The sequence below is a fragment of the Pseudactinotalea sp. HY160 genome, from assembly GCF_009372055.1.
GTDB lineage: Bacteria > Actinomycetota > Actinomycetes > Actinomycetales > Beutenbergiaceae > HY158.
This window is the reverse complement of record NZ_WHMT01000008.1, coordinates 1-111,753: the sequence shown is the minus strand read 5'-3', so window position 1 is coordinate 111,753 and position 111,753 is coordinate 1. Positions and strand designations below refer to the sequence as shown.

At 72.5% G+C, this 111,753-nt stretch carries 102 protein-coding genes, 3 tRNA genes and 1 other RNA gene (1 of these 106 only partly in view); 49 read left to right on the top strand and 57 right to left on the bottom strand.

Going from position 1 to position 111,753, the window contains the following annotated elements:
* A protein-coding gene (gene orn, locus GCG21_RS09645; protein WP_152909527.1) for an oligoribonuclease crosses the window boundary here: on the top strand, positions 1 to 352 show its 3' portion. The gene continues 371 nt to the left of window position 1, outside the view; the window shows 352 of its 723 coding nt (coding positions 372–723); its start codon lies beyond the left edge, outside the window; it ends in the stop codon at positions 350 to 352.
* A gap of 91 nt (positions 353 to 443) precedes the next feature.
* Positions 444 to 519: transfer RNA gene (locus GCG21_RS09640), tRNA-His, on the top strand.
* 53 nt (positions 520 to 572) lie between these two features.
* On the opposite strand, the gene GCG21_RS09635 is transcribed toward GCG21_RS09640, so the two are convergent.
* The 5 genes from GCG21_RS09635 to GCG21_RS09615 form a co-directional block, all read right to left on the bottom strand.
* A complete protein-coding gene (locus GCG21_RS09635; protein WP_152909467.1) occupies positions 573 to 1,154 on the bottom strand; it encodes a hypothetical protein in 582 nt (193 codons plus the stop codon).
* 334 nt (positions 1,155 to 1,488) lie between these two features.
* Entirely contained in the window at positions 1,489 to 2,184 is a 696-nt protein-coding gene (locus GCG21_RS16255) for a hypothetical protein (protein ID WP_194165031.1), read from the bottom strand.
* Positions 2,177 to 2,506, bottom strand: coding sequence for an excisionase family DNA-binding protein (locus GCG21_RS09625; protein ID WP_152909465.1), 330 nt, complete (start codon positions 2,504 to 2,506; stop codon positions 2,177 to 2,179). The genes GCG21_RS16255 and GCG21_RS09625 overlap by 8 nt, the downstream gene beginning before the upstream one ends.
* Before the next feature lie 174 nt (positions 2,507 to 2,680).
* Complete coding sequence (locus GCG21_RS09620; protein WP_152909464.1) at positions 2,681 to 3,823, bottom strand: NAD(P)/FAD-dependent oxidoreductase; 1,143 nt, start codon at positions 3,821 to 3,823, stop codon at positions 2,681 to 2,683.
* Positions 3,823 to 5,655: a CocE/NonD family hydrolase gene (locus GCG21_RS09615; RefSeq protein ID WP_152909463.1), complete on the bottom strand. Its 1,833-nt coding sequence runs from the start codon at positions 5,653 to 5,655 to the stop codon at positions 3,823 to 3,825. Before GCG21_RS09615 ends, GCG21_RS09620 begins: the two co-directional genes overlap by 1 nt.
* 75 nt (positions 5,656 to 5,730) lie before the next feature.
* Between GCG21_RS09615 and GCG21_RS09610 the strand changes: the two genes are divergently transcribed.
* Entirely contained in the window at positions 5,731 to 6,525 is a 795-nt protein-coding gene (locus GCG21_RS09610) for a TetR/AcrR family transcriptional regulator (protein ID WP_152909462.1), read from the top strand.
* Positions 6,526 to 6,528: 3 nt separating this feature from the next.
* On the opposite strand, the gene GCG21_RS09605 is transcribed toward GCG21_RS09610, so the two are convergent.
* The 4 genes from GCG21_RS09605 to GCG21_RS09590 all read right to left on the bottom strand — a co-directional run bounded on the left by GCG21_RS09605 (position 6,529) and on the right by GCG21_RS09590 (position 8,826).
* Entirely contained in the window at positions 6,529 to 6,927 is a 399-nt protein-coding gene (locus GCG21_RS09605; RefSeq protein WP_152909461.1) for a nitroreductase/quinone reductase family protein, read from the bottom strand.
* An 84-nt stretch (positions 6,928 to 7,011) separates the two neighbouring features.
* On the bottom strand, positions 7,012 to 7,728 hold the full coding sequence (locus GCG21_RS09600; protein WP_152909460.1) for a methylated-DNA--[protein]-cysteine S-methyltransferase: 717 nt from the start codon (positions 7,726 to 7,728) through the stop codon (positions 7,012 to 7,014).
* Entirely contained in the window at positions 7,725 to 8,300 is a 576-nt protein-coding gene (locus tag GCG21_RS09595; RefSeq protein ID WP_370517427.1) for an RNA polymerase sigma factor, read from the bottom strand. The genes GCG21_RS09600 and GCG21_RS09595 overlap by 4 nt, the downstream gene beginning before the upstream one ends.
* 1 nt (position 8,301) lies before the next feature.
* Positions 8,302 to 8,826, bottom strand: a complete 525-nt coding sequence (locus GCG21_RS09590; RefSeq protein WP_370517426.1) for a methylated-DNA--[protein]-cysteine S-methyltransferase — start codon at positions 8,824 to 8,826, stop codon at positions 8,302 to 8,304.
* Between the two features lie 167 nt (positions 8,827 to 8,993).
* Between GCG21_RS09590 and GCG21_RS09585 the strand changes: the two genes are divergently transcribed.
* A complete protein-coding gene (locus GCG21_RS09585; protein WP_152909459.1) occupies positions 8,994 to 9,671 on the top strand; it encodes a hypothetical protein in 678 nt (225 codons plus the stop codon).
* A gap of 34 nt (positions 9,672 to 9,705) precedes the next feature.
* On the top strand, positions 9,706 to 10,422 hold the full coding sequence (locus tag GCG21_RS09580; protein ID WP_370517425.1) for a M50 family metallopeptidase: 717 nt from the start codon (positions 9,706 to 9,708) through the stop codon (positions 10,420 to 10,422).
* Here the strand turns inward: GCG21_RS09580 and GCG21_RS09575 are convergent.
* Positions 10,417 to 11,319 (bottom strand): serine hydrolase, encoded by a 903-nt coding sequence (locus GCG21_RS09575; RefSeq protein ID WP_152909458.1) that lies wholly within the window; start codon positions 11,317 to 11,319, stop codon positions 10,417 to 10,419. The two genes, GCG21_RS09580 and GCG21_RS09575, sit on opposite strands and share 6 nt — an antisense overlap.
* Positions 11,316 to 12,131 carry a LysR family transcriptional regulator gene (locus tag GCG21_RS09570; protein WP_152909457.1) on the bottom strand — a complete coding sequence of 272 codons (816 nt, stop codon included), beginning with the start codon at positions 12,129 to 12,131 and terminating at the stop codon, positions 11,316 to 11,318. Before GCG21_RS09570 ends, GCG21_RS09575 begins: the two co-directional genes overlap by 4 nt.
* An 81-nt stretch (positions 12,132 to 12,212) precedes the next feature.
* On the opposite strand from GCG21_RS09570, the gene GCG21_RS09565 reads away from it, so the two are divergent.
* The 4 genes from GCG21_RS09565 (at position 12,213) to GCG21_RS09550 (ending at position 16,702) form a co-directional block, all read left to right on the top strand.
* A complete protein-coding gene (locus tag GCG21_RS09565; RefSeq protein ID WP_152909456.1) occupies positions 12,213 to 14,138 on the top strand; it encodes a penicillin-binding transpeptidase domain-containing protein in 1,926 nt (641 codons plus the stop codon).
* A 40-nt stretch (positions 14,139 to 14,178) separates the two neighbouring features.
* Entirely contained in the window at positions 14,179 to 15,411 is a 1,233-nt protein-coding gene (locus GCG21_RS09560) for an MFS transporter (protein ID WP_370517424.1), read from the top strand.
* A gap of 77 nt (positions 15,412 to 15,488) precedes the next feature.
* Positions 15,489 to 16,118, top strand: coding sequence for a ClpP family protease (locus GCG21_RS09555; protein WP_152909455.1), 630 nt, complete (start codon positions 15,489 to 15,491; stop codon positions 16,116 to 16,118).
* Entirely contained in the window at positions 16,115 to 16,702 is a 588-nt protein-coding gene (locus tag GCG21_RS09550) for a ClpP family protease (protein WP_152909454.1), read from the top strand. The genes GCG21_RS09555 and GCG21_RS09550 overlap by 4 nt, the downstream gene beginning before the upstream one ends.
* A 6-nt stretch (positions 16,703 to 16,708) precedes the next feature.
* Here the strand turns inward: GCG21_RS09550 and GCG21_RS09545 are convergent, their stop codons facing one another.
* The 4 genes from GCG21_RS09545 to GCG21_RS09530 all read right to left on the bottom strand — a co-directional run bounded on the left by GCG21_RS09545 (position 16,709) and on the right by GCG21_RS09530 (position 22,086).
* Positions 16,709 to 17,062 (bottom strand): helix-turn-helix domain-containing protein, encoded by a 354-nt coding sequence (locus GCG21_RS09545; protein ID WP_152909453.1) that lies wholly within the window; start codon positions 17,060 to 17,062, stop codon positions 16,709 to 16,711.
* Between the two features lie 62 nt (positions 17,063 to 17,124).
* Entirely contained in the window at positions 17,125 to 19,245 is a 2,121-nt protein-coding gene (locus tag GCG21_RS09540) for a heavy metal translocating P-type ATPase (protein ID WP_152909522.1), read from the bottom strand.
* A gap of 194 nt (positions 19,246 to 19,439) precedes the next feature.
* Positions 19,440 to 21,407 carry an alkaline phosphatase gene (phoA, locus tag GCG21_RS09535; RefSeq protein WP_194165030.1) on the bottom strand — a complete coding sequence of 656 codons (1,968 nt, stop codon included), beginning with the start codon at positions 21,405 to 21,407 and terminating at the stop codon, positions 19,440 to 19,442.
* 139 nt (positions 21,408 to 21,546) lie between these two features.
* Entirely contained in the window at positions 21,547 to 22,086 is a 540-nt protein-coding gene (locus GCG21_RS09530) for an O-acetyl-ADP-ribose deacetylase (RefSeq protein ID WP_152909452.1), read from the bottom strand.
* Between the two features lie 91 nt (positions 22,087 to 22,177).
* Between GCG21_RS09530 and GCG21_RS09525 the strand changes: the two genes are divergently transcribed.
* Positions 22,178 to 23,308, top strand: a complete 1,131-nt coding sequence (locus GCG21_RS09525) for an alanine--glyoxylate aminotransferase family protein (protein ID WP_370517423.1) — start codon at positions 22,178 to 22,180, stop codon at positions 23,306 to 23,308.
* Positions 23,309 to 23,317: 9 nt separating this feature from the next.
* Here GCG21_RS09525 and GCG21_RS09520 read toward each other — a convergent pair whose 3' ends face one another.
* From GCG21_RS09520 to GCG21_RS09510, 3 genes are all read right to left on the bottom strand, one after another.
* Entirely contained in the window at positions 23,318 to 24,196 is an 879-nt protein-coding gene (locus tag GCG21_RS09520; protein WP_152909451.1) for a DMT family transporter, read from the bottom strand.
* A 36-nt stretch (positions 24,197 to 24,232) separates the two neighbouring features.
* Entirely contained in the window at positions 24,233 to 24,847 is a 615-nt protein-coding gene (locus tag GCG21_RS09515; RefSeq protein ID WP_370517422.1) for a phosphoribosylanthranilate isomerase, read from the bottom strand.
* A 56-nt stretch (positions 24,848 to 24,903) separates the two neighbouring features.
* Positions 24,904 to 24,978: transfer RNA gene (locus GCG21_RS09510), tRNA-Lys, on the bottom strand.
* A gap of 145 nt (positions 24,979 to 25,123) precedes the next feature.
* Between GCG21_RS09510 and GCG21_RS09505 the strand changes: the two genes are divergently transcribed.
* The 4 genes from GCG21_RS09505 (at position 25,124) to GCG21_RS09490 (ending at position 27,506) form a co-directional block, all read left to right on the top strand.
* A complete protein-coding gene (locus GCG21_RS09505) occupies positions 25,124 to 25,825 on the top strand; it encodes a GTP pyrophosphokinase family protein (protein WP_152909450.1) in 702 nt (233 codons plus the stop codon).
* Between the two features lie 109 nt (positions 25,826 to 25,934).
* Positions 25,935 to 26,858, top strand: coding sequence for a RimK family alpha-L-glutamate ligase (locus GCG21_RS09500; protein ID WP_152909449.1), 924 nt, complete (start codon positions 25,935 to 25,937; stop codon positions 26,856 to 26,858).
* Positions 26,859 to 26,891: 33 nt separating this feature from the next.
* Positions 26,892 to 27,374, top strand: coding sequence for a thioredoxin-dependent thiol peroxidase (gene bcp / locus GCG21_RS09495; protein WP_370517421.1), 483 nt, complete (start codon positions 26,892 to 26,894; stop codon positions 27,372 to 27,374).
* A 49-nt stretch (positions 27,375 to 27,423) separates the two neighbouring features.
* A tRNA-Leu gene (locus tag GCG21_RS09490) sits at positions 27,424 to 27,506 on the top strand.
* Positions 27,507 to 27,655: 149 nt separating this feature from the next.
* Here the strand turns inward: GCG21_RS09490 and GCG21_RS09485 are convergent.
* Positions 27,656 to 29,257 (bottom strand): MFS transporter, encoded by a 1,602-nt coding sequence (locus GCG21_RS09485; protein WP_152909448.1) that lies wholly within the window; start codon positions 29,255 to 29,257, stop codon positions 27,656 to 27,658.
* A 70-nt stretch (positions 29,258 to 29,327) separates the two neighbouring features.
* Between GCG21_RS09485 and GCG21_RS09480 the strand changes: the two genes are divergently transcribed.
* The gene (locus GCG21_RS09480) at positions 29,328 to 29,921 is read left to right on the top strand and encodes a TetR/AcrR family transcriptional regulator (RefSeq protein ID WP_152909447.1); all 594 of its coding nucleotides are present in this window, start codon (positions 29,328 to 29,330) and stop codon (positions 29,919 to 29,921) included.
* A 77-nt stretch (positions 29,922 to 29,998) separates the two neighbouring features.
* Here the strand turns inward: GCG21_RS09480 and GCG21_RS09475 are convergent, their stop codons facing one another.
* Both GCG21_RS09475 and GCG21_RS17260 read right to left on the bottom strand, forming a co-directional pair.
* Positions 29,999 to 30,601 carry a response regulator transcription factor gene (locus tag GCG21_RS09475; protein ID WP_152909446.1) on the bottom strand — a complete coding sequence of 201 codons (603 nt, stop codon included), beginning with the start codon at positions 30,599 to 30,601 and terminating at the stop codon, positions 29,999 to 30,001.
* The gene (locus GCG21_RS17260) at positions 30,598 to 31,857 is read right to left on the bottom strand and encodes a sensor histidine kinase (protein WP_370517420.1); all 1,260 of its coding nucleotides are present in this window, start codon (positions 31,855 to 31,857) and stop codon (positions 30,598 to 30,600) included. The genes GCG21_RS09475 and GCG21_RS17260 overlap by 4 nt, the downstream gene beginning before the upstream one ends.
* A 146-nt stretch (positions 31,858 to 32,003) precedes the next feature.
* Here GCG21_RS17260 and GCG21_RS09465 point away from each other — a divergent pair, with 146 nt between their 5' ends.
* On the top strand, positions 32,004 to 32,594 hold the full coding sequence (locus GCG21_RS09465) for a small multidrug efflux protein (RefSeq protein WP_152909445.1): 591 nt from the start codon (positions 32,004 to 32,006) through the stop codon (positions 32,592 to 32,594).
* 15 nt (positions 32,595 to 32,609) lie between these two features.
* Here the strand turns inward: GCG21_RS09465 and GCG21_RS09460 are convergent, their stop codons facing one another.
* From GCG21_RS09460 to GCG21_RS09445, 4 genes are all read right to left on the bottom strand, one after another.
* Complete coding sequence (locus GCG21_RS09460) at positions 32,610 to 33,701, bottom strand: acyl-CoA desaturase (protein ID WP_152909444.1); 1,092 nt, start codon at positions 33,699 to 33,701, stop codon at positions 32,610 to 32,612.
* 181 nt (positions 33,702 to 33,882) lie between these two features.
* Positions 33,883 to 35,364, bottom strand: coding sequence for a carboxylesterase/lipase family protein (locus tag GCG21_RS09455; protein ID WP_152909443.1), 1,482 nt, complete (start codon positions 35,362 to 35,364; stop codon positions 33,883 to 33,885).
* An 89-nt stretch (positions 35,365 to 35,453) separates the two neighbouring features.
* Positions 35,454 to 41,399 (bottom strand): GH92 family glycosyl hydrolase, encoded by a 5,946-nt coding sequence (locus tag GCG21_RS09450; RefSeq protein ID WP_152909442.1) that lies wholly within the window; start codon positions 41,397 to 41,399, stop codon positions 35,454 to 35,456.
* Between the two features lie 151 nt (positions 41,400 to 41,550).
* Positions 41,551 to 42,663 carry a sorbosone dehydrogenase family protein gene (locus GCG21_RS09445; RefSeq protein WP_227993590.1) on the bottom strand — a complete coding sequence of 371 codons (1,113 nt, stop codon included), beginning with the start codon at positions 42,661 to 42,663 and terminating at the stop codon, positions 41,551 to 41,553.
* 283 nt (positions 42,664 to 42,946) lie between these two features.
* Here GCG21_RS09445 and GCG21_RS09440 point away from each other — a divergent pair, with 283 nt between their 5' ends.
* Together GCG21_RS09440 and GCG21_RS09435 are read left to right on the top strand one after the other, a co-directional pair.
* Positions 42,947 to 43,486 (top strand): NUDIX hydrolase family protein, encoded by a 540-nt coding sequence (locus GCG21_RS09440; RefSeq protein ID WP_153878590.1) that lies wholly within the window; start codon positions 42,947 to 42,949, stop codon positions 43,484 to 43,486.
* The gene (locus GCG21_RS09435; protein ID WP_152909440.1) at positions 43,483 to 43,911 is read left to right on the top strand and encodes a DUF3054 domain-containing protein; all 429 of its coding nucleotides are present in this window, start codon (positions 43,483 to 43,485) and stop codon (positions 43,909 to 43,911) included. Before GCG21_RS09440 ends, GCG21_RS09435 begins: the two co-directional genes overlap by 4 nt.
* A 9-nt stretch (positions 43,912 to 43,920) precedes the next feature.
* On the opposite strand, the gene GCG21_RS09430 is transcribed toward GCG21_RS09435, so the two are convergent.
* Positions 43,921 to 44,631: an MgtC/SapB family protein gene (locus GCG21_RS09430; protein WP_227993589.1), complete on the bottom strand. Its 711-nt coding sequence runs from the start codon at positions 44,629 to 44,631 to the stop codon at positions 43,921 to 43,923.
* A 171-nt stretch (positions 44,632 to 44,802) separates the two neighbouring features.
* On the opposite strand from GCG21_RS09430, the gene GCG21_RS09425 reads away from it, so the two are divergent.
* Positions 44,803 to 46,962 carry a GDSL-type esterase/lipase family protein gene (locus tag GCG21_RS09425; RefSeq protein WP_152909439.1) on the top strand — a complete coding sequence of 720 codons (2,160 nt, stop codon included), beginning with the start codon at positions 44,803 to 44,805 and terminating at the stop codon, positions 46,960 to 46,962.
* Here the strand turns inward: GCG21_RS09425 and GCG21_RS09420 are convergent.
* The 5 genes from GCG21_RS09420 to GCG21_RS09400 form a co-directional block, all read right to left on the bottom strand.
* Positions 46,955 to 47,608 carry a CueP family metal-binding protein gene (locus tag GCG21_RS09420; protein WP_152909438.1) on the bottom strand — a complete coding sequence of 218 codons (654 nt, stop codon included), beginning with the start codon at positions 47,606 to 47,608 and terminating at the stop codon, positions 46,955 to 46,957. The two genes, GCG21_RS09425 and GCG21_RS09420, sit on opposite strands and share 8 nt — an antisense overlap.
* A 4-nt stretch (positions 47,609 to 47,612) precedes the next feature.
* A complete protein-coding gene (gene rdgB, locus GCG21_RS09415; RefSeq protein WP_152909437.1) occupies positions 47,613 to 48,263 on the bottom strand; it encodes an RdgB/HAM1 family non-canonical purine NTP pyrophosphatase in 651 nt (216 codons plus the stop codon).
* Positions 48,260 to 49,054, bottom strand: coding sequence for a ribonuclease PH (gene rph, locus GCG21_RS09410; RefSeq protein ID WP_152909436.1), 795 nt, complete (start codon positions 49,052 to 49,054; stop codon positions 48,260 to 48,262). Before rph ends, rdgB begins: the two co-directional genes overlap by 4 nt.
* A 23-nt stretch (positions 49,055 to 49,077) precedes the next feature.
* On the bottom strand, positions 49,078 to 49,962 hold the full coding sequence (locus GCG21_RS09405) for a hypothetical protein (RefSeq protein ID WP_152909435.1): 885 nt from the start codon (positions 49,960 to 49,962) through the stop codon (positions 49,078 to 49,080).
* Positions 49,963 to 50,143: 181 nt separating this feature from the next.
* Positions 50,144 to 52,831, bottom strand: coding sequence for a phosphoenolpyruvate carboxylase (locus tag GCG21_RS09400; RefSeq protein ID WP_370517419.1), 2,688 nt, complete (start codon positions 52,829 to 52,831; stop codon positions 50,144 to 50,146).
* A 161-nt stretch (positions 52,832 to 52,992) separates the two neighbouring features.
* Here GCG21_RS09400 and GCG21_RS09395 point away from each other — a divergent pair, with 161 nt between their 5' ends.
* The 5 genes from GCG21_RS09395 (at position 52,993) to GCG21_RS09375 (ending at position 59,629) form a co-directional block, all read left to right on the top strand.
* The gene (locus GCG21_RS09395; protein WP_152909434.1) at positions 52,993 to 54,126 is read left to right on the top strand and encodes a metallophosphoesterase; all 1,134 of its coding nucleotides are present in this window, start codon (positions 52,993 to 52,995) and stop codon (positions 54,124 to 54,126) included.
* On the top strand, positions 54,123 to 56,756 hold the full coding sequence (locus GCG21_RS09390) for an AAA family ATPase (protein WP_152909433.1): 2,634 nt from the start codon (positions 54,123 to 54,125) through the stop codon (positions 56,754 to 56,756). Before GCG21_RS09395 ends, GCG21_RS09390 begins: the two co-directional genes overlap by 4 nt.
* Before the next feature lie 121 nt (positions 56,757 to 56,877).
* Positions 56,878 to 58,173: a hypothetical protein gene (locus tag GCG21_RS09385; protein WP_152909432.1), complete on the top strand. Its 1,296-nt coding sequence runs from the start codon at positions 56,878 to 56,880 to the stop codon at positions 58,171 to 58,173.
* 116 nt (positions 58,174 to 58,289) lie between these two features.
* A complete protein-coding gene (sigK, locus tag GCG21_RS09380) occupies positions 58,290 to 58,859 on the top strand; it encodes an ECF RNA polymerase sigma factor SigK (protein WP_228759938.1) in 570 nt (189 codons plus the stop codon).
* Positions 58,856 to 59,629, top strand: a complete 774-nt coding sequence (locus tag GCG21_RS09375) for an anti-sigma factor domain-containing protein (protein ID WP_194165029.1) — start codon at positions 58,856 to 58,858, stop codon at positions 59,627 to 59,629. Before sigK ends, GCG21_RS09375 begins: the two co-directional genes overlap by 4 nt.
* 9 nt (positions 59,630 to 59,638) lie before the next feature.
* On the opposite strand, the gene GCG21_RS09370 is transcribed toward GCG21_RS09375, so the two are convergent.
* From GCG21_RS09370 to clpS, 4 genes are all read right to left on the bottom strand, one after another.
* The gene (locus GCG21_RS09370) at positions 59,639 to 60,409 is read right to left on the bottom strand and encodes an MBL fold metallo-hydrolase (RefSeq protein WP_152909431.1); all 771 of its coding nucleotides are present in this window, start codon (positions 60,407 to 60,409) and stop codon (positions 59,639 to 59,641) included.
* Positions 60,406 to 61,224, bottom strand: a complete 819-nt coding sequence (gene murI, locus GCG21_RS09365; protein WP_152909513.1) for a glutamate racemase — start codon at positions 61,222 to 61,224, stop codon at positions 60,406 to 60,408. The genes GCG21_RS09370 and murI overlap by 4 nt, the downstream gene beginning before the upstream one ends.
* A gap of 155 nt (positions 61,225 to 61,379) precedes the next feature.
* Positions 61,380 to 62,003, bottom strand: a complete 624-nt coding sequence (locus tag GCG21_RS09360; RefSeq protein ID WP_152909430.1) for a DUF2017 family protein — start codon at positions 62,001 to 62,003, stop codon at positions 61,380 to 61,382.
* Complete coding sequence (clpS, locus tag GCG21_RS09355; RefSeq protein ID WP_228759940.1) at positions 62,000 to 62,317, bottom strand: ATP-dependent Clp protease adapter ClpS; 318 nt, start codon at positions 62,315 to 62,317, stop codon at positions 62,000 to 62,002. The genes GCG21_RS09360 and clpS overlap by 4 nt, the downstream gene beginning before the upstream one ends.
* Positions 62,318 to 62,401: 84 nt before the next feature.
* On the opposite strand from clpS, the gene GCG21_RS09350 reads away from it, so the two are divergent.
* Positions 62,402 to 63,754, top strand: a complete 1,353-nt coding sequence (locus GCG21_RS09350; protein WP_152909429.1) for a nicotinate phosphoribosyltransferase — start codon at positions 62,402 to 62,404, stop codon at positions 63,752 to 63,754.
* Between the two features lies 1 nt (position 63,755).
* On the opposite strand, the gene GCG21_RS09345 is transcribed toward GCG21_RS09350, so the two are convergent.
* The 3 genes from GCG21_RS09345 to GCG21_RS09335 all read right to left on the bottom strand — a co-directional run bounded on the left by GCG21_RS09345 (position 63,756) and on the right by GCG21_RS09335 (position 66,348).
* Positions 63,756 to 65,588 carry a DEAD/DEAH box helicase gene (locus GCG21_RS09345; RefSeq protein ID WP_152909511.1) on the bottom strand — a complete coding sequence of 611 codons (1,833 nt, stop codon included), beginning with the start codon at positions 65,586 to 65,588 and terminating at the stop codon, positions 63,756 to 63,758.
* A 20-nt stretch (positions 65,589 to 65,608) separates the two neighbouring features.
* A complete protein-coding gene (locus GCG21_RS09340; RefSeq protein WP_152909428.1) occupies positions 65,609 to 65,941 on the bottom strand; it encodes a DUF3039 domain-containing protein in 333 nt (110 codons plus the stop codon).
* Positions 65,942 to 66,066: 125 nt separating this feature from the next.
* Positions 66,067 to 66,348, bottom strand: coding sequence for an HU family DNA-binding protein (locus tag GCG21_RS09335; RefSeq protein WP_153878617.1), 282 nt, complete (start codon positions 66,346 to 66,348; stop codon positions 66,067 to 66,069).
* Positions 66,349 to 66,777: 429 nt separating this feature from the next.
* On the opposite strand from GCG21_RS09335, the gene GCG21_RS09330 reads away from it, so the two are divergent.
* The 6 genes from GCG21_RS09330 (at position 66,778) to GCG21_RS09305 (ending at position 73,415) form a co-directional block, all read left to right on the top strand.
* A complete protein-coding gene (locus GCG21_RS09330) occupies positions 66,778 to 67,932 on the top strand; it encodes an acyl-CoA dehydrogenase family protein (protein ID WP_152909426.1) in 1,155 nt (384 codons plus the stop codon).
* 289 nt (positions 67,933 to 68,221) lie between these two features.
* Entirely contained in the window at positions 68,222 to 68,740 is a 519-nt protein-coding gene (locus GCG21_RS09325) for a Dps family protein (protein WP_152909425.1), read from the top strand.
* A 154-nt stretch (positions 68,741 to 68,894) separates the two neighbouring features.
* Positions 68,895 to 69,668, top strand: a complete 774-nt coding sequence (locus GCG21_RS09320; RefSeq protein ID WP_152909424.1) for an ABC transporter ATP-binding protein — start codon at positions 68,895 to 68,897, stop codon at positions 69,666 to 69,668.
* Positions 69,669 to 69,710: 42 nt separating this feature from the next.
* Positions 69,711 to 70,697, top strand: coding sequence for an LLM class flavin-dependent oxidoreductase (locus tag GCG21_RS09315; protein ID WP_370517418.1), 987 nt, complete (start codon positions 69,711 to 69,713; stop codon positions 70,695 to 70,697).
* Between the two features lie 86 nt (positions 70,698 to 70,783).
* A complete protein-coding gene (locus tag GCG21_RS09310; RefSeq protein WP_152909423.1) occupies positions 70,784 to 72,214 on the top strand; it encodes a lipase maturation factor family protein in 1,431 nt (476 codons plus the stop codon).
* A gap of 271 nt (positions 72,215 to 72,485) precedes the next feature.
* A complete protein-coding gene (locus tag GCG21_RS09305) occupies positions 72,486 to 73,415 on the top strand; it encodes a DUF559 domain-containing protein (RefSeq protein ID WP_152909422.1) in 930 nt (309 codons plus the stop codon).
* A 9-nt stretch (positions 73,416 to 73,424) separates the two neighbouring features.
* Here the strand turns inward: GCG21_RS09305 and GCG21_RS09300 are convergent, their stop codons facing one another.
* The 3 genes from GCG21_RS09300 to GCG21_RS09290 all read right to left on the bottom strand — a co-directional run bounded on the left by GCG21_RS09300 (position 73,425) and on the right by GCG21_RS09290 (position 76,050).
* Positions 73,425 to 73,949: a DoxX family protein gene (locus tag GCG21_RS09300; RefSeq protein WP_152909421.1), complete on the bottom strand. Its 525-nt coding sequence runs from the start codon at positions 73,947 to 73,949 to the stop codon at positions 73,425 to 73,427.
* Between the two features lie 149 nt (positions 73,950 to 74,098).
* Positions 74,099 to 75,076, bottom strand: coding sequence for an ABC transporter permease subunit (locus GCG21_RS09295; protein ID WP_152909420.1), 978 nt, complete (start codon positions 75,074 to 75,076; stop codon positions 74,099 to 74,101).
* Positions 75,073 to 76,050, bottom strand: a complete 978-nt coding sequence (locus GCG21_RS09290) for an ABC transporter ATP-binding protein (protein WP_370517417.1) — start codon at positions 76,048 to 76,050, stop codon at positions 75,073 to 75,075. Before GCG21_RS09290 ends, GCG21_RS09295 begins: the two co-directional genes overlap by 4 nt.
* Positions 76,051 to 76,269: 219 nt before the next feature.
* Between GCG21_RS09290 and GCG21_RS09285 the strand changes: the two genes are divergently transcribed.
* Complete coding sequence (locus GCG21_RS09285) at positions 76,270 to 76,929, top strand: excisionase family DNA-binding protein (RefSeq protein ID WP_152909419.1); 660 nt, start codon at positions 76,270 to 76,272, stop codon at positions 76,927 to 76,929.
* Positions 76,926 to 77,699 (top strand): hypothetical protein, encoded by a 774-nt coding sequence (locus GCG21_RS16250; protein ID WP_194165028.1) that lies wholly within the window; start codon positions 76,926 to 76,928, stop codon positions 77,697 to 77,699. The genes GCG21_RS09285 and GCG21_RS16250 overlap by 4 nt, the downstream gene beginning before the upstream one ends.
* Before the next feature lie 118 nt (positions 77,700 to 77,817).
* Here the strand turns inward: GCG21_RS16250 and ssrA are convergent.
* Positions 77,818 to 78,184, bottom strand: a transfer-messenger RNA (tmRNA) gene (gene ssrA / locus GCG21_RS09270).
* Positions 78,185 to 78,385: 201 nt separating this feature from the next.
* Between ssrA and nth the strand changes: the two genes are divergently transcribed.
* Positions 78,386 to 79,099: an endonuclease III gene (gene nth / locus GCG21_RS09265; RefSeq protein WP_370517416.1), complete on the top strand. Its 714-nt coding sequence runs from the start codon at positions 78,386 to 78,388 to the stop codon at positions 79,097 to 79,099.
* A 170-nt stretch (positions 79,100 to 79,269) separates the two neighbouring features.
* On the opposite strand, the gene smpB is transcribed toward nth, so the two are convergent.
* The 7 genes from smpB to GCG21_RS09230 form a co-directional block, all read right to left on the bottom strand.
* Complete coding sequence (gene smpB / locus GCG21_RS09260; protein ID WP_152909416.1) at positions 79,270 to 79,779, bottom strand: SsrA-binding protein SmpB; 510 nt, start codon at positions 79,777 to 79,779, stop codon at positions 79,270 to 79,272.
* Between the two features lie 111 nt (positions 79,780 to 79,890).
* Positions 79,891 to 81,282 (bottom strand): murein hydrolase activator EnvC, encoded by a 1,392-nt coding sequence (locus GCG21_RS09255; RefSeq protein WP_152909415.1) that lies wholly within the window; start codon positions 81,280 to 81,282, stop codon positions 79,891 to 79,893.
* 2 nt (positions 81,283 to 81,284) lie between these two features.
* On the bottom strand, positions 81,285 to 82,196 hold the full coding sequence (ftsX, locus tag GCG21_RS09250) for a permease-like cell division protein FtsX (RefSeq protein WP_152909414.1): 912 nt from the start codon (positions 82,194 to 82,196) through the stop codon (positions 81,285 to 81,287).
* The gene (gene ftsE / locus GCG21_RS09245; protein ID WP_153878633.1) at positions 82,193 to 82,882 is read right to left on the bottom strand and encodes a cell division ATP-binding protein FtsE; all 690 of its coding nucleotides are present in this window, start codon (positions 82,880 to 82,882) and stop codon (positions 82,193 to 82,195) included. The genes ftsX and ftsE overlap by 4 nt, the downstream gene beginning before the upstream one ends.
* A 228-nt stretch (positions 82,883 to 83,110) precedes the next feature.
* Complete coding sequence (prfB, locus tag GCG21_RS09240) at positions 83,111 to 84,214, bottom strand: peptide chain release factor 2 (RefSeq protein WP_370517415.1); 1,104 nt, start codon at positions 84,212 to 84,214, stop codon at positions 83,111 to 83,113.
* Positions 84,215 to 84,274: 60 nt separating this feature from the next.
* On the bottom strand, positions 84,275 to 85,771 hold the full coding sequence (locus tag GCG21_RS09235) for an aldehyde dehydrogenase family protein (RefSeq protein WP_152909413.1): 1,497 nt from the start codon (positions 85,769 to 85,771) through the stop codon (positions 84,275 to 84,277).
* Positions 85,772 to 85,841: 70 nt separating this feature from the next.
* On the bottom strand, positions 85,842 to 87,128 hold the full coding sequence (locus GCG21_RS09230) for a multidrug effflux MFS transporter (RefSeq protein WP_227993588.1): 1,287 nt from the start codon (positions 87,126 to 87,128) through the stop codon (positions 85,842 to 85,844).
* 362 nt (positions 87,129 to 87,490) lie between these two features.
* On the opposite strand from GCG21_RS09230, the gene GCG21_RS09225 reads away from it, so the two are divergent.
* Together GCG21_RS09225 and GCG21_RS09220 are read left to right on the top strand one after the other, a co-directional pair.
* Positions 87,491 to 87,784, top strand: coding sequence for a nucleotidyltransferase family protein (locus GCG21_RS09225; RefSeq protein WP_228759945.1), 294 nt, complete (start codon positions 87,491 to 87,493; stop codon positions 87,782 to 87,784).
* Positions 87,774 to 88,130 carry a DUF86 domain-containing protein gene (locus tag GCG21_RS09220; protein ID WP_152909412.1) on the top strand — a complete coding sequence of 119 codons (357 nt, stop codon included), beginning with the start codon at positions 87,774 to 87,776 and terminating at the stop codon, positions 88,128 to 88,130. The genes GCG21_RS09225 and GCG21_RS09220 overlap by 11 nt, the downstream gene beginning before the upstream one ends.
* Positions 88,131 to 88,179: 49 nt before the next feature.
* Here the strand turns inward: GCG21_RS09220 and GCG21_RS09215 are convergent, their stop codons facing one another.
* On the bottom strand, positions 88,180 to 88,758 hold the full coding sequence (locus GCG21_RS09215; protein ID WP_152909411.1) for an HhH-GPD-type base excision DNA repair protein: 579 nt from the start codon (positions 88,756 to 88,758) through the stop codon (positions 88,180 to 88,182).
* 199 nt (positions 88,759 to 88,957) lie between these two features.
* Between GCG21_RS09215 and GCG21_RS09205 the strand changes: the two genes are divergently transcribed.
* The 6 genes from GCG21_RS09205 to GCG21_RS09180 all read left to right on the top strand — a co-directional run bounded on the left by GCG21_RS09205 (position 88,958) and on the right by GCG21_RS09180 (position 98,727).
* A complete protein-coding gene (locus tag GCG21_RS09205; RefSeq protein WP_152909410.1) occupies positions 88,958 to 89,815 on the top strand; it encodes an SOS response-associated peptidase in 858 nt (285 codons plus the stop codon).
* Positions 89,816 to 89,824: 9 nt separating this feature from the next.
* On the top strand, positions 89,825 to 91,057 hold the full coding sequence (locus tag GCG21_RS09200) for a sensor histidine kinase (RefSeq protein ID WP_152909409.1): 1,233 nt from the start codon (positions 89,825 to 89,827) through the stop codon (positions 91,055 to 91,057).
* A 101-nt stretch (positions 91,058 to 91,158) separates the two neighbouring features.
* Positions 91,159 to 91,860 (top strand): response regulator transcription factor, encoded by a 702-nt coding sequence (locus GCG21_RS09195; protein ID WP_152909408.1) that lies wholly within the window; start codon positions 91,159 to 91,161, stop codon positions 91,858 to 91,860.
* A 91-nt stretch (positions 91,861 to 91,951) separates the two neighbouring features.
* Complete coding sequence (locus GCG21_RS09190) at positions 91,952 to 92,716, top strand: ABC transporter ATP-binding protein (protein ID WP_152909407.1); 765 nt, start codon at positions 91,952 to 91,954, stop codon at positions 92,714 to 92,716.
* Positions 92,716 to 95,235, top strand: coding sequence for an ABC transporter permease (locus GCG21_RS09185; RefSeq protein ID WP_152909406.1), 2,520 nt, complete (start codon positions 92,716 to 92,718; stop codon positions 95,233 to 95,235). The genes GCG21_RS09190 and GCG21_RS09185 overlap by 1 nt, the downstream gene beginning before the upstream one ends.
* A 132-nt stretch (positions 95,236 to 95,367) precedes the next feature.
* Positions 95,368 to 98,727: an FHA domain-containing protein gene (locus GCG21_RS09180; protein WP_152909405.1), complete on the top strand. Its 3,360-nt coding sequence runs from the start codon at positions 95,368 to 95,370 to the stop codon at positions 98,725 to 98,727.
* Here GCG21_RS09180 and GCG21_RS09175 read toward each other — a convergent pair.
* Positions 98,716 to 99,150: a hypothetical protein gene (locus tag GCG21_RS09175; RefSeq protein ID WP_152909404.1), complete on the bottom strand. Its 435-nt coding sequence runs from the start codon at positions 99,148 to 99,150 to the stop codon at positions 98,716 to 98,718. The genes GCG21_RS09180 and GCG21_RS09175 overlap by 12 nt on opposite strands.
* A 299-nt stretch (positions 99,151 to 99,449) precedes the next feature.
* Between GCG21_RS09175 and GCG21_RS09170 the strand changes: the two genes are divergently transcribed.
* On the top strand, positions 99,450 to 99,698 hold the full coding sequence (locus GCG21_RS09170) for a WhiB family transcriptional regulator (RefSeq protein WP_152909403.1): 249 nt from the start codon (positions 99,450 to 99,452) through the stop codon (positions 99,696 to 99,698).
* 30 nt (positions 99,699 to 99,728) lie between these two features.
* Here GCG21_RS09170 and GCG21_RS09165 read toward each other — a convergent pair whose 3' ends face one another.
* Positions 99,729 to 101,180 (bottom strand): sensor histidine kinase, encoded by a 1,452-nt coding sequence (locus tag GCG21_RS09165; protein WP_152909402.1) that lies wholly within the window; start codon positions 101,178 to 101,180, stop codon positions 99,729 to 99,731.
* A gap of 96 nt (positions 101,181 to 101,276) precedes the next feature.
* On the opposite strand from GCG21_RS09165, the gene GCG21_RS09160 reads away from it, so the two are divergent.
* Complete coding sequence (locus GCG21_RS09160) at positions 101,277 to 101,774, top strand: DUF2505 domain-containing protein (RefSeq protein ID WP_152909401.1); 498 nt, start codon at positions 101,277 to 101,279, stop codon at positions 101,772 to 101,774.
* Positions 101,775 to 101,845: 71 nt separating this feature from the next.
* Here GCG21_RS09160 and GCG21_RS09155 read toward each other — a convergent pair whose 3' ends face one another.
* From GCG21_RS09155 to GCG21_RS09145, 3 genes are read right to left on the bottom strand one after another with little or no spacing between them, the layout of a single operon-like run.
* Positions 101,846 to 103,015 (bottom strand): ABC transporter permease, encoded by a 1,170-nt coding sequence (locus GCG21_RS09155; RefSeq protein WP_152909400.1) that lies wholly within the window; start codon positions 103,013 to 103,015, stop codon positions 101,846 to 101,848.
* A complete protein-coding gene (locus tag GCG21_RS09150) occupies positions 103,012 to 104,145 on the bottom strand; it encodes an ABC transporter permease (RefSeq protein WP_152909399.1) in 1,134 nt (377 codons plus the stop codon). The genes GCG21_RS09155 and GCG21_RS09150 overlap by 4 nt, the downstream gene beginning before the upstream one ends.
* Positions 104,142 to 105,083: an ABC transporter ATP-binding protein gene (locus tag GCG21_RS09145; protein ID WP_152909398.1), complete on the bottom strand. Its 942-nt coding sequence runs from the start codon at positions 105,081 to 105,083 to the stop codon at positions 104,142 to 104,144. Before GCG21_RS09145 ends, GCG21_RS09150 begins: the two co-directional genes overlap by 4 nt.
* A gap of 139 nt (positions 105,084 to 105,222) precedes the next feature.
* On the opposite strand from GCG21_RS09145, the gene GCG21_RS09140 reads away from it, so the two are divergent.
* From GCG21_RS09140 to GCG21_RS09125, 4 genes are read left to right on the top strand one after another with little or no spacing between them, the layout of a single operon-like run.
* Entirely contained in the window at positions 105,223 to 106,458 is a 1,236-nt protein-coding gene (locus tag GCG21_RS09140; RefSeq protein ID WP_194165027.1) for a histidine kinase, read from the top strand.
* Positions 106,446 to 107,105, top strand: coding sequence for a response regulator transcription factor (locus GCG21_RS09135; RefSeq protein WP_152909396.1), 660 nt, complete (start codon positions 106,446 to 106,448; stop codon positions 107,103 to 107,105). The genes GCG21_RS09140 and GCG21_RS09135 overlap by 13 nt, the downstream gene beginning before the upstream one ends.
* Positions 107,102 to 107,914, top strand: coding sequence for a hypothetical protein (locus GCG21_RS09130; RefSeq protein WP_152909395.1), 813 nt, complete (start codon positions 107,102 to 107,104; stop codon positions 107,912 to 107,914). The genes GCG21_RS09135 and GCG21_RS09130 overlap by 4 nt, the downstream gene beginning before the upstream one ends.
* Positions 107,915 to 107,950: 36 nt before the next feature.
* Positions 107,951 to 108,439, top strand: a complete 489-nt coding sequence (locus GCG21_RS09125) for an isoprenylcysteine carboxylmethyltransferase family protein (RefSeq protein WP_152909394.1) — start codon at positions 107,951 to 107,953, stop codon at positions 108,437 to 108,439.
* A gap of 29 nt (positions 108,440 to 108,468) precedes the next feature.
* On the opposite strand, the gene GCG21_RS09120 is transcribed toward GCG21_RS09125, so the two are convergent.
* Positions 108,469 to 110,526 (bottom strand): thioredoxin domain-containing protein, encoded by a 2,058-nt coding sequence (locus GCG21_RS09120; RefSeq protein WP_152909393.1) that lies wholly within the window; start codon positions 110,524 to 110,526, stop codon positions 108,469 to 108,471.
* Between the two features lie 669 nt (positions 110,527 to 111,195).
* Here GCG21_RS09120 and GCG21_RS09110 point away from each other — a divergent pair.
* Complete coding sequence (locus tag GCG21_RS09110) at positions 111,196 to 111,633, top strand: ATP-binding protein (protein ID WP_194165026.1); 438 nt, start codon at positions 111,196 to 111,198, stop codon at positions 111,631 to 111,633.
* Here GCG21_RS09110 and GCG21_RS17255 read toward each other — a convergent pair.
* Positions 111,630 to 111,753: IS3 family transposase (locus tag GCG21_RS17255; RefSeq protein WP_370517430.1), on the bottom strand; the 124-nt coding region annotated here is incomplete at its 5' end. The genes GCG21_RS09110 and GCG21_RS17255 overlap by 4 nt on opposite strands.

Genomic DNA, 111,753 nt, shown 5'->3' with positions numbered 1-111,753 from the left:
CACCGCGTTCCTGCACTATCGGATCATCGACGTCTCCTCGATCAAGGAGCTCGCGCGGCGCTGGTACCAGCGGGCGTACTTCCAGTCGCCCAAGAAGGCCGGTGGGCACCGGGCGCTCGCCGACATCGCCGAGAGCATCGACGAGCTGCGCTACTACCGCAGCGTGCTCTTCCCCGCCGACCCCGGGCCGGACTCGGCGACCGCGAAGGCTGCCGCCGCAGCGATCCTCGGCTCCCCCACCCCGGCAGTCCAGGTGGACGAATCCGGCGCGCTGGACGGCGACGCCACTGTGATTCCCGACACTCCCGTAGCCGCGGAATCCAGCGGAACCGGCGAGGCCTTCGGCCTCTGAGCAACCACCCCGGCGGGGTGAGGCGCCCCCGATTCGTGAGGGTGACGAATCCTCGCTACACTGGGCGCGCAGCGGGAGACCGCTGCACATGGTGGGCGTAGCTCAGCAGGTAGAGCGCCGCGTTGTGGTCGCGGATGTCGCGGGTTCAAGTCCCGTCGTCCACCCCAATCCGAGCCCCAGCGTATCGACGCTGGGGCTCGATGCTGTGTGAGTCGGCACGTCACGCGGGCGTGGGGTGGTCATGACGGTGATCATCGAAATAGCGCTCCGGGCTCGCCGAGGCACGGGCCCCCGAGGCCAGCCACGCCTCGAGCGCGATGGCGTCGCGGGCCTCCAGTTCCTCGAGGATCTGCTGCCGCCGCATGATGACGCTCAGCTTCTCAACGACCGAATCCGCCTGCCACAGCTCCCAATAGCTGTGGCGCCACGCGAAACACAGCATGACATCGGACATATACCGCGGCTCCGCCACGGGCACGAGCGATGGCGGCAGCTCCGGGCTCGGCTCGACCGCCGCTGATGGAGTCTGTACCAGGGGGTCCGGCGCCTCGACGACACGGTCGCGCAAGGCGCGCACCGGCGGACTCGTCGCCGCCGCGACGGCCAGCACCACGAGCGCGAGTCCCGGAAGCAGCGAGAGCACCGCCACCGTCGACAGCACGAATGCCACCACGCACGCCACGACCCGGCCGATGCGGCGTGCGGGCACGACCCACGGCTGCGTGGAATCGAGGTGACGATCGTGCTCCGCCGTCGCCAGAATCACGACGAGCGGGATCGCCACAGCGAGAGCGATCCCCATGACCGCATCGGGGCCCCAGAGCAGGACCGCCAGGCCACAGCCGGGGATGCAGAGAAGCGTCCATCTCCTGACCCACCACGACCAGCTGCCGAGTGTCAACGAATCCGACCTCACTGCCCCGCCTCCGCGTCTTGTCCAGGGTCGCTGGGGCCCGCACCAACAGCATCTATATCTCGACGCTAAATTCGGTGACCGCGGCGCACAAGGATGCGCGTGGACATTTCTGTGGACCCCGTGAACCCGCCCACCTACGCTGCCCGCGATCAGGGCCGTGCAGTCACCGGCGCAGCCACCGGCCCGGGCTCACCGAGCCGGGTCTCAAGGGGCTGTGGCGTCAGTTCGACTGGGGCAAGACTTCGCGGGCTCTCGGGCCCGACGGATGCTGCGGACACAGTCCGCGTTGCAGGCCTACTGCGTCATCAAGACGCGCATCGCAGCGGATACAGGCAATGCCTCGGACGATCGTGCTCGGCTGGTCAAGATCGGCTTGTACCGGTCTCGTGTCATAGGCGCCGGCGAACCGTGCAACCAGGTGAGGATGTCTACGGCCGAGCATCCGGTGAATCTCGGCTGCGGTGCGCGGCGGCTTCTTCTGCACGGCTGCGAGCAGATCGACACCCTCCGAATATGCCCACTCGGTGAACCGCGACGCCATGAAGTAGTCAGGGTTCACCGCGCTCATCCCATGCGCCGCGAGGTCATCGAACGCAAAGTCGTCCACGTCAGCCGTGATCAGATACCGAGCTCCCGCACGGATTGCGTCGGCCACCACCTGCCGATCCTGGGTCGTGCCAGTCACCAGACCCTCGGTGCTCGTTGCCGTTGGCGACAATTCGGTGCCCAGAATCTTCTTGCGCACGATCGAAGTCCGCGACGCCTCGCCGCGCGCGTGCCGATCCGCCTCGACTTCGACGTGCCGCGACCACGTCCACCGCAGACCGTCCGCACGCGCACCGGCGATCAGCAAGGTGCGGGTGACCGGCGAAGCGAGCACATTGGCGTCCAGGAAGAGCAGCGGTGCTTCACTCACCGAACAGCTCGGCCTCGATGTCGGCAGCGGACGCTTCGGTCATGCGCCGCATCAGCTCACGACTGTATCGCTCGTACTCGTTCAGCGGGATGCGATGGTGGGTGCCGACCTTCGTGGCGGTGATCTCGCCTTCGGCGATCCGGCGCAGCACGGTGGATCGCGACATCCCCAGCCGTCCCGCGACCTCGGCGGGGGTCAGCAACTCCACGCGGGTGGAGAAGTCGACGACCTCGCCGCGATTCTTTGCCGAGTCCAGGAACGCGCGCACGCGCGCCCAGTCGTCGTTCGACAGGTGCGCCGGGTTCACCGTCATGCTGTTCATGTTCCCCAGCGTACTCTGCTATGACCACTTACGTCTTACCAAGTGTTCATCGAGGCAGACAGGCGACGGAGCCCCAATCAGCCATCCTCCTCGCGCGATGCCCAGTTGTGGCTCATTCGGGCTCCCCGATCGCACCGGATCCGACCTGCGCGCCGTGATCGGGACATTCCCGACTCAGTACGTGACCCAGTCGGTGCCGAACCAGCGGCGCGCGCGGGACCGGCCGAACTCGGCCTTGTCACGCGACAGCGATCCCGACGGGGCCTCGAACGTGCCGAACGGCCGCTCGCCGCTGCGGAACGTCACCTCGACCCGGCCGACGGTCTCGTTGCCGTATTCGACGTAGCAGACGCCGGTACCGTCGTAGGTGGAGACGGCCTCCGTTCCGCGGTGCCGGGCGATGAGTCGATCGGCCACGACGCGGGCCTGCCGTTCGGAGAAGACGCCCGCCTTCGGCGTCCCGACGCTCGTGACGTCACCGACGGCGTACACGTTCGGGAAGCCGGTCTCGAGGGTGAGCGGGTCCACCGGCACCCAGCCGTCCACGCACAGGCCCGAATCGGCCACGACCCGCGGCACCCGATGGGCCGGTACCCCGAGGAACAGGTCGAAGGGGAGTTCCTCCCCGTCCGCGCAGACGGCGAGGCGGCGGTCCGGGTCGAGCGAGCGCACGAGCCGGTTCGGATACCAGCGGATGCCGCGCTCGGCGAAGGCGGCCAGGAGCGACTCGGAGGCCCCCGGCGAGGGCGGAATCGGGCTGGGTAGCGGCATGACCAGGGAGATCTCGCTCGCCTCGCGCAGCCCGCGGGCGGTGAGGAAGTCGTGCATCATCAGCGCCGTCTCGCTCGGCGCCGGCGGGCACTTGAAGGGCGTGGACGTGACACCCACGACGACGCGGCCACCGCCGAACGACTCGAGCACCGCGCGCGCCGCGAACGCCCCGGCGGGCGTGTAGTAGTCGACACCCGCCTCGACCAGTCCGGGCGTCGCCGCGGGATCGAGGTCGGCACCGAGGGCGACGACCACGACGTCGCCCTCGAACCGGCCGGCGCCGGTGTCGACGGCGCGATGTACCGGGTCGATCGCCCGCACCTCGGCCCGGACGAACCTCACCCCGGGCCGGGCGATGTCGGCGTAGGAGTGGCGCACGGCCGCCTCGCTCGTGCGCCCGAACATGACGTCGAGCTTCGAGAACCCCAGGACGAACCCGTCGGCACGGTCGATGAGCACGACGTCGGCGTCGTCCCCGAGTTCCTCCGACACGCGGGCCGACAGTTCGAGTCCGCCGAAACCCGCGCCGAGAACCAGCACTCGCATTATTGCTCCTTCGGGTCATTCCGTTCGGACCGAGCCGTCTCGACCGTCGCCGCCGATGGCGCGGTGGGGATGCGGGGAGCGAGCAGGTGGGCGGGCCGCTCCGGGCCCCAGCGGAGGGTGCAGCGGCCGGCGCCGACGCAGCGGTATCGGGCCGGGAAGTTCCCGGTGAGCGGGTTGGCCGGCCAGAGCCATCGCCCGCCGATCACGAGACGCAGCGACTCCCCGGGCCGGAACAGGGTCGCGGAGTGGCCGAGGGCGACGTCGACGGGCACGACCTCACCCGGCCGCAACGGTTCCCGGGTCCGGTACGTGTGCACGGGCTCGCCGATCCTCGAGGCGTCCTCGTCGAGCTCCCGCAGCGAGGCCCGCTGCCAGCCGGTCGCGACCCGGTCGCGTCCGAATCCGTAGGAGCCCTCGAAGCCGACGTAGCGGGAGCCGCGCCACTTCTCGACCCCGGCGACGAGGTCGACGTCGTCGCCATCCTCGACGGCGAGCCAGATCCGCAGCGCCATCGGCCCGGTGAGTTCGAGGTCGGCGGGGGCCGTGAACGTGAACACCGCGGCGCGCCGGCGCGGCCGGAAGGTCACCGAGCCGGGTACCTCGGCGGGCTCGAGGCGCAGGAGTCCGCCGGGCGCCAGGTACAGCGGGGTCCAGTCCGTGCGGGCGAGCGGCCACTCGTGCTCCTCCCGCACCTCGACGATCCGATCACCGGCCTCGCGCACCTCGAGCCGCACCTCGACCGACCCGGCCGGTTCCGCCGCCTCGGCCGGTTCCGCCGAATCGACCGGTTCTGCCGCCTCCGTAGGACCCGGTATCTCCGCCGGACCGGGGACCCCACGCAGGTGGCGGTCGAAGAAGGCGAGCTGGGCCCGCCGGGCCGGCTCACCGTAGAACGTCGTCCATTTGCCACCGCGGTGGGTGTAGGCGTGGCGCTCGTTCGAGCCCGCGCGCTCGAACGCGCGGAACGAGCCGCGCGAGTGGAGGTTGTTGTCGGAGAAGCTCGCGCACACGAGCATCGGCACCCGGATCGAGGCGAGGTCCGGCGTGAGCGAACGCCACCAGTCGTCACGGAAAGGGTGGCGGCGCTGCTGCGCGCGCACGTCCACCTCGAGCCGGCTCGTCCGGCGGGTCCCAGCAGCCCAGACGGCGGTGAAACCGGTCTCGAGCAGCCCACCGGGCCGCATGAGGTCGCGGTAGGGATCGGTCATGCCCTCCCACGGGCAGATGGCCCGCAGCGAGGGCGGCGCGAGCGCGGCCACCTTGTACTGCGACATCGCCAGATAGGACACCCCGAGCATGCCCACCCGGCCGTTCGACCACGGCTGCGATCCCGCCCATTCGACGATCCCGGCGATATCGCGGGCCTCGGCGTCGGACATGAGGGACCCCGTGCCCGCCGAGGTGCCCGAGCCTCGCAGATCGGCATTGACGACGGCGTAGCCCTGCGCGGTCCACCACGCGGGATCGGGGGCCTCCCAGCTGGTCAGGGTCGAGAGTCGCACCGGTGCCGGCTGGCGCATCATGCGGTACTGGATCGAGAACCTCGAACGGTTCCCGCGCCGGGTCGGCAGATGGTCCTTGCCGTACGGGTGGGCCGAGACCAGCACGGGCAGGCGCTCCTCGCCGGGCGGCCGGTAGACGTTGACGCGCAGCACCGTGCCGTCGGCCATCGGCACGGCCACGTCGCGATCGCTCAGCACGGAGCCGGGTGCCGGTTCGTACACGGACACGGGCGGGCGCGCGATCCCGCCGAGCCGAGCGAGCGCGTACCGGAATGCGCCGGGCCGGTGCCACGCTCGATCGAGGACCGGGGCGGGTGCGGAACGGGCCATGTCACATCTCCGAGATTTGAGTGACACTCAAGTAGACTTGAATCACACTCTAATCCTCGCTCCCGGGATCCGTCCATGCCCTCCCCCGCCCCCCGTCGCCCGAACAATCGACCGAACCGTCGTCCGGCCAGTCGAGCGACCGACCGACCGACCGATCGAGCGACCGATCGACCGACCGATCGACCGACCCGGCGGCAGGAGGCCGCCGCGGCCTCCCGGGCCGAGACGCGCCGGCGGCTGCTCCGGGCCGCGGGCGCGGAGTTCGCCGACCGCGGTTATCACGCGGCCACCGTCGCCCGGATCGCGGACCGGGCCGGCGTCACCGTCCAGACCCTCTACCTCGCCTGGGGAAGCAAGCGCGCCCTCCTGCGCGCGCACCTGGACGCCGCACTCTCGGGCGATGCGGGCACGGACTATTCCGAGCAACTCCCCCGTCTCATCAGCCAGTCGTTCGCCGGCACCGAGTCCGATGCCCGGGCCGTGGTCGAGCGCATCGCGCGGTTCTATGTCGGACTCGCCGGCCGCGCCGCCCTCGGCTGGCGCCTCTACCGGGACGCGGCGGCGACCGACGCCGAGGTCGCGGCCGACTGGCGGGCCCTGCAGGATCTGCGCCGCCGCACCGTCGCCGACCTCGTCGGGCGGATACCGGCCGCCGAGCTGCGGGCGGACCTGACGCCCGAGGCCGCGGCCGACACGGCGTGGGCCATCGCGAGCCCGGAGACCTATGAGCTCCTGGTCACCACGGCCGGCTACGACCTGGCGGCGTACGAGCACTGGGTCGGCCGCACCCTCGCCGCGGCACTCCTGACCCGACCGGCCCCACCCGGCCCCGACCGGCCCCGACCAGCCCGTGACGGCCACGACACCTGACCGTCAGCGGCGGCCGGGCGCGCGTCCGTCCGCGCGGAGCAGCCGGAACTCCTGCCGGCGCAGCAGCCGCAGGATGAGCCGGGCCGGAAAGCCGAACGCGCGCCGCCCGTCGTCGGCCGGATAGGGCTCGATCGCGACGATCCGGTACACAGTGCCGCCGACGAGGATCCGGCAGCTACCCGCCGCGACGACGTTGCGGTACCAGTCCACGCCCGCGCCGTAGGTGAGCTCGGCGACGAACCCCTGCGGCACGCGCGCCACGATGATCGGCGTCTCGTAGACCTTCCCGGACCTGCGCCCGACGTGTCGCACGAGCGAGATCGGCCCGACGCCGGACTTCGCGAGCCGGATCGTGAACCGGTTGAGCGTGTTCTTGACCAGCCAGAGGAATGTCCGCCGCATCCGCCCAATCTCGCATCGCCCTCGAGGCGGGTCAATGGGCACCCCGGTGCGCGGGCCGTCGAAGTGCACGTGGACGCCGGCCGCTCACGCGGCCCGTTCGAGCGCGAGCAGCGCGGCCTTCGCCTCGAGCCCGCCGACGTAGCCGCCGAGGGTGCCGTCCGAGCGCAGCACGCGGTGGCACGGCACCACGACCGGGAGCGGATTGGTGGCGCAGGCGGTGCCCACGGCGCGCACGGCCCCCGGACTGCCCACGGACGCGGCGACCTCACGGTAGGAGCGGGTGTGGCCGTAGGCGATCTGCGGCAGCGACCGCTGCACCCGCTCCCTGAACCCGGCGGAGAGCGCGTGGTCGAGGGTCAGGTCGAAGGCCCGGCGGTCCCCGGCGAAGTACTCCGCCAGTTCCCGGGCGGCGGCCGCGAGCCCGGTCGGGGTCTCGAGGATCCGCGCGCCGATCCGGCCCGCGAGCGCGGACAGCACCGCCTCGAACCCCTCCCGCTCGAACGCGACCCGCACGAGCCCGCGGGCCGTCGCCGCGAGCAGCAGCGGCCCGATCGGGCTGTCGATCACCCGATAACGGACGTCGAGGATCGCCTCGGCCTGCGCGCTCGCCTCGAGCCGGGCATGCAGTCTCGCCAGGTCCGCGTGCGTCACCGGGAACAGCTCGCCGTCCGTCGGGTCGGGGGCGGCTCTGTCAGCCCGGCCGGGGCCGTCGAGGGCGGGGCCGCCGGGGCCGTCGGGGTCGTCGGGGCCGGCTCTGTCCGCCCGGCCGGGAGATCCGGGCAGATCGGGTCGCGCGTTCATCGGGATCCTCCCTCGTCGTGATAGATCGTGCGCAGCCGTCGAATGCCGTCCGCGGCGGCGCGGCGAACCGATTCGGGCGTGCCGCCGATGAGCTGCGCGGTCTCGGTGTGGGCGAGCCCGCCGAGGTAGTGGTAGCCGAGCGCGAGGCGCTGCCGCTCGGGCAGGGCCGCGACCCGGCCCCAGAGGGTGGCCGAGTCGATCGCCGCATCGCCTCCCGGGTCCCCGCCGCTCGATCCACCCGACCCCGATCCACCGGCCCCCGATCCACCGGGCCCGCTCGATCCACCGGTCCCCGCGCGTGCGGGCGGTTCCGGGAGCGTCTCGGTGGGGATGGCCCGCCGGTCGCGGGCGCGGATGACGTCGATCGCCTTGCGTCGGGCGATGCGCACGAGCCACGCCTCGACGTTGGCGCCCTCCTCCAGGTCCGGCCAGGCACGCAGCGCCGCGAGGAACGTCTCGGACCACGCGTCCTCGGCGTCGGCCCCCGGCCCGAGCACGGCCCGGCACACCCGCAGCACGGTGACCCCGTGGCCGGTGACGGCGTGCTCGAACGGTTGCTGCGTCGTCCTCACCCTAGAACAGTCGGGAGGCGGCCGCGGCGGCCGGCTCCTCGAGCTCGAGCAGGCGCCGCTTGCGTTCGAGGCCGCCGGCGTAGCCGGTGAGCGAGCCGTCGGCGCCGACCACGCGATGACACGGGATGAGGATGCTCACCGGATTCCTGCCCACGCACCCGCCCACGCGCTGGGCGAGGTGGCGGTTGCCGAGGCGCCGGGCGAGGTCGCCGTAGGTGGTCGTGTGCCCGTACGGGATCTCGGCGAGCAGGCCCCAGACGCGCTCGGAGAAGGCATCGCCGCGGGTCGACACCGGAACATCGAAGCGGCTCCGCTCGCCGGCGAGGTAGGAGCGCAGCTGGGACGCGGCGAGCCGGAGCACGGGCAGGGCGCGCTCGGCCACGAGCTCGCCGAACGCCGGTTCGGCGGGCAGGTGCGGGTGCCCGGGGAAGTACAGGCCCGTGATCGCCTCGCCGTCCGTGACGAGGGTCAACTCCCCCAGGTCGGTCTCGATCCGGGCATGGTTCGTCATGGTCGTGGTGGTCACCGCGCCTCACCGCCTCTCACCGGGTAGACGCCCGGGAGCGCGCGAACGTGAGGCGGCGGGATGCGCCGATCGCGGATCCGCGCCGGGGAACCTCGCCCGGCCCCCTGGCCCTTCTGCGTGAACCGGCGGAGAATGAGACACGGTTCCCTTTCTCGGAGGTGTCGATCATGACGACTACACCAATGATGATGCCCATGCTGGCGCGTGGGAAGCACCGCAAACCCCGACGCGGGGCGTGCTTCATGGAATTGGCCTCGTATCTGGCGGGCCAGCCGTGGAGTGACCATCCCGCCTGCACGGACCCGGCGCTGGCGCAGCTGGCGCGGCTGGTCAACGATCTCACCACGGATGCGGGGCGCCCGCAGCTCGCGCCGATGATCCCGTCGGTGATCGGCATCGTCGATCTCGGCGACGAGTACATCGAGGAGGTCGCGGTCATCGCCGCCCTCCGGGCGCTGCCGATCGCGGCGCTCGAGCACCAGCACGGCCTCGGCGTGGGCCTGCTGCGGATCCTCGGCGACTCCGGCCCCTACCCCGTGGCCGTGCGGGAGCCGTGGCGCAGTCGTGCCGAGGCGGAGCTGGCCGACCACACCGCCCTGCGCTCCTGGTCGGTCGCGTTCATGCGCCGGATGAAGATCGCCCTGCCGCCGCTGTCGGTGGCCATCCCGCTCACGGTGATCGCCGCCCGGGCGATCTCCGAGGCGTGCGTGGGCGATCCCGACGCGGAGCTGCGCGCCGTGCTCGGCGAGGCGATCGACTGGGCGCGCGCATGCGCCGGGTCCGACGCGCCCGAGGCGTCTCCGCTCGAGCCGCACCAGTGGGCGGGCATGGTCCGCTCCGCCTGATCCGGCCACCGCGCTGCTCACGTAGGCTGCGCCGGTGGAGAGTCTGAGCGAGATCTGGGTCCGGGTGCTGCCGGTCGACGCCCCCGAGGTCGAGGCCCGCTCGCTGCTGCTCGCCGCCGCGGTGGCGCTGGCGATCGTCGTGATCGGGCCGCTGTGGCGGCTCGCGCGGCTCGGGGTGACGCTCGTGCACGAACTCGGGCACGCCCTCGTCGGGCTCGCGTGCGGGCGCTCGTTCACGGGCCTCGTGCTACGCGCCGACGCCTCCGGCCATGCCGTCACCCGCGGCCCCGAGCGCGGTGCCGGGCGGGCGCTGACGACCTGGGCGGGCTATCCGGCGCCGGCGATCGCCGGGGCCGCGGCGATCGCGGCGGCCACGTGGGGATGGGCCGCCCCGGTGCTCACGCTCGCGCTCGTCGCGGCGGCCGCCGCGCTCGTGCGCGCACGATCCTGGCTCACCGGGGCGGTCACGCTCGCCGTGACGGCCGGGCTCGGCCTGCTGTGGTGGCGTGGGGACGACGCCTGGCAGGCCTGGGTGCTCATCGTCGCCGGGGGCGTGGGGATCGTGGGCGCGTGGCGGCACCTCGGTGCCGTGGCCGGCTCCCGGTCCCCCACGAGCGATCCGGCCGTGCTCGCGTGGCTGACGAGGGTGCCCGCGGCGGTCTGGAACGTGAGCTTCGCGCTCGCCTGCGGGGCGGCGACCTGGTTCGCCGGGAGCAGGCTGTGGGCCCTGTGGCCGGGGTCGTTGCTATGAGGCCGACGCCTCCGGTGCGTCGTCCCGGCTCATGCGCAGCGGGCCCGCCGCGGCGCGGGCGATCGCTCCGATCGCCGCATCGACGCGCGGCAGGTGCCGCTCGGCCCGGGCCGAGCGGGTGAGCACGGCCACGGCGATCGGGAACTCGCCCGGGAAGGTGACGACGGCGGCCTCGTGCCGCAACCGAGCCAGCGTTCCGGTCTTCCCCTGCACGAGCACGTCGTCGTGCGGGAACGCCGAGGCGATCCGGTGCCGCCAGGCCTGATGGGCCATCGCGCCGCGGACCGCCTCGTGCGCCCGGCCGGTCCGGCCCCACAGCAGCGCGAGCACCCGGCACAGCTCGCGGGCGGTGGAGGAGCTGGCCAGCGCCGGTTCGAACTGGCTCGTGAGGCGTTCCTCGTCGACCGTGGCCAGGGCCCGCTCGGCCGCCGCCGGATCGGGTGCCCCGGTCTCGGCCTGGACGATCCGCAGGGTCTCGGCCGACCCGTGTCGAATGTGGGTCTGTTCGAGCCCGTCGGCGGCGAGGGCCGCATTGGCCGCCCGGAGGCCGACGATCCGGAGGATCTCGTCCGCGCAGGTGTTGTCCGAGACCGCGAGCATGAGCCGGACCGCGTCCCGCTGACTGAGCGCGACGTCGTCCCACAGCATGGCGACCCCCGTCGGGCCGGCGGCGCGCTGCTCCGCCCGCAGGAGCAGCCGCGAGTGGGGGTCGAGCGCGCCGGCCTCCACGAGATCCGCCCAGACGAGCGCGAGGGGGAGCTTGTACAGCGAGGCGACGGCGACGGGGACGTCCGCGCCGGCGGAGGTCGATGCGGGGGGCCCGCCGAGCCGGGTCGCGTGCACCCAGGCCGTGATGCCGGCCTCGCTCGCCAGCCGGGTGAGCCTGCCCTCACTCATGTCAGCGCGGTCTCGAGCAACTCGGCGGCTCGCAGGTGCGGCAGGTCGCGGCGGCGATCGGAGGCGACCGGCAGGATCACCCGCAGCCGCAGCGGGAAGTTCGCACCCGTCGCGTCCGGCGCGCCGCCCAGCCCGAGCGCGCGGCCGGCGGCGACGAGCGCGCGGCGGGCCATGAGGTCGGCCTCCTCGATCACCTCACCCGAATGGCGGTGGCGCCGCAGGGCGTCGACGAGCTGGTCGTGGGCGGCCGGCTGCCAGCGGCGCGGCGGCACCACGACGGGCAGATCGGTGCCGGGCGGGGCCACCCGCCCGCCGGCCGAGCAGATCGTCCGCGGGATCGTCAGCACGCCGCGGGCGTCGGTGCCGTCGACGATCCCCGGGTGGCGCACCACGGCCAGGTCGAGGCCGCCGTCCCGCACCGCATCGACGAGCCTCACGCTGCCGGCGATCAGCGGCGAGACCGCCACCCCGAGGCCGCCGAGCGCCTCGACCGCCCGGCACGCCCGGTCCTCCACATCGGCGGCGATGCCGACGCGCAGATCCGGTTCGCTCGACCATTCCGTGGCCTCCTCGAGGAAGCCCTCCGCGGCCTCGAGCACGTCGCGCATGCGCGGCAGGAGCGCATCGCCGGCGGGCGTCGGACGCACCGCGCGGGCATCGCGCTCGAAGAGCCGGACACCCAGGCGGCGCTCCAGTCGCTGCAGGCCTTGCGACAGCGGCGGCTGACTCATGTCGAGGCGCGCCGCCGCACGGCCGAAGTGGCGTTCCTCCGCGATCGTGATCGCGAACCGCAGGTGGCGCAGCAGATCCATCCTCGGATGATACTCAAATGCTATTAATACATTCATTTGATACTCTTTGACACTTCTTCGGCGCCTCCGGATACTTGGGCGATGCCCCGTCGCCGCTCCCTGCCCCCGCTGCTCGCCTGCGTCCTCGTCTCGCTCTCGGCGTGCTCGATCGAATCGACTCGCGCCGACGAGACGGCCGCGGCACTGACCGCCGCCCTCTCCGAGCACAGCCTCGAGGGTGTGCCGCTCGCCGACCCCGCCGCCGCGGCCGCCTTCACCGATCAGGTCGAGCCGCTCGCCGGCTACGACGTGCGGGTCGACGCGGGCACGATCCGCTACGAGGACGACGAGGCCACGGTGCCGCTCCACTGGACCTGGTCGATCGAGGATCGTGACTGGGAGTACGAGACGTCCGCCCGGCTCGCGCTCACCGACGGGCAGTGGCGCGTGCGGTGGGAGCCGAGTGCGCTGCTGGCCGAGCTCGGTGAGGGCGACCGGTTCGACGTCGTGCGCACGTTTCCCGATCGGGCCGAGATCCTCGGGGCGCGCAACACCGTGCTCGTGACCGACCGGGCCGTCGGACGCTACGGGCTCGACAAGACCCTGATCGAGCCGGGCGAGGTCGCGGCCGCGGCCGAGCGGATCGCGGCGGCGACCGGCGTCGACGCCGAGCGGTTCGTGGCCGCGGCCGAGGCCGCCGGCCCGAAGGCCTTCGTCGAGGCGATCGTCGTGCGCCCCGAGGACGCCGAGGGCCTCATCGACGCCGACTTCCCCGACATCCCGGGCGCGCGCAAGGTCGACGACTCGCTACCCCTGGCCCCGACCCGCGACTTCGCCCGCGAGCTGCTGGGCACCGTGGGGCCGGCGACCGCGGAGATCATCGACTCATCCGGCGGCGCCGTCCGGGCCGGAGACCTCGTCGGCCGCTCGGGCCTGCAGGCGCGCTACGACGAGGAGCTCCGCGGCCGGCCCGACGTCGAGATCGTCGTGCTGCGCGCCGGCGGCTGCGAGGACGGGGCGGAGTGCGACGACGTCGAACGCACGTCCGTGGCGCACTGGGACACGAAGCCGGCCCCGCCGCTGCGCCTCACCCTGGACCCGACCCTGCAGACGACCGCGGAGACTCTCCTCAGGGACGCCGCGGACGCCACCGGCGACGCGGACGAGGAGCCCGCGAGTTCGATCGTGGCGATCCGCCCCTCGACCGGTGCGGTGCTCGCCGCGGCGAGCGGCCCGGGAAGCGCGGGCCTGAACACCGCCACCGAGGGCCGGTACCCGCCGGGGTCGACGTTCAAGGTGGTGAGTGCGCTGGCGCTGCTGCGGGCCGGCGTCGCCGCGGACGACGTGCTGCCGTGCCCGGCGACGATCGACGTGGACGGCCGGAGCTTCAAGAACTACGACGGCTACCCCGACTCGGCGCTCGGCGAGATCTCGTTCCGGAACGGATTCGCCCATTCCTGCAACACCAACCTGATCGGCGCGCGCGATCGCCTCGAACCCGACGACCTGACCAGTGCCGCCCGGGCGCTCGGCCTCGGCGGCGACTCCGAGGGCCTCGGCTTCCCGGCCTTCCTCGGGGAGGTGCCGGCCACCGACGGGCAGACCGACGCGGCCGCAGCGATCATCGGGCAGGGCCGGGTGCTCGCGAGCCCGCTCGCGATGGCGACCGTGGCCGCATCGGTCCAGGCGGGCACCGCCGTCGTGCCGCACCTGATCGAGGACGTCACCGTCGCCGCCGACGTGGGTGAGCCCCTGACCGCCGAGGAGGCCACCGTGCTGCGGGAGCTCATGCGCGGCGTCGTGACCGACGGCACCGCGTCCTTCCTGGCCGGCGTTCCGGGCGAGGAGGTCCGCGCCAAGACCGGCACCGCCGAGCACGGGGCCGCCGACGAGTCCACGGACCCGCACGCCTGGATGATCGCTGCCCAGGGCGACCTCGCGGTCGCGGTGTTCGTCGACGCCGGCATCGCCGGGGCGCAGACCGCCGGCCCGATCCTCCAGGCGTTCCTCGAGGCCGCCGGCGAATGAGCCGGAGGCGATGCGGCGGTCCAGGTCCTAGATTGGAACGGTGGGTGACGATCACGACGAGGGCGAGCGGGCGCCGTCCCTGAGCATGAACCGCGGCGGGGTCGCGCTCATGTCGACCTCGCACCTGGTCAACGACTTCTATCAGGGCGTCGTGCCGGCGCTGCTGCCGTTCCTCGCGGCGGAGCGTCACTACAGCTACGCGGCGATCGCGGGGCTCACCCTCGCCGCGACGCTCATCTCCTCGGTCGCGCAGCCGGTCTTCGGGGTGCTCGGGGACCGCCGGCCGCGGCGGTGGCTCATCGGGGCCGGGATGCTCACCGCGGGCGTCGGCCTGGCGCTCGTGGGCCTGGCCCGCTCGTATCCGCTCACGTGGATCCTCATCGCGATCTCCGGCTTCGGGATCGCGGCGTTCCATCCCGAGGCCGCGCGGGCGGCACGGCTGGCGGGCGGCCCCAGCAACCGGGCGATGAGCATCTTCGCGCTCGGGGGCAACGGCGGGTACGCGCTCGGCTCCCTCGTGGCCACGCCCGTGTTCCTGCTGCTCGGCGTGCGCGGGACCCCGCTGTTGCTCATCCCGGCGGCGGTCATGGCGACGATCCTCGCGCTGCGGCTGCGACGCGTGCTCGACGGCCGGTCCGGCCGGCGCCGCACCGCCGCGATGCCGACGGGCCGCGACGACTGGCCCGAGTTCGTCAAGCTCATCGTGGTGGTGGTGATCCGCTCGATCCTCTTCCTGGGGATCACCTCGTTCATCGGGCTCTATTTCATCCGCGAGCTGCACACGAGCGAGTCGGTCGGCGGGGCGGCGCTCACGGTCTTCCTCGTGACCGGCGCCGCGGGCACCCTGCTCGGCGGCTGGGTCGCGGACCGGTCGAATCGGCTCATGAGCATCCGGGCGGGGTTCGTGCTCACCGTGCCCGCGCTGGCCGGGCTCGTGTTCACCCGATCCTGGCCGGTGACGCTCGCCTTCGTGGCGCTCACCGGGATCGCGCTGTACCTGCCGTTCGCCGTATTCATCATGCTCGGCCAGGACTACCTGCCGAACCGGATCGGCACCGCGAGCGGGGTCACGGTCGGGCTGGGCGTGAGCGTCGGCGGGCTGTTCAGCCCGCTGCTCGGCACCTTCGCCGATCACACGAGCCTGCGGGTCATGTTCACCGCTCTCATCGTGCTGCCCGTGCTCGGGCTGGCCCTCACCTGGTTCATGCGCGACCCGAGCGGGCCCGGGACTCGCACGCGCCCCCGATCCGGCCGGCCGGTTCCGCGAGCCTGAGCCGCGCCGCTCACGGCGGAGCCGCCCGCAGCAGAACCGGTGGCGCCCGGGCCGGCCGGCGCAGCAGGCTGACGGGCATGGACGACGACACGAGGACCCCCCGCTTCGACGAGCGAACCCGCCGCGCTCTCTACGACCGGCGCGTGCTCGTGCTCGACGGCCCACTCGACGACGACAACGGCACCCTGCTCGCCACCCAATTCATGACCCTCGCACTCGACCGGCCCGCCGACGACATCTCCCTGTGGATCCACTCCCCCGGCGGGTCGGTGCCGGCGATGTTGGCCATCCGGGACGTCATGCGGCTCGTCCCCAGCGACGTCTCGACCCTCGCGCTGGGCATCGCCTACAGCGCGGGCCAGTTCCTCCTGTCCGCGGGCACGCCGGGCAAGCGCCGGGCGCTGCCGCACGCTCGGATCCTCATGCACCAGGGCTCGGCGGGCATCGGCGGCACGGCGGTCGACATCGAGCTGCAGGCCGACGACCTCCGCCACACCCGGGACACGGTACTCGGGATCATCGCCCACGACACGGGCCGGCCGATCGAGCGGGTGTTCGAGGACTCGCTGCACGATCACTGGTACACGGCCCGGCAGGCCCTCGAGTACGGCTTCATCGACGCGATCGTCCAGGACTTCGACGAAGTCGGCCCCGCACGGCGAGACTCCGCCGGATTCGGCCCCACGCGAGGCGGGAGCGGGCGATGAGCGGCTACACGATTCCGCACGTCGTTCAGCACCACCCTCGCGGCGAGCGGGTCCTGGATGTGTATTCACACCTGCTGACCGAGCGGATCATCTACCTGGGAACGGCGATCGACGCGGGTGTCGCCAACGCGCTCATCTCGCAGTTGCTCTACCTCGAGTCCGATCAGCCCGACCGGCAGATCCAGCTCTACATCAACTGCGAGGGCGGCGATCCGAGCGCGATGCTCGCCGTCTACGACACCATGCGCTATATCCGCTCCGAGGTGGCGACCAGTTGCGTCGGACAGGCGGTCGGGGTCGGTGCCGTGCTCCTGGCGGCCGGCGCCGCCGGGGCGCGCGCTGCGCTCCCGCACGCCCGGATCGTGCTGCATCAACCGGCCGCCCAGGGCAGGGGCAGCATCCCGGACCTCATCCTTCAGGCCGACGAAGTGGTCCGGATCCGCACGGACATCGAGGGCGTGCTCGCCCAGCGCACGGGACGCAGTGTCGAGACGCTGCGCGCCGACACCGACCACGACCGCGTCTTCACGGCGACCGCCGCCCGCGACTACGGGCTGCTCGATCACGTGATCGAGCAGCGGTGAGGCGCCTCAGGCCGCGAGGCTGAGCGCGGCCCGGCCGGAGGCCCCGCGCGGAGCGCCCGCGGCGGGCGCATGCAGCTCCCGCGCGACGGCGGACGTCAGGTCGATGAGCGAGACCCCGAGCGCGCCCGCAACGGCCGCGATCATCTCGCTGGAGGGGTCCTTGACCCCGCGTTCCATCTCGGACAGGTACTGCGCGGAGACCCCGGCGCGCGTCGAGGTCTCGCCGAGGGTCTCCCCGCGTCCGTGGCGGAGCCTGCGCAGTTCCCGCCCGAGCACGGTCCGCCAGAGCGGCTCACGTTCACCGTCCTCGCCGAGGGGGAGGCGGGGAACCGGGCGGAGGGGCGGTGCGATGTCGGCCATGATCCATGCTAAGACGATCCCGCGGTCGCGCCCTGCGAGTTCTGCCGACAGCAGCGCCGGGCTCAGGCCGCGGGCAGGAACTCCTTGACGCTCGCCTGCGGGTGCAGGTCGAGGCGGCGCAGCAGCTGGGCATTGAGCGCGACGACGACCGTCGAGGCGGACATAAGGAGCGCGCCCACGCTCATCGGCATCGTGAACCCGACCGGGGCGAGCGCGCCGGCGGCGAGCGGCACGGCCACGAGGTTGTAGCCGGCCGCCCACCACAGGTTCTGCTTCATCTTGCGGTAGCTCGCGCGCGAGAGCTGGATCACCGAGAGCACCGAGCGTGGGTCGGAGGAGGCGAGGATGACCCCGGCCGAACCGATCGCCACGTCCGTGCCGGCACCGATCGCGATGCCCACGTCGGCGCGGGCGAGGGCCGGGGCGTCGTTCACACCGTCGCCGACCATCGCGACCCGGTGGCCCCGATCCTGCAGCTCGGCCACCGTGGTCGCCTTGCGCTCGGGCCGCACGCCCGCGAACACCCGGTCGATGCCGAGCTCGGTTGCGACTGCGTCCGCGACGGCCGGGGCGTCCCCCGTGATCATCACGACCTGGATCCCGGCGGCGTGGAGCGCGTCGACCGTCTCGCGTGACTCGGGCCGGATCGTATCGGCGAGGCGCAGCGCCCCGGCGATCTCGTGGTCGACGAGCACGTGCAGGACGATGGCCCCGGCCGCCCGCCAGGGCTCGAGGCCGGGCAGTTCGCTCAGGCCGTGACGTTCGAGCAGGTTCGGCCCGCCGACGGCGACCGCGTGGTCGCCGACCGTGGCCCGCACGCCGATCGCGGGTTCGGAGGCGAAGCCGCTCGCCGCGGGCGGCTCGAGTCCGCGGTCCGCGGCGGCCGCGACGATGGCCCGCGCGAGCGGGTGCTCGCTGTCGGCCTCGGCCGCGGCCGCGAGCGCGAGCACCTCGTCCGGGTCGTGGCCCGGGGCGGGCTCGACCCCGGTCACGGCGGGCTCGCCGGCGGTCAGGGTGCCGGTCTTGTCGAAGAGCACCGCGTCGACCCGGCGCATCCCCTCGAGGGCGAGCCGATCCTTGATGAGCACGCCGCCGCGGGCCGCGCGCTCGGTCGACAGCGCGACCACGAGCGGGATCGCCAGGCCGAGCGCATGCGGGCAGGCGATGACCAGCACGGTGATGACGCGCAGCACGGCCTGGTCCGGGGTGCCCACGAGCAGCCAGGCGACGAGCGCGACGAGGGCCGAGCCGAGCGCGAACCAGAACAGCAGGGCGGCGGCCCTGTCGGCGAGGCGCTGGGCGCGGGAGGAGGAGTTCTGCGCGTCGGCCACGAGCCGGCGGATCCCGGCGAGGGCCGTGTCCTCGCCGATGGCACTCACCTCGACCCGCAGCCCCGAGTCGGTGGCGATCGTGCCGGCCACGACCTGGTCGCCCGCGGTGCGGCGCACGGCCCGCGCCTCCCCGGTGATCATCGATTCGTCCAGGTGGGCCTCGCCGTCGATGATGCGGCCGTCCGCCGGGACGGCCGAGCCCGGGCGCACGAGCACGACGTCGCCCACCTCGAGGTCGGCCGGCGTCACCGTCTCGGTGCCGGCCGCGGTGACCCGCTCGGCGTCGTCGGGCAGGAGCGCGGCGAGGGAGTCGAGCGCCGAACCGGTACGGGCCAGGGATCGCATCTCGATCCAGTGGCCGAGGAGCATGATGACCACGAGGAGGGCCAGCTCCCACCACAGGCTCATGCCGGCGTCGATCCAGCCGAGGGTCGCGGCCCACGAGGCCACGAACGCGACCGTGATCGCCAGGCCGATGAGCAGCATCATCCCGGGCGTGCGGGCGCGGAGCTCGCCCACCGCGCCGGTGAGGAACGGCCGCCCGCCCCAGAGGTAGATCAGCGTGCCGCCCACGGGCGAGACCCACGCGATCCAGGCGGCCGTCGGCAGGTGATAGCCGAGCAGGTGGGCGAACGCGCCGTCGAGGGCGATGACCGGGATCGAGATCACGAGCATGACCCAGAACAGTCGGCGGAACCGGCCGGCGTGGTCGCCATGGTGCCCAGCGTGATCGGCATGATCGGCGTGATCGGCGTGATCGGAATGATCGGAATGATCGGAATGGTCGGCGTGACCGGCCTGCGGGCCGCGGTCGCCGCTCGCCTCGGTCCCGTGGGCGGAGTGATCGATCATGTGGGGCATGCCGCCACCCTAATACCCCCAGGGGGTATCAGGCCAGGGGTGGTGGCCGGTCTCTCGCGCCGGGCTCGTCGCGCCGGCTTCCGCGGCGCCGTCGCAGCGGTCGGCGGCGGTCCCGCACGACGCGCGTGGGATGGCCCGGACCGGCCATCCCACGCGTGCTCATTGGGGCAACGGGCCCCGTTCGATCAGGCGGCGCTGCGGCGGTGGCGCGAGCGCAGCATCAGCCCGGCGGCCACGAGGCCCGCGGCCATGAGCGCCGCGCCGGTCAGCTGCATCCCGGTCACCGGGAGCCGGTCTCCCCCGGCGGAGACCCCGCCCCCGCCGGTGTCTCCGACCTCCTCGGAGCCGGCGGTCCCCTGCGAGTCGTCGGAGCCGTCGGCCCCGTCCGCACCGTCGGTCCCGTCGGCACCGTCGGTCCCATCGGCACCGGCACCCGCGTCTCCGCCGGTACCGGCGTCACCCTCGTCGCCGTCCGTGCCGATCTCGACGGTGCCCGTCACGGTCACGTCGCTCTGGACCCCGACGAGTTCCACCTCCGCCACGCCGGTTGCGGCGGGGGCCGTGGCGGGGAGCGAGACCCGCCCGCCGATCACGTCGACCGTTCCCAGTTCCTCGCCGGCGAGGCCGACGCGCACCTGCCGGTCACCGGCGAACCCGGTTCCCGCGATCGTGAACTCGGCGGCCGGTGCCACCGGGGCCTCGGGCAGGTCGAGGGCCGCATCCGCGCTCAACGCGGGCAGGTCGGTGGCCAGGCCGAGGGTGTCGACCACGGTGAAGAAGGTGTCGGTCTGGTCGGTCAGGCCCACGACGTTCGCGGCACCGGGGCCGTAGCCGGCGATCGGAACCTGGGCACCGGTGTGCTGCTGCGATCCGGTGGTGGCGGTGCCGTAGGCGACGTTCATCGGGGAGCCGTCGGCCGTGAGCAGGGTGTTGCCGAGGGTGTGGTCGGGAACGGAGCCGACGATCTGGCTCGTGTGGGCGTGGTCCGCCGTCACGATCACGAGGGTCTCGCCGTCCTGCTGCGCGAACTCGAGCGCCGCCTGCACGGCCTCGTCGAGGTCGACGGTCTCGCCGATCTGGCCGCAGACGTCGGCGGCGTGGTTGCGCTTGTCGATCGAGGCGCCCTCGACCTGGAGGAAGAACCCCTCGGTCGAGTCCGGATCGTCGAGCAGGTCGATCGCCTTCTGGGTCATCGAGCCGAGGGAGAGTTCCTCCGGCAGCCGGTCCGGGTTCGCCTGGCACTCGATCGGCGCCTCCGGGTTGCCTCCCGGCACGGCGACCGACTCGGACATGCGGGTGGGCATGTTGCCGGGGGTGAACAGGCCCAGGAGCGGCTCGGCCTGGTCGGCGTGGGTCACCTCGCCGAGTTCGGCGGCGGTGGTCACCACCTGGTAGCCGCGCTCGCGCGCCTGCTCGAAGAGAGTCTGTCCCTCCCACTGGCCGGCGCGGGCGGTCTGGCTGAAGGAGGCGCTGCCTCCGCCGAGGACGACGTCGGCGCGCGCCCCGAGGATCTGCTCGCTGATCGATCCGGCGCCGCCCGCATCGAGCGCGTCGGCTCCGCAGCGATCCACGGAGTCGGGGCCGTAGCACTTGCGGTCGTCCACGTGGGCCAGTTGCACGGCCGGGGTCGCGTCCTGGATCTCGGCGGTCGACACGTTGCCGGTGCGCAGCCCGTTCGCCTTGGCGAGTTCGAGCACGGTGTCGTGCGCGACCGAGTCGAGGTCGACCGAGATGGCCCCGTTGTAGGACTTCGTGCCGGTGGCCCAGGCGGTGCCGGTGGCGGCCGAGTCGGGAACGTAGTTCGGCTTGCCCGCGTAGTCGCCGCCGCGGTGCAGACTGTAGGTGGAGTAGGACCCGGACAGCGGCAGGGCGTCGATCCCCGGGAGCTCACCGCCCGCGCCGTAGGCGTAGTTGCGGGCGATGGTGATCTCGCTGTCGCCCATGCCGTCGCCGATGAGCAGGATGACGTTCTTGGCGGACGCGTCCTCGAGCGCCTCGCGCACGAACGCGGTGTTGTCGCCGTCGTGTCGGGCGGCGCCGCCGTGATCGCTCACGGCGGCCGAGGCCGCTGCCGGGGCGAGGATCCCGAGCGCCGTCACGGCGCCGGCGGCCAGGACCGAGTGTCGGACTCGGCGGGAATGACGTGATGTCATCGAAGACTTCTCCAATTCGAGCGGTGTGGTTCGAACGGCTCTATTGGAGTGGGCGCAGGCGTCGGGAACGTGGCGTGAGGGCGAACCCCGGACGAACTGTCGATGACGCCTGCGCCGCCCCGCCCGGGGCCGGGGGCGCTCAGGCCAGGGCGGCGGCGAAGAGCGCCCGCATCGGTTCGTCGATGAGCACGAAGACCACCCGGTCGAGCCGGCCGAGCTGGTCCGAGGCGCGCACGGCGCGCGCCGCGACCTTCGCCACCCGGACCGGGTCCCAGCCGTACACGCCGGCGCTGATCGCCGGGAATGCGACCGATCGGGCCCCCACCCGCACCGCCTCGGTCAGCGAGTTCGAGAAGCAGGCGGCGAGCAGCCGGTCCTGGCGCTCACCCCGGTGCCAGTTCGGCCCGACCGTCTGGATCACCCAGGTCGCGGGCAGGCGCGCGCCGGGGATCGCGGCGGCCTCCCCGACCGGGAAGCCGCCCGGATAGCGGGCCCGCAGCTCCCGGCAGTGCTCGAGCAACTCGGGCCCGGCGGCGCGGTGGACGGCGCCGTCGACCCCGCCCCCGCCCAGGAGGGAGGAGTTGGCCGCGTTGACGATCGCATCGACCCGCGCGCGCGTGAGGTCGCCGCAGACCGCCTCGATCGCGGCGGCACCGCCCGGTGATCCCGTCCGCGTCATGATCTCCTCCTCGTCGCCGTCCTCTCGAGCCTGACACAGCGCCGCTCCCGTCGCGATAGGCCCCCGCCCGCCCGTATGGAAGGCTGACCCCGTGCCCCTCCCTCACGATGACATCGACCCCGGCGGCCTGCTCGAGTACTCCGTGGTGTTCACGGACCACTCGCTCAACCACATGTCGCGGCGCTTCACCGGCGTCATGGCCGAGCTGCTGGGCATCCTGCGCGATGCGTACGGGGCCGCCGAGGCAGCGATCGTGCCCGGCGGCGGCACGTATGCGATGGAGGCGGTGGCCCGCCAGCTCGCGACCGGGCGCCGCGTGCTCGTGCTGCGCAACGGCCTGTTCTCCTACCGCTGGTCGCAGATCCTCGAGGCCGGTTCGATCACGGACGACGTCACGGTCTGCCGGGCGCGTCCCGTCGCCGAGGGCAGGCAGGCGCCCTGGGCGCCGGCACCGATCGAGGACGTCGTCGCCACCGTTCGCGAGCAGCGTCCCGGCGTCGTGTTCGCGCCTCACGTCGAGACCGCCTCGGGCATCGTGCTGGGGGCGGAGTACCTGCGAGCGCTCGCGGCGGCCACCCACGAGGTGGGCGGGGTGTTCGTGCTCGACTGCGTCGCCTCCGGGGCGCTGTGGGTCGACATGGGCGACCTGGGCATCGACGTGCTGCTCACCGCCCCGCAGAAGGGGTGGAGCGGCTCCCCCGGCGCCGGCTACGTGCTCCTGGGCGAGGCGGGCGCTGCGGCGGTGCGGGAGTCGACGTCGACGAGCTTCGCCGCCGACCTCGGCCGGTGGCTGGCCATCGCCGAGGCATACCGGCGCGGGGAGGCGCCGTATCACGCGACGATGCCGACCGACACCCTCACCCACAACCTCGAGCTCGCGCGCCGCACCGTCGCGGCCGGACTGCCCGCGCTGCGGCGGGCACAGCTCGACCTCGGCGCCCGCGTGCGAGCGCTCCTCGCCGATCGCGGCCTCCCCTCGGTCGCCGCGCCGGATTTCGCGGCGGCCAGCGTCGTCGTGGCCCACACCGACGACCCGCGGATTCACAGCGGGGCGCGGCTGAAGGAGGCGGGCGTGCAGGTCGCCGCGGGCGTGCCGCTGCACTGCGGGGAGGGCACGGACTTCTCCACGGTGCGGCTCGGCCTGTTCGGCCTGGACAAGCTCACCGACGTCGACGGCGCCGCCGGTCGCCTCGAGGCGGCGTTCGACCGGCTCGGGCTCTGAGCCCGACCCTCACGCGGTGGCGATGACGCCGATGCCGGCGAGCACGACCGCGGCCCCGGCGATGCGCCGCACCGGATGCGGCTCCCTGAACAGCCACCAGGCGAGCAGGGAGCCGATGATGATCGAGGACTCCCTCAGCGGTGCGACGATCGAGACCGGCATCGTCTGCATCGCCACGAGCACGAGGATGTAGGCGAGCGGGGAGAGCACCCCGATGAGGACCACCTCCCGCCGGTTGCGGCGCAGCACCGGCCGGATCCGCTCGACCCGACGGAGGGCGCCGGGCGCGAGCAGGAGGGTCTGACCGAGCACCGTCGCCGCGAAGTAGGTGAGCGGCGACAGCCCCCAGGCCACCACGGAGTGGTTGTCCCAGAGGGTGTAGGAGGCGATGATCACCCCGGTCAGGGCGCCGTAGCCGAGACCCGTGCGGGTCGAGCCCGGCCCGCCGGCCCGCCGGGGGCCGGGCCGCCAGGCCGTGACGACGATGCCCGCGAGCACCACGCAGCCGCCGGCGACGGCGCGCCAGCCGGGCCGCTCCCCCACGACGAGTAGCGCGAACGCCATCGTGAGTACGGGTCCGACGCCGCGAGCGACCGGATAGACGAGGCCCAGCTCCGCCCGTGCGTATCCGCGCTGGAGCGTGAGGGAGTAGGCGATGTGCAGGACCGCGGCCACGAGCGGGCCGGCGAGCAGGTGCCAGCTCATCGGCCACCCGCCGGCGCCGAGCTCGACCAGGGCGAGTGGCACGCACAGCACCGCGGAGACCGCCAGGTAGCACCACACGAAGACGAGCGAGTCGGCGTCGTCGCCCTCGTGCCGCTTGGCGGCGATGTTCCAGACGGCGTGGAAGACGGCCGCCGCGATCACCAGTCCCAGGGCGCCGAGCATCACCGGCACCGTCTCCGCACGGCGCAGCGGCGCGTGTCAGGCACCGGCGCGGGCGGCCGTGACGAACTCGGTGATGAGGCGGGCGCTCTTGACGCCCCGGGAGGACTCGACCCCGCTGGAGACGTCGACCCCACTCGGTCGCAGCCGCGCCACGAGGCCCGCCACGTTCGCCGGGGTGAGCCCGCCGGCGAGGAGCCAGAAGCCCGCCGGGCGCGCCTCCTCGAGGAGGGCGGCGTCGAAGGTCTCCCCGGCGCCGGGCCGCACGGCATCGAGCAGGATCCGCCGGGTGGCCCAGCGGGCGATCCGCTCCGGGCTCAGCCGCAGGTAGTCCTCGGCGGAGAACGCCCGCAGCCCGGCGAACCCGGCCTCGATCACGCGAAGGTGAGCTGCGTCGTCCTCACGCCCGTGCAGCTGCACGGTGCTCACGCCCGCGGCGCGGGCGAGGGCGAGCACCTCCTCGATCGGCTGATCGCGGAAGACGCCGACGGTCTCGACCGACGGCCCCGCGGCGGCGACGAGCGGGGCCGCGATCTCCGGGGTGATCGTGCGCGGGCTCCCCGGGGCGAACACGAACCCGACGGCGTCGGCACCGGCGGCCACGGCGGCGGCGAGGGTGGCGGGGGTGCTCAGCCCACAGATCTTGACGTACACCGCTCACCTCGGATCGAGACGAGAAATCCCCAGCCGGTCGAGCCGGCCGAGGATCCTGGTACGCCCCCTGGGATTCGAACCCAGAACCCAGTGATTAAGAGTCACTTGCTCTACCGTTGAGCTAGAGGCGCTTGCGAGGATCAACAGTACCCGAGCCACACGGGTTCGTGCGACACGGCGACCCCCGGACGCGCACTCCCCTCCCCCAGGAAACGCCAAGGATCGCGCCATATCCTTGAACACGTCCCCGTCGTCCATGATCGAGATCACAGCCTCATGCCCTACGAATCAACCGGATCCGACCTCGTGCCGTTCGGCGACCTCCCCCTCGACACCGACGAGATGCAGCGCCGCCACCACGAGCTCACCGGCGTGCTGCTCGGCTACCAGTACGCGATCGACCAGATGGTCACGCGGCTCGGGGTGCTGCGGGAGGACTTCAACCACAGCCACGGGGACAACCCGATCGAGTCGATCTCCTCCCGGCTCAAGTCGCCCGCGTCGATCATCGCGAAGCTGCACCGCAAGAACTTCCCGATGACGATCGAGGGCATCCGCGAGAACATCCTCGACATCGCCGGGATCCGGGTCACGTGCTCGTTCATCGCCGACATCTACACGGTGCGCGACCTGCTGCTCGGCCTGCCGGACGTCACCCTGATCGAGGAGCGCGACTACATCGCCGTGCCCAAGCCGAACGGGTACAAGAGCCTGCATCTCATCGTGGCGGTGCCGGTCGTGCGGGCCGCGGGCACCGAGCTCGTGACCGTCGAGGTGCAGATCCGCACGATCGCGATGGACTTCTGGGCCAGCCTCGAGCACAAGATCTACTACAAGTACGACGGCGCCGTGCCCGAGCACCTCGTGGACAACCTGCGCCAGGCCGCGGTCGCCGCCAATCACCTGGACGAGCAGATGCAGGAGCTCCACCAGGAGGTGCAGGCGCTGCGGGATCACCCGCCGCGCGTGGTCGCCTGAGGATCCGCCCGTGCGGCGACTGTGGCGGGTTCCACGGGCCGAACCGCACCGGCCGCCGGAAAAAGGAGGTAACTTCGTCACTGTGACGACGACGCCTCGAATCGCCCTGGTGATCAGCTCGAGCCTGCCCCTTCTCGAGGACGAGAGCGGCCCGCTCGCGGCGGCACTGACCGAACGCGGCGGCCTCCCGGAGGTGCACGCCTGGAACGCCACCGGGGTGCCCTGGAGCGACTACGACCTCGTGGTGCTCACCTCCACCTGGGGTCACAACGACCACCGCGAGGAGTTCCTCCAGTGGTGCACGACCGTGCCCCGGCTCACCAACCCCGCGAACGTCATCCGCTGGAACAGCGACAAGCACTACCTGCAGCCGCTGAGCGAGCACGGCCTGCCCACGATCGAGACGACGTGGCTCGAACCCGACCGCAACTACAACAAGCGCGACCTGCACAACCGCTTCCCCGCCCAGGAGGAGTTCGTGATCAAGCCGGCCGTCGCGATCAGCGCGCACGGCAGCGGCCGGTACACGGCCACCGACGCGGACTCGCGCCGGTACGCGATCAACCACGCCCACCGGCTCCTCGGCGAGGGGCACTCGGTCATGGTCCAGCGCTACATCCCCGAGATCGACTCCCACGGGGAGATCTCGCTGACGTTCTTCCACGGCACGTACTCCCATGCCGTGCGCAAGGAGCCGATGCTCAGCCCCGGATCCGAGGTGGTGAACACGAGCTCCATGGCCGCCGAGGTGAGCGCCCACCGGGCCTCGAACGTCGAGATCGAGGCCGCACAGACCGCGCTCGCCTTCGCCCGCGCCCGCATCCCGGGCCGCAGCGTCACCTCCCGACCGCTGCTCTACGCGCAGGTCGATCTCGTGCGCCCGAGCGACGGCCCGCCGCTCATCATGGAGCTCGAACTCACCGCCTCGTTCGTGCACGAGTCGTGCAGCCCCGGCGCGCTCGCCCGGTTCGCCGATGCGATCATGGCCGAGGCGCGCATGGGGCCGGATTCGCAGAACATCGACCTCGCCTGAGCCGCACCACCCGCCACCGATCCGAGGAGCCGCGTGTCCCGTCTTGCCGTGGGCGATCCCGCCCCCGAATTCACCCTACCGAGCGCCGACGGCCGCGAGGTGAGCCTCGCCGAGTTGCGCTCCGGGGCCGAGGCCGGCGTCGTCGTCTACTTCTACCCGGCGGCGGGCACGCCCGGGTGCACGAAGCAGGCGTGCGACTTCCGCGACAGCCTCGCCTCGCTGCGCACCGCCGGCTACGGGGTGATCGGCGTCTCCCCCGACCCGGTGGCCAAGCTCGCGAAATTCGTCGAGTCCGAGTCCCTCACGTTCCCGGTCGTCTCCGACCCCGAGCACGCGGTGCTCGAGGCCTACGGCGCCTGGGGTGAGAAGAAGAACTACGGGCGCATCTACGTCGGCGTCATCCGCTCGACGATCGTCGTCGCCCCGGACGGCACCGTGGCGCTCGCGCAGTACAACGTGCGGGCGAGCGGACACGTGGCCAAGCTGCGCCGCGACCTGGGCATCGACCCGGTGTAGGCGCGCCGGCCGGACTCGGACCGGCGGCTAGACTGGCCGCTGGTTTCACGCGCGAGTGGCGTAATTGGCAGCCGCGCAGGATTTAGGTTCCTGTGTCCGTAGGACGTGTGGGTTCGAGTCCCACCTCGCGCACCTGATGAGCGATGGCGTAACGCCTGCCTGACTGAACGGCTGGGCGACGCAGCCGGCCAGATGGTCCTGGCACCGGCACGTCCGGACCGGGCTCGAGGCCCTGGCCAACATCCGCCGAGCCGAGTTCGTCCAGTGCAACAGACGCGCATTCAGCTGCGATCGTGGTCGTCGCTCCGGGTTTCCAACATCTTCCAGGCCGTCCAGATGAGATCGATGATGTACACGACGACCCACGTGCGCATGGCGGCGCCCGCGAGCGCAGCAATGTCGGGGTCGCCGCCGAAGAGTTCACGGACGGCGCGCACGACGCCGGGAGCTTCGCTGCCGAAACCCAGGATCGAGGAGAACGAGGACTCGGGGACGGCGAAGCGGGCGATCAAGAGCCCAACTGCAAGCAGTCCGCTGTGGGCCGCAAGATCGGTGAGGAGTGTTCGGCGTGATTTCTGCGCCATGGATTCGTTCGCGTCGGAGCGGGCACTCAGGTCCACATCCTGCGTGGTGGAAGGGCGCCCGTCCGAGTGAATCGTCGGCCTCGCGGGGCCGGAGAGGGCCGCGACCGCTGCAGCTTCTGGGTCGTCGGTCACACCGAGTCGTCTCACCGCCGCGGGGATAAGGGCCGCACCGGATGAGATCACGAGGGCGCAGATGAGGCAGGCGAGGAGCCAGCTTCCCGACTCGTAGAGAAGACCCGCGACGAGAGATCCGATGAACGCTCCTGCCAGGCAGGCCGCCTCGTACAGACTGAGGCCGCAACCAAGGTGCGCGCGGCCCGCAACCTCTGCGATCACCGACTGCTGTACGGGGATCACTGCCGCCCATGCGACCGCGGACAGTACCCATAGTGCTGCGATCCAGGGTGGGCTCGGTGCGAATGCAAGACCGAGTGCGAACAGGGCGCTGCTCACCGAGCCGAGCATGAGCATCCGGCGGCGACCGAACCGCACGACCAGGCGATGCAGAGGGGCCGGGAGGACGCTCATTACGATCGCTCCGGGAAGGAACACGTAGGCGATCTCGACGACTCCGAGACCGAAGCCGCGTTGCAGGTGGAGGATCAGTAGCAGACTGATCGCCGCTTCAGCGGTCATCGTAACCACTACGGCAAGCAGCATTGGTCGTAGCGATGTGCCGAGTCGTCTCAGCGAAACACTCGATAGCTCTGTTGCCGCGGTCCTCGCGTCGTCCGTCGATGAATCTCGATGACGTGTTCGGAACAGCCCCCACGCCGCGAGGAGGCAGCACAGGGCGATACCGGCGAATACCCACTGATACCCGGCGATGGAGAGCAGGATGATGGCGGGCACGAGGATCAGCCATCCGCCCGTTTCCTCCGCGGCGACAAGCTTCGCGAACACGCTCGAATCCTCGTGGAGGCGTTCCCCGATGATCGAACGGATTGCGACCCACAGAAACGCACCTGCCCCGCCGGTCACGACCGCCGCGATCACGGCCGATGAGAACCCCGTCGAGAGGGCGAAGAGTCCGCATCCGACCGCGAATGCACCTGCCCCGAGCGCGCCGACGACCGAGCGATCTGCGCGGTCGACCACCACACCGGCTACGGGGCGAATCAGGAATGCCGTCAACTGACTCGCTGCGATCAGCAGGCCGGTCTCCCACGCAGAGAGCCCGAGTATTGCGCCCGCGAAGAGTGGCAGCACGAAGTCGACGACCTGCTCAGCACCGCTGGCGAGCGTTGCACTGTCCAGCGTGCGCCGCTCGCGCCGTAACGCGAGGGTCGCAGCAGCCATCTGACCTCCATCTTGGCGACACGAATGAACTAGCAAATGGATGTTAGCACGACCGTGTTAGCATCATGAGATGCCGAAGCTCATCGATCACGATCAGCGACGTGAACAGATCGCTGAAGCAACCTGGCGTGTTGTTCTGGCCGAGGGCATCAGCAGCGTGTCCATTCGTACGGTCGCAGCAGAAGCAGGCATCTCCACCGGGTCGCTACGCCACGTTTTTCCCACCAAGACCGAGCTGCTGGTTCACGCCATGCAACTGGTGGATCAGCGCGCGTGGGAGCGCATCCAACACCACCTCGAGGAGCCGGACCCGCGCTCCCTTGTGATCGCCGTCATCAGGGAGCTTCTCCCGCTCGACGCCGAGCGCCGCGCAGAGATGCAGGTCAACATCGCGCTGATCGCCGAAGCACCCGGCAATGACCAGATCAGGCAGGTCCGTGACGAAACCTATGCGGTGCTCCGAGATGCGTGCAGGCGCATGGTCACCCACATCCACCAAGCTGACCTGGCCGCGCCGGAACTCGACATCGAAGCAGCGACGACCGCGCTGCACGGACTTGTCGACGGATTGGCCGTTCACATGCTCGTCAACCCTGAACCGACCTTCGCGCAACAGGCGCTCCAGGCAATCGAAGACAACATCGATGGGCTGAAACGCTTGTGAGATGGGGCGTCTATCGGGGTCACAACACTGCAGACCAACGGTGAACGAGGATGCGGCTACGCCCAGGTCGGACCACCTCAGATCCAGCCGCGTTCCTCCGCGAGCAGCACCGCCTGCTGGCGCGTGGCGACCTGGAGCTTGCCGAGCACGGTCGAGATGTGGTTGCGCACCGTTCCGGGCGCCAGCGAGAGGGTGCGGGCGATCTGCCCCGTGGTCTGGCCGCGGCGGCCCGCCCGCAGCACGTCGAGTTCCCGGTCGGTCAGGGGGCTGCGTTCGTCGCTCAGGGCGTCGGCGGCCACCTCCGGGTCGACGTACCGGGCACCGGCCGCGACGCGGCGGATGACCTGGGCGACCTCCTCGGCCCCGCGCGACTTGGGCAGGAATCCCGCGACGCCCGAGGCGAGCGCGCGGCGCAGCACTCCGGGCCGCGCATGCCTCGTCACCACCACGCATCGGGACGCGACGGTGCGTCGCAGCCGTTCGGCGACCTCGACCCCGTCGAGGCCCGGCATCTCCAGGTCGAGCAGGCAGACGTCCGGCTCGAGCCTGAGCGCGAGGTCGACGGCCGCCTCGCCGTCGGCGCACTCGGCGACCACGTCGATGTCGTCCTCGAGGCGGAGCAGCGCGGCCAGAGCCGACCGGATCATCGCCTCGTCGTCGGCGATCAGGATGCGGATCATCGTCGCTCGCTCCCCTCCGCGGGCACGGTCACCGGTCCGGCCGGCCGGCCGGTAGCCGGCACCCGCACCGTGACCGTGAACTCGCTCCGCCCGCGCTCCACGCGGACCTCGCCGCCGGCCTCGGCCACCCGCCGGGCGATGCCCGTGAGCCCGGATCCGTCCTCGCTCGCCGCGGCGGGCGAGGACGCGTCGTTGGTGATCTCGTAGCGCCAGCCGGCGCCGTCGCCGGTGAGCAGCAACCGGGCCCACCGCCCGCCCCCGTGCCGGAGCACGTTCGTGGTCGTCTCGCGGATCACCGGCCCGAGGACGTCGGCGGGCGCTCGGCGTGAGTCGGGGTCGATCGTCGCCTCCGCGGTCGTGCCCGCGGCCCGGAGCAGGTCGACCGCGTTCGCGATCTCGTGCTCGAGGGGGACGCCGCGGAACCGCGTCGCGAGATCCCGCGTGCCCTGCTGCGCGGCGGCGACGCTCGTTCTCGCCGCCCGCACCTGCTCGAGCGCGGCGCCGGCTCGACCCTTGTCGATGAGTCGCTCGGCGAGTTCGAGCTGCAGCGCGATGACCTGAAGGTGATGCCCCTGCAGGTCGTGCACGTCGGTCGCGACGCGCAGCCGCTCCTGGGTCGCCCCCAGGCGCGATTCGGCCGCCCGGGCCCGGTCGAGCCGCGCGAGCACGTCCCACCACCACAGCGAGAGCACGGTCACGCCGGGGAGCAGGACCGAGTACACGACCATGACCGGCCAGTTCGACTCGGCGGAATCGCCCCCCGTGAAGACCGAGCGGGCGTCGATCGATGCGAGCACGGTGAGCAGCGCGGTCGCGGCCACCACCACCCGCAGCCGGATCCCCGCCGCCCAGTCGAGCATGACCGCCACCTGCACGACGGGCGTGACCGCGACGATCCAGATACCGGTGGACGCCCAACCGAGAGCGCCGAGGACCACGGCCGCCGACAGCGGCAGGAGCGCCGAACGCCACGGCAGGAGCGGAGCGGAATCGGTGCGGTGCCGGTAGGCGACGAGGGCCACGCCCGTCGCGACCAGCCACAGCAGCCCGCCGGCGGCGACGGCGCGCACCACCGCGGGGCGGAAGCCCTCCAGGTGGAGCACCGACACCGTCATCAGAACGAGCATCAGTTCGAAGAAGACGATCGCCGAGACCGTGTACCACCAGGTCACGGTGATGCTCCGGGTGAGCCGACGATCGCTGCGGAGACCGGGCGCCGCGGGAGCTGCGGCGGCACGGTCGTCAGGGCTGGTCACAGCCACAGCCTACGGGCATGACAGTTGTCACCCCTCGTGCGGGTCATGTTCCCCCGCGCGGGTGACACGGCGGCACTTCCCACTCCTCGCCCGAACCGATGGACTGGTGGCACACCGACACCCGGTGCCCCACGACAGGAGAACCCATGGACCTCATCGCCTTCTTCCAGGACCTCGTTGCCCAGGTTCCGGAGCTGCTGCAGCCGGTCATCGTCTCGGCCGCCGCCGCCATCCCCTTCATCGAAGGCGAGGGGGCCGCCACGATCGGGATCGTCGGTGGAATCCCCCCGGTCCTCGCCGCCCTCGCCGCCATCGCCGGCAATCTCCTGTGCGTCACGGTGCTCGTGCTCACCACGACCCGCGTGCGCCGGGCGGTCATCACCCGCCATCACACCCGCGTGCTCGCCGGCGCCGGCGGCATGGACACGACCGACGCGACCGACCCGACCGGCACTGCCGGCACCGGCCTCGGCGGCGTCGTCGATCCGGCCGCGCCCGTCGAGACCGGCCGCAAAGCGGCCCGGCGAGCCAAGTTCCAGCGGGCGTTGGAGCGGTACGGGGTGCCCGGGGTCAGCCTGCTCGGCCCGCTCCTCATTCCCACCCAGTTCACCGCGACGATGCTCGCCGCCGCCGGTGTGCGCAGGCAGCGCATCCTGTTGTGGCAGGGGATCGCCATCACGGGATGGACGACCCTCGTCACGGTCCTCGTCGTCGGCGCCCTCTCGGCCCTCGCCTGAGCGGGTGGGCCGGTGCTAGGCGCTCAGGCGCAGCTGACTGGCCAGGGGGCAGTCGAACGGGTCGCGCTCGCCGAGGCCGACCTTGTTCAGGTACTCCACGAGGATCCGGTAGGACTCCCCCATCGACGTCTCGGTGTACTTGACGCCCTTCTCCAGGCAGTACGCCTTGACGATCGGGGCGACCTCGCGCATGGCGATCCGGGGCATGCTCGGGAAGAGGTGGTGCTCGATCTGGTAGTTGAGCCCGCCGTAGAGCGCGGCCATGAACCAGCCGCCGCGGATGTTGCGCGACATGAGCACCTGCCGGCGCAGGAAGTCGATCGACATGTCCTTGGGAACGATCGGCATCCCCTTGTGGTTCGGGGCGAACGAGCAGCCCATGTAGAACCCGAAGACGGCCAGCTGCACGCCGAGGAACGCGAAGGCGAGTCCCGGGGAGAGCACCAGGAACACCGCGGCGACGAGGCCGCCGATCCGCAGCACCAGCAGCGCGAACTCGAGCCAGCGACGCTCCGCCCGGCCCGCCTGATCCTTGCGGAAGAGGCCGCGGATGCTCTGGTAGTGCAGGTTGATTCCCTCGAGGCACACGAGCGGGAAGAACAGGTAGCCCTGCCGCTTGTACCAGAACCGCTGCAGGGGCGACGCGCCGTCGGTCTGCCCGGGCACGAACGCGATGACGTCCATGTCGATGTCCGGGTCGGCCCCGACCTTATTCGGCTGGGCGTGGTGCTTGGAGTGCTTGACCTGCCACCAGCCGTAGCTCAGCCCGACGAGCACGTTCGCCAGCAGCAGACTCGCCCATTCGTTCTTGCGGCCCGAGCGGAAGATCTGCATGTGGGCGGCATCGTGGCCGAGGAAGGCCGTCTGCGTGAGCGTGACGGCCAGCGCGCCCGCGACGAGGAGCTGCCACCAGCTGTCACCGAGCAGCACGAACGCCGTCGCGATCGCTCCATAGGCCAGGAGCAGGCCCCCGAATGCGGACCAGTAGAACGTGTAGCGCCGCCGCATGAGACCCTGCGCGGTCACCTTCTTGCGCAGTTCGGTGAAGTCCCGCACGAAATTACGCTGGCGCTCGCCCGGTCGGACGGCGGCCGTGGAAATAGACATGAACTCCTGCTCGCGTCGGTTGTGGCCGAGAATCAGCCCTGGAGGGACGCGATACCCGCAGGCAAGACGTCTGGGCACTTGGACCAGCGCCCGTTCTTCGATCGTAGCCCGCAAAGAGCCCGCGGGAAACACGACCGACGTATAGGCACGGGACGTTCATCCTTCGACCACATCTCGCGTCTCAGGGGCGCACGAGCGGCGCCACCGACGCGTAGGCGCCCGCCAGGTCCCGGGTGGTCTCGTCGAACACCCGGGAGATCATGGACGGCGCCCGGTAGCGTTCCCATCCCGGCTCACCCGTCCGCATCAAGCGGACCGCGGCGCCGTGCACCGCATCGGCGAGTGCCTGCGGCGGCTCGGGCCCGGTGACGGGGGGCACGTCGTCGCGGTCGAGGCAGTCGAAGAAGAAGGGCACGTCGAGGCAGTGCTGGGCGTGGCCGGCCGCGCGGGAGGGCCACGCGAACCGGTACAGCCAGGTCGCCGCCTCCGGCGCCTCGGCCCGGGCGGCGGCGAACCGCAGCGCCGGGGCCCGGAACACGGCGTCGGTGAGGAATCGACCGGCGATGCGGGCCGTGCCCGCGCGGGCGAGCGCTCGGTTGGCCGCGAGATAGTCCCCGGCGCGGGCGCGCTCGAGGCCCATGACCCGCAGCACGAGCCGGGTCGGTGCCCACCTGAGCCGGCGGGCCAGCGGGGCGACGGCGCCGAGGAACTCGTCGTCGGTGGTGCCGAGCACGAGCGGCTTGTCGGCGCCGACGCCGGCGCGGATCGAGTCGAGGGTCGGGGCGGGCAGGAGGTCGCCGTCGACCATCGGCCCGATCGGCAACCCGTGCGTGGTGACCTCGGCGACCTGCCACGGCCGGGAGAGGGTGGTCAGCTCCCGTTGAATCGGCAGGAGACGCTCCTCGGGCACGGACCGCAGGGCGGCCGCGGTCGGCTCGACCCCGGCCCGGGCGGCGATGGCCCGCCCGAGGCGCTCTGCCCGGTCGGCCGGGACGTCCGCCAGCGCCCCGGAGAGCGCGTAGACGCCGTGGAAGAGGTGGGCGGCCGCGGGCATGCCGAGCAGCGTGAGCACGGCCCCGCCGCCGGCGGACTGGCCGGCGATGGTCACCCGCGCGGGGTCGCCGCCGAAGGCCGCGATGTTCTCCTGCACCCATTCGAGTGCGAGCAGCCAGTCCCGCACGCCCCGGTTCGCCGGCGCACCGTCGATCCAGCCGAATCCGTCGTGCCCGAGCCGATAGGAGACGGTCACGGTCACGACGCCGTCGCGGTTGAACGCGGCCCCGTCGTACCAGGGTCCGGCCGGCGATCCCGCGGTGAACGAGCCGCCGTGGAACCAGACGAGCACCGGCAGTCCGCCGGCGCTGCCCGGGCGCTCGGGTGAGGGCGTGAACACGTTGACGTTGAGGGTCGAGTCCCCGGCGATGCTCGGCTCGGGGATCGTCGTGGGGCCCGTCGCCCCCCGTTGGGGCGTGGCCCCGTACTCGAGGGCGTCGAGCACGCCCCGCCAGGGCTCCTTGGGCCGGGGCGCGGCGAACCGCAGCTCGGCCACCGGCGGCTCCGCGAACGGAATACCCAGGAAGGCCGCGGACCCCTCCTCGGCCCCGCGCCACCGGCCCCGCACGCGGCCGGCGGGCGCGGTCACCTCGACGAATTCCGTGGACATGCCTGCACCCTAGCGAGGCGGCCCGACAGACGCCTCGCCCGCCGCCTCCGGTGTGGAGACGGCGGGCGAGGTGCCGGCCGTTCGCGCTGCTATTCGGCGGTGGAACCGAACCGGCGTCGCAGCGCGATCACCAGGCCACCGGCCGCCAGCAGCGCGCCGAGGGCGATGACCCAGCCGGTCACGCTCGCCCCGGTCGAGGGCATCGACCCGTCACCCGAGCCGTCGGCCGCGGTGTCCGCGCCCGATGCGTCACTCGATCCCGAGTCGTCGCCCTGATCCGAGCCTGCATCCGATCCGTCCGAGCCGCCGTCCGACCCGCCGTCGTCCCCGCCGATGGGCGCATCGCCCACGGTGAGCACGAGCGCCGCGGAGGTCGACGGAACGAAGGCATCCTCGTCGTCCGGGGTGAACCGGGCGGTGTAGGAGTGTTCGCCCGAGGTCGCCGGGGTGACGTCGACCGAGGCCGTGCCACCCGAGACCGGGGCGGTTCCCACGACCTCGTCGCCGTCGAGGATCTCGATCATTCCGCTCGCCTCGGCGGGCGCGACGGTCGCGGTGAGCGTGACCGAGGATCCCGCCACGGGGGCGTCCGAACCGGCGGTGAGCGTCACGCTCGTGTCCACCGGGCCGGGCACCTCGAGGGCGACGACGATCTCGGCGCGGGCCGGCACCTGCGACTCGGCGCCCGTGGCCACCACGGGATACGTGCCCGCGACGGCATCGGCCGGGATCGCCAGCTCGTAGGCGAACCCGCCGTCGGCATCGGCGGTCACCGTGCCCTCGCCGCCCTCAGCACCGGCGAGGGTCATCGCCTCGCCGAGGTCCACGGCCACGGTCTCGCCCGGGGCGAAGCCGGACCCGGTCACGCCCACGGTCCCACCCGGGGCAACCGTCTCGGCGTCGAGGGTGATCGCCGGCTCGTAGAGCACCGGCGGGTCCGTCACGACGATCTCGAGCCGGGCGACCTGCGAGGTCACGCCGTCGTCCACCGTGACCGCCACCTGATAGGTGCCGGGCGCGGCGTACGTGTGCGTGCCGGTCACCGAATCGGTCACGGCATCGATCAGGTCGACGGCGCTGCCGTCGCCCCAGTTGACGACCGCCGTGGCGCCGTCGGCGTCATCGGTGCCCACCCCGCCCGAGACGGTGGCGAGGGCCTCGGTGAAGGCGACCTGCGTCGTCTGTTCGCCGACCTCGGCCGGGGAGACCGCGAGCGCCGCGCTCTCCTGCCGGTCGCCGTCGGAGGCGATCGCGAAGAGGTGCGCGCGGCCGTCGTTGCGGAGCGTGCCCTCCTCGACGGGCAGGGTCAGGCTGACGACGCGCTTGGCCGCGCCGCCGGAGTCCGTGGCGAGGTCGACCGGGGCGGTCGCGAAGATCCCGGAGTTCTTCACGGTGCCCTCGGCCTGGGTACCGACGAGGCGCCCCTTCGAGAGCCCGACCAGGATGTTGCCGTAGGCCGGGCTGCCCGAGGCGCCGACCCAGTCGCCGAACTGGATCGGGAGGTCCTGGGTCGTGCCGTCGGCGTAGGTGAGCACGCCCGTGAGGTCCTTGCCGGACTCGGTGGCCGTGCCGATGAGGGAGATCTGCGTGGCCCCGTCACCGAGGTCGATCGCGACACTCTGGCCCTCGCCGGTGATGTTGTCCGGCTCGCCCGCGGGGATGTCGGGCAGGTCGAACGTCACGTCCGTGCCGGGAACCTCGACCGTCGTGCCCTGCACGAAGCCCGAGTCCGCGAGTTTGTCGCGGAAGTAGCTCGAGCTTTGCCCGTCGCAGTTGCCGGCGGTCTCGTTCAGGTCGCCGATGCACACGTTGTTGAACTGACCGGTGAACGTGTCGTCGCGGTAGACCTCGATCGACGTGGTACCACCGGCCCTCGCGCCGCCGTCGGCGGTCGCGGTGACCGTCACCGTGTAGACGCCCGGCCGGTCGTAGGTGTGCGACGCGGCCGCTCGCCAGCCGCCGAAGCCGTTGTCGGTGAGGGTGGCCGGCTGCGCGTCGCCGCCGTCGCCGAAGTCGACGGTCACGTCGGAGTCGGCATTCACGCCCTCGCCCCGGATCGTGGCGACCTGGCCGTCGAACTCCTCGCCCATGCGCACGCGCTGGGCGTCCGCCCCGGTGACCTCGAGGTCGCCGGTCGCGGCACCCGTGGCGAACAGCTCGAGCTCGGCGAGGGCGAGGTCGCCCTCGGCGGCCGAGACGGTGAGCCGGTACTGGGTGTAGCCGGCCGCATTATCGCTGCCGGGCACCGAGAACGGACGGGTCTGGGTTCCGAACGGGAAGGTCTCGCCGCTGCGGGAGTCCAGCTCGGTCCAGTTCTCGCCGTCGCTGGAGGCCTCGAGGGTCCACGCCGCGGGTGCGGCGCCGGCCGTCGTGGCGGTGAGCGTGTACGAATGGACGGCGACCGGTCCCGATTCGGAGGTCCAGATCAGTTCCGCGTCGGTTCCCTCGAACGTGACCGAGGAGCGCATGAGGTCGTCGGTCAGCGGCGCCGAATCGACCGTCTCGCCGGCGCCGTCACGCGCGGTCAGGGTGCCGACGCCGGGCTTCGTGGCGTCGCGCATCGTCTCGGGCACGGACAGGTCCTCGTCGAGGTCCTTGGCGCCCCAGTCGCTCGGGCTCTCACTCATGGTGAAGGTGAGGGTGCCGCCGGAGCGGATGAGGTCGCCGTCGATGGTCGTCTCGGTCAGCGGCGTGCCGTTGTGGGCGACACCGTCGACGTAGACCTTGCCCTCGCTCGCGCCGGGCGCCTCGATCCGCAGGGTCGTATCGCCGAGGTTGAGGGTGGCGGCGTCGAAGATCGGCGAGCCGATCGTGTAGTCGCCGGAGCCGACCTGGAGCGGGTAGAAGCCGAGCGCGGAGAAGATGTACCAGGCGGAGAACTCGCCGTTGTCCTCATCGCCGGGGTAGCCCTGGCCGATGTCGGAGCCGGCGAAGAGCCGCTGCATGATCTCCCGGATGAGCTCCTGGGCGCCGGAGGGGTCCCCGGCCTCGGCGAGCACGTAGGGGATGTGGTGGGCGACCTGGTTCGACAGCCCGAGCATGCCCAGGCGCACGTCGCGCGCCTCGCGGGCCTCGTGGATGCCGGAGTAGTCGGCCTTCTCGGGCGTGGTGAGGAACTCGTGCAGTTCGTCCACGAGGCCTTGGCGGCCGCCGTAGAGGGCGGCGAGGCCGTCGACGTCCTGCGGGGCGTGGAAGGCGAAGGTCCATCCCGAGGCCTCGGTGAACGCCCCGCCCCACTCCTTCTTGTCGAAGTCGGCGCCGTCGGAGAACGAGCCGTCGGCGTTGCGGGAGGTGAAGACCCCGGCCTCCGGGTTGTACATGAGGGCGAAGTGCTCGGAGCGGGCGTCGAAGTAGGCGGCCTCCTCGCGCAGCTGCGCCACGCGGTCGGCCGGGGTGTTCGGGTCGTCGGCGAGCTTGTGCGCCATCTGCGCGATGCCGTAGTCGTTGATGAAGCCCTCGAGGCCCCACGAGGCGCTCTGGTGGGTGCTCGCGTCGGTGTAGCCGAGGAAGATCGACCGGTCGAGGCCCTTGCGGCCCACCGCGTTCGAGTCGGGCAGCACCGTCGCGTTCTTCACGGCGGCGTCATAGGCGTCGAGCGCGAGGTCGGTGTCGATCGCGCCGGCGAGGTAGGCCTCGGCGAAGGCGACGTCGGAGCTCGTGCCGGTCATGAGGTCGGCGTAGCCGGGCGAGGACCACCGGGCGACCCAGCCGCCGTCGCGGTACTGCTGCACGAAGCCGTCGACCAGTTCCTGGGTGATCCCGTCCGGGTAGAGCAGGGCGTATGCCGGCCAGGCCGTGCGGTAGGTGTCCCAGAAGCCGTTGTTGACGTAGATCTTCCCGTCGACGATCGGCGCGTTCGTCTCGGTGTCGGTCGCATCGCCCACGGTCGGCGAGACCGGGCTCGCGTACTGGTACACCGGCGCCTCGGCCGTGCCCGTGTTCTCGAACTGGGAGTTCGGGTAGAGGTTGAGGCGGTACAGCCCCGAGTAGAGGTTGACCAGCTGCTCGTCGGTCGCACCCTCGACGTCGGTGATGACCGAGAGCCGCTCGTTCCAGGCGTCGGTCGCGGCCGCGTGGAGCTCGTCGAAGCTGCGGCCGGTCACCTCGAGACCGAGGTTCTTCTCGGCCTGGGCCTGGGAGATGAAGGAGCTTGCCACGCGCAGCTCGACCGTCGAGTCCTCGCTCGTGTCGAAGGCGGCGTACCGGGCGCTGTCCCGGTCCCCGCGCGGTGCGGCGCCCGCCGCCGTGGGCGCGGCGTCGAATTGGCCGGCGACGAACATCCGGGTCTTGCCCGGGTAGCTGGAGCCGTCCTCGACCCAGCCGCTCACGTGGCCGTCGGCGGAGACAGTGAGGCCGGACTTTCCGTCCTTGTCACTGATGCCCTGGTCGACGAGCACGCTACCGGTGTCCCCGGTGAAGGTGAAGGCGAAGACCGCGCCGTGGTCGGTCGGGGTGACCGCCGTGGCGAGCCCGTTGTCGAATTCGACCTCGTAGATGTCGGGCCGGGCGGTCTCGTTCTCGTGGCCGAAGGCGAGCTTGCGCTCGCTCAGCTTCGAGGTCGGATCGCTGCCGTCGGCGGGGAGCACGACGAACTGGTTCCGGTCGCCCATCCAGATGCTCGGCTCGTGCGAGAAGCCGATGCCCTCGAGGGTGGGCCGGTTGTCGGAGTTGTTCCGGGCCTGGTACTCGTACAGCGTCCCGGTGGTGCTCGCGTTGGTGAACGGGGTGATGAAGTTGAACCCGTTCGGCCAGGCGGTCGCCGGGATGTTGTTGCCGCGGGAGAAGCCGCCGGAGGAGTTCGTGCCGCGGCGGGTGTCCACGTAGCTGACGAGCCCGTCGGAGGTGTCGCGCTCGACCGCGTGATCGAGCGTCACGTCGTCGAGGTAGCCGCCCACCGTCGTGCCGGCCGGGGCGTCCGGCTGGTCGTAGGCGAGGAGCACGTCGGTGACCGTGCGCCCGGCGAAGGCGGACAGGTCCACGGTGACCGAGTTCCACTGGTCGGGCCAGAGGATGTTGCCGGTGCCCTGCGCGCGGGCGTTCGCGCCGAAGCCGTACGCGTCGGTGGCGCCGGTCTCGGACAGGCGGGTGCCGTCGTCGAACACGAGGTCGACCGCGGCGTGGGTCGAGGCGTAGGTGAGCCCGCGGTCGAGCTCGGGGAAGATCTTGTAGGTGAGCTGGGAGTCCGCGGTCAGTTCCACGTCGGTCTCGAACAGCGTGTTGACGGCGCTCGCGCCCCCGTCGCCCGTGACCTGGCCGCCGTAGTGCAGCGAGCGGGTGCCGGTGAACCCGACGCCGGTCTTGGCCGTGGAGGACGAGCTGGGGCCGCCGGCGACCTCGGTGAGCATCGGCGTGATGGGCGTGCCCAGGTCGGAGTCGAGGAGCTCGAAATCGGCGAGCTGGATGAGGCTGGTGCCCTGGTTCGCGGCGATGTTCAGGCGGACGTAGGTGTACTCCGCGCTGCGCTCGTCGAGCTCGTAGTCCTTGGTCACGAATCGGTTCTCGCCGTCGTCGTCCTGCCAGACCTCGCCGGTGCGGGCGTCGAGCTCGACCCAGTCCTCGCCGTCGGTGGACCCCTCGACGGTGAAGTCGCGCGGGTCCCGGTCGGGGGCGTCGTTGGCAGAGGTGAGCGCGTAGCCGGTGATCGAGGCGGCCTCGGAGAGCTCGTAGGTGAGCCAGGCGCTCGTCGCGTGGGCGAGCCACTTCGTTTTCGGGTTGCCGTCGGCGGCCTTGACGGCGGTCTCGCTCGGCGGGTTCTCGTCGCTCGCGGTGACGCCGGCGACGAGCCCGAGGAGGCTGCCGGCCCGGTAGGAGGCGCCGGTGAAGTTCACCGGGGCATCGTATGACGCGCTCAGGGCCGGCTGGGAGTCCCCGGCCTCGAAGGACGAGGCGAATTCGCTCTCGGCGGCTGCGGCGGGAACGGTGGCACCGATGAGCAGGGTGCCGACCAGCGCGCCGGTGGACGCGACCGCGGCGGCGGCTCCGGCCCTTCGGCGGGGACCGCCCGCTCGGGTCGTTCGTGACCTCGGTAGTGACATGCAGGGGGCTCCTTCGGCTCCAACGGATCTTCCGATCCTGACATCGATGTCAGGTTTGGTCGAAGCTATCACGCCCACCCGCGCACCCGTCAACCCCCACCCTGTCGGCGTCAGGCGTCCCTGGCCATCGGGCGAGAACGCGCTACTGGGCTCACCCGAGCGCGAACGCGACGATCCGGTCGTCCCCGGGGCGCGGGTCGCCGCGGCCGTCGGTGTTGTTCGTGAGGAACCAGAGGCCGCCGTCCGGGGCGGGCACGACCGTGCGGATGCGCCCGTACTCACCCGCGAACAGCTCGGTCGAGGTCGCCGGGTCGGCGATCGGCACGACCCGCAGCCGCTCGCCGCGCAGGTTCGCGATCACGAGGCTGTCCCCGGAGCGGGCGATGCCGCTCGGGCTCGCCTCCTCGGTCGCCCACACCTGCACCGGATCGGTCATCCCGTCCCCGCCGCCCATGCCCTCGACGTCGGGCCAGCCGTAGTTGCCGCCCGCGGTGATGATGTTGAGCTCGTCCCACGTGTTCTCGCCGAACTCCGTGGCGAAGAGGGTGCCGTCGCCCGACCAGGCGAGGCCCTCGACGTTGCGGTGACCGTAGCTGTACACGAGCGATCCCGGGAACGGGTTGTCCGCGGGCACCTCGCCGGCCGGGGTCATCCGCAGGATCTTGCCGCTCAGGGAATCGAGGTCCTGGGCATTCTCCCGCTCGGTGGCATCCCCCGTGGTCACATACAGCATGCCGTCCGGGCCGAACGCGATCCGCCCGCCGTTGTGCACGCGCGCGGCCGGGATGCCCGCCAGGATCGTCTCCGGGGCCCCGAGGGCGATGTCGCCCGGGTGCCCGGAGAGCGCGAACCGCTGCACCCGGTTCCCGCCCTCACCCGTGGAATAGACGTAGAGGCGGTCGTCGTCGGTGGCCATGCCCAGGAGGCCGCCCTCGCCCCCGTGCACGATGCCCGCCACGGTCGCCACCTCCCGGACGTCGCCGGCGGCGGTGAGCTCGAGGATCCGGCCGCTGTCGCGTTCGCTGATGAGGGCGGACGTGCCCACGAACACGATCGACCACGGCGCCTCGAGGCCGGTGGCGATGTCGACCGGTTCGGCGGGCGTGGGCGGCGGCACGGCCGTCGGCATCGTGGTCGGCGCCTCCGACATGCGGGGCGTCGGCGCGCTCGCGCTCACCTGGGCCGACCGCTCCGGCTGCCGCTCTGGCCCCGGGCCGGAACACCCGGCGACGACCAGGAGCATGACGATCGGCACGGCGGCCATCGCACGCGCTCCGCGAACCGTCCACCGTGGCCGCATCCTCGCCTCCTCGCTCGCGTCCTGCCGCCTGCCCCGCCGACCACCATGCCGGCTGCCGTGCGCCTGCCCGGGCAGTCGCCGGCCGCTCACCGGTCGGTCCGCTCTCTCCATTCTGCCCGCGTCGGCGCCCCACGACGTGGGGCACGCCCGCGCGGAGGGCGAGCCGCGCCGTCCACACGGGCACCTGAGCGAGGGGCGGGCAGCGGGCGAGTGGCGTTCGGCGGGCGCGCACGCTAGAAATTGAGGGGTGAGCGACATCGGATCCGACGACATCGGCAGCTGGTTCTCCGAGGAGGAGCTGACGGTGCTGCGGCACCGGCTGCCCTTCCTCTACCTCGACATCCTGCCCGTGCGGGTCGACGCCGACGGGCAGATCACCGAGATCGCCACCCTGCTGCGCACGCCGCGCGAGGGCGGGATCCGGCGGGCCCTGTGCTCGGGCCGGGTGATGTACCACGAGCGGCTGCGCGACGCGATCGCCCGGCACCTCGACAAGGACCTCGGGCCGATGGCGCTGCCGCGGCTGCCGGTCTCGATCGTGCCGTTCACCATCGCCGAGTACTTCCCCACCCCGGGCATCACGCCGTATCACGACCCGCGCCAGCACGCGGTCTCGCTCGCCTACATCGTGCCGGTGGACGGCGACTGCGTGCCCTCCCAGGACGCGCTCGAGATCGCCTGGAACGCCCCGGAGGAGATCATCGACCCGACCGTGCTCGGCGAGATGGTCGACGGGCACGCGGCGCTCATCCGCACCGCGCTGGCCACGACCGGGCGGCTCGTATGAGCGCCGCGGACCGGACCGGCTCCCCCGCCGAGGTCCGCGCCGGGCTCGCCGGCTGGGGCGCGCCCCTCGCGTTCCTCTTCGACGCGCTGCTCGTGCTCGCCTTCGTGCTGGCCGGGCGGGGCACCCATTCCGAGGACGGCGGGCTCGCCGGCGCCGCCGGCACGGCGTGGCCGTTCTGGGTGGCGCTCGTCTTCGGCTGGGTACTGGCGCGGGCGTGGCGCCGGCCGGTGGCGCTGTGGCCGGCGGGCGTGATCGTGTGGGCGACCACGGTCGCCGGCGGACTCGCGCTCAGGTACCTCACCGGCGGCGGGCTGGCGGGCGGCTTCCCCTACGTCGCGGCCGGGGTGCTCGCCGTATCCCTTCTCGGCTGGCGGCTCGTGGCACTCCTGGCCGCCCGGCTGCGGCTGCGGCGCGAGCTGCGCTGACCCTGCGCCTCACGCGCCGGCGTCCTCCTCGTCGTCATTGTCGTCGCGGCGCACCTGCACCGAGCGGACCCCCTCGATGTCGTCGAGGTTCGGGATGAGGTTGCGCAGCGGCGCGCGCCCCTTGAAGCGGACGTCGAGCTCCACGAGGTCGGAGTCGTCCTTGCGGCGGGTGCCGAGGATGAAGGCGCTGAAGCCCACGGTCGTGGCCTCGGTCAGGAGCCGGCGCAGCACGCCCTCGCCGTCGACGTAGGTGATGCGCAGCACCCGGTTCGAGTCGCGCGTGGGCACGTGCGCCACGAGCGGGGCCACCACGATGAGCGCGAACAGGTGCGCCACCGTGAGGCCGATCGCGAGCGAGACCATGCCCGCCCCGGCCGCCATCCCCACCGCCGCGGCCACCCAGATGGTCGCCGCCGTGGTGAGCCCGCGCACGACGTCGCGCCGGGTGAAGATGACCCCGGCGCCGAGGAAGCCGATCCCCGAGACGATCTGGGCCGCGATCCGGGAGGGGTCGAGCACCACCTCCTCCCCGAGCACCGGGGCGAATCCGAAGGCGGACACGAGCGTGAACGTGCACGCACCCGTGCCCACGAGCACGTGCGTGCGGAATCCGGCGGCCTTCTGCCGGAACTGCCGCTCGAGGCCGATGAAACCGCACAGCACGAACGACAGGCCGAGCAGGCCGAGCTGCAGGCCCGAGGTCGACATCCACCAGCTCATCCGACCAGCCTAGCCGCGGCGCACCGGGCGGACCCCGGTCGCGGCGGGCCCGGTCGCGGCGGGCTCTGGTCGGCTCGGCCGGATCACGGGGACATCGCCGCGAGGCCTTGACATCGTTGTCAATACGGTGTCATCGTGGCGGGCGACACGATCGAAGACGATTGGAATGCAATGTCGCCCCTTCTCGCTCGACCCCTTCGCATGGCGGGCGCCGCGCTGCTGCTCGCCGGCATCGTGCTGGCTCCCGCCGCACCGGCCACCTCGGCACCGCCCGACGACGGCTGGTTCACGTCCTGGGCCCAATCCCAGCAGCGCCGGTCGGACAACACGTTCACCGAACAGACGTTCCGCATGATCACGCACCTGAGCCAGGGAGGAGACTCCCTCCGGGTACGCCTCCAGAACGAGTTCGGCGCCGGCCCGATCACGATCGACGCGGCGGGCGTGGCCCTGTCCACGGGCGAGGCCGGGACGGTCGAGGGCACGAGCCGTCCGCTCAGCTTCGACGGCTCCCCCGCGGTGACCATCCCGGCCGGCGGCGAGGCGTGGAGCGATCCCGTCGAGCTGCAGACCGACGCCCAGGACGACGTCGCGGTGAGCATGTATCTGCAGGAGCCCACCGTGCCGAGCCTGCACGACGCCCCCTACCGGAAGAACTACGTCTCGCCCCGCGGATCGGGGAATCAGGTGGCGGACACGACGGGCGATCCGTTCACCGAGGTGATGTCGTGGACCTACCTCGTCAGCGCGGTCGACGTGCACAATCCCGATCTGCTCGGCACGACCGTGGCCTACGGCAGCTCGGTCGTCGACGGCGAGGGGAGCCAGAACTGCGGCCCGGGCTGCACCGCGCTCGGCACGGATCGCCGCTGGACCGACGAACTCGGCCGGCGCATCAACAGCGAATTGCCCGCCGACGCGCAGCTGGCGGTCGCGAACGCGGGGATCGGCGGCACCACGAGCTCTCCGGACTGCGCCGGGGGCGGGAACGACGGCGTCACCCGGCTCGACCGTGACGTGCTCGAGCTCCACGGGGTCACCGCGGTCCTCTTCTACTACGGAACGAACGACCTGGCCTACGGCGCGTGCACCGACCGCGAGATCGTCGAGAGCTATGTCGACATCTTCGACCGCCTCCACGACGCGGGCATCGCCGTCTATGTCACCCCGATCACGCCCCGTCCGTCCTACTCCGCCGACCAGAACGCCTGGCGCGGCGAGGTGAACGAATTCGTGCGCGCCGGCGGGAACTGCAGCGGCACCTGTGACGGCGTGATCGACTTCGACGCCGTCCTCAAGGACCCGGTGCGCCCGAACTCGATCCTGCCGAGATACGACACGGGTGACGGCGTCCACGTGAACGTCGCCGGACAGCAGGCGCTCGCGAACTCGATTCCCCTGTCGCTGCTGGCCACCACGGGCGGCGGGGAGAGCCCGGCGCCCGTCGACTACTCGGTCTACGACTTCGAGAACGGCTACCAGGGGTGGCGCGCCGGGCAGGGCGTCGGGGCGCTGCTGTGGGCCCGCACCGACGGCGACACGGGTGCGCACGCCCTCCAGGCGCGGTCGCGGCCCCTTCCCGCTCATCAGAAGCGCGCGCTCACCGTGACCCCACCGGTCCCCCTGGACCTGTCCCGCTCGAGTGAATTCATCGCGCACATGACGATGCGCGAAGGTCTCGGCGACGACGTGGGCTACGAGGCCTCGATCAAGCTCTGGTCGGCCGATGGCGACAGCCGCCTGCACGTCGTCCCCGTCGCCGCCGACGCCGCCGACGACCGGAACGAGCTGCGGTTCACCCTGCCCGATTGGCAGGGCCTGGGCGCCGTGACCCGGATCGAGATCGGCCTGCGCGCGCCGACCTCGTCCGCGCCGTGGACCTCCGTCTTCCAGATCGACGACGTCTCCTGGCCCGTGGATCAGGAGCCGGGGGAACCCACCGACCCGGGCACCGACGAACCCACCGACCCGGGCACCGACGAGCCGACCGACCCCGGCACCGACGAGCCGACCGACCCGGGAACCAGCGAGCCGACCGACCCCGGCACCACCGAACCCACCGACCCCGGCACCGGCGAGCCCACCGACCCGGGCACCACCGAACCCACCGACCCCGGCACCGGCGAGCCCACCGACCCGGGCACCACCGAACCGACCGACCCCGGAACAGGCGAGCCCACGGACCCCGGCCGCACGGACGACTCCGCGGCGGCGCTGCCCCGCACGGGATCGTCCGGGGCGCTGCCGTGGGCCGTGTGCGCCGGATCGGTCACCCTGATCGGGTTGATCCTCGCCGTGCGCCGGGGTCGGTACGCCCGATCGCTCAGGTGAGGTGGACGGTGGTGAGGCAGGTCGGGTCGTCGGCGCCGGTGGCGAGCGGAACCGTGGCGGTGCGCTCCCCCTGCGTCACGGTCAGGGTTCCGGCGAGGTCGCGCGGGAGCCACAGCCCGAGGAAGCCGTTGTCGTTCGTGCTCGCGGTCTCGGCGAGCACGACGCTGCCGTCGTCCGCGAGCACCTGCACGTCGAACTCCTCCCCGGACAGTTCCCCGAGGCAGGTGGTCAGGCTGTGGAAGTAGCACTCGTGGGTCTGGTCCACGAACGGCGCGATCGACACGTAGAACTCGTCGGCGGGCAGCGGCACGGCGGCCTCGCGGCCGTCGGCCCCGGTGACGAGCACGGCGTCGGATCGCACCGAGGCGATGAGCCCGGTGGGGCGTTCGGTGATCGGGGTCGCCTCGAGCCGGTCCACGAGCTCGCGTCCGTCGAGGCCGGCGAGGTCGTAGTCGGCGAGGATCCCCTCGGCTGTCGCCGAGCCTGTGGACGACGCCTGCTCGCCTCCCCGCGCGGGTTCCGGCCGGTCATCGGTCGGGGTACACGCGGACAGCACCGTGAGCACGGCGACGGTGAGAACGGTGGCGAGTGCGGCGGCGAGCGGGGAGCGGCGCCCGGGCGCGCCGGGGTGGGGTCGTGTCGTCATGAGGTCATACTCTGGCAGGCCCGCCCGCAGACCCGCTGGGACGATGGTCATGCCCCAGGGCGCGGCCGATGTGCGGCGTGAGGGCGCGGAAGGCCTGGCCGCGGTGGGAGATGGCGTTCTTCTCCTCGGCGGGGATCTCGGCGGTGGTCACGTCGCGGCCGGTCGGCATGAGGATCGGGTCGTAGCCGAAGCCGCCGTCGCCCCGGGGTTCGGTGGTGAGCGTGCCCGCGAGGTAGCCGTGCTCGACGTGTTCGTGGCCGTCCGGGGTCACGAGGGCGGCGGCGCAGACGAACGACGCCTGGCGGTGGCCGGGGGCGATGTCGGCGAGTTGGGCGAGCAGCAGCTCGAGGTTCGCGCGGTCGTCGCCGTGGCGTCCGGCCCAGCGGGCGGAGAAGATGCCGGGTGCGCCGCCGAGCACGTCGACGGCGAGGCCGGAGTCGTCCGCCACGGCCACGAGCCCGGTGGCGCGGGCGAGGGCGCGGGCCTTGATCAGGGCGTTCTCGGCGAACGTCACCCCGGTCTCCTTGACGTCGGGCGTTCCGAGCTCCGCCGCGGAGGTGATCTCGTCGGGCGCGAGCACGTCCGCGAGGATCGCCCGCAGCTCGGTCAGCTTGCCCGGATTGTGGGTTGCGAGCACGAGCCGGGCAGCGCTCATGCGCCGGTCCCGGTCGGCGCGGCGGCGATCGGGGCGGGGGTGGTGCGGCCGGGCAGGTCGGCGGCGAGGGCCCGGTGCTGCAGCTCGGTCAGGCTCGCCGTGCCGGCGAGGGCGAGGTCGAGGAGGGAGTCGAGTTCGGCGCGGTGGAAGGGCACGCCCTCGGCGGTGCCCTGCACCTCGACGAAGGAGCCCGAGCCCGTGACCACGACGTTCATGTCGGTGTCGGCGCGCACGTCCTCGACGTAGGGCAGGTCGAGCATGGGGGTGCCGTCGATGATCCCGACCGACACGGCGGCCACGGAGTCGGTGAGCACGGTCGCGGAGGCGGCGATGTCGCCGGTGCGCTGGCCGTGGGCCACGGCGTCGGCCAGCGCCACGTAGGCACCGGTGATCGCGGCGGTGCGGGTGCCGCCGTCGGCCTGGAGCACGTCGCAGTCGAGCACGATCGTGTTCTCCCCGAGGGCGGCCAGGTCGATGATCGCGCGCAGGGAGCGGCCGATGAGCCGGGAGATCTCGTGGGTGCGGCCGCCGATCTTGCCCTTGACCGATTCCCGGGACGAGCGGGTGGTCGTGGCCCGGGGCAGCATGGCGTACTCGGCGGTGACCCAGCCGAGGCCGGACCCCTTGCGCCAGCGCGGCACCTCGGCCGTGAACGAGGCGGTGCACAGCACCCGGGTGCCGCCGAACTGCACGAGCACCGAGCCCTCGGCGTGGTCGGACCACCCCCGCTGGAACGTCACGGGTCGCAGTTCATCGGGGCGGCGCCCATCGGCGCGGGTCATCGAACTCATGGATTCGAGCCTACTGGGTTCCGCTATCCGCGCGGTTCCCGCCACCGGGCGGCCGGGACGCCCCGCGTCAGCGCGGTGCCCTTCTTCAGCCGCACCCGCACCCCGTTGTTCGCCAGCCACTCGAGGGCCAAGGCCGCAGCCGCCTCCAACGAATCGGGCCTCGCGTCGAGTTGGCGCTGCGCCTCCCGCTCCCACCAGGCATCGAGTGCGACATAGATCTCCTCGGCATCGGTCCGGCGCGTGAGTCCCGCCAACGGGTCGTGATGCTCCACGAGCAGGCCCGCGGCGTCGGAGGCCCGGCCCCGCCGCCACAGCAGGATCGCCCAGACGCCCGCGCCGCACATCATGAGCGAGCCGGCGATCACCCGCGTCCACCCCTCCGGATCGCGAATATCGTCCAATGCGAAGACGGCCTGGTAGATCGGGAACCCGACCAGGATGGATCCGGGCACGAGGTAGCCGGCCGCCTCCCAGCCGCCGTGATAGATCCTTCCGCGGGCACGCAACGGCTCGAGCCATGCCAGCAGCGCGATCGAGATCAGCGCCAACATGCCGGCCGGAATCATCCACTCCTCGGCCGAGAACAACGGAGCGCTTCGCCGCGTGATCGTGCCCTGGTTGAGAAGCGGCACGATTCCGGCGGCCCCGAGCAGGAATCCCACGAACGTCAGCGTCAATGCTCCGCGCGGCACGGGTCGGATCGGTTCGATCGAGGGATTGCGACGCCGGTTCGCCTCATCGACCGCCGCGACCCGTGCGCGTTCTCGATCCCGGTACGCGGTGCTCGAGAGCGCCACGAGTGCGAGCCGCCGCGCGTCCCCGACCTCGGCGTCGCGGGAATGACCCTGCACCCACTCCTGGATGAGAATCATGAGGCGGAAGCGTGTCCGCGCGGGAATCCGCCGCATGGGCTCCTCCTATCCAACGTGATCGACGCTGCCGACGCATCCGCTCCGATACCGCCCAGCGGGGAGGATCGACCACCTCACGGGTGGCCGACCGGCCCCACACCGGGCCGCACAGCCGAGCGGGGAGGATCGACCACGCACCGGGCGGTCGATCCTCCCCGCTGGGCAGGGGCGATGCGCACTACCCGGTGTTCTGCACCCCGGCGGCCACGCCGTTGACGGAGATGAGCATGAGTCGGCGGTTCTGCTTATCGGCGCTCTCGTCGGAGCCGTCGGTCGAGCGCAGCCCGCGCAGTGCGCGCAGCTGGATGAGGCTCAGGGCGTCGACGTAGGGGCTGCGCAGTTGCACCGCCCGGCCGAGCACCTGGTGCCCGGCCAGCAGCCGCTCCTGGCCGGTGATCTGCACGATCCAGTCCCGGGTGAGGGCCATCTCCTCGAGCACCATCGTGGCCAGGTCCTCCCGGTCACCGAGGGCGAGATAGCGCTTGGCGATCCGGGTGTCGGTCTTGGCCAGCGACATCTCGACGTTGTCGATCATCGTGGCGAACAGCGGCCACTCGGCATAGGCCCGCTGGAGCTCCGCCAGGTCGCCGACGCCCGCGAGCGCGGCGCCCAGCCCGAACCAGCCCGTCAGGTTGATGCGCGCCTGGGTCCAGGCGAACACCCACGGGATCGCCCGCAGGTCCTCGAGGGATTCCACGCTCAGCCCGCGCCGGGCCGGGCGGGAGCCGATCGGCAGCCACCCCACCTCCTCCTGCGGGGTCACGGTGGCGAACCACGGCGCGAAGCCCTCGGAGTGCACGAGATCGTAGAACCGCGCCCGGGAGATCTCGTCGAGGCGACCGGCCAGGCCCGCGAAGGTGTGGGCGGCGTCGTCGTTGCGCTGGGAGATCGCCTCGGTGCCCTGCATGAGGGTGGCCGCGGCGACCTGCTCGATGTGCCGGGTGGCGATGACCGGGTCGCCGTAGCGGGCGGAGATGACCTCCCCCTGCTCCGTCAGCTTGAACCGGCCGTCGACCGAGCCCGGCGGCTGCGCGAGCACGGCCCGGTTCGCGGGGCCGCCCCCACGCCCCAGCGCCCCGCCGCGGCCGTGGAACAGGGTGAGCTCGATGTCGTTGCGCCGCGCCCAGGCGGCGATCTTCTCCTGCGCCTCGTACAGGGCGAGGGTCGCCGAGACCGGCCCCACGTCCTTGGAGGAGTCGGAGTAGCCGAGCATCACCTCGACCCGCCGGCCCGTCGCCCCGAGCCGGGCGCGGTAGGGCTCGAGGACGAGCATGTCGTCGAGCACGCCCGGGGCCGCGTGTAGGTCGTCGAAGGTCTCGAAGAGGGGGATGACATCGAGTGCGGGCACGTCCTCGGGCGAGCCGAACGCGGCCTCCGCGAGCGCGAAGACGTTCGCGACGTCGTCCGCACACGTGGCGAACGAGATGATGTAGCGGTGCGCGGCCCGCTCGCCGTGGCGGCGCTGGACCGAGCCGATCGCGCGGAAGGTGTCGAGCACCTCCTTGGACATGTCCGAGAGCTCGCCGCCGTTCTCGGCCACCGCCGCGAGGTCGGCGAGCGTGCGCCGGTGCACCTCGGAATGCTGACGCACCTCGAACTCGGCGAGGTGGAAGCCGAAGGTCTCCACCTGCCAGATGAGATCCTGCAGCTCGCCGTAGCCGCGGCGGACCTCGCCGGCGGTCACGAGCGAATCCTGCACCGTGCGCAGGTCCGCGAGCAGCGCCTCCGGGGAGGGGTAGGCGAGGTCGGCGTCGCGGGCGCGGGTGGCCGCGAGCCGCTCGGCCACCATCCCCATGACCTGGCGATGGGGCTCCTCGGGGGCGCCCGCGGCGATCTCGTCGGCCACCTCGACCGCGAGGGAGCGCTGGGTGTTCCACAGCTTCGTCAGCTCCGGCGAGGGCGCAGTGGTGGTCGCGTCGAGGGTGAGCAGGACGGCGACCTCGCGGGTCGCGGCCGTGAGCGCGGACAGGATGTGCTCGCTCGCGATGCCCGCCGCGGCCCGGGTGATCGGGGCCGTGACGTTCGGGTTGCCGTCGCGGTCCGCGCCGATCCAGGAGCCGAGCCGCACGAACGCGGGGGCGAGCGGCGCGTGCGGGTCGGTGCCGCCGAGCAGGTCGTCGAAGCGCCGATACACCTGCGGGAGCGTGCGGAACAGGGTCGCCTCGAAGACGCCCATCGCCGTGCGCACCTCGTCGAGCGGGGTCGGCTTGTCGAGCCGCAGCGGCGAGGTGCGCCACAGGGTGTCGATCTCGGTCAGCAGCGAGCGCTCGTTCGCCGCGAGCGCGGAGGCGCCCAGGCGGGTGTCGCCGCGGCCGGCGAGCAGGTCGGTGATGCGCCGGATCGAGGCGTTGATCGCGCGGCGGCGGGCCTCGGTCGGGTGGGCCGTGAGCACGGGCCGGAACTCGAGCTCGGCGATCCGCGCGCGGGCGGCCTCCTCACCGTAGGTCTCGCGCAGGTACGCGATCGTGCCGGCGAGGGAGTCCTCGGGACTGGCCGCGACGGCGTCCTCACGGCTGCGCAGCACGCGCACGCGGTGGGCCTCCTCGGCGAGGTTGACGAGGTGGAAGTAGCACAGGAACGCGCGGGCGACCTCCTCGGCCCGGTCGAGCGTGAACGCCTCGACGAGCGCTTCGGCCTGCTCGAACGCCTCGGATCCCGGCGCGGCGTAGGCCCGGATGGTCAGCTCCCGCAGGCGCTCGACGTCGGCGAGGAGATCGGCGCCGCCGGCCTCGGTGAGCACCCGGCCGAGCAGGTCGCCCAGCAGCCGAACGTCGTGACGCAGTTCATCGGGCATCTCCTCGACCGCGCCGGATCGTGATCCGGATGCGATGCCGTGAGCCGGGGTATCGGATGAGTCGATCGTCATGACTCGAGCGTAACGGTCTCAAGGACTGGTCAAGAACGCAGGTGCCGGGAGGTCCCGGCAGCGTGGTCCAGGTCACGGTTCGACCGCGCGATCGCGGATGGTCGCGGCGATGTCGGCGGGTTCTGTCACGATGGCGGAACGACTCTCGATGGGAGGATTCGATGCGTTTCGTAGCGACCGCGGACTGGCAGCTGGGCATGGCCGCGAACTTCCTCGAGGACGACGCCCGCCCGCGTTTTCATCAGGCTCGCCTCGACGCCGTGCGTGCGATCGCGGCGATCGCCCGGGAGCACGAGGCCGCGTTCGTCGTGGTCGGCGGGGACGTGTTCGAGTCGAATCAGCTCGACCGGGCGATCGTGGCGCGGGCGTGCGAGGCGCTGGCGGAGTTCACGGTGCCGGTCGTGCTCGTGCCGGGCAACCACGATCCGCTCGATGCCGCGAGCCTGTACGACTCGGCGGCGTTCGCGAGCCGGGTGCCGCCGCACGTGCGCGTGCTGCGGGATTCGGAGCCGGTCGAGGTGGTCCCGGGCGTCGAGGTCGTGGGCGCGCCGTGGTTCTCCAAGCGGCCACTGACCGATCTGGTGGCCGGCGCCTACGGGCCGCTCGGGCCCGCGCCGGCGGGCACGACCCGGGTGCTCGTGGGGCACGGCGCGGTGAGCACCCTCGAGCCGGATCAGGAGTCGGCGGCCGTGATCGACGTGCCCGGGCTCGAGGCCGCGATCGCGGAGGGGCGCGTGCACGCGGCGATCCTCGGCGACCGGCACTCCGCGACCGAGGTCGCCACCGGAATCTGGTATCCGGGCACCCCGGAGGTCACGGCCCGCCGGGAGGTCGACCCGGGCCACGTGCTCGTGGTCGAGGTGGACGAATCGGATCGGTCGGTCGCCGTGACCCGGGTGCGCACGGGCCGGTGGGCCTTCGCCACGATCGTGGCCGACCTCCTCGACGAGGCCGATGTGGAGGAGCTCGCCGCGACGCTGGCCGCGCTGCCCGACAAGGAGCGCACGGCCGCCTGGATCAAGGCGAGCGGATCGCTCTCGACCCGGGCGAAGGCCCGGCTGGATCAGGTGCTCGACGAGGCCCGGGACCTGTTCGCCCGGCTCGATCACTGGTGGCGGCACTACGACCTGGCGGTCGTGCCCGAGGAGGCCGAGTTCACCGGGCTGGGGCTCACGGGCTTCGCCGAGGCCGCGGTGGGCGAGTTGGTCGCCTCCGCCCGCGGTGACCACGAGGAGGCCGCCGTCGCCCAGGACGCCCTGGCCCGCCTCTACCAGTACACGCAGGCACTCCGATGAGGCTCGAGCGGGTGCGGCTGCGCAACTTCCGCGGCGTGTCGGAGTCCGTCGTCGACCTCTCCCCCGGGATCACGATCGTCTCCGGACCGAACGAGGTGGGCAAGTCCTCGGTGCGGGAGGCGATCCGGCTGTTGCGGGAGGTCAAGCACTCCTCGAAGAGTCAGGCCGTCAAGTCGGTGCAGCCGGTGGGCCGGGACGTCGGCCCCGAGGTGGAGGTGCACCTGAGCAGCGGCGGGTACCGGATGAGGTACGCGAAGCGGTGGATCCGGGATGCCTTCACCGAGCTCGAGGTGAGCGCACCCCGGCACGAGCAGTTGAGCGGGGATCAGGCCCACGACCGGTTCGGGCAGATCCTGGCCGAGACCGTGGATCTGGACCTGCTCTCGGCGCTCGACGTGGCCCAGGGGATGTCCCTCGAGCGCCCGCAGCTGGCCGAGATCGGCGCCCTCCACGCCGCGCTCGATCGCACGGCGGCGGGCGCCGGGCACGAGACCGGCGAGCCCGGGCCGGACGGCGCGGGCCACGACGCGCTGCTCGAGCGGATCGAGGCGGAGTACAGGCGGTTCTTCACCTCGACGGGCAGGCCCACCGGCGAGTACCGGGAGATCGGCGCGAGCCTGCCGGACCTCGAGTCGGCGGCGGCCGACCTGCGCGAGCAGAGTCGCGTCATGGACCGGCGCACGAACGATCACGAGCGTGAATCGGCCCTGCTCATCGACGACCAGGAACGGATCGGCCGGGCCGGCGCCCGGCTGGAGACGTGGCGGGCCCGGGATCGGGCGCTCGAGCAGCTGCGGGAACGCGCGGAGGAACGCGACCGGGACCTGGCCGGGGCCGAGCTTGCGCGCACCGAGGCGGCCGCTGCCCGGGAGGCGCGCGAGGAGCTGATCTCGGCGCTGGCCCGTCGCACCGACCACCTGGCCGCGATCCGGCTGGAGGCGACCGACCTGGCCGAGACGGCCCGGCCGGCAGGTGAGCGACTCGGCGAGGCCCGGGAGCGCGCCCGGGTGGCGGGCACGAACCTCGAGGAGGGCCGCGGTCGCGCGGCCCGGGCGACCAAGGCACTCGAACGAGCGCAGGACTCCACGGCGCTGATCGAGCTCCGGCGGCGACTCGACCGGGCCCGCGAGGCGGACGGGCATCGACTCACCGCGGTGGCCACGCTCGAGGGTGGGCCGCGGGTCGACGCCTCGACCCTTGCGGGATTGACCGATCTGGCCACCCGGGTGACCCTGGCTCGGCGGGCCCGGGAGGCCGCGGCGGCCCGGGTGCTCGTGCAGCCTCTCGGTGAGGTGTCCGTGCTCGTGAACGGCGCCGCGATCGATGCCCCCGAGACCCGGCATGCCACCGACGCCGTGACGGTCGAGGCCACCGGCGTGCTGCGGGTGGAGATCCACCCCGGAGCGGGGCCGGCCGATCTCGAAGGGGACCTCACCCGGGCCGAGGAGTCACTGCGTGAGGCGCTCGCCGGCGCCGGCGTCGCCTCCCTGGCGCAGGCGCGCCGAGTGGCCGAGGAGCAGACCGAGGTGCTCACCGCCCGGGACCGGGCGGTGAGCACCCTGACGGCCCTGCTCGACGGGCAGAGCATCCCCGAGCTCGCCGAACGGGCGGCGACTCTCGAGGCGCGAGTCGGGGTGCTGTCCGAGGATCCGGACGCCTCCGTCGACGAACTACGCGCCGCGGCGGCCGAGGCCGAGGAGGCGGCCGCCCGCGCCGAGCGCGCGAACGCCGAGGCGCAGCGGGCACTCGAGGCGGCCCAGGCCGCGAGCCGGGAGGCCGAGACCGCCCTCATGCGCGCGCAGGTCGCCGTGGAGCAGCAGGGCGAGGAGCACCGCGTGGAGCAGGAGCGGCTCGACCGCGCCCGGTCCACGCTGACGGACGAGGCCGTGGCCCTCGGGGTGGAGTCCGCGGCCGCGGCGCTGGACCGGGCCGGCCGAGCGGCTGCGGCCGCCCGGGCGGAGCTCGTCGGCGCCGATGCCGACCGCGTCGAACTCGAGCTGACGAACGCCGACGCGGCACTGGTCTCGGCGCGTGAGCGGCTGGCGGGCACGCGGGAGCGACTCGTCGGAGTGCGTGCCCTGCTCGAGGAGAGCGCCAAGGCCGGGATCTACGACAGGCTCGCGGCCGCCGAGGCCGAGCTCGGGGCGGCACGCGCCGCCCACGAGCGACTGGACCGGTCCGCCCGGGCGATCCGGCTCCTCCGCGAGACGATCCATCGCCACCGCGACGAGGCCCACCGCAAGTACGTGGCCCCGTTCCGGGACGCGATCGACCGGCTCGGCCGGCTCGTGTTCGGGCCGGAGTTCGGCGTGCAGATCGACGAGAACCTGCAGATCGTCTCCCGCACCCTCGGCGGCGACACCGTGCCCTTCGACTCGCTCTCGGCCGGTGCCCGCGAACAGCTCGCCCTCCTGGGCCGGCTCGCGTGCGCCCAGCTGATCGACGCCGACGAGGGCGCCCCGGTCATCCTCGACGACACCCTCGGCTTCGCCGACGCCCAGCGGCTCGAGGCCCTCAACCTCGTGCTCGCCACGGTCGGACGCCAGGCCCAGGTCGTGCTCTTCACCTGCCAGGAGGACCGCTTCACCGGCGTCGGCGGCGCGACCACGGTGCGCCTGCCCACGCTCTGACCCCGCCCCGTGCCCCACTCGAACAGGCCGTGGGAGACGAATTCCGGACCGGACCCATCCGCCCCCGCGACCGCTCCGAACCCCGGGTGACAGAACACGACACCCGAATGAGGAGCACATCATGCGATCGATCCACAAGGCCGCGACGGTCCCCGCCGCGCTCGCCCTGATGCTGGGCATGGCGGCATGCGGAACGGGCGACGACGAGCCGAGCGCCTCCCCACCCGACACGATGAGCCAGACGCCCGAGGAATCCGCGGAGCCGCCCAGTTCCGAGGCCCCGAGCGCCGTCCAGCCGACGGGCACGGGCGACCCGTTCGAGGACGCCCGCACCGCCGCCGCGCACATGCCGGGCACCGCCGCCACCCTGGCCGCGGGCTTCGTCACGGCCTTCGACCTGCCCGGTGACGCGGACTCCGACGCCGCCACCCTGCGCGCGAACCTCACCGCCCTGCTGCAGGAGCACGTCTACCTCGCCGGCATCGCGGTCGCCACCGCCTATGCGGCGGGCCCGGACTCGCCGGAGTTCGACGCCGCCGCGGCCACCCTCGACGAGAACTCGGTCGATCTGTCCGAGGCGGTCGGCTCCCTCGCCGGGGACGAGAACGCGGCGGCGTTCCTCGACCTGTGGCGCACCCACATCGGCTACTTCGTGGACTACGCGGTCGCGGTCGCCGGCCAGGACGAGGCCGGAGCTGACAAGGCCACCGCCGAGCTCACCCAGTACACGAAGGATGCGGGCGCCTTCTTCGACAAGATCAGCGACGGTCACCTTCCCGCCGCGACGATGACCGACGCGCTCTCCATGCACGTGGAGACCCTGAGCGCGGCGATCGACGACCTCGCCGCGGGCAGCCCCGACGCCTACGACACCTTGCAGAAGGCCGCCGCGCACGTGAGCACGGCGGCAGGCGTCATCGCCGACGGGCTCGTCGCCGCCACCGGCATGAGCGGCGACCCCGACGACGAGGCCTCGACCCTGCGCACCAACCTGACCCAGTTGCTGCAGGAACACGTGTACCTCGCCTCGATCGCCGTCTTCACCGCCTACACCGCCGACGGCGGCCCCGACTCGGAGGCGTTCAAGGCCGCGGCGGCGACCCTCGACGGGAACTCGGTCAGGCTGAGCGAGGCGGTTGGCTCCCTCGCCGGGGACGACAACGGGGCGGCCTTCCTCGACCTGTGGCGCACCCACATCGGCTACTTCGTGGACTACGCGGTCGCCATCGCCGGCGGGGACGACGCGGCCGCCCAGCAGGCACTCGTCGACCTCGACGACTACCGGGGCGACGCCGGTGACTTCTTCGCCACGATCTCGGACGGGGCGCTCCCCGCAGACGCCATCGCCGAGGGGCTCGCGATGCACGTGCAGACCCTCGCCGGAGCGATCGACTCCCTCGACGAGGCTCTCAACTGACGCACCCGGCACATCCCGCGGCGGCGGGCCGGAACCACCGGCTCGCCGCCGTCGCCGGTGGCACGGCCCACCGGCCCCCGTCGCGGGAAGCGGGCACGGCTCGTCATACTGGGTCCGTGTCCTCCCTGACCGACGTCCACGCATCGCACCTGGCGGTGCTCATGCGACGCGTCGGCCGCGGCGACCAGCAGGCCTTCGCCGAGGTCTACGACGCGCTCTCACCGATGGTGCACGGCACCGCGCTGCGGGTCGTGCGCGACCCCGATCTCTCGGCAGAGATCACCCAGGAAGTGATGATCGACGTGTGGCGCCACGCCCCCGACTTCGACGAGGACCGCGGCAGCGTGCCCGCCTGGGTCGCCACGATCGCCCACCGGCGCGCGATCGACCGGGTCCGCGCCGTCTCCTCCCAACGCGCCCGGGACGAGTTCGTCGGCGTCCGCGACCAGCAGGTCCCGTTCGACGCCGTGTCCCAGCACGTCGAGGACGACGACGAGCGCCGGCGCGTGCGCCGCTGTCTCGACACGCTCACCGACCTGCAGCGCCAGGCGATCGACCGGGCCTACTACGGCGGGCGCACATACCGGCAGGTCGCCGCGGAGACGGGCGTCGCCCTGCCGACGATCAAGTCCCGGATGAGGGACGGGCTCATGGCCCTGAAACGCTGCCTGGAGGTGGGCTCGTGAACGATCCCAGGGTGACCGCCGACCTGCTCGCCGCCTGGGCGCTGGACGCCGTCGAACCGGCCGAACGCGCGCTCGTCGAGCACGCCATCTCCGCCGACCCCGGTCTTGCGCGCGAGGCCCGGGCCCTGCGTGAGACCGTCGCCGCGCTCGCCGCCCAGGACGCCGTGCCAGCGCCGGAACACGTGCGCGCCGCGGTGCTCCGCGCCGTCGCCACCGAGCCGCAGCAGGACTCCGGCCCTGTGGACGAGCGCCCACCGATCGACCTCGCCGCGGCCTCGCGCCGGCACGGGCGGGGTCGGCAGGGTGAGCAGGGCGGGCGGGGATGGCGGATCGCCCGCTGGGCCGCGGCCGCGGCCGTGGTCGCGGCCATCGCCGTGCCGACGGGCATCGCCGTGCAGGAGTCGCGTCAGGCCGAGGCCGCGCGCGACCGGGCGAGCTCCGTGATCGAGGCGCTGGCCCGCCCCGGCGCGACCCTCTACGCGCAGGACGTCGCCGGCGGTGGCCGCGCGGTCGTCGTCGCCGCGGGCGGTCGGGGGCTGTTCGTCATGCGCGGAGTGCCCCCCGCCGGAAGCGGACGCACCTACCAGCTCTGGGCGGTCGGTGCCGGCGGCGCGGTCTCCGAGGGGATCATCGAGCTCCGCGCGGGTACGGCGCGCACGGACGTCGACCGGCTTGCGGCCGGGACGACACTCGCCGTGACCATCGAACCGGCGGGCGGTTCCCCGCAGCCGACGACCGAGCCGGTCGTGGCGATCGACCTCGCGGGCTGAGGCCCGGTCTCACAGCGACCAGCACGCCCCCGGTGCGGCCAGGTCGACCGGCCCGGAGAACGTGGTGCAGGCCTCGGCCCGGACCGTCGCCGGATTCGTCCACGGCGGGATGTGGGTGAGCACGAGTCGCCTCGCGCCGGACCCGCTCGCCAGTTCCCCGGCGCGCCGGCCGGTCAGGTGGATGCCGCGCACGTGATCGCGACCCTCCTCGAACGCGGCCTCGGCCAGCAGCAGGTCGGCCCCGTCTGAGGCCCGGCTCACGCCCTCGCACAGGTCCGTGTCGCCGGTGAAGGTGAGCACGCGCGTGGTGCCGGCCCGCTCCCCCGGGCCGGTGATGCGCAGCGCGAACGCCGGCACCGGGTGCAGCACGGGGAACGGTTCGATCGTGAGCGAGCCGAGCCGCACCCGCTCCCCCGGCCGCCACGCCTCGACCTGGAAGGGGGACTCGGCGCCGTCGTCGCCCGCGATCTGCGCGAGCCGCTCGGACGTGCCCTGCGGGCCGAACACCCGCATCGGCGCGTAGGGGCCGGTCGGGGCGTACTTCAGGTGCACCTCGAGCGCGGCGGTGTCGACCACGTGGTCGGCGTGCAGGTGGGAGAGCAGCACGCCGTCGAGCGTGCCGGGGTCGACGAAGCGCAGGAGCTGGCCGAACGCGCCCGAGCCGAGGTCGAGCACGACCGAGGTGATCGTTCCCCGGTCCTCGGCCTGGAGGAGGTAGCAGGAGGAGGCGGACTCCGGCCCGGAGACCGATCCGGAGCAGCCGACGACGGTGAGCTTCATGGGGCCTCTCGAATGATCGGGATCTCACCGGTGACGGCCAGCGCGCTCTCCGCCCCCACATCGGGGCCGAGGAAGCGCCGGGCGAGCCGGTCGAAGGCCGCCGGGTCACCGGTCGACAGGAAGGTGTACTCCGGCGGGGACGGCTCGCGCCGCTCCAAACCGTGGGCTACGAGCGTGCGGTAGACGTCCTTGGCCGTCTCCTCGGCCGACGATACGAGCGTGACGGCCTCACCGGTCACGTACGAGATCGCGCCGGTCAGGAGCGGGTAGTGGGTGCAGCCGAGCACGAGGGTGTCGACGTCGGCCGCCATGACCGGGGCGAGGTACTCGCGCGCCGCGGCCAGGACCTCCGGGCCGGAGGTGAGCCCGCGCTCCACGAACTCGACGAACCGCGGGGCGGCGTTCGTGGTGAGGTGCAGGTGGGGCGCGGCGGCGAAGGCGTCCTCGTACGCCCGCGAGTCCACGGTGGCGCGGGTGCCGATCACCCCGACCCGGCCGCTGCGGGTGGCGGCCACGGCCCGGCGCACGGCCGGCTGGATCACCTCGACCACCGGCACGCCCCGGCCGATCGTGTACCGTTCGCGGGCGTCGCGCAGGACGGCGGCGGAGGCGGAGTTGCAGGCGATGACGAGCATCTTCACGCCGGCGGCCACGAGCCGGTCCATGATCGCGAGGGCGTGGGCGCGCACGGTCGCGATCGGCAGCGGGCCGTACGGGGCGTTCGCGGTGTCGCCGATGTAGTAGATCGACTCGTTCGGCAATTGGTCGATCACGGCGCGGGCCACGGTCAGTCCGCCCACCCCGGAATCGAACATGCCGATCGGTGCTCCACTCACAAGAGCCGAGGGTAGCCCGCGGGGCCGGATCGCAGCCGCATGATCACGGCGACTGTGGGATGGTTCACCTCGCCCGAGCCACCGGTCCGGGACCGTTCCGGCGCCCGCCGAGTGGCTCGCGCGCCGCGAGCAGGTCAGCCCTCGGCGTGGTCGAGGAGCGCCTCGAGCACGCTCTCCTGCAGCGCGCCGAGGATCGTGTAGACGTGCGCGAACAGGTGTCGGAAGTACGCGTTCTGGTCCCCGAGGCGATCCGGTGCGCTCTGCCGGGCGAGGTGGGCCACCTCGTCGGCGCGCTCGGGCGAGTCGATCCGCATCCACGTGGCCAGGATGAGGCGCATCGTGTTGACCCCGGCGGTCCAGTCGAGCGCCTCGGCCATGCTCAGGCGCACCTCGTCGCCCTCGTCGAGGGAGTCGTGCACGAGCTGCAGCTGCCCGAGCTTCGCCTCCCGCAGGTCGTGCTCGGTCAGCCGGCGGAACTCCGCGGCCACCTCGTCGTCGGTGACCCGGGCCGGCGGGAGCAGCCGGGCGGCGGCCTCGTTCGTGGGCGCCTCGAGGTCCTCGGCGGACCAGCCGACCACCTGCACGCGCGGGTCGGGATGCGCGATCGAGGGTTCGACCGGCTCCGCGAGGGAGTCGGCCGTCGCGATCCGCCCACCGAGGGTCACCGCCATGTCGATGCAGCGCAGGCGCAGGAACTCGCGGGTGGTGGCATCGATCGACGCCACGCACGCCCCGTTTCGATACGAGAACAGGCTCATCGCTCCCCCTCCTGGGCCATCGTGGCCCACAGCCCGTAGCGGTGCATCGCCTGCACGTCCGCCTCGATCCGTTCCCGGCCGCCGGTGCTCACGATCGCGGAGCCGGCCTCGTGCACCCGCAGCATGAGGGTCTGCGCCCGCTCGCGACGGTAGCCGAAGTGACTCATGAACACGTAGGTCACATAGCTCATGAGGTTGACCGGATCGTCCCAGACCACGCACCGCCAGGGTGCCTCGTGCGCCGGGCGGGCGACCACCTGCGGATCCTCCCCGGGGAGCACGATCGGCAGCGGCATCTCGATGCTTGAACTCACGGGAACCAGCCTACGGCGCGCCGCCGACACGGGCCGCGCGGGGTGCCGGGGCGACCCGTCCCCCCGCGCGATAGGTTGGGCCCCATGGCGCACGCATCGACCCCGGGCCCCGGCCTGACCAGCACCGCCCTGTTGACCGACCGCTACGAGTTGACGATGCTGCAGGCCGCGCTCGCCGACGGCAGCGCGCACCGCCGGTCGATCTTCGAGGTGTTCACCCGCAGGCTCCCGCCCGGGCGCCGCTACGGCGTCGTGGCCGGCACGGGCCGGCTGCTCGAGGCCGTACGGGACTTCCGCTTCGACGAGGCCGAGCTGGACTACCTGCGGCGGGAGAGCGTCGTCGATACGCCCACCCTGGACTACCTCGCGGACTACCGCTTCACGGGCGACATCTACGGCTACGCGGAGGGCGAGGTGTTCTTCCCGGGCTCGCCGCTGCTCGTGGTCGAGTCCGAGTTCGGCGAGGGGGTGCTGCTGGAGACCGTCGTGCTCTCGATCCTCAACTACGACTCGGCGGTCGCCTCGGCGGCCTCGCGGATGACGTCCGCGGCCGGGAGCCGCCCGTGCCTGGAGATGGGGTCGCGGCGGGCGCACGAGCAGGCGGCGGTCGCGGCGGCGCGGGCGGCGACCGTGGCGGGCTTCGTGGGCACGTCGAACCTCGAGGCGGGGCGCCGGTACGCGATCCCGACGATCGGCACCGCGGCCCACGCCTTCACCCTCCTGTACGACACGGAGGAGGAGGCGTTCGCGGCGCAGGTCGCCGCCTACGGAACCGGCACGACCCTGCTCGTGGACACCTACGACATCCCCACCGGCGTGCGCCGTGCGATCGCGGCCGCGGGCACGAGCCTCGACGCGGTGCGGCTCGACTCGGGAGACCTGGGCGCCGTGGCCCGGGAGGTGCGCGAGCAGCTCGACTCCCTCGGCGCGGCGGGCACGAAGATCGTCGTCTCCTCCGACCTGGACGAGTACTCGATCGCGGCGCTCGCGGTGGCCCCGGTCGACTCCTACGGCGTGGGCACCTCCGTGGTGACCGGCTCCGGCGCCCCGACCTGCTCGATGGTGTACAAGCTCGTGCTGCGGGAGAACTCCGCGGGCGAGATGGAGCCGGTGCAGAAGGTGTCGAGTTCGAAGGCGAGCGTCGGCGGCCGCAAGAACGCCGCCCGCCGGATCGACCCCGCCGGCCGCGCGAGCGAGGAGGTCATCGTCTCGGGCGCCGAGGGCGACTGGTCACCGGCGGGCGAGGACCTGCGGGCGCTGCACGTGCCGCTCGCCCGGGCCGGGGTCGTCGACGAGGACCACATCGGCGCGGCGGGACTGCTGCGGGCGGGGCGTCGTCATCAGGCCTCGCGGGCGGAGCTGCGCCCCGCGGCCCGGCGGCTCTCCGCGGGCGACCCGGCGCTCGCGACCGTGCACGTCGACGTGGCCGAGGTCTAGCTCACTTCTTGCCGAGGAACCAGCGGCGCACCTGGGCGATGCGCTTCTCCAGGTGCTCCTGGGAGGCCGTCGCGACCTCCGCCCCGCCGCTGTGCTCACGCAGGCGCGTATGGACGACGCCGTGTGGGCTTCCCGAGCGCCTCGCCCAGGCCGACACGAGCGAGTTGAGCTCCTTACGGAGCTCCGCGAGCTTGCGGTGATCGACGGCCGGGCTCGCGGACTGTGTTTGACCGGCTTGGCCGGCTTGGCCGGCTTGGGCAGGCGAGCCGGCCGGACGGCGCTTCGCGTGCTCGGCCTGGTGGCTGCGCAGCAGCGTGGCCACCTGGTCGGGGTCGAGCAGGCCGGGGATGCCGAGGAAGTCCTGCTCCTCCTCGGAGCCGACCTCCCCGCCGAGGCCGAACTCGCCGCCGTCGAAGAGCACCCGGTCGAAGGAGGCGTTCGCCTCGAGGGCCGCGAACCCCGGCAGCAGGTCGCTCGAGGCGGACTCGGCGCGGTTCGCCTCCGCGAGCGCCTCGTCGTCGAAGAGCCCGTCGCCCTCCTTCTCGGGGCGGTCGAGGGCATGGTCGCGTTCGGCCTCGAGCTCGCCGGCCAGGCCGAGGAGCACGGGCACCGACGGTAGGAAGATCGAGGCGGTCTCGCCGCGGCGCCGGGCACGCACGAATCGGCCGACCGCCTGGGCGAAGAAGAGCGGGGTGGCGGTCGCGGTCGCGTAGACGCCGACGGCGAGGCGGGGCACGTCGACGCCCTCGGAGACCATCCGCACCGCAACCATCCAGCGCTGGTCGCCGCCGTTGAACACCTCGATGTTCTTCGAGGCGGACGGGTCGTCGGAGAGCACGACCACGGGCGCCTCGCCGGTGATGCGGCGCAGGTGGGCGGCGTAGGCTCGGGCGGCGTCCTGGTCGGTGGCGATCACGAGGCCCCCGGCGTCGGGCATGCCGCGGCGGACCTCGGTCAGGCGCCGGTCGGCCGCGGCGAGCACGCTCTGGATCCACTCGCCCTGGGGGTCGAGCGCGGTGCGCCAGGCCTGGGCGGCCAGATCCTTGGTCATGGGCGTGCCGAGGCTCGCGCTCATCTCGTCGCCCACCCGGGTGCGCCAGCGCATCGCGCCGGAATACGACATGAACAGCACGGGTCGGACCACGCCGTCGCGCAGGGCGTCGGAGTAGCCGTAGGTGTGGTCGGCCTGGGAACGGCGAATGCCCGCGGAGTCCGGGGTGTAGGTGATGAACGGGATCGGGGCGGTGTCCGAGCGGAAGGGGGTGCCGGTGAGCGAGAGCCGGCGGGTGGCCGGGTCGAACGCCTCGCGGATGCCGTCGCCCCAGGTGAGAGCGTCGCCGCCGTGGTGCACCTCGTCGAGGATGACGAGCGTGCGTTCGGCCTCCGTGCGGGCCCGGTGCAGCGCCGGGTTCGCGGCGACCTGGGCGTACGTCAGGGCGACGCCGGTGAACTGGGCCCCGTGGCGGCCCTGGGCGTTGCGGAAGTTCGGGTCGATCATGATGCCCACGCGGGCGGCCGCGTCGGCCCACTGGGTCTTGAGGTGCTCGGTCGGGGCGACCACGGCGATGCGGCGGATGACGCCCGCGGCGACGAGCTCGGCGGCCACCCGCAGCGCGAAGGTCGTCTTCCCGGCCCCGGGGGTGGCGACCGCGAGGAAGTCGCGCGGCTGCCGCTCCAGGTATGCGGCCAGTGCCGCGGCCTGCCAGGCGCGCAGGCTGCCGGCGGTTCCCCACGCGGCCCGGGCCGGATAGGCCGGGGAGAGGTTCGAGGCGGCGCTGGCCGAGGGCGATCCCGGATCGCGGGCGGCGCCGTGCGCTCCGTCCCGCTGGACCAGGCCGCTCGTGAGCGGCGAATTCACTTGGCGGTGCCGTCGAAGCCGAAGAACCCGCCGGCGCCGTCACCGTGCTGGCCGTGCTTGCCGAGGGATTCGAAGATCTCCTTGCACGCCGGGCACACGGGATACTTCTTCGGGTCGCGCGAGGGAGACCACACCTTCCCGCACAGCGCCACGACCGGGCCGCCCGTGACCGAGGCGGACGTGATCTTCTCCTTCTTCACGTAGTGGGCATAGCGCTCGGCGTCCCCCGGGGCCGCCTGCTCGCGCAGTTCCTCCCGCTCGAGCACGCCCGTGCCTGCCTGGGTACGGCCGGATTCGAGCGGATCGACGGGGGGCTGGTGCTCACTCATGCCCTCCAGTCTACGTCGCCCGGCCGCCACCCGCAGCGGGGACATCCGCCCACCCCGCGATGGGCCCCCGAACACAACGAACCGGCCCGGGAAGGGAACTCCCGGGCCGGTGTCGTGGCGGTGACTCAGGCGGTGACGGCCTTCTTCAGGGCCGAGCCGGCGGAGATCTTGACGCCGAAGCCGGCGGGGATCTGGATCTCCTCACCCGTGCGGGGGTTGCGGCCGGTGCGGGCCTTGCGCTCGACGCGCTCCACGCTGAGCAGGCCGGTGATCTTGACGGCCTCGCCATCGGACAGCGAGGACGTGAGGACCTCTTGCAGGGCGGCCACGGCGGCGTCTGCCTGGGTCTTGGTCAGGCCGGCCTTATCGGCGATGGCGGCAACGAGCTCGGTGCGGTTGACGGACACTGGGAGTCTCCCTCTCATGGTTCGGACGGCGTCCCGAACGGGAGGCGCCGATGCCGACATTACGGCCCGGACCCGCCATCTTGTCCAGTTTCCACGGCGTTTTGGCAGATTCAGCGTCAATTCGCGTCCCCATCAGCCCCGTTCGTCACTTTCGTCACACGCCTCCCGGGGCGCCGCGGGACAGCTCCCGGGCATCTCCAGAGCGTCTCCAGAGCGTCTCCAGAGCGTCTCAGGGTCGCGTCGGGGCGCCTGCGGACGCATCCGAACGGCACCCCCGCGATCCCCCTACGAGCGGATGGGATGCGCGGACGGGCGAGCACCGTCGTCCTCACGCCGTCCTCGCGCCGTCCTGACACCGTCCTGACACCGGGCAGACGCCGGCACTGGGCAGATGCTGACGCCGTCGGTGCCGCGCGGTACGTTCGATCCATGAGCCTCACCGACGACCTGCTCGACCGGATCCACGCCCGGGCGGCGGAATACGACCGCACCAACACCTTCTTCGCCGAGGACCTCGCCGACCTCGCCGGCGCCGGCTACCTGCGCCTGTTCGTGCCCACCGAGTTCGGCGGCGGCGGGCTCACGCTGCCGGAGATGACCCAGGTGCAGATGCGGCTGGCCGGCGCCGCCCCCGCCACCGCGCTCTCGGTCAACATGCACCAGGTCTGGGTCGGCGTGGCCCGCACCGTCCGCGCCCGCGGAGACGCCGGCCTCGACTGGCTGTTCACGGACGCCGCGGCCGGGGAGGTCTTCGGATTCGGGATCTCGGAGCCCGGGAACGACCTCGTGCTGCTCGGGTCCTCGAGCGAGGCGCGCCCCGTGGCGGGCGGCGGCTACACCTTCCACGGCACGAAGATCTTCACGTCGAACTCCCCCGGCTGGACCAAGCTCGGCACGTTCGGCCTCGACTCCACCGATCCGGGCGATCCGCGCAACGTGTACGCGTTCGTCGACCGGGCGGGCGGCGGCTTCGAGGTCAAGAGCGACTGGGACACCCTCGGCATGCGGGCCTCGCAGTCGTGCACCACGATCCTCGACGGCGCCTACGCCCCGCCGGAACGGGTGCTGCGCCGACTCGTTCCCGGCCCGAACCCGGATCCGCTCGTCTTCGGGATCTTCGCGAACTTCGAGATCCTCGTCGCCTCGGTCTATGCGGGGATCGCCCAGCGGGCCCTCGACCTCGCGATCGAGGCGGTGGCCCGGCGCACCTCGAAGGCGGCCGGCGGCACCCCCTACGCGCACAACCCGACGATCCGCAAGGCCGTCGCCGCGGCCGCGATGGACCTGGACGAGGCGCTCGTGCACCTGACCACGATCGCGCGGGACGTCGAGGGCCTCCCCGGGGCCGCCGACCACGGCGACCTGTGGTTTCCGCGGCTGTCCGCGGTCAAGATCCACGCCACGGAGACGGCCCGGCGGGTGGTCGACGCGGCGATGCGCCTGAGCGGCGGCGGCTCCTACTTCACGCGGAACGAGCTCTCGCGGCTCTACCGCGACGTGGCGGCCGGGATCTTCCATCCGAGCAGCGAGGAGTCGACCCACGCGTCCTGGGCGACCGCACTCCTCGGCCCGATCCCGGACTGATCCCCTCGAGCGTCAGCGCGGGCAGACGCAGCGATCCGCCGGGGCGACGCCCTCGAGGGCCTCCTCGATGTGCTCGCCGCAGCCCTGCCAGGTCGGCTTGGCGCAGGCCTCGCACGTGATGCGCTGACACATGGTTCTCCTCTGATCGACCGCATCGATCCTAGACGAGGATCCCGAGCCGTCCGCCCCGTTGTCAGCGGGATCACGGTGTGCAAGCGTGAATGAGGAGGGCGTGGCTCCGTGAGTCGCCGGCGTCCCCGCCCGCACCGTCACGAGACTTGGAGGAAGAATGGCCAACGCATCGAAGACCCCCGCGGCCACGACGACCGAGGAGAACGCCGAGCACGGGTTCGTCGCGCCCGCCTCCCTCCGGGACGACTTGCAGCACGTTCTCGTCGACCTGGTGAACCTGCACCTCGTGGGCAAGCAGATCCACTGGAACCTCGTGGGCCCGAACTTCCGCGACCTGCACCTGAACATGGACGAGGTGGTCGCGATCGCCCGGGAGGGATCCGACGACATCGCCGAGCGGATGCGGGCGCTGCACGCGACCCCGGACGCCCGGAGCACGACCGTCGCCGGCGACTCGACGCTGCCCGAGGTGCCCCGGGGCGAGATCCTCACGTCCGATGCCGTCGACCTCGCCGTGCGCGCGATCGAGGGAACAGTCGCGACGATGCGCGCGGTCCACGATTCCGTGGACAAGGCCGATCCGAGCACCTCGGACATCCTCCACGAGTACATCGCCCGGCTCGAGCAGCAGGCCTGGTTCATCAGTTCCGAGACCCGCCGCCCCGCGACGACGTAGGCGGCCCCACCATCCCACGCATCGACGGTCCGGTCGCACGAACCCGGCGACCGGACCGCCGGTGCGCGTTCACACCCCGTCACAGGGATGCGCACCGGATTCGTGGTCGTGCGCGGTTAGAGTGAGGACGCCCGTTCCCGCGACAAGGAGCCCCATGGCCGCCCCCTCCAGCCTCACCGCCGCCGACGTCCACTTCTCCTATCCCGGCCTGCCGGTGCTCGCGGGCGTCGACCTGAGCATCGAGGCGGGACAGGCGCCGCTCGGGCTCGTCGGCGCCTCCGGGGCCGGCAAGACCACGCTGCTCGACCTGCTCGCCGGGGTGATGCGGCCCGGCGGCGGCCGGGCCACCTTCAACGGCCGCGGCGTCTACAAGCTGCGCGGCAAGGAGGGTAAGCACTTCAAGGCCGCGGTTCGGTTCATGTCGCAGTATTCGCTCACGATCACCGACCCGCGGGACACCCCGAAGGCCCGGCTGAAGAACGCGGCGGCACGGGCGCGCCGGGGCGGACGCACCCACTCGGTGGAACCGGCGGAGATGCTCGACGCGGTCGGGCTCGAGCCCCGGTATCTGACCCGGTCGATGGTCTCGCTCTCGGGCGGGGAACGGCAGCGGGTCTCGCTCGCGGTGGCGCTGGCGACCCGCCCGGAGATCCTCGTGCTCGACGAGCCGCTCACCGCCGTCGACCCGACCGCCCGCGGGCAGATCGCCCGTTCGCTCAGCGGCACGGTCGAGCGCCTGGGCACCTCGCTGCTAGTGGCCAGCCACGACCTGGAACTCGTGAACCGGCTGTGCCCGGAGGTCGTGTTCCTCGCCGAGGGCCGCCTCGTCGACCGCGGCCCGCTGCCCGAGCTGCTCGCCCAGCCCTCCCACGAGGCCATCGCGGAGCTCGCCCGGTACGCCGACCGGGCGGTCCAGCGCTTCCGTTGAGACTCGCGCCGGCCGCGCCGATCCCCGTGTCAGACTGACGAGGTGAGTGAATTCCGGGGTCCCCTGTCGATCCTCGATCTGGCCTCCGTCGGCCGCGGTGAACGCGTGGCGGACGCCCTCGCGGCCAGCGTCGACCTCGCCCGGACCGCGGAACGCTGCGGCTACCACAGGGTCTGGTACGCCGAGCACCACAACAACGCCCTCATCGCCTCGGCGGCCCCGGCGGTGCTCATCGCCCACGTCGCCGCCCACACCGCCACGATCCGCCTCGGCTCGGGCGGGGTGATGCTGCCCAACCACGCCCCGCTCGTGATCGCCGAGCAGTTCGGCACGCTCGCCGAGCTGCACCCGGGCCGGATCGACCTGGGCCTGGGCCGGGCACCCGGGACCGACCGGAACGCGATGCTCGCGATGCGCCGCGGGCCCGCCGCCGCCCAGACCTTCCCCCGCGACGTGCAGGAGCTGCAGGGCTACCTGAGCGGGGAGAGCCTCGTCGAGGGCATCCGGGCCACCCCGGGTGCCGGCACGAACGTGCCCGTGTACATCCTGGGCTCCTCCCTGTTCGGGGCCCGGCTGGCCGCGGCCCTCGGCCTGCCGTACGCGTTCGCCTCCCACTTCGCGCCCGCGGCCCTGACCGACGCGGTCGCCGCCTATCGCGCCGAGTTCCGGCCCTCGCCGCAGTGCGAGCGCCCCTACGTCATCGCGGCCGCGAACGTGCTCGCCGCGGACTCCGAGGAGGCGGCCGCGCAGCAGCTGCTCACGCTGCGGCGGCGCTGGGTCACGATCGTGCTCGGCCGCACCGACCCCGTACCGGATGCGGAGGCCGACCTCGTGCTCGACTCTCCGCACGGGCGCCTCGTGCACGAGAACCTGCGCTACACGGCCGCGGGCACCCCCGGCCGGGTCGCCGACTTCCTGCACGGCTTCGCGGCCGACACCGGTGCCGACGAGCTCATCCTCGCGCACCAGGGCCCGAGTGCGACCGAGCGGCTGCACTCCGTGGAACTCACCGCCGCGGCGATGGGCTGAGGGCCGCGGGCGGCTACCCGGCCGCCCGCGCGCGCAGTACGGTCGAGGCGGGCACGATCCGGACGGCCGAAGGGTGGGTGCGGAGGATGGACGCGCAGTGGCTCGCCGGCGGCCTGCTGACCGCCGACGCCGATCTCGCCCGCGCCGTGCTGCAGCGGGGAATCGCCGCGATCTACGCCGTCGCGTTCCTCGCCGCGGACCGGCAGTTCCCGGCGCTCCTCGGTGAGCACGGGCTGCTGCCCGCGCGCGACTTCCTCCGGGCGGCGGGGCGGCGGCGCGCACCGAGCCTGTTCCATTGGCGCTACTCCGACCGGCTGCTGCGCGTGGTCGCCCGGTCCGGCCTCGTGCTCGCGCTCGCCGTCGTCGTCGGAGTGCCGCAACTGGGCCCGTGGTGGGCACCGGCGCTCGTCTTCGGCGCGCTCTACGGCCTCTATCTCTCGATCGTCAACGCCGGGCAGGTCTTCTACGGGTTCGGCTGGGAGTCGCTGCTGCTCGAGGCGGGCTTCCTCGCGGTATTCCTCGGGTCCGGCGACGTGGGCACGCCGGTGATCACGCTCGTCGCGTTCCGCTGGCTGCTGTTCCGGGTGGAGTTCGGGGCGGGGATGATCAAGCTCCGCGGCGACCGGGTCTGGCGGGATCTCACCGCCCTCGACTATCACCACGAGACCCAGCCGATGCCCGGGCCGCTCAGCTGGTTCTTCCATCATCTGCCCAGGCCGCTCCATCGGGTCGAGGTCGCGGCGAACCACGTCGTGCAGCTCGGGGTGCCGTGGCTCCTGTTCGCCCCGCAGCCGATCGCCACGTGGGCCGCGGCGGCCGTGATCGCCACGCAGCTGTGGCTCGTGGCCTCGGGGAACTTCGCCTGGCTCAACTGGCTCACCATGCTGCTGGCGTTCGCGGCGGTCGGCGACTCGGCCCTCGGTGGCGCGGCCGCTCCACTTCCACCTCCGGGCGCAGCCGCGGTCACGCTCGCACTCGTGTCCGTGGCCCTCGGGGTTCTCGTGCTCGTGCTCAGCCCGCGCCCGGTGGCGAACCTGCTGAGCCGCCGGCAGCGCATGAACGCCGCCTTCAACCGCTGGCATCTCGTGGGTGCCTACGGCGCGTTCGGGTCGATCACGCGCCGGCGCCGCGAGGTGGTCATCGAGGCCACCGCCGACCCCGATCCGGCCGCGGCGACGTGGCACGAGTACGGGTTCCGCGGCAAGCCGGGCGATCCGCGCCGCCTTCCCCGGCAATTCGCGCCGTACCACCTGCGGCTCGACTGGGGCATGTGGTTCCTCGCCCTCGGCTCGCGCTCCCAGCTGCGCTGGTTCGAGCGGCTCCTCCGCCGGCTCCTGCAGGCCGATCCCGCCACCTTGCGCCTCCTCGCCCACGATCCTATGGACGGCGCCCGCCCGGCCTGGGTGCGCGCGCGGGTGTTCGACTACCGCTACAGCACGTGGGCCGAGCTGCGGTCCCGGCGGCAATGGTGGGTGCGGCGGGAGGCGTACGTGCTCGTCGACCCGATCCGGCTCTGACGCACCGGGTGGCCCCGACCACCCGGGAAGTGGTCCCAGCCACCCACATCACCGGCCGCGACACACCGGGTGGCCCCGACCACCCGGGAAGTAGTCCTGGCCACCCACATCACCGGCCGCGACGCACCGGGTGGCCCCGACCACCCGGGAAGTGGTCCCAGCCACCCACATCACCGGCCCGGCCGCCCACATACGGGTCGTGATGCACCGGCATCCACAGCTCGCCCCGCCGGAGAGGCGGACGACGGCGATCTCCGACTGAATCGGGATCATGGTCGAATCAGCACCGCCGTCCCCGCTCGACGCGCTCGCCGCGATCACGTGTGTGCAGGCCGGCCTCGTCACCCGCGGTCAAGCACGCGAGTGCGGCCTGAGCACCCGCCAGATCGATGGCCGGGTGGCCCGCCGAGAGTGGGTCGCGATGCACCCGGGCGTCTATCGAGTCTCGGCCGCGCCGCTCACGCGGATGACGATCGCCGTCGCCGCGCTGCTCCACGCCCCGCCCGGCTCGGTGTTCAGTCACGTCACGGCCGCGCGGCTGCTGCGGCTGGGCGTCCGGCTGCCCTCCGGGGACGTGTGGATCACGATCCCGCACGAGTCCACGCGTCGGTCCGGGCCGGGAGTGCGCTATGTCCGATCCCGCAGGATCGAGGGCTTCACGCAGTCGGCCGCCGGTCACCCTGCAACCTCCGTGGCCCGGACGATCGTCGACCTCGCGGGCGCTCTCGGCGCGGATCGGCTGCGAGCCGTCCTCTACGACTGCCTCCGCTCCGAGAAGGTGAGCACCGAACAGCTTCGGATCGCTGCCTCGGCGGTGAGCCGGCGCCACGGCGCGGGCGTCCTGCGGCAGGTGCTCACCGCCCTGGACGACCGGCTGGACTCGGGCCTCGAGGCTCAGGCCGTCGCGGCGTTCCGGGCGGCGGGACTCGCGCTCGAGCCGCAGCACGTCGTGCTCGACGGCGGGCGCGAAGAGTTCCGGATCGACTTCGTCGACCTCGCCACCATGGTCGGGGTCGAGATCGACGGCGCCGCCTATCACTCCTCGGCAGATCAGCAGGAGCGTGACCGTCGGCGCGATCGGCGTCTCGCCGCGCTCGGATGGCACATGGTGCATTTCACGACGGAGGACGTCCGGCGCCGCCCCGCGGCGATGGCCCGCTCGGTCGCGCAGATCGTGGCCAGGCGCACCGCTTCGCCATGACGCCGACTCCTAGGCGCCCTCGGCGGTCTCCTCGTGCTCGGCGGCCGCGCGGGCCATCCTGCGGCCCACCGCGATGGTGGCGGTCGAGGCGAGCATGCCGCCCACGAGCGCGGCGACGGCCCACGTCGATCCCCACCGTGCCCGGCCGAAGGCGGCGTCGAGTGAGCCGCGGCCCGGCTCCTCCGCGAGCGTGAGGGCCGCCGCGATCATCACCGCGTTGAACTCCCAGCCGCCCTTGGCGTTCCACAGGCCGTTCGGGGCATGAACCGTGCGGATGGCGGTCGTCATGACGCCGACCAGTCCCGCGGAGGCGATCGGGGTGAGCAGGCCCGCGGTGAGCATCGCCCCGGCGGCCGTCTCCGTCGCGCCGGCGGCGAGCGCCTGCAGGTGCGGCGGGTACAGCTCGAGTGAGGTCATCATCTGCTCGGTCCCCGCGAGGCCGGGCCCGCCGAAGGAGCCCGTGAGCTTCTGGAGCCCATGGCCCACGAAGAGGCCACCGATCGTGACCCTCAGTGCGAATCGTCCGATGCTCATCCCACGCCTCGCCTCTCACTCGTCACTTCCCGGGCCGCAACCCGGCCCGTCTCCACGGTACGCGGCATCGGCCGAAGCGACCACGGGCGCGAGGCGAACGGCCGAGGCGAGCTGCGTCGTCCATTCGCCCGGGCATGCCCGGTATGGGGTCAGTTCACGTCGCGGCGGGCGAAGTTCCAGCCCCCGAGCGTCACGAGCACGGCGAGCAGGACGGCGAGGAATCCGGCGCTCCACCCGAAGGAGATCGACTGCTCGACCGCCTCGCACATGAGGCCCGCGGAGGAGCGCGTGCATTCCTGGAGGTAGTAGGTCGTGCCGCCGCTCACCCAGCCGGCGAGGTTGACCCCGGGGATCCAGGGCGCCAGGGCGGGCACGTTGAAGCGAACGATCGCCTCGACGGCGATGACGTAGCCCACGGCGGTGCCGAGCACGGCGGCGGTCGAGCGCAGCAGGAACCCGACCACCGCGCCGACGGCGGCGGCCGCGGGCAGCACGGCGACGAGCCGGACCCACGACCAGATGACCGAGCTCGGCACGTCGGCCTCGAGGCCGCGCAGGGCGAAGACCGCGCACACCCCGCCGAAGGTCAGCGCGACCATGACGAGGCCGAGCGGGATCGTGCCGAGGACGGCAGCGCCCGTCTTCGCGAGATAGACGCGCCGGCGCCGGGGTTCGAACGTGAGGAGCGTCGACATCGAGCCGGCCCCGAACTCCGCGGCGATCGCCGTGGCGCCGATGAGCAGGCCGACCAGGAGCGTGAGCAGGATCGTGAACGGCCGGATCGCGGAGGCCAGGTAGTCGGTCAGGACCGGGTCGGGCGGCAGGTACCACTCGAGCCGCGGCTCCATGTCGTCGCAGCCGAAGTCGAGTTGTTCACCCGCGATCTCGGATTCGGAGGCCTCGGCCAGCTCGCACTGCTCGATCTGCTCCTGCCCGTGCTCCTCCCAGTTCGCCCGCTCCTCCTGGTACATCTGCTCGGCCCAGGCGATGTCCTCCGCGGTCGCCGGTCGGGCGTCGAGGACCGCGATCCCCACGAGGAGGATCGCCCCGAGCAGCCCGAGGACGCTCGCGATCCGGACGAGTCCGCGCAGTCGCAGCCGGCGTAGTTCCACCCGCAGGAGTCTCATGCGCCGGCCTCCTTCGACGGGGCCACGCCGCCGCGGCGATCTCGGCGGCGCGGGAGACCGAGCTCAGCCTCCCGGGTGAGGTCGAGGAACACCGATTCGAGGCCGGGCCGTTCGGCGAGGAGTTCGCTCGCGAACAGGCCGTGGGCGGCCAGCAGTTCGTTGAGGACGGCGGGGTCGTCGCCGGAGTCGACGTGGATCGTGCCGTGGTCGAGCCGGGTCGCGTGCCCGGCGCCGGCGAGCACGGCCACGGCGCGCTCGGGTTCGGCCACGCGGATCCGGATCGTGGCCGTGCGTGCGCCGATGATCTCCGCCACGGTGCCGCCGGCGATGAGCCGGCCGCGGCCGATGATCGAGACCGTGTCGGCGATCTGTTCGACCTCGGCGAGGATGTGACTGCTCACGAGCACGGTGCGGCCCTCGTCGGCGAGTGCGCGCATGGTGGCGCGCACGTCGTGGATGCCGGCGGGGTCGAGGCCGTTCGTGGGTTCGTCGAAGATGAGCACCTCGGGCCGCTTGAGCAGCGTGGCGGCGATCGCGAGCCGCTGCTTCATTCCGAGGGAGTAGGTGCCGAAGTGGTCGCCGGCGCGGTCGGACAGCCCGGTCTGGGCGAGCACCTCGGCGACGTGCGGGCGCGGGGCGCCGATCGCGTCGGCGAGGAGTTCGAGGTTCGCCCGCCCGGAGAAGTTGGGGAAGAACTTGGGCGATTCGACGATCGCGCCGACCTTGGCGATCACCTCGGGCAGCGCGGCCGGCACCGGCTTCCCGAGCACCGTGATCTCCCCCGAGTCGGGGCGCACGAGGCCGAGCACCATCCGGATCGTGGTGGTCTTGCCCGAGCCGTTCGGCCCGAGGAAGCCGTGCACGCCGCCCGCGGGCACGTTCAGGTCGAGCCCGTCGACGGCGACCCGTCTGCGCACGCCCGGATAGGACTTGCGTAGGGCGCGGGTCGAGATCGCCCATTCCTGCGTGGTCACGCCTGCCTCCTCGCGGGCGCTCCGCTGTGGAGAACCCCCCAGGGCCGGGAACGCCCCCGGCCTCGGGATCAACCTATCGGCCCGCGCGGCGCCCGCGGGCATTCGCTGCGGCGTGGCGGGGACGTTCGGCGGGATCCGGGGTAGCACGCCCATCGAGAAGTGCCGCGCACTTCGATTCGAGCATTGACACATACTGTCGCTCCTGCGACTATTACTGACATGGAGATGACGACGACGGAAGTCGCAGCACGCCTGGGCGTCTCCGTGCGGCAGGTGCAACGGCTCGCGCAAGCGGGCCGCCTGCAGGTGGTGCGTCGAGTCGGTTCCAGCAATCTCCTGGATGACTCCGCACTCACTACAGCCGCCGCTGCACGCCGTGGTCGAACCTGGGCTGCCCACACGGCGTGGGCAGCGGTCGATCTACTCGAGACCGGTAGGACCGAGAGACTCACCGGCTCCTCGTTGTCTCGGCTTCGAGGCCGGCTACGCAGTTGCAACGCGGCTGAACTGGTTCGCCTCACCAGTCGCCGGGCGCAGCTGTGGCGGGGCAGCCAGACACGACGCACGACAGACCAGCTGCGCGACGAGATCTCACTCTCCGGTGAGTCGATGCTCGCTCGGCGCGACATCGCCGCGCAGTTCGGTCTGGTCGCCGTCGACGGCGGTCGCATCGAGGGATACGTCGCGCACGACCAATGGCAACGGCTGCAGCACCGCTTCGGCCTCGAGGCCGACGCGGAGGGAGGAGTCCTCATCCACTGCACCGACCAGGAGCCGACCACCGGGATCGTCACTGCCGCTCTCGATCTCGCCGAGCGGTGGGGGGTCCGCGAACGCGGCGCGGCGCTGGAGCTCCTTGCCGAACGGCTCGCTCGATGAAGCGACCTGTCTGGCGGTTGGAGCATCGCGTCGACGCACTGCCAGAGCCGTGGCCGCAGCTGCCCGACCTCGCCCACCATCTGCCTCATGGATCGTGGACCCTCGTCGGCGGCCTGATGGTGCAGGCCCACGTGCTCCATGCGGGCCTGACTGTGGCCCGCCCTACCGAGGACATCGACGTCGTCCTCCACGTCGAGACTGGCGCGATCAGCTGGAGTACCGCCCGCGCCGGCCTACGCAGACTCGGGTACCGGCTAGTCGAGCCCAACGATCGTCGGGACCCTGCACATCGCTTCATCCGCTCCGAGGATGGTCGCATCATCGACGTCCTCATTGCCGACCACACGGGGCCGCGCGCCATCGCCGATCGCGTCGGACATCAGGCCGTCGTCGAGGCGCCAGGAGGGACATCGGCGCTGCGCAAGACGGTGAACCTGCACCTATCCGCAGAGACATCTGATGAGGTGACGATCAGCATCCCCGACGCCCTCGGCGCTCTCACGCTCAAGGGAGGCGCCTACCGCGTCGACTCACGAGACCGAGATCGTCACCTGCTCGACGGCGCCATGCTTGCAGCCACAGTCGAGGACGCCGATGCGCTCCTCGAGTCGCCCGAGTTGTGGACAGGCTCCGATGCCCGCAGGATACGGAATCTCGCACGAGCACTACCCGACGACCATCCAGCGTGGTCCTACGTTCCTGCCGATCGCAGGCGCCGAGCGCAGGTCTCGCTGGCGCTGCTCGCGGCGGGTCCACCACTCTCGCGCTGACCGACATCCCGTAACGGAGCGGTCAACGTCGCCCACCACCGGGACGCCGGCCGACGATCGAATAGATCGCGTTGCACAACGAGAAGCGCCGCGCACCCTGGGGCACGCGGCGCTTCGTCAGTGGAGGTGGCGGGAATCGAACCCGCGTCCGACAGTGAAAATCCAGGGCTTCTCCGGGCGCAGACTGCTCTGCTTTTCTCGGCCCCAGCACTCACGCAGACAAGGTGCTGACGGGCTCAGTTACCTAGAAGTCCCCACCGTCCCGGCAACGAGGACGATGAGCAGTGGCTCTCTAGCTGACGCCAGGAACCGGGTCGAGAGCTAGCCCGGGCTGACGGACTTCAGGACTCGCTCAGGCGGCGAGTGCGAAGTCGGTGCGGTTGTTATCGGCACCTATTGGTTTGCAAAGAGCGTTAACGAGATGACTCTGCATCCTCGGCCCGCTTCTCCTGGATCGACGACTGCCGTCGAAACCGATCACCCCCTGTTGAGTTGTACCGCCGCGGCGAACCGCGACATCCCCATGATACGGGGCCGATCGAGCCGCTGTCGAACCATTACTCCCAGGGGTGAACCGGCTCGTCCGGGCGCCGACCGGACGAGGCCTACGGACGGCGAGCTGCGCCGTCCGTAGGCGGGTGGACCCGGCCGCGGGCGATCGCATGCGCGGCCGGTAGGCTGGCCGCGTGAAGCGGGCGGAGAAGGCGGAGCGGATCGGACGGATCCTCGACGACCTGTACCCGGACCCGCCGATCGCCCTCGACCACACCGATGCCTATACGCTGCTCGTGGCCGTGGCGCTGTCCGCGCAGACCACCGACAAGAAGGTCAACGAGGTCACCCCGGCGCTGTTCGCCGAGGCGAGCACGCCCGAGGAGATGTACGCGCTCGGCGCGGATCGGATCCTCGAGCTGATCCGCCAGATCGGTCTCGCGCCGACGAAGGCGCGGAACGTGTGGACCGCCGCCGGGCAGATCCTCGACGCCGGCGGTCAGGTGCTCCCGGACTGGGACTTCCTCGAGAGCCTGGCGGGCGTGGGGCACAAGACGGCCAGCGTGGTCATGGCTCAAGCGTTCGACATCCCGGCGTTCCCCGTCGACACGCACATCTTCCGGCTGGCGCGGCGGTGGGGCCTGTCGACCGGCACGACCGTGGAGAAGGTGGAGACGGATCTCAAGCGGGTCTTCCCCCGGGACACCTGGAATCGGCGCCACCTGCAGATCATCTACTTCGGGCGGGAGTTCTGCCCGGCGCAGCGCCACGACCTCGCCGGCTGCCCCATCTGCTCCTTCGCGGCCACGAAGAAGCAGACCGAGGCCGAGGCCCGGGCACAGCGGGGCAGGCCGCGCGCCACACCGGGGCCCACGGACGTCGTCCCCGCCGAGGCCCACCGAGAGTAGGCGGGCAACCGGCCGATGCGATCACGCGTCCCGGCCCAATCGACGTCCGTCGCTGGGGAGGTGGCGGGAATCGCACCCGCGTCCGACAGTGAACATCCTGGGCTTCTCCGGGCGCAGACTACTCTGCCCTCCCCGGCCCCAGCGCTCACGCAGACGAGGCGCTGACAGGCTCAGCCGCGGCGCCGGCGCACGCTCATCGCCCGGGCGGCCTCACGCTCGTCCTGCTTCTGACGCAGCGTCTCGCGCTTGTCCCACTCCTGCTTGCCGCGGGCGATCGCGATCTCGACCTTCGCCCGGCCGCCGATGAAGTAGAGCTCGAGCGGCACGATCGTGTGCCCCTTCTCGCGGGTCTTCTGGTCGAGCTTGGCGATCTCCTCGCGGTGGAGCAGGAGCTTGCGCTTGCGGCGCGGGGCGTGGTTGGTCCACGTGCCCTCGGTGTACTCCGGGATGTGCACGCTCTCGAGCCAGGCCTCGCCGTAGTCGATGTGCACCCAGCCGTCGATCAGGCTCGCGCGACCGGCCCGCAGGCTCTTCACCTCGGTGCCGGTCAGGGCGATCCCGGCCTCGAACGTGCGGTCGATGTGGAAGTCGTGATAGGCGCGGCGGTTGCGCGCGACCACGGTCTTGACCGTCTTCGGGTCGACCTTGGCACTCGCCTGCTTCTTGCCCGCCTTGCTCATCCTGCTCCTTCTCGCCGCGACCACACGCCCGCCTGCACCCGACGGGGCCGCCGGCCGTCGCGGCCCACTGTAGAGGAGCGGCGCGCGGGCGAGCCACTCGATTTCGGCCGCTCAGAACCCGGGCAGGCCCATCGGGTCGATCGTGCTGCCGTTCTTCCACACCTCGAAGTGGACGTGGCAGCCGGTCACCTTCCCGGTCGCGCCGGTGTAGCCGATCGTCTCGCCCTGGGAGACCCGCTCGCCCGTGGAGACGGCGAATCGCGACAGGTGGTTGTAGACCGTGACGTAGATGCTGCCGCCGATCCGGCCGTGGTTGATCATCACCTGGTTGCCGTGGGTGCCGTTGCCGGCGGCGGGCCGCACGGCCGAGACCGTACCCGCGGCCGAGGCGATCTGGTTCTCCCCGCAGCGCGAGCGCAGGTCGACGCCGTTGTGCATCCACCGCCCGCCGAACGGATACCAGCGCATGCCCCACGGGGAGGTCACGTGCAGGTTCGACCGGCCGACCGGGGGGATGAGCGTGCCGCTGCCACCCGAGCCGCCGGAGCCACCGCCGGAGCCGCCCGAGCCCCCGCCGGAGGAGGAGCCCCCGCCCGAGCCCGGCTTCGAGGAGTTCTGGTTCTTGGCCGCCTCCTCGCGGCGGCGGGCCTCCGCGGCCTCCTCCTTCGCCACGATGTCGGCGATCTGGGAGGCGAGCTCGGCGTCGGCGGCCTTGAGGTCGGCGAGCTCCTGCTCGCTCGCCGCCTTGGCGTCCTCGAGGTCGGCGGCCTGATGTTCCTGGTCGATCTTGAGCTGGGAGATCTCGGCCACGAGATCCGCGGCGGCCGCGCGCGCGTCGTCGGCGGCGGCGACCGCGGCGGCGGCCTCGTCCTCCAGATCGCCGATGCGATCCTCGACGGCGCCCAGGCGTGCCTCGCGATTGCGGTTGACGGCCTGGATGTCCCGCAGCTCGGCGAGGGTCTCGTTCTGGGTGCGCATGGCCGAGCTCATGACCGAGTAGGAGCTCGCGAACTCCTGCGGGGAGGTGGCCTCGAACACGACCGCCAGGGTCGAGATGCCGTCGCCGCCGCGGTAGGCGGAACGGGCCACCTCACCGAGGGCGGCGTGGGCGGTGTCCATCTCGGTGTCGCTCGCCGCGATCTCGGATTCGAGCGAGTCCCGCTGGGAGCGGGCCGCCGCGAGCCGATCCTGCACGGCGTCGAGCTCGCGTTCGGCGGCGTCGAGCTCCTGGTTCTTCACCTCGAGCTCGGCCTCGGCCTCGGGCAGGCGGCGCTTGGTCTCGTCGAGCGCGAGGTACAGCTCCGCCAGGTCCTGGTCGGTGCCCTCGAGCGAGGCCTCGAGCTCCTCCCGCTCCTGGGCGTTGCGCGCGCGCTGATCCTCCAGATCGTCCTTCGGGCCGGCGGCGGCGGGCAGCGTCAGCCCGCCCAGGAGCAGGGCCGCGGTGGCCGCGAAGGCGGTGAGCGCGGCGAGCATCCGCGGGAGGGGGCGTGTGCGGCGTGCCATGATCATACCTTCGTGTATCGGCTCAGGCTCACAGCTGAGGAGACCCCGGCGAGCAGGATTCCGACGAGCACCAGGATGGGTGCGATCGTCCAGACGTCGGCGGTGTTGACGAGGTTGACCCAGGTGATCTGGTCCGCCAACCAGCCCTGCAGGTAGTCCACCGCGCCCCAGAGCCCGCCCACCGCGAGGGCCGCGCCGACGAGGGCCGCGATCGCGCCCTCGAGCATGAATGGCAATTGGATGAACAGGTTCGAGGCCCCGACCAGGCGCATGATCGAGGTCTCGCGGGAGCGGCTCATCGCGGAGAGCCGGATCGTCGTCGTGATGAGCAGCACGGCCGCGACGATCATGACCACGGCGAGCCCGACCGAGAGCACCGTGGCGCGGTTGAGCACGAGGAAGAGCGGTTCGAAGATCTTGCGCTGATCCTGCACCTGCTGCACGCCGGTGCGGCCCGTGAGCTCGTCGGCGATGACCTCGTACTGCTCGGGATCGACGAGCTTGATCCGGAACGAGACCTGCATCTGGTCGGCGGTGATCGCCTGGGCCCAGTCCTCGTCGCCGAACTGCTCGACGAAGTTGTCGTAGGCCTCCTCCTTGGTCTCGAGGTAGACCTTGGAGACGTACGGCGCCAGCGCCTCCGACTCGAGGATCCCGCGCACGTCGTCGAGCTGGTCGTCGGTGGCCTCCCCGCCCGCGCAGCTGGGCTGCAGCGAGTCCGCCGGGCACATGAACACGCTCACCTCGACCTTGTCGTACCAGTCGTCCTTGAGCTTGCCGATCTGCACCTGCATGAGCGCCGCCGACCCCACGAACGCGAGCGACACGAACGTCACGAGCACCACCGAGATCGCCATGGCGATATTCGACTTCAGCCCCGAGCCGATCTGGGAAAGAATGAACCGGACTCTCATCGCTGCGCTCCGTACACTCCGCGGGCCTGGTCACGGACCATCTGCCCGTCCACGAGTTCCACCACGCGCTTGCGCATCTGGTCCACGATGTCGTCGTCGTGGGTGGCCATGACGATCGTGGTTCCCCGGCGGTTGATCCGGTCGAGCAGGCGCATGATCCCCACGGACGTCGCCGGGTCGAGGTTGCCGGTGGGCTCGTCGGCGAGCAGGATCGCGGGACGGCCCGCCATCGCCCGGGCGATCGCGACCCGCTGCTGTTCCCCGCCCGAGAGCTCGTGCGGCAGCCGCTTCTCCTTGCCCGCGAGGCCCACGAGCTCGAGGGTCTCGGGCACGACCTGGAGCACGTGGTGGCGCGGCTTGCCGATGACCTGCAGCGCGATGGCCACGTTGTCGAACACGTTCTTCTTGGGCAGCAGCCGGAAGTCCTGGAACACCGTGCCGATCTGGCGGCGCAGATACGGCACCTTCCATTGCGAGACCTTCGACAGGTCCCGCCCGGCCACGAAGATCGCCCCGGAGGTGGGCCGCTCCTCGCGCAGCACGAGCCGCAGGAATGTGGACTTCCCGGAACCGGAGGCGCCGACGAGGAACACGAATTCCCCCCGGTCCACCTCCATGTCGATCTGGTCCAGGGCTGGGCGTGCTCCACGGGCGTACACCTTGGAGACCTTGTCTAAGCGAATCACGTATCTTCAACCGGCCGGTCTCGAGAATGGGATGGCGCCATGAGGAGCTGGTCGTGCTGAACTCCGGCCATGGGCAGCGTATGGAACCAACCTGCGAAGCGTGACTGCGACACGCCGAACCGCCGCGAGCGGCCTATGGACGACGCCCGGCCGGCCCTCGTAGGCGCGCCCGGGCGTCGCCCATCGGGCGCCCGTATCGGCGCGGTCGCCCCGATGGGTGGGGTCGGGTCAGTCCTGCTGCCGCCGGCGCCAGCGGATCCCGGTCTCGATGAAGTCGTCGATCTCGCCGTCGAAGACGGCCGCGGGGTTGCCGGACTCGTGCTCGGTGCGCAGGTCCTTGACCATCTGGTAGGGCTGGAGCACGTACGAGCGCATCTGGTCGCCCCAGGAGGCCTTGACGTCGCCGGCGAGGGCCTTCTTCGTGGCGTTCTCCTCCTCCTGGCGCTGGAGCAGCAGGCGGGACTGGAGCACGCGCAGCGCGGCGGCCCGGTTCTGGATCTGGGACTTCTCGTTCTGCATCGACACGACGATGCCGGTGGGCACGTGGGTCATCCGCACGGCCGAGTCGGTCGTGTTCACGCTCTGCCCGCCCGGGCCGGAGGAGCGGAACACGTCCACCTTGATGTCGGCCTCGGGGATCTCGACGTGGTCGGTCTGCTCGATGAGCGGGATCACCTCGACGGCGGCGAAGGACGTCTGCCGGCGACCCTGGTTGTCGAACGGGGAGATGCGCACGAGCCGGTGCGTGCCGGCCTCCACCGAGAGGGTGCCGTAGGCGTAGGGCGCCTTGACCTCGAAGGTGGCGGACTTGAGCCCGGCCTCCTCGGCGTAGGAGGTGTCGAGGACCGAGGTGGGATAGCCCTGCCGCTCGGCCCAGCGCAGGTACATGCGCATGAGCATCTCGGCGAAGTCCGCGGCGTCGACGCCGCCGGCTCCGGCCCGGATGGAGACCACGGCCTCCCGCTGATCGAACTCCCCCGACAGCAGGGTGCGCACCTCGAGGTCGCTCAGGGCCTCGCGGATGGATACCAGTTCCCCGGCGGCCTCGGCCATCACCTCGTCGTCGCCGGCCTCCTCACCGAGTTCGACGAGGGCCTCGAGGTCGTCGATCCGCTGCGAGATCTTGGTCAGCCGCCCCAGCTCCGACTGCGTGTGCGACAGGTCGCTCGTGACCGCCTGGGCATGCTCGAGGTCGTCCCACAGGTCGGGGGCGGCGGCCTGCTGCGAGAGTTCCTCGATCCGGGCGGCGAGCTGCGCCGGGTCGGTCACCGCCGCGATGGTGTCGTAGGTGTGCCGGAGCGCTTCGATCTCATGGGGAAAGTCGGTGACCACAGTCGACCACCCTACGCCAGCTCACCGGCCCCCGGAGTCCGGCCCCGGAGTCCGGGCCCGTCAGCGGCGCAGGCGCCGGTCGAGCAGGCCGGCGTAGGAGCCGAGCGCCGAACGCACCTTCTCGGTCCAGCCGTCGGGCCCGGGTGGGGCGGCCAGGTCGGTCACCGAGATCGGCAGGTCGGAGCCGGCCACCGCGCGCAGGTGGGAGAACTGTTCGAAGCCGAACCTGCCGTGGTAGCGGCCCATCCCCGACTGCCCGACGCCGCCGAACGGGGCCATCGGGATCGCGTTCGTCAGGCCCCAATCGTTCCGGGCCACGCCCCCGGACCGGGTGTTCGCGACGAACGAGCGGAACGCCGCGTCGTCCTTGCCATACCAGGTGGCCACGAGCGGGGCGGGCCGATCCGCGAGCCGGGCGACCACCTCGTCGACGTCGTCGTAGGGGTGCACGGCCAGCACGGGTCCGAAGACCTCCTCGCGGCTCAGGCGCATGCCCTCGGTCACGTCGAGCACGATCGTGGGCGGCACGATGCGCCGGCCGCGCAGCGCCGCCTCCCCCGCCTCGTCGGTGCCGAAGGCGCGCAGCACCTGGGCGCCCTGGGCGGCGGCGTCGTCGATGAGCGCCGTGACCCGGTCATAGGCCTGGGCGTCGATCAGGCTGGTGACCTCCCCGGTCGCGAGCCGGTCGGGCACGGTCTCACTCCAGGCGTTGAAGACCTCCTGCACGAACAGTCGAAGCTGCGAGGCGGGCACGTACACGTCGTCCGGGCTCAGGCAGACCTGGCCGGCGTTGAGCAGCCGGGAGGCGGCGACCCGGGCGGCGGAGCGGCGCAGCCGGCCGCGATGGGAGGCCACCTCCGGGCTGACCACCACGGGGTTCTTGCCGCCGAGCTCGAGGGTCACGGGCGTGAGGTTCGTGGCGGCGGCCGCCATGATCTTCGATCCGGTCGCGGCGGAGCCGGTGAAGAAGAGGTGATCGAGGTCGAGGGAGGCGAACTCGGCCGACACGGCCACATCGCCGGTGACCACGGCGAGCTCCTCGACGTCGAAGACGTCGTGCCAGGCGTTCGCGAGCACCTCGGAGGTCCGCGGCAGCTTCTCGCTCATCTTGATCATGACCCGGTTGCCGGCGGCCAGGGCGGTGAGGGCGGGGACCGCGGTGAGGTTGAGCGGGAAGTTCCACATGCCCATGACGCCGACGACCCCGAGGGGGCTGGGCACGACCTGGCTCGTGAGCCCGGCCAGGCGCAGGACCCGGCCGGTCACGGCGCCGGCGGAATAGCGGGGCCGCATCCAGCGGCCGAGACCGGCGCGCAGGACCTCGGTCTCGGCGGCGAGGGTGAGCACGTCGGTCACGAGCGTGGTCACCTCGGGGCGGTGGCCGAAGTCGTCCGAGATCGCCGTCACGAGCCGGTCCGTGTTCGCCACGACCGCGTGGGTGAAGCGGTCCACCCGGTCGCGCCGGAGGGCGGCATCGGGCGGGCCGTCGCGGTGGAAGGCGGCGCGCTGCAGCCGCAGCACGTCCGACATGGGGGTGGACGTCGTCGTGGCGCTCATCCGTTCACTGTGCCCCTTCGTCCGGTGGTTTCGCCAATCCCGACCCGCACGCCCGCCCGGTCTCCCCGGCTCAGGCCCGTCGGTCCTGCACTGTGTCCGGTTCCACGGTAGCCTCCCAGCCGCCGCGGCGATAGGCGCGCGCCCCGAAGGCAATGACCCCGAGGCTCACCGCGACGGCCGCGAGCATGACGATCGCCATGGCCGTCGCGTTCCCGCCGAGCACGCCGACGATCGGTGCGATGACGCCGGCGATCCCCGCCTGCAGCGCGCCGATGAAGGCCGCGGCCGCCCCGGCCCGCTCACCGTGGCGGCCGAGGGCGATCGCCGAGGCGTTCGGCGGGATGAACGAGCCGAAGAACAGCACGAAGAACAGCGGCAGGAGCAGCCCGAGGAGTCCGCCGGCGCCGGTGAGCGCGGTCGCGGTGAGCACGAGCGCGCAGATCACCGCGAACGGCATGGCGATGCGGATGATGCGGATGGGGGCGAAGCGGCGCACGAGCGCGGCGTTGAGCTGGGCCCCGAGCACGAGTCCGGCGCCGTTGATCGCGAAGAGCATCGCGAACTCCCCGGAGGAGAGGCCGTATCCGTCGCGCAGCACGAACGGGGATCCGGCGACGTAGGCGAACAGGGCGGCCATCGTCAGCCCGGGCAGGAGCGCGTACGCCATGAAGCGCCCGTCGGCGGCGAGCACCCGGTAGGACCGCATCACCCCGCGGGTGCTGCGCAGGCGCCGCTCGGCGGGCAGCGTCTCGGGCAGGAACCTCCACACGATCACGAACAGCCCGGCCCCCAGCACGGCGAGCGCCACGAACACCGAGCGCCAGCCCCACAGGTGGGCCAGGGCGCTGCCGATCGTGGGGGCGAGCAGGGGGGCCACGCCGATCACGAGCATGAGCCGGGAGAGCAGGGCGGAGGCGTCGGAGCCGGTCATCCGGTCGCGGATCACGGCGATGGCGACGACCCCGGCCGCGGCGTTGCCCACGCCCTGGAGCATCCGCAGCGCGATGAGCGGCACCACGGAGTAGGCCAGGAGGCACAGCAGCGAGGCCACGATGTGCAGCACGAGCCCGGCGAACACGGGTGCCCGGCGGCCGTAGCGGTCCGAGAGCGGGCCGATCACGAGCTGGCCGACCGCGCCGCCGATGAGCGTGCCGGTGATGGTGAACTGCACCGCCGACATCCCGGTGCCCAGCTCGGTGGCGACCTCCGGGAGCGAGGGCAGGTACATGTCGGTGGTGAGCGCACCGAGTGCGGCCATGGAACCGAGCAGCAGGACCCACTTCGCCATCGAGGCCCGCCCGGTCCGGGCGGCCCGCGTGGGGATGGGTGCGGTCTGCGGTCGTGCGAGCGCGGTCATCCGACTCCTGATATCGAAACGTTTCGTTCGTGCCAGAGCATCCTGTCAGGATTCTCGCCGGATCGAAACGATTCGCGTTGCACGTGTGGGAGACGTCTCAGGCCGCGCGGGCACGCGGCCGGGAACGGTTCAAGCACGCCCGCGAATTCCCCCTCGGGCGGGTCAAGATTCGCTGCGGATCCGGCGGACCGGCACGGGCACGCGCCCCTCGGTGTCGCGCGCTCAGCAGCAGGGTCGAGCGCGATGCGGCGCAGCAGCACGACCGCCTCGTTGTCAGCGCGAACACCGTGCAAACTATCGTCATCGGGTCGATATCGGTGGGACGACAGCCGGATGCGGCCACTCTCCGATAGTCTTGGGCTGTGCTGGCCGTGGACGTCGACCCGGAGCGCTTGCGCGAAGTATGCGAGCGCTACGGCGTCGCGTCGTTGGAGGTGTTCGGGTCGGTCGCCCGGGGTGAGCACCGGCCCGATAGCGACGTCGACCTGCTCTACGTCTTGAAACCGGATGCACGTCTTGGATTCAAACTCTTCGACCTCGAAGACGAGCTCGCCGCGCTCTTCGGGCGTCGGGTCGACCTGGTCGCGCGCAAGGCGATCAACAAGTACATCCGCGTGCAGGTCCTTGCCGACACGCAGCCCCTCTATGCGGCGTGAACTCCTGCTGCTGCGCGAGATGCGCGACGCAGCGGTGACGATCCGGGAGCTCGTCGGCGATCGAAGCGCCGAGCAGGTGGACGCCGACGACCTCCGGCGTTCAGCTCTCTTGTGGCACTTCACCGTTCTCGGAGAAGCCGCCAGCCAGGTTCCGTCCGATGTGAAGAACACCCACCCGGAGATCGCGTGGCGTGCTGCTACCCGGCTGCGCAACCGCATTGTCCACGGCTACTGGGACATCGACATCGAAACCCTGGTCACCACGGCAGCCGACGACCTGGCTCCCATGATCACCGAGTTGGAGATCATGGTCGCGGCGCTGCAGAAGCCCGATGCCTCCGGCTGACACCCTCCGCGGGCTGTCGAACGCCGACGCGCGATGATTCGGCTCGCGCCTACCTGCGCGCCTTCGCCGCGGCCTTGACGGCCTTCTTGTTCTCCCGCACACGGGCCAGAGTGTGCTCGTCGCGCACGTCGGCGATCGACAGGTACGCCTCGTCCGGACCGTAGTCGCCGGCGGCCTCGCGCCAGCCGGGGGCCGTGAGGCCGCGGCGCTTGCCGAGCAGCGCGAGGAACACCCGGGCCTTCTGATCCCCGAAGCCGGGCAGGGCACGCAGCCGGCGATAGACCTCCGCGCCGTCGGGCTCCCCGTCGGTCCAGAGCCGACCGGCCTCGCCGCCCCAGTCCGCGACGATCGCCGCGCAGACCCCCTGCAGCCGCGCCGCCATCGACCCGGGGAAGCGGTGCACCGCCGGCGGGGTGGCACACACCGCCTTGAACTCCTCCGGATCCAGATGGGCGATCTGCGCGGGGTCGAGACCCCCGAGCCGATCGGCCAGCTTCGCCGGGCCCGCGAACGCGGTCTCCATCATCACCTGCTGGTCGAGCACCATCCCGAGCAGCAGGGCGAGGTTGTCCGCGGCGAGCAGTCGGTCGGCATCCGGGTCACCCGTGTAGAAGTCGGCGGCGCTCATTCCCTCATGATCCCACCGCCGCGGCCCTCCTCACCACGAACCACGAAGAGCCGAATTGCATGCAGTGCGGCCGGGGTGACCTCGGCACGATCCCGAATTCGACGGCGCGGCGACTCGGCGGCTCGGTGACTCGGTGACTCGGTGCCTCGGCGGCTCGGCGGCTCGGCGGCTCGGGGGCGGCAGGGGGCAGGATGGAGGCATGTGCGGACGATATGCCTCCTTCCGGGCGGCCCAGGCGATGGCGGACGCCTTCGACGTCGACGACATGACCGACGCGGCCCGGGCGATCGCGGCGAGCTGGAACGTCGCCCCGACCGATCCGGTGCGGATCGTGGTCGCCCACCCCGGCTCCCGCCGCTCACTCCAGGCCGCGCGCTGGGGCCTCGTGCCGCCCTGGGCGACCTCCCCGGCGATCGGGTCCCGGATGATCAACGCCCGCTCCGAGACCCTCGCGGACAAGCCGGCCTTCCGCATCCCGGCGGCGAAGCAGCGCTGCCTCGTGCTCGCCGACGGCTACTACGAATGGCACCGCTACACCCCGGCCCCCGACTCACCCGACTCGACCGGCTCGACCGGCTCGACCAGCGCAGCCGGCTCGACGGACCGCCGGAGCGGGGAGCTCCGCCAGCCCTATTACATCCATCCCGCGGGCGAGGCGCCGCTCGCGTTCGCCGGCCTGTACTCGTGGTGGCCGGATCCGGAGCTGCCCGCGGGCGACCCGCAGCGCTGGCTGCTCTCGACCACGATCGTCACCGGCGAGGCCCGCGGGGCGCTCGCCACCCTCCACGCCCGCGAGCCGGTCGTGCTCGGTGCGGCCGCCGCCCGCGCGTGGCTCGACCCGGAGCTCACCGATGCGCGCGCGGCGCTCGAGCTCACCTGCGAGCCCGGCCCCCGCCTCACCTGGCACCCCGTGACCAGGGCGGTGGGCGCCGTCCGTAATAATCACCCCGGCCTCCTCGAGGCCGTGACGTCCCCTCCCGAACTGGCCGGCCTCCCCCTGCGGGAGGACGACGTCGCCCGCCCTGGGCGGGACGCGCCGCCCCGGGCGGGTGCCTAGGCTGGGCGCATGTCCGCCCCCGTGACCGCCGGGCCGAGCAGCAGCCGGCGCCATCCCACCCGGCCGCGGCTGCTGCAGGACGTCCTCCTCGCGGTCGTGTGCTTCGTGGTGTTCGGGCTCTCGAGCCTCGTGACGTTCGGCTTCTCCGGCTTCGGGACGCGCGACGGCGCCCCGGCCATCGTGCTCCTGGCGGGCGTTCTCATGTGCGGCGCGATGGTCTGGCGGGCGAGCAACCCGGTGCCGGCGACGATCCTCGTGTACTTCACCGCGCTCGCCCACTTCGCGGCCGGCTTCATGCTCCTGCCGATCGACGCCCTCATCTTCCTCGCGCTCTACTCGGTCACGGTCCACGGGCCGCGCTGGGCCGAACGGCTCGGCCTCGCGGGCGCCCTCGTCGGCGGGCTGCTCGTGTCGACCGTGTTCGCCGCGAACGCCACCACCCGGCTCGAGGCGGTGTTCCTCGTGGCCTTCGGCTTCGCGTTCGCAGCCACGGCGGTGCTGCTGTTCTGGTCGGTCGGGCTCCTGCGCCGCAGCCGGAGCGACCGCACCGAGTCCCTGCGAGAGCGGGCCGCCCGGCTCGAGCTCGAACGCGATCAGCAGGCCCAGCTCGCCACGGCCGCCGAACGGAACCGGATCGCCCGCGAGATGCACGACATCGTGGCCCACTCCCTCTCCGTGGTCATCGCCCAGGCCGACGGCGGCCGGTACGCCGCGGCGGCGGATCCGGCGGCGGCGGTCACCGCGCTGTCGACGATCTCCGAGACCGGCCGGGCGGCCCTGGCCGACATGCGCCGGATCCTCGGGGTGCTGCGCGACGAGGACGGGCAGGCGGCCGACCTCATCCCCCAGCCGGCCGACGCCGACATCGTCGCGCTGCTGGAGCAGGTGCGCCGCAGCGGGCTCGAGGTCTCCCACGTGGATCTGGGCACGCCCCGGCCGATGCCCCCGGGCACCGGCGTCGCCGTGTACCGGATCGTGCAGGAGGCGTTGACGAACGTGCTCAAGCACGCCGGCCCGCACGCGCGCGTCACCGTGACCACCCAGTGGACTCCGGCCGAGCTCGTGCTCACCGTCGAGGACGACGGCCGCGGCGCCGCCGCCACCACCGAGGTCCCCGGATACGGCCTCGTGGGGATGAAGGAGCGCGCGAGCATGCTCGGCGGCGCCCTCATCGCCGGTCCCCGGCCCGGCGGCGGCTTCCGCACGCGCGCCACGATCCCGATCCCGGGCGGCGCCCCGTAGCCCCGTAGCACCGCGGTCCGCCCGCCGGCGGCGGCTACCCTCGTCGCCAGGGCCGGCACCCGCCCGCCACCGCTTCGCCCATCCCACCAGCCGAGGACACCATGACGCCCGACCCGACGCCCACCCCGATCCGCGTCGCCATCGTCGACGACCAGGCGCTCGTGCGCGCCGGTTTCGCGCTCGTGATCAACTCCCAGCCCGACATGGAGGTCGTGTTCGAGGCCGGCGACGGGGCCCAGGCGCTGCGGCTGCTGGCCGGGCGGGAGGTCGAGGTCGTGCTCATGGACGTGCGCATGCCGACCATGGACGGGCTCGCCGCGACCGCCGAGCTGACCGACCCCGCCCGGACCCCCGCGGGGACCACCCCTCCCCGGGTCGTCATCCTCACCACCTTCGACCTCGACGAATACGCGCTCGCCGCGATCAGGGCCGGGGCCTCGGGCTTCCTCCTCAAGGACACCCCGCCCGAGGACATGCTCGCCGCGATCCGCACCATCCACCGCGGCGACGCCGTCATCGCGCCCTCGACCACGCGTCGTCTCATCGAACAGCTCGCCGCCGCCCTGCCCGATTCCGAGCAGGCCTCCCCCGCGATCCTCGACACCCTGACCGACCGGGAGCGGGAGGTGCTCGTGCTCATGGCCCGCGGCCGCTCGAACACCGAGATCGCCGGCGACCTGTTCGTGGCCGAGGCGACCGTCAAGACCCATGTCGGCCGGATCCTCGCGAAGCTCTCCGCCCGCGATCGCGTGCAGGCCGTCGTGCTCGCCTACGAGACCGGTCTCGTGCGCCCCGGGGAATGACCCCGGGGCCCGCGCGTCCTCCTGCGGGTGGACGGCGCAAGCCGCCCTGGGCCGGACGCGCGCCCCTCCCGGGCGTTCCTAGGCTCGGGGCATGACCACACCACGACCCGACGCGGCGGCCCCGGCCGTGCGCGCGAGCGGACTCACCAAGATCTACGGGCACGGGGAGGCGGCCGTGCACGCCCTCGACGGCGTGGACGTCGCCGTCGACCGCGGCCGCTTCACCGCCATCATGGGGCCCTCCGGCTCGGGCAAGTCGACCCTCATGCATCTGCTCGCGGGCCTCGACGGCGCCACGGGCGGGCGGGTGTACCTCGGCGAGACCGAACTGACCGCGCTGACCGACAAGCAGCTGACGCTGCTGCGCCGGGACCGGATCGGGTTCGTGTTCCAGTCGTTCAACCTGCTGCCGATGTTCACCGCCGCGCAGAACATCGCCCTGCCCTCGCAGCTGGCCGGCCGCCGCCTCGACCACGAGTGGTACCTCACGCTGGTGGAGACCCTCGGGCTGACCGACCGGCTCGGGCACAAGCCGCACGAGCTCTCCGGTGGGCAGCAGCAGCGCGTCGCCATCGCCCGGGCCCTCTCGACCCGGCCCGACGTCGTGTTCGCCGACGAGCCGACCGGGAACCTCGACTCCCGCTCGGGCACCGAGGTGCTCGCGTTCCTGCGGCGCTCGGTGCGGGAGCTGGGCCAGACGATCGTCATGGTGACCCACGACCCGGCGGCCGCGGCCTATGCGGACGAGGTCGTGCTCATCGCGGACGGCCGGGTCGCCGGCACGATCTCCCACCCCACCCCGGAGTCGGTGCTCGCGGGCCTCGACGCGCTGCGTGCCCCGGAGGCGGTCGCCTGATGTTCGCGATCACGCTCCACCACATGCGCACCGGCTGGGCCCGGCTCGCCGCGGCGGGACTGGCGATCGTGCTCGGCACCGCGTTCGTGGCCGCGACGCTGCTCGCCGGGCAGACCATGCGCAACACCGCCTACCAGTCCTTCACGGCCGCCTACGCCGGCAGTGACCTCGTGGTCACCGGCCATCCCCTCGGCGACGAGCAGTTCGAGCGGATCGCGGCGACGGACGGCGTCGAGGCCACCCGGCCCCGGACCTACGTGGGCATGGAGGTGAGCGCCCAGAACCGGTCCGAATGGGTCGGCATCGAGTCCGCCGCCCCACTGCCACGGATGCGCACCGGCACGCTCGAGTCCGGCGAGTTCCCGCGCGCCGACGATCAGGTCGCGGTCTCCGCGGGGCTGGCCTCCCGGCTCGAGCTCTCCCTCGGCGACCGGCTCGACTACCTCTCTCCCACCGACGGCGCACGCCACAGCGCCACGGTCGTCGGGATCACCGCGAGCGCGACGAGCTTCTTCGATGCCGGCGCCGACCTCGTGCTCCCCGCGGACCGGTTCCGGCAGGTCGTGCCCGCCGACTCCTTCGACTCGATCGCCGTCGCGCTCGACCCGGCCGCCGGCCCGGACCTCGCCGGCGTGCAGTCGGACCTCGCCTCCGAGCTCGGCCCGGAGGTCCAGGTGCGCACGATGACCGAGTTCGCGCAGGACACGACCGCGGGCCTGACCGGCGACGCCGACACGTTCACCACGCTCCTGCTCGCGTTCGCCGCCGTGGCCCTCGCGGTCGCGGCGCTCGTGATCACGAACACGTTCACCGTGCTCGTGGCCCAGCGCACCCGGCTGCTCGCCCTCCTGCGGGCCATCGGCGCGACCCGGTGGCAGGTGCGCCGGTCCGTGCTCACCGAGGCGGCCCTGCTCGGGGTCGGGGCCTCCGCCGTCGGGATCGGTCTGGGCATCGGCGTGGTCGAACTCGGCGCCCGGCTCCTCAGCCCGCACCTCCCGGGCATCGACGTGGCCGCGGCCGTGGGCATCACGCCCGCGACGATCATCGCCCCGCTGCTCACCGGTCTGGCCGTGACGTTCGTCGCATGCTGGCTCCCCGCCCGCAACGCCACCCGGGTCTCCCCCCTGGCGGCGCTGCGACCCCTCGACGGCACGCGCACCGCGGGCAGGCTCCGCGCCGGGATCGCCCTCGCGCTCGTGCTCATCGGGGCGGTCATGCTCGTCGGCGGCGTGCTCGTGGCCACCCGGTCCGAACCGGCGACCGGGCCCGAGGTCGGGCTGCTGCTCGGGATCCCCGGCGGGTTCATCTCCGTCTTCGGGATCCTCCTCGGAGCCGTCTACGTCGTGCCGGCCGTGGTGCGCCTCCTCGGTCGCCTCGGTGGGGGCTCCGTGGCGGGCCGGATCGCCACCGAGAACGCCATCCGGAACCCGCGCCGCACGGCCACGACCACGAACGCGCTCGTCATCGGGGTGGCGCTCGTGGCGATGATGAGCACGGGCGCGGCCACGGGCCAGCGCGCACTCGAGGAGGAGCTCACGTCGAACTTCCCGGTCGACCTGAGCGCGGCGACCGTCGATCAGACCCTCGCCCTCACGCCCGACCAGCGCGACGCCGTCACTGCGCTCGAGGGGATCGATGCGCTGAGCTTCGGGCGCGCGGAGTGGATCGAGGCCGCCGCGGACGGCGCCGACGACGCCGGCCCCACGCTCGCGCTCACGGCCCCGGCGGACGCGCGATCCGTGCTCCAGAACCCGGGCGACCTCGCCGGCCTGGACGATCGCACCGTGCTCATCGGGAACACGAGCGCCCGGATGCTCGGCCTGTCCGCCGGCGACGGCCTGCGCCTCGGCGGCCGCGACGGGATCGAGGTCACCGTGCTCGTCAACTCCTACGACGGCGCCTCCGCGATCGCCACCCCCGCTCTCATGACCGAGATCGCACCGGAGGTGCCCGAGAACGTGGCCTGGCTCGCGCTGGCCGACGGCGCCGACCCGCTCGAGGTCGGGGAGAGCCTGAACGAGGCCCTGGCCCGGATCAGCGAGACCGATCCGGAGGCGCCGCTCGTCGCGGTCGAGGGCAGCGCGCTCGAGCGGGTCTCCTTCGCGCAGGTGATCGACACGCTCCTAGCGGTGGTGCTCGGCCTGCTCGCCGTGGCGGTGGTCATCGCGCTCGTGGGCGTGGCGAACACGCTCGCGCTCTCGGTGCTCGAGCGGCGGCGGGAGTCGGCGGTGCTGCGGGCCATGGGCCTGACCCGCGGTCAGCTGCGGGCGATGCTGGCGATCGAGGGGGTGCTCATCGCCGGGGTCGGCACGATCATCGGGCTGATCGCCGGGATCGCGTACGGCTGGGCGGGCGCGGCCGTGATGCTCGGGCAGCTCGGGCACGTCTCCCTCGTGATCCCCTGGGGCACGGTCGGGGCGGTCGTCGTCGTGGCGGTGGCCGCGGGACTGCTCGCCTCCGTGCTGCCCGCCCGCAGCGCCGTGCGCACGTCCCCGGTCGAGGCCCTCGCCGAGGAGTGAGCGCCTCGAGTGAGCGACCCGAGTGAGCGACTCGGGGGCGCCGGTGACCGGCTCGTCCACAGCCTGACCCGGCGTCCACAGTCCGCCCCGGCGTGCCGGCGAGCGCGCCGGGGCGCGGTGTGTCCTGGGGCCATGAGGAATCCGGTCGTGCACGCCCACGTCGCGGTCGTCGGCGGCCCCGATCCCGGCTGGATCGCCGCGCTCCCGGCCGGCGGGGAGCAGGTCGTGCTCGGGCGCGGCGAGGAGGCCACGCTCCGGGTGGCCGATCCGCTGCTCTCGCGTCGGCATTGCCTCCTGCGGGTGCGGGGGCGGCGCGTGCAGGTGCGCGACTGCGGCTCGGCGAACGGCACCCGGGTGCGCCGGGCCGGGATCTGGCTGCCCGTGCCCCGGGGGCGCTGGCTCCGGCTCGGTGCGGGCGGCCTCGTGCGCGCCGGGGAGACCCGGCTGCAGCTGCGCTCCGGGCAGGAGCCGGAGGCCGGCTCCCCCGCGTCGCCGGGAGCGGGGATGCTGCCCCTCGTGTTCTCGGCGGGCACGATGCTCATGTTCCTGTTCACCGGTCGCGGCGGTGCGCTGCGCTGGGTGCTGCTCGGGGCGCTCGTGGCGATGGTCGTGGGCACGGTCGCGGTGCCGCGGTGGCGGCAGCGGCGCCGCGACCGGACCGAGGCGGATCGGCCCCGGCCGCCGCCGCTCGTCGATCCCGCCGCCGCGCTGGCCATGGCGGGCCGGCCGTGGCCCACGGTCGGCACCCGCCTCGAGCTCGGCCGGGCGGACGCGCGCCGGGCGCACGCCCCGCGCCGGCGGCGGCACCGGTGGGAATCGGTCGACCTGCCGCCGGCCGGGGGCGGGATCGCGGTGTGCGGCGCCCCGGAGGCGGCCGGCTCCCTCGCACGCTGGCTGCTCGGTCAGCTCCTGCTCACCCGCGCCGACGTGACCTTTCGGGTCCCGCCCGGCTGGGGCCTCGCCGGGCATGCCACCGTTCCCACCTCCGGGACGGGCCCGGTGGCGGGTTCGGGCGGCCTGCACATCGCGGTCACGGAGGATCCGGCGGCGCCCCCGCGCACCGGCGCGGTCACGATCGTCGTGTGCCCCGCCGCCTCGCAGGCCCCGCGGTGGTGCAGCCGGGTGATCCCGGTCGCCGACGATCACGATCGCCGGGTCCGACTGCCGTGGCTGCGGCACGTGCTCACGCTCCTGCCCGCGGCCGCCGGGGCGCTGCCGACCGAGGCCCTGCTGCCCGCGGTGCTCGGGCCGGCCGAACCGGACGCGATCCGGCGAGACTGGCGCGATCCCCCGGCGGGGCTCGCGGCCCCGGTGGGCGTGCGGCAGGATCCCGACACCGGCCGGCTCGTGCCCGCCCGGGTCGATCTGGCCGCGGAGGGGCCGCACGCGCTCGTGGCCGGCACGACCGGATCGGGCAAGTCCGAGCTGCTCCTCAGCTGGCTGCTCGCCCTCGCCCGCGGCCACCCGCCGAGCCGCCTCTCGCTCATCCTCGTGGACTACAAGGGCGGCGCCACCTTCGGTGAGCTCGCGGGCCTGCCCCACGTGGCCGGCGTGCTCACCGACCTCGACCCGCCCGGAACGGCCCGGGCGCTGGCCGGGCTGCGCGCGGAGGTCCAGCGGCGCGAGCGGCTCCTCGCCGAGACCGGGGCGGCCGACCTGCTCGAGCACCACGCCCGCCTCGGCCGCGGCCTGCCCGGCACGCCGCTGTGCCGGCTCCTGCTCGTGGTGGACGAGTTCCGGGCCATGTCCGAGGAACATCCCGACGTGCTCGACGAACTCGTGCGGCTCGCCGCCCAGGGCCGCTCCCTCGGCCTCCACCTCGTGCTCGCCACGCAGCGCCCGGGCGGCGCGGTGGGGGCCGAGATCCGGGCGAACATCGCCGTGCGGCTGTGCCTGCGGGTGCTCGAGGAGGGCGATTCGGTCGACGTGCTCGGCGAACCGGGCGCGGCGCGGCTGCCGCCCGTGCCAGGCCGGTTCCTGCTGCGCGCCGGCACGCCGGCCGAGGTGCAGTCCTTCTGGGTCGGCCCGCCGCACGCGGGGTACGTGCCGCGCCTCGTCGCCGCGCTCACCGGCGCCGCCCGAGCCACCGAGTCCGGCTGGGCATACCGGCCATGGGCGCCGGAACTGCCGGACCGGGCCCGCGCGCTCCCGCCCGTGGCACCGTGGCCCACTCCGGCCCCGGGGCCGCCGGCACCGGGCGGCGAGCTGCCGCTGCTCGTCGTGGACGTCACCGACGAGCAACGGCTCGGCCACTGGGCGCTGCCCGCCGGGGAGGTGCTGGTCGTCGCGGGCGCCGCCGGCAGCGGCCGCACGACCGCGGCGGCCACGCTCGCCCGGGCCGCACTCGACCGCGGCGTCGTCACCCACCTGCTCGGCCGGGACCTGCCCGGCCCGGCCGCGCCCCACCCGGCCGCCCCCTGGCTGGGCACGACGGGAGAGGCGGGCGACGTCGTCCTCGCGCGACGCCTGCTCGGGATCCTCACGGAGGAGCCGCGCACCCGCCCGGAGCTGCTCGTGCTGGACGACGCGGCCGCCCTCGAGCGCGCGATCGACGAGCGGCTCGGGCCCGGCTGCGGCGCCGAGGCCGTGACCGAGCTGCTGCGCTCGGCGCGGGGCAACGGCCTCGGCCTCGTGCTCACGAGCGAGCTGCCGCTGCCGCGGTGGGCGCAGATGGCCGATCACCGGCTCGTGCTCACCGGGGGCGAGCCGGACCTGCAGCTGCTCGCCGGGGTGCCGAAGGCGTGGGCGGGGCACGCCCCGCGCGGCCGGGGCACGCTCCTCACGGGCGGGCGGACGATCCGCGGGCAGGTGCTGCTCCCGCTCGAGGGACCCGGGCCGGCCGGTCGAGTGGATCCGCCGCCCCTGCGGCTGCGGCCCGTGCCGGCGCTCGTGGACCTGCCCGCGGCGGCGGCTCGAGCGTCCGGGCGAGCCGGGTGGGTGGTCGTCGGTCTGGGCGGGGACGACGCAGCCCCCGTGCTCGCGCCGGTCACGCCCGGGCAGGTGCTCACCGTCGTGGGCGGGCCCGGCCGGGGCCGGACCACGGCGGCGACCACGATCGGGCGCCGGGTGGCCGAGGCGGGCGGCGAGGTCTCGTTCGGGAGCGCGGGCGGGCGAACTCCGGTCGCGGGCGGCCTGCTCGTCCTCGACGACGTGGACCGCACCCCCACGGCGACGCTCGACGAGGGGATGGCGTGGCTGACCGGCGGCGGCGCGGTCGTGGTGACGACCCGGCCGGACGGGCTCGTGAGCGGCTTCCATCCGCTGCTCGCGCGGGCCCGTGACGGGGCGATGCTCGTGCTCGGGCCCGTCCCGGCCGCACTCACGGGCGTGGACGTGCGGCCCTGGCTCGGGGGCCGCCGGCCGGGCCGCGGCGTGCTCGCGCTCGGCGGCCGGGCGATCCCGGTGCAGGTCGACCGTGCCGGTGGAGCGAGTGGATCGAGTGGGTCGGGCGGGTCGGGCGGGTCGGGCGGTCTCGGGGACTCAGTCCCGTGAGCCGGCCGCCGGCCCGAGGGTTCGAGCGGTCGCCGCCAACGCGGCCGGGGTGAGCAGGGTGACGAGCACGACGACGCTCAGCGCGAGGGCCGTGGCGGCCACGGCCGCCGGCAGCAGTCCCCACATCGTGGCCACCGTGATCCCCTGGAGCAGCTGCCACGTCACCACCGGGCCGCGACCCCAGCGCTGCCCGCGCCACAGCCCTCGCACCCCGAGGCCGACGAGCCCGGCGAACAGCAGCAGCGTCACGGCCATCGCGATGCCGTACGGCAGCGAATCGGCTCCGCCCTCGGGCCGGTCGACGAGCATCCACACCGCCGCCCCGACGAGGGCGACCACCTCGGCGGCGGCGCCGGCGAGGCCGACCAGGAGCGGGACGGGGCGAGAGGTAAGGGAGGTATGGGAGGTGTGGGAGGCGGGCACGCACGTCACTCTAGTTCCCCGGGCCGGGGCCGCTGCGGGCCGGGCCGTGCGGTGGCCGGGCCGTGCGGTGGGCGGGCCGTGCGGTGGGCGGGCCGTGCGGTGGGCGGAGAGGGCGGGAGATGTAGCACACCTCACGATCTCGCGCAGTGAGAGACCTCTCAGGGCGAAAACGAAAATGGGACCCGCTAGCTCTTGTGCGTCATTGGTCGGACATGTGAAAGTAGTCGTTGGTTCATTGACTTTACGTCAGGACGACACCTAAGTTCCGTACCTGACTCACGCCCAAGGAGAAGTGGCTGATGGATTGGCGTCACGAGGCAGCATGCCTGACGGAAGACCCCGAACTGTTCTTCCCGATCGGCAACACCGGCCCCGCCCTGGTCCAGATCGAAGAGGCGAAGGCCGTCTGCAAGCGGTGCCCGGTGGTCGACACGTGCCTCAAGTGGGCCATCGACTCCGGCCAGGACGCCGGCGTGTGGGGTGGCATGTCGGAGGACGAGCGCCGCGCCCTCAAGCGCCGCACGGCCCGGGCACGTCGCGCCCGCTGAGCCGTACCGCCGTGCCGGCGGCCGTCGGGGCTAGTCGCGCACCTCGCCCAACCCGACGGTCAGTTGCACGCGGGTGCCGCCGTCTGGGCTGTTCTGCCAGTCGATCGTGCCGTCCAGTTCCGTGTCGACGAGGGTCTTGACGATCTGAGTGCCGAGGCCGCGGCCGATGCCGTCGCCGGTGCCGACCCCGTCGTCGCTCACGGTCACGTGGAGCATCCCGGCCTCGCGGTGCGAGGAGATCGTCACGGTCCCCCCGCTCGTGGCGAGGCCGTGCTCGACCGCGTTCGTCACCAGTTCGGTGAGCACGACCGCGAGCGCGGTCGCCTTGGTGGCCCGGATGACGCCGAACCTGCCCTCGCGCACGTAGTCGATGTGCACGTTGTTCGCGGTGGCGACGTCGGCGGCGAGGCTGAGCGCCCGCCCGAAGACGCTGTCGAAGTCGACGGTCTCGTCGATGGTCTGGGAGAGGGCCTCGTGCACGGTCGCGATCGTGGCCACGCGGCGCATCGCCTCCTCCAGTGCCGTGCGCGCCTCCTCCGAGGACGTCCGCCGCGCCTGCAGTCGCAGGAGCGCCGCCACGGTCTGCAGGTTGTTCTTCACGCGGTGGTGGATCTCGCGGATCGTCGCGTCCTTGGTCATGAGCTCGCGCTCGCGGCGCCGCAGTTCGGAGACGTCCCGCGCGAGCAGCACGGCACCGACCCGCTGCCCCAGCTCGGTCACCGGAACGGCACGAAGTGAGAGCGCCACCCCCCGGGCCTCGAGCTCGGTGCGCCAGGCGGCCCGGCCCATGACCACGAGTGGGAGCGATTCGTCGACCTCGCGCGAGTGCTCGATCAGCGGCGTGGTCACCTCGGCGAGCGACTGCCCGACGATCTCGCCGGTCACCCCGACGCGGTGGAACGCCGAGAGCGCATTCGGGCTGGCGTAGAGCACCTCCCCCTCGCCGTTGAGGCGGATGAGGCCGTCGCCTACGCGAGGTGCGCCGCGTCGTCGTCCCGTCGCGGCCCCGGGCACCGGGAACTCGCCGCGGGCGATCATGCCGCACAGCTCATCGGCGGACTCGACGTAGTTGATCTCGAGGCGGCTCGGCGTGCGGCTGGCACCCAGGTGGGTCTCGCGGGCGATGACCGCGATCGTGCGCCCGTTGCGCACCACCGGCACCGCCTCCTCGCGGATCGCGTACGAGCCGGTCCACCGGGCCTCGACGACCCGGATGATCTCGCGCTTCTTGGCGGCCTCGTCGAGGGTCGGCACGAATCCGCGCGGCGCGACCGAGCCGACGATGTCCTCGTGGTGGACGGTCGCGCCGGTCGACGGGCGGCAGTGGGCGATGGCGACGTAGTCCCCGCCCTCGACGGGAAGCCACAGCACGAGGTCGGCGAACGCCAGATCGGAGATGATCTGCCAATCCCCGACCAACAGGTGCAGCCAGTCGGCGTCGGCACCGTCGCCCGTGCCGTGCCGTTGGATCAGATCGCTCATCGTGGACACCGCCCCAGCCTAGGGGTCGGTTAGCCTTGCGTTCGCACGCCGATCATCCGCCGGCCCGCCGGCGGATCCCGAGAGCCGAGGAGCCCCATGCGTTTCGACGCGACGATCACCTATCCAGCCCCCGCCGACCGGGTGGCCGCGATGCTCGCCGATCCCGAGTACGTGCGGCGCAAGGTCGCGGCGTCCGGCGCCACGAACCCGTCCCAGGACATCACGGGCGACGCCGCCGGGGACTTCACCGTGTCGACGACGCGGACCATGCCGGCCGACCTGATCCCGGAGCGGTACCGCAAATTCGTGCCCGGCGGGGTGACCATGACCTTCGTCGAGACCTGGTCCGCGCCCGCCTCCGACGGCGCCCGCACCGGCACGCTCACCCTGACGATCGCCGGGGCCCCGGCCAAGGCGGCCGGCACGTCGACCCTGCGACCGACCGGCCAGGGCTGCGAGCTGTCCTACACCGGCGACGTCAAGGTGCGGCTGCCGATCGTCGGCGCGAGCATCGAGTCCGCGGCCGTGCGCGCGGTCGAGCGGGCCATGAGCGTCGAGCGCGAGGTCGGCCTGGAGTGGCTCGGCGAGGCCTGACCCTCGTCATTTCGACCCGGCAGCAGACGCAGCAGCCGACCCGACAGTCGGACCCGACCGCCGGCCGGGCGTCAGAGCGGGCGTGAGAGGGACCTCCGCACGGCCAGTGTGCCGATCGTCACCGCGATCACGGCGAAGCCGGCGAGCACCCCGACCTGGGGAAGCACGTCGAGCAGACCGGCGTCGTGGCGCTGGATCGCGGCGAAGGCCTCATAGGCCCACGCGTGCGGTGTGACGTGCGCGACTGTGCGCAGCGTGCCGGTGAACAGGTCGAGCGGGAGCATGCAGCCACCGAGCGCCGCGAGCACGAGGCCGATCCCGATGCCGGCCCCGGTCGCCGCGCCCTCGCTCGAGATGAGCGCACCCATGACCAGGGCCGCGCCGGCGGCCGTCAGCCCGAACACCGCCAGTACGAGCACTGTGAGGAGCGGGTTGCCCCAGTCCACTCCGAAGATGAGACGCGCGGCGATGATGATGAGGATTCCCTGGACCATCGCGATCGTCCACCGGCCGAGCACCTGCCCGGAGGCCAGCTGTCGCGCCGAGACCGGGGCGGCCAGGATCCTCGAGATCGTCCGGTTCCTTCGGGCGTCGATGAAGGTGCTCGCGCCGGTGAGGCTGGAGAGGAACACGAACAGCAGCAGCTGGCTGCTCGCCCCCAGGTCGAAGCCGCTGATCCCCGCGAACGCATCCGCGGTCTCCTCCGGGTCGGTCACGGCCACGGTGACCGGCGGAGCCACCTCCTCGGCCGCCGCGAGCGCCGCCTCGGCCTCGGACCGCCCCGCGCCCGCCGCGGTGAGCAGCCCGAGCTGGGCGCGGTGCTGCGCCAGGGTCCGCAGCGCCGACCCGACCTCCTGATCCGCGAGGAGGACGTTCGCGCCGGAGCCGCGCACGATCTCGAGCTCGACCGGAGCGGGCGATGACTCTTCGTACGCGGCCGCGGCGGCGTCGTCCACGATCACCGCGAGGTCGGCCCGGCCCCGGGCGAGCTGGGCGAGCGCGGATCGATGATCGACGACGCTCACCTCCGCCGCAGTCAGCTCACCCGCCAGATCCTCCCGCAGCTGGGACGACTCGCCCACGAGCAGGACCCTCGTCTCGACCGCTCCGGCGCCGAACTGGAGCCCGATCACGAACACGAGCAGCAGCGGCATGACGAACGAGAAGAAGATGTTCTCGCGCTGATTGACGAAGCGCCGCAGCTCGACTCGGGCGACGGCCACGGTGGGTGAGGTTCTCATCGGGCCTGCCCCCGATCGGGGACGAGCCGGGCGACGACCAGGCAGCCGAACGCGAACGCGGCCATCGTGAGCAGCTCCCCGGAGACCTCGGCCCAGCCGCCCCCGGCGGAGCTGATGCCCAGGCCGCGGCTGAAGGCGCTGATCGGATTCGCGTCGAGGATCCGCGCCGCGACCCCGGTGGCGGCGAGCGGGGAGAACGCGCCCCCGGCGATGCCGAGCACCAGCGCGACCACGGTCTGGGCCATCGTCGCCTGCTCGGCGGTGCGGGCGATGCGGGCGACGATGAATGCGACGCTCGTGGCGGCGAGCACCACCGCGACGACGAGGCCGGCCACCACCGGGACGGCCCCGAAGTCGATATGGAACAGCACCGAGCCGGTGACCAGCAGGATGCCGGTGGCCACGCAGCCGAGGATCGCCGCGGTCAGTGCCTTCGCGGCGATGACGAGCCCGCGGGGCATCGGTGCGGCGTAGAGGCGTTGGAGCGTGCCCTGCTCGCGTTCCGTGTTCAGGGTGAGCACCGCGAAGCCGACCGTGAACAACAGGAACAGCCCGGCCTGCCCGGCCACGAGCGCGCCCCCGACGTCGAGCTGCTCATCGGCGACCTGGCCCGGCCGGGTCGTCAGCGTGGCGCCGGCGACCTCGCCGGACCCGCTCGGGTCGACGCCGAGCTCGGTGGCGGCGGCGACCGCCACGTCCACCGCACGGAGGCCCGCTGCGACGCCCGTGACGGCCGAGGTGACCACCGAGGCGTCGATATCGGAGACGTCTCCCCGGACGAGCTCGATCCGGGACCCTCGGATGAGCACGCCCAGGTCGGCATCGCCGCCGGCGACCGCCGCGCGGGCATCGCCGGAATCGGTGACCTGGACGGAGTCGAGGCCGCGCAGGGCTCCGGCCGCCGCCGCGGCGGTCGGATCTGCTGGACTCGGCTCCTCATCGGCGTTCTCGGTGAACCCGGTGACCGCCACCACGACCTCGTCGGAGGAACCGTCGACCGCGGAACTGAACACGAGATGGAGCACGACGATGAGCGCGGCCGGCACGACGATCGCGAACAGGAGCACCATCGGGCTGCGCAGCTGGGTGCGCAGGTCGGCCCAGGTCAGGGTGAGCAGGCGCGCGATCAATCGCGTAGTCCCTTCCCTGTCAGGTGCAGGAACACCGCCTCGAGGGTCGGGCGCGTGACCTCCACGTCGCTCAGGCTCAGGCCCGCCGCCCCGGCCGCGGTCACGAGCCCGGCGATCGCGTGCGGCCCGTCGCTCACGTGCACCTCGAGTTCCTCGCCCGTCGCGACGACGCCGCTCACCCCGGGCAGCGCCTCGAGCGCCGCCGCGGCGGCGGCCACGTCGCCCGTTCCGGTCAGCCGGACCTCGTCGACCCCGCCCATGAGGCCGATGAGGTCACCGGCCGTGCCCTCGGCGCGGATGGCGCCGTCGTCGACGATCGCGATCCGGTCGCACAGCCGGTGGGCCTCCTCCATGTAATGGGTCGTGTAGAGCACGGCCATCCCCTCGCCCGCGAGCCGGGCGACCGAGTCCACGATGGCGTTGCGCGACTGCGGGTCGACGCCCACGGTCGGCTCGTCGAGGATGAGCAGGGCGGGCTCGTGCAGCAGCCCGATCGCGATGTTGAGGCGACGCTTCATGCCGCCGGAGAACTCCTTCGTGCGGCTCTTCGCACGATCGCTCAGTCCGACGACCTCGAGGAGTTCGGTCACCCGCGCCCGCAGTCGGTGCCCGTGCAGGCCCTGCAGCCGGCCGAAGAACGCGAGGTTCTCCCGGGCGCTCAGGTCGGGGTAGATCGCCAGGTCCTGGGGCACGAGGCCGAGGTGGGAGCGCACATGGATCGCCGTCGGGGTCATGGGCTCGCCGGCGATCGTGATCGACCCGGAGTCGGCGGCGAGGAGGCCGGCGATCATGGAGATCGTCGTGGTCTTGCCCGCGCCGTTCGGCCCGAGCAGACCGTAGGTCTCGCCGGGGTCGATGTGGAAGCCGATACCCGCCACCGCCTCGACGGACCGGAACGACTTGTGCAGATCGTCGACGACGAGCACGGGCTCGGTCATAGTCGCCCCTTTCTCGGACGAGGTTCAGCGTAGAACACGTGTCACCGCGACCGGGGGATTTCCCCCAGCGGATTGCAGCCGGAAAGAGTCGGGCCCGCCCCGGCGCACGGGACCGGGCCGTTCTCCTACCGTTGGTCCCATGCAGCAACGACTGGCGCGCGGCGCCACCATCCTCACCCACCTGGCGGCGATCGGGATCGTCGGCCCTGTGATCCTCACGAGCCTCCTGACGATCGCGGTCACCGCGATCCCGCTCGTGTTCGTGTTCGGGATCGGCCTCCTGCTCGTGCCGCTCGTGGCGTTCGGGCTGCGCGGGGTCGCCTGGCTCGAGACCGAACGGGTCTCGGCCCTGCTCGGCACCGAGTCGGTGCTCACCCCGATGCGGCGCTCGCAGCGCACCGACGGCTGGCGGGTGCCGGCCACCGTCGGGCTGCAGTTCACCGACCGGGGCAGCTGGCGGGCGCTCCTGCACCTGGCGCTCATCAGCGCCCTCGGGTGCGCGCTGCTCGGGTTGGTCAAGGTCGCCGGCACGGGCATCGTGCTCCTGCTCAGCCCCCTGTTCTCCGCGCGCATCACGGCCTCCGTGTGGTGGCTGCCCACCGACCTCGGCGTCGGGGCCGCCGCGGGCATCGGCGCGATCGCGCTGCTGCTCGCGATCGGCCTGAGTTACGGGCTGATCGTGGCCCACCGGGCGATCTCCGCCCAGATGCTCGTGCCGGACCGGGAGGCGGAGCTGGCCCGCGCGGCCGAGGCCTCCGCGCAGCGCCGGGTCGAGGCCATGCACTCCGCCGAGGTGGAGCGGCTGCGGATCGAACGCGATCTGCACGACGGAGTCCAGCCCCGGCTCGTCTCGGTCGGGATGACCCTCGGCATGGCCAAGGGCAAGCTCGCCTCCGACCCCGACCAGGCCGCCGAGCTCATCGCCGAGGCGCACACGTCGGTCAAGTCGGCGATCACGGAGCTGCGCCAGCTCGCCCGCGGGATCCACCCGGCCGTGCTCACCGACCGCGGCCTCGACGCCGCCCTCTCCGCCCTGGCCGCCCGCTCCCACGTGCCGGTCGAGCTCGACGTCGACCTGCCGGGCCGCTGCGCCCCGCAGACGGAGGCCGCCCTCTACTTCGCCATCGCCGAGTCCATCACGAACGTGGCCAAGCACTCCGGCGCACAGCGGTGCCGGATCACGGTGCGCGCCCGCCCGAACGGGTCCGTGTGGGCCCGGATCGAGGACGACGGCGCCGGCGGCGCCCGCACCGTCCCCGGCGGCGGGATCGACGGCGTGGCCAATCGCATCGGCGCCGGCGGCGGCTCCTTCGCCCTCATCAGCCCCGTCGGGGGCCCGACCACCATCGAGGTGAACCTGCCATGCGCGTCCTGATCTGCGAGGACTCCGTACTCCTGCGGGAGGGCCTCATCCGGCTCCTGAGCGACGCCGGCCACGACGTGGTCGCCGCCCTGCCCGACGCCACCTCGCTCGTGGCCACGGCCACCCGGCTCGAGCCCGACATCGCCGTGATCGACGTGCGCCTGCCGCCCACGTTCACCGACGAGGGCATCCGCACCGCCCAGGAACTGCGCCGCACGAGCCCGAAGGTGGCGATCCTCGTGCTCTCCCAGTACGTCGAGGAACGGTACGCGACCGACCTCATCACCTCCGCCGCCGGCGCCCTGGGGTACCTGCTCAAGGATCGTGTGGCCGATATCGAGGACTTCCTCGCATCCCTCGTCCAGGTCGCGGGCGGCGGCACGGTGCTCGACCCCGAGGTCGTCTCCCAGCTCCTCACCCGGCGCCGCCGTCACGACGGCCTCGACCGGCTGACCGACCGGGAGCGCGACGTGCTCGAGCTCATGGCCCAGGGCCGCTCGAACCGCGCGATCGCCGAGGAGCTGTTCATCTCCCCCGGCAGCGTGGAGAAGCACATCTCCGCCGTGTTCACCAAGCTCGACATCGACCCCGGCCCCGACAGCAACCGCCGCGTGCTCGCGGTGCTCACCCACCTCAACACGAACGGACCCTCCTCATGACCGCCCTCCCGACCTCCCAGCCCACCCGCCGCCGCTCGGCCGTGAGCGTCGTGCTCGTCGTGATCGGGGTCGTCGTGCTCACCTTCACCCTCGGCACCGGGGTCGTCGCGGGCGTGGCCGCCGCCGGCGGGAGCCACGACACGCTCACCGCGCCCGTCGCGGGCGTCGAGGCGGTCGAGGTGGACGTCGACCGCACGACCCTGGTGGTCCGCTTCGACGACGTGCCCGACGCGACCCTCGACGTGGAGCAGCCCGGGCTCGTCTCCGGCAATTGGACGCTCGAACGTCGTGGGGGCGCTCTCGAGGTCCGGTCACCGCGCTCCTGGGGCCCGTTCAATCGCTGGTCGGACACCGACGCCACGCTCGTGCTGCCCCGCCGGCTCGCCGGCGAGGTGTCCCTCGCGGCCGACGTCGCCGCGGGTGAGGCGACGATCGACGGCGACTTCACGGATGTCGATCTCCAGCTCAACGCCGGACGGGTCACCCTCGCCGGGGCCGCCCACACGCTCGCCGTCGGGGTGAACGCCGGAGACGCCCGCATCACCGCGGCCGACGTCACCACGATCCGCGCCTCGGTGCAGGCGGGCTCGATGACGGGCACGTTCACCGGCGCGCCCCCGCGCCAGGTCACCGCGAACGTCTCGGCCGGGCACATCGACCTGGCCGTACCCGAGGCCGCGTACGCGGTCACCCGCTCGAGCGCGCTCGGTTCGACCGGCGATCTGCGGATCCGTCAGGATCCCGCCTCCGCGCACACGATGGACCTGTCGGTCCAGCTCGGCGAGATCACGGTCGACTACTCGAAGTAGGCTCGCCGGCCGGAGGGCGGGCGTACCGTCGAGCGTATGGACGACGTCTCCCGCCCGCGCGTAACCGGGTACCTGCTCGGTCAGGGCATCTGCCTCGCAGCCGTGGCCTGGCCCGAGCGCCCGCGTGACCCGGCGCACCGCCCGGGCAGGCTCGCCCGGGTGGCCGGGCTCGGGATGATGGCCGGCGGGGCCGGGCTGTCGATCTGGGGCATGACCGGGCTCGGCGGACAGCTCCAGGCCTCCCCGGCTCCCCGGGCCGGGGCCGCTCTGCGCACGGAGGGGGCGTACGGGATCGTGCGCCACCCCATCTATGCCGGCCTCCTCCTCGGCGCCGCCGGGCGCGCCCTGCGCTCGGGCGGCCGGCGGCACCGGCTCGGGGCGCTCGCCCTCGCCGCGCTGCTCGACTCGAAGTCCCGCTACGAGGAGGGGTTCCTGCGCCGGCGCCACCCCGGGTACGAGGAGTACGCCGCCCGGGTGCCGCGGCTGCTACCGCGCCATCGGGTCGGCGCACCGAGCAGGTCCTGAGCCGGCGGGGTGGTCTCGAGACCCGCCCGTCAGCCGAGTTCGGCGCGCAGATCGGCCAGGGTCGTGATGGGGCGGCGGCACACGAACTGCTCGCACACGTAGGCGCTACTGCGCCCGTCCACCAGTGGTCGCCCGCTCAACAGCGGGTGCTCGCCGCCGGGCGCGCCGGCGAGGGTCACCTGGCCCGGCGAGGCGGAACCGCGCGCGGCCGCGAGCAGGTCGGCGGCTGCCTCGTCGGTGCCGACGATCGCCACCTGCCGAGGCCCGGCGATGGCGGCCTCGGCGACCGCGAGCGTCCAGCCCGCGAAGCGGGGACTGCGGGCGGCCGCGGCCCCCTCGGCCGCGATCGCAGCGCCGGCCTCCGCGCGCAGGTCCCCGGTGAGGGCGGAGTAGGTGAGCAACGCACCCGCGAGCGCGGAGGTGGCGCAAGGTTCGGCGTTGTCGCCGGCGGTGCGCGGCCGGTGCAGGAGCACCTCACCGTCGTCGGGCGTGTCGTAGAAGCCGCCGCGCCCGTCCGGGAAATGCTCGAGCGCGGCCGCGAGCAGACGGCGCGCTCGGCCCAGCCACTCGCTCTCGCCGGTGGCCTGGTGGAGGGCGAGCAGGCCCTCGGCCAGGTTGCCGTAGTCGTCGGCGGCCCCGAGCGCCTCCCCCGCCCGGCCGTTCCGGGAGACCCGCCACAGCCGGACTCCGGCCGCCGGATCACCGGCTTCGGGTCGTGATCCGCCGGCCCGACCCGCCTGACCGGCCTGATCCGCCTGACCGGCCTGATCTGCCTGACCGGTCTGGGAGGCGGCTGTGCCGTGCACATCGAGCACGAACCGGGCGGCGCTGGCCGCGGCGTCGATCCAGTCCGGTTCGGCCAGGAGCGCGCCCGCCTCGGCGAGCGCGGCGATCGCCAGGCCGTTCCAGGAGGCGACCACCTTGTCGTCCACGTCGGGCTGGGCCCGCCGGGACCGGGCCGCCCGAAGCGCCGCACGCCACGTCGGCCATTCCCCCACGTCGCCGTGCAGCCGCAGGGTCGAGGAGCCGCCCTCGTACGTGCCGCCCGGGGTGACGCCGAGAAGCTCGGCCGCGCGGGCGCCGTCCACACGCCCGAGCACCTCGGCCAACTCGGCCGGCGACCACACGTACGTCGCCCCCTCGACTCCCCCGGTCTCCGCGTTGAGCGAGGAGGCGAAGCCGCCACCCGGGGCGCGCAGGTCGGCGAGCAGGAAGCTGCAGGTCTCGCGCACGACGCGCTCGGCGAGCGGGGCTCCGGTGAGGCGGAACCAGTGCAGATAGGCGCGCAGGAGGAGGGCGTTGTCGTAGAGCATCTTCTCGAAGTGCGGCACGACCCAGGCCTCGTCGACGCTGTAGCGCGCGAAGCCACCGGCGAGCTGGTCGTAGATGCCGCCGCGGGCCATCGCGGTCGCGGTGCGCTCGGCCAGGTCGAGGGCGGGCGCCGAGCCGGTGCGGGCCGCGTGGCGCAGCAGGAAGGTGAGCACCATCGAGGGCGGGAACTTCGGGGCGGTGCCGAAGCCCGCGTTCACCGGGTCGAAGGAGCCCTGCAGGGTCGTGACGGCGGCCTCGAGGGTCGCGGCGTCGATGGGGGCGGGCGGCGGGGCGGACAAGGCCCGCAGGTGCGCGGTGACCTCGGCCGACGACTGGGTCACGGCGTCGCGATTCTTCTCCCACGCGGCCGCGACTGCATCCAGTAGGCGCAGGAACTGATCGCGCGGGTAGTAGGTGCCGCACGCGAACGGCTCACCGTCCGGGGTGAGGAAGCAGGTCATCGGCCAGCCGCCCTGGCCGGTCGTCGCGACCGTGGCGTTCATGTAGATCGCGTCGATGTCCGGCCGTTCCTCGCGGTCGACCTTGATCGGCACGAAGCCCGCGTTGATCGCGGCGGCGACCTTCTCATCACTGAAGGACTCCCTGGCCATGACGTGGCACCAGTGGCAGGCCGCATATCCCACGCTCAGCAGGATCGGGACGTCGCGGCGCTTCGCCTCGGCGAGCGCCGCGGGCCCCCACTCGTGCCAGTCCACGGGGTTGTCAGCGTGCTGGAGCAGGTAGGGACTCATAGCCGATGCGAGACGGTTGGCCATGTGCCATGACTCCTAACGAGTGGCGCGTGCATCACTTCTTCGTGAGTGATGCACGAGATTCGCGTACGAGGGTTCCTCCAGCGTAGGAGGTCTGGTGGCGACGCGTTCTCAGCCGAAGCTGCTCGCGCAGGGCAAGCCGCGCCCCCTCGGCGGCACGCGGCCGTGGCGGGTGCGGCGTGCCGGTGACGAAGTGGCCGGTGGAGTAGAGCCGTCGTGCGATGGAGACAAGGGCGGGAGGACACTCTTCTCCCAGCGCGGCCGCGAGGACCTCCGCGGCCAGCTGTGCGGACCTGACGGCGACGACCCGCTGATGACTCGCCTCCCGCTATTCGGTACGAAGATCCGCGTCGCCGGCTTCGGCGGCCTGCGCCTCGGCGAGCAGAACGGGCTGCGGCAATCGACGTCTTCTTGGATCGCGGCTACGCGCACGTCAACGGCTCCTGGATCACTCTTCCTCAACAGCGACTACGGCTGGGCCGACCTGGCCAACGGCCTACGGCCTACGGGAAGATCGACCCACTCGCGGTCCTGCAGATCCACGAGCGACGCGTCCGCAACGAACTCACCGTGCGAACACGCCAAGCGCAGCCGCAAAAGTTCGACTTCAAGCGATCCGAATCTTCAGATTCATCGACCGTAAAAGTTCGACTTCATCCTACGCAAACGTTAGTGGACGACCGCGCCGAGAAGGGGCAGTTCATCCTCACCGGATCCGCCCGACCTCGCGACGACGCGAGCCGGCACTCCGGGGCGGGGCGGTTCTCCGTCATGCAGATGCGGCCGATGAGCCTGTTCGAATCCGGCCACTCGACTGGGGAGATGTCGCTGGCCGGCCTGTTGGATGGCGAGCGCCAGACGGGCCTGGGGACGCACCTGTCCTTCGACGAGCTGCTCCGCCGCACCATCACCGGCGGTTGGCCACAGCTGCTCGACGCCGACGAGGATTTCGCGCGCGACTGGCTGGCCGACTACCTGCGCCAGGTCGTGGAGGTGGCCGTCCCCGAGATGGGCCACCGCCGCAACCCCGGCAATCTGCGACGCCTCCTCGAAGCGCTGGGTCGCGGCGTCGGACTGGAGTGTTCCCGCTTTAGTAGACAGGCGAATTAGGCTGCCAATTCGTTGATGTTCCTATATCCTAGTTCATATTCTGTGGGTGTCAAGTATCCGAGAGTCGAGTGCCGACGGATGGTGTTGTAGTAGTTCGTGATCCAGTCGATGGTCGCTTTG

What these genes read in the sequence shown, in the direction of transcription:
- GCG21_RS09480 (WP_152909447.1), top strand. Translation starts at nt 29,328, where the DNA reads ATGCCGAAGCTCATCGATCACGATCAGCGACGTGAACAGATCGCTGAA.
- GCG21_RS09425 (WP_152909439.1), top strand. Translation starts at nt 44,803, where the DNA reads ATGTCGCCCCTTCTCGCTCGACCCCTTCGCATGGCGGGCGCCGCGCTG.
- GCG21_RS09230 (WP_227993588.1), bottom strand. Translation starts at nt 87,128, where the DNA reads ATGACCGCGCTCGCACGACCGCAGACCGCACCCATCCCCACGCGGGCC.
- GCG21_RS09320 (WP_152909424.1), top strand. Translation starts at nt 68,895, where the DNA reads ATGGCCGCCCCCTCCAGCCTCACCGCCGCCGACGTCCACTTCTCCTAT.
- GCG21_RS09195 (WP_152909408.1), top strand. Translation starts at nt 91,159, where the DNA reads ATGACGCCCGACCCGACGCCCACCCCGATCCGCGTCGCCATCGTCGAC.
- GCG21_RS09340 (WP_152909428.1), bottom strand. Translation starts at nt 65,941, where the DNA reads ATGAGTGAGCACCAGCCCCCCGTCGATCCGCTCGAATCCGGCCGTACC.
- GCG21_RS09120 (WP_152909393.1), bottom strand. Translation starts at nt 110,526, where the DNA reads ATGGCCAACCGTCTCGCATCGGCTATGAGTCCCTACCTGCTCCAGCAC.
- GCG21_RS09145 (WP_152909398.1), bottom strand. Translation starts at nt 105,083, where the DNA reads ATGACCGAGCCCGTGCTCGTCGTCGACGATCTGCACAAGTCGTTCCGG.
- GCG21_RS09530 (WP_152909452.1), bottom strand. Translation starts at nt 22,086, where the DNA reads ATGACGCGGACGGGATCACCGGGCGGTGCCGCCGCGATCGAGGCGGTC.
- GCG21_RS09350 (WP_152909429.1), top strand. Translation starts at nt 62,402, where the DNA reads ATGGCGCACGCATCGACCCCGGGCCCCGGCCTGACCAGCACCGCCCTG.
- GCG21_RS09370 (WP_152909431.1), bottom strand. Translation starts at nt 60,409, where the DNA reads ATGAAGCTCACCGTCGTCGGCTGCTCCGGATCGGTCTCCGGGCCGGAG.
- ftsX (WP_152909414.1), bottom strand. Translation starts at nt 82,196, where the DNA reads ATGAGAGTCCGGTTCATTCTTTCCCAGATCGGCTCGGGGCTGAAGTCG.
- GCG21_RS09125 (WP_152909394.1), top strand. Translation starts at nt 107,951, where the DNA reads ATGGACGACGTCTCCCGCCCGCGCGTAACCGGGTACCTGCTCGGTCAG.
- GCG21_RS09620 (WP_152909464.1), bottom strand. Translation starts at nt 3,823, where the DNA reads ATGCGAGTGCTGGTTCTCGGCGCGGGTTTCGGCGGACTCGAACTGTCG.
- GCG21_RS09540 (WP_152909522.1), bottom strand. Translation starts at nt 19,245, where the DNA reads ATGATCGATCACTCCGCCCACGGGACCGAGGCGAGCGGCGACCGCGGC.
- GCG21_RS09165 (WP_152909402.1), bottom strand. Translation starts at nt 101,180, where the DNA reads ATGAGCGATCTGATCCAACGGCACGGCACGGGCGACGGTGCCGACGCC.
- GCG21_RS09485 (WP_152909448.1), bottom strand. Translation starts at nt 29,257, where the DNA reads ATGGCTGCTGCGACCCTCGCGTTACGGCGCGAGCGGCGCACGCTGGAC.
- GCG21_RS09220 (WP_152909412.1), top strand. Translation starts at nt 87,774, where the DNA reads ATGCGGCGTGAACTCCTGCTGCTGCGCGAGATGCGCGACGCAGCGGTG.
- GCG21_RS09295 (WP_152909420.1), bottom strand. Translation starts at nt 75,076, where the DNA reads ATGAGACTCCTGCGGGTGGAACTACGCCGGCTGCGACTGCGCGGACTC.
- GCG21_RS09615 (WP_152909463.1), bottom strand. Translation starts at nt 5,655, where the DNA reads ATGGCCCGTTCCGCACCCGCCCCGGTCCTCGATCGAGCGTGGCACCGG.
- GCG21_RS09600 (WP_152909460.1), bottom strand. Translation starts at nt 7,728, where the DNA reads ATGAACGCGCGACCCGATCTGCCCGGATCTCCCGGCCGGGCGGACAGA.
- GCG21_RS09520 (WP_152909451.1), bottom strand. Translation starts at nt 24,196, where the DNA reads ATGCTCGGCGCCCTGGGACTGGTGATCGCGGCGGCCGTCTTCCACGCC.
- GCG21_RS09550 (WP_152909454.1), top strand. Translation starts at nt 16,115, where the DNA reads ATGAGCGGCTACACGATTCCGCACGTCGTTCAGCACCACCCTCGCGGC.
- rph (WP_152909436.1), bottom strand. Translation starts at nt 49,054, where the DNA reads ATGAGTTCGATGACCCGCGCCGATGGGCGCCGCCCCGATGAACTGCGA.
- GCG21_RS09635 (WP_152909467.1), bottom strand. Translation starts at nt 1,154, where the DNA reads ATGGGGATCGCTCTCGCTGTGGCGATCCCGCTCGTCGTGATTCTGGCG.
- GCG21_RS09465 (WP_152909445.1), top strand. Translation starts at nt 32,004, where the DNA reads ATGGACCTCATCGCCTTCTTCCAGGACCTCGTTGCCCAGGTTCCGGAG.
- phoA (WP_194165030.1), bottom strand. Translation starts at nt 21,407, where the DNA reads ATGACATCACGTCATTCCCGCCGAGTCCGACACTCGGTCCTGGCCGCC.
- rdgB (WP_152909437.1), bottom strand. Translation starts at nt 48,263, where the DNA reads ATGAGCGCTGCCCGGCTCGTGCTCGCAACCCACAATCCGGGCAAGCTG.
- GCG21_RS09390 (WP_152909433.1), top strand. Translation starts at nt 54,123, where the DNA reads ATGAGGCTCGAGCGGGTGCGGCTGCGCAACTTCCGCGGCGTGTCGGAG.
- GCG21_RS09405 (WP_152909435.1), bottom strand. Translation starts at nt 49,962, where the DNA reads ATGCGGCGGATTCCCGCGCGGACACGCTTCCGCCTCATGATTCTCATC.
- GCG21_RS09190 (WP_152909407.1), top strand. Translation starts at nt 91,952, where the DNA reads ATGACCACACCACGACCCGACGCGGCGGCCCCGGCCGTGCGCGCGAGC.
- GCG21_RS09130 (WP_152909395.1), top strand. Translation starts at nt 107,102, where the DNA reads ATGACCGCCCTCCCGACCTCCCAGCCCACCCGCCGCCGCTCGGCCGTG.
- GCG21_RS09610 (WP_152909462.1), top strand. Translation starts at nt 5,731, where the DNA reads ATGCCCTCCCCCGCCCCCCGTCGCCCGAACAATCGACCGAACCGTCGT.
- GCG21_RS09460 (WP_152909444.1), bottom strand. Translation starts at nt 33,701, where the DNA reads ATGTCTATTTCCACGGCCGCCGTCCGACCGGGCGAGCGCCAGCGTAAT.
- GCG21_RS09420 (WP_152909438.1), bottom strand. Translation starts at nt 47,608, where the DNA reads ATGACGACACGACCCCACCCCGGCGCGCCCGGGCGCCGCTCCCCGCTC.
- GCG21_RS09360 (WP_152909430.1), bottom strand. Translation starts at nt 62,003, where the DNA reads ATGAGCCTGTTCTCGTATCGAAACGGGGCGTGCGTGGCGTCGATCGAT.
- GCG21_RS09435 (WP_152909440.1), top strand. Translation starts at nt 43,483, where the DNA reads ATGAGCGCCGCGGACCGGACCGGCTCCCCCGCCGAGGTCCGCGCCGGG.
- GCG21_RS09475 (WP_152909446.1), bottom strand. Translation starts at nt 30,601, where the DNA reads ATGATCCGCATCCTGATCGCCGACGACGAGGCGATGATCCGGTCGGCT.
- murI (WP_152909513.1), bottom strand. Translation starts at nt 61,224, where the DNA reads ATGTTCGATTCCGGGGTGGGCGGACTGACCGTGGCCCGCGCCGTGATC.
- GCG21_RS09235 (WP_152909413.1), bottom strand. Translation starts at nt 85,771, where the DNA reads ATGAGCGCCACGACGACGTCCACCCCCATGTCGGACGTGCTGCGGCTG.
- GCG21_RS09570 (WP_152909457.1), bottom strand. Translation starts at nt 12,131, where the DNA reads ATGGATCTGCTGCGCCACCTGCGGTTCGCGATCACGATCGCGGAGGAA.
- GCG21_RS09200 (WP_152909409.1), top strand. Translation starts at nt 89,825, where the DNA reads ATGTCCGCCCCCGTGACCGCCGGGCCGAGCAGCAGCCGGCGCCATCCC.
- GCG21_RS09400 (WP_370517419.1), bottom strand. Translation starts at nt 52,831, where the DNA reads ATGACGATCGACTCATCCGATACCCCGGCTCACGGCATCGCATCCGGA.
- GCG21_RS09140 (WP_194165027.1), top strand. Translation starts at nt 105,223, where the DNA reads ATGCAGCAACGACTGGCGCGCGGCGCCACCATCCTCACCCACCTGGCG.
- GCG21_RS09325 (WP_152909425.1), top strand. Translation starts at nt 68,222, where the DNA reads ATGGCCAACGCATCGAAGACCCCCGCGGCCACGACGACCGAGGAGAAC.
- GCG21_RS09330 (WP_152909426.1), top strand. Translation starts at nt 66,778, where the DNA reads ATGAGCCTCACCGACGACCTGCTCGACCGGATCCACGCCCGGGCGGCG.
- GCG21_RS09575 (WP_152909458.1), bottom strand. Translation starts at nt 11,319, where the DNA reads ATGAGTGAGGGCAGGCTCACCCGGCTGGCGAGCGAGGCCGGCATCACG.
- GCG21_RS09310 (WP_152909423.1), top strand. Translation starts at nt 70,784, where the DNA reads ATGGACGCGCAGTGGCTCGCCGGCGGCCTGCTGACCGCCGACGCCGAT.
- GCG21_RS09215 (WP_152909411.1), bottom strand. Translation starts at nt 88,758, where the DNA reads ATGAGCGCCGCCGACTTCTACACGGGTGACCCGGATGCCGACCGACTG.
- GCG21_RS09185 (WP_152909406.1), top strand. Translation starts at nt 92,716, where the DNA reads ATGTTCGCGATCACGCTCCACCACATGCGCACCGGCTGGGCCCGGCTC.
- GCG21_RS09545 (WP_152909453.1), bottom strand. Translation starts at nt 17,062, where the DNA reads ATGGCCGACATCGCACCGCCCCTCCGCCCGGTTCCCCGCCTCCCCCTC.
- GCG21_RS09430 (WP_227993589.1), bottom strand. Translation starts at nt 44,631, where the DNA reads ATGAGCTGGTGGATGTCGACCTCGGGCCTGCAGCTCGGCCTGCTCGGC.
- GCG21_RS09180 (WP_152909405.1), top strand. Translation starts at nt 95,368, where the DNA reads ATGAGGAATCCGGTCGTGCACGCCCACGTCGCGGTCGTCGGCGGCCCC.
- smpB (WP_152909416.1), bottom strand. Translation starts at nt 79,779, where the DNA reads ATGAGCAAGGCGGGCAAGAAGCAGGCGAGTGCCAAGGTCGACCCGAAG.
- GCG21_RS09445 (WP_227993590.1), bottom strand. Translation starts at nt 42,663, where the DNA reads ATGGCCGCCGTGCCGATCGTCATGCTCCTGGTCGTCGCCGGGTGTTCC.
- GCG21_RS09395 (WP_152909434.1), top strand. Translation starts at nt 52,993, where the DNA reads ATGCGTTTCGTAGCGACCGCGGACTGGCAGCTGGGCATGGCCGCGAAC.
- GCG21_RS09135 (WP_152909396.1), top strand. Translation starts at nt 106,446, where the DNA reads ATGCGCGTCCTGATCTGCGAGGACTCCGTACTCCTGCGGGAGGGCCTC.
- GCG21_RS09450 (WP_152909442.1), bottom strand. Translation starts at nt 41,399, where the DNA reads ATGTCACTACCGAGGTCACGAACGACCCGAGCGGGCGGTCCCCGCCGA.
- GCG21_RS09565 (WP_152909456.1), top strand. Translation starts at nt 12,213, where the DNA reads ATGCCCCGTCGCCGCTCCCTGCCCCCGCTGCTCGCCTGCGTCCTCGTC.
- GCG21_RS09255 (WP_152909415.1), bottom strand. Translation starts at nt 81,282, where the DNA reads ATGGCACGCCGCACACGCCCCCTCCCGCGGATGCTCGCCGCGCTCACC.
- GCG21_RS09555 (WP_152909455.1), top strand. Translation starts at nt 15,489, where the DNA reads ATGGACGACGACACGAGGACCCCCCGCTTCGACGAGCGAACCCGCCGC.
- GCG21_RS09305 (WP_152909422.1), top strand. Translation starts at nt 72,486, where the DNA reads ATGGTCGAATCAGCACCGCCGTCCCCGCTCGACGCGCTCGCCGCGATC.
- GCG21_RS09455 (WP_152909443.1), bottom strand. Translation starts at nt 35,364, where the DNA reads ATGTCCACGGAATTCGTCGAGGTGACCGCGCCCGCCGGCCGCGTGCGG.
- GCG21_RS09385 (WP_152909432.1), top strand. Translation starts at nt 56,878, where the DNA reads ATGCGATCGATCCACAAGGCCGCGACGGTCCCCGCCGCGCTCGCCCTG.
- GCG21_RS09625 (WP_152909465.1), bottom strand. Translation starts at nt 2,506, where the DNA reads ATGAACAGCATGACGGTGAACCCGGCGCACCTGTCGAACGACGACTGG.
- GCG21_RS09605 (WP_152909461.1), bottom strand. Translation starts at nt 6,927, where the DNA reads ATGCGGCGGACATTCCTCTGGCTGGTCAAGAACACGCTCAACCGGTTC.
- GCG21_RS09170 (WP_152909403.1), top strand. Translation starts at nt 99,450, where the DNA reads ATGGATTGGCGTCACGAGGCAGCATGCCTGACGGAAGACCCCGAACTG.
- GCG21_RS09505 (WP_152909450.1), top strand. Translation starts at nt 25,124, where the DNA reads ATGCCCTACGAATCAACCGGATCCGACCTCGTGCCGTTCGGCGACCTC.
- GCG21_RS09285 (WP_152909419.1), top strand. Translation starts at nt 76,270, where the DNA reads ATGGAGATGACGACGACGGAAGTCGCAGCACGCCTGGGCGTCTCCGTG.
- GCG21_RS09300 (WP_152909421.1), bottom strand. Translation starts at nt 73,949, where the DNA reads ATGAGCATCGGACGATTCGCACTGAGGGTCACGATCGGTGGCCTCTTC.
- GCG21_RS09160 (WP_152909401.1), top strand. Translation starts at nt 101,277, where the DNA reads ATGCGTTTCGACGCGACGATCACCTATCCAGCCCCCGCCGACCGGGTG.
- GCG21_RS09155 (WP_152909400.1), bottom strand. Translation starts at nt 103,015, where the DNA reads ATGAGAACCTCACCCACCGTGGCCGTCGCCCGAGTCGAGCTGCGGCGC.
- GCG21_RS16250 (WP_194165028.1), top strand. Translation starts at nt 76,926, where the DNA reads ATGAAGCGACCTGTCTGGCGGTTGGAGCATCGCGTCGACGCACTGCCA.
- GCG21_RS09585 (WP_152909459.1), top strand. Translation starts at nt 8,994, where the DNA reads ATGACGACTACACCAATGATGATGCCCATGCTGGCGCGTGGGAAGCAC.
- GCG21_RS09205 (WP_152909410.1), top strand. Translation starts at nt 88,958, where the DNA reads ATGTGCGGACGATATGCCTCCTTCCGGGCGGCCCAGGCGATGGCGGAC.